Origin of the sequence: Kineococcus esterisolvens (genome assembly GCF_050871405.1) — a bacterium.
Taxonomy (GTDB): Bacteria; Actinomycetota; Actinomycetes; order Actinomycetales; family Kineococcaceae; genus Kineococcus.
The window spans coordinates 1-88,064 of sequence record NZ_JBJLRI010000007.1 but is presented as its reverse complement, the minus strand read 5'-3'; the positions used below and the strand labels follow the sequence as shown (position 1 = coordinate 88,064).

101 protein-coding genes are annotated in these 88,064 nt (G+C 74.7%); 38 read left to right on the top strand and 63 right to left on the bottom strand.

All coding sequences use genetic code 11. The annotated features are described in order from the left end of the window. Positions 1-404: 404 nt before the first annotated feature. Positions 405-1,121 carry a hypothetical protein gene (locus ACRYR8_RS04720; RefSeq protein ID WP_432482923.1) on the top strand — a complete coding sequence of 239 codons (717 nt, stop codon included), beginning with the start codon at positions 405-407 and terminating at the stop codon, positions 1,119-1,121. A 77-nt stretch (positions 1,122-1,198) separates the two neighbouring features. Here the strand turns inward: ACRYR8_RS04720 and ACRYR8_RS04715 are convergent, their stop codons facing one another. Continuing rightward, positions 1,199-1,798, bottom strand: a complete 600-nt coding sequence (locus tag ACRYR8_RS04715) for an RNA polymerase sigma factor (protein ID WP_432482922.1) — start codon at positions 1,796-1,798, stop codon at positions 1,199-1,201. A 56-nt stretch (positions 1,799-1,854) separates the two neighbouring features. After that, a complete protein-coding gene (locus ACRYR8_RS04710; RefSeq protein WP_432482921.1) occupies positions 1,855-2,805 on the bottom strand; it encodes a hypothetical protein in 951 nt (316 codons plus the stop codon). A 171-nt stretch (positions 2,806-2,976) separates the two neighbouring features. On the opposite strand from ACRYR8_RS04710, the gene ACRYR8_RS04705 reads away from it, so the two are divergent. Together ACRYR8_RS04705 and ACRYR8_RS04700 are read left to right on the top strand one after the other, a co-directional pair. Beyond that, a complete protein-coding gene (locus ACRYR8_RS04705) occupies positions 2,977-3,495 on the top strand; it encodes a hypothetical protein (RefSeq protein ID WP_432482920.1) in 519 nt (172 codons plus the stop codon). Positions 3,496-3,762: 267 nt separating this feature from the next. After that, positions 3,763-5,106, top strand: a complete 1,344-nt coding sequence (locus ACRYR8_RS04700) for a hypothetical protein (RefSeq protein ID WP_432482919.1) — start codon at positions 3,763-3,765, stop codon at positions 5,104-5,106. A gap of 292 nt (positions 5,107-5,398) precedes the next feature. Here the strand turns inward: ACRYR8_RS04700 and ACRYR8_RS04695 are convergent, their stop codons facing one another. Further along, positions 5,399-5,806, bottom strand: a complete 408-nt coding sequence (locus ACRYR8_RS04695; RefSeq protein WP_432482918.1) for a hypothetical protein — start codon at positions 5,804-5,806, stop codon at positions 5,399-5,401. Between the two features lie 283 nt (positions 5,807-6,089). Between ACRYR8_RS04695 and ACRYR8_RS04690 the strand changes: the two genes are divergently transcribed. Continuing rightward, positions 6,090-6,479, top strand: coding sequence for a tautomerase family protein (locus ACRYR8_RS04690; protein ID WP_432482917.1), 390 nt, complete (start codon positions 6,090-6,092; stop codon positions 6,477-6,479). A 107-nt stretch (positions 6,480-6,586) separates the two neighbouring features. Continuing rightward, positions 6,587-7,066: a hypothetical protein gene (locus ACRYR8_RS04685; RefSeq protein ID WP_432482916.1), complete on the top strand. Its 480-nt coding sequence runs from the start codon at positions 6,587-6,589 to the stop codon at positions 7,064-7,066. Between the two features lie 35 nt (positions 7,067-7,101). On the opposite strand, the gene ACRYR8_RS04680 is transcribed toward ACRYR8_RS04685, so the two are convergent. The 5 genes from ACRYR8_RS04680 to ACRYR8_RS04660 all read right to left on the bottom strand — a co-directional run bounded on the left by ACRYR8_RS04680 (position 7,102) and on the right by ACRYR8_RS04660 (position 11,081). Further along, the gene (locus ACRYR8_RS04680; RefSeq protein WP_432482915.1) at positions 7,102-7,272 is read right to left on the bottom strand and encodes a hypothetical protein; all 171 of its coding nucleotides are present in this window, start codon (positions 7,270-7,272) and stop codon (positions 7,102-7,104) included. A 115-nt stretch (positions 7,273-7,387) separates the two neighbouring features. Next, positions 7,388-8,656 carry an RNA polymerase sigma factor gene (locus ACRYR8_RS04675; RefSeq protein ID WP_432482914.1) on the bottom strand — a complete coding sequence of 423 codons (1,269 nt, stop codon included), beginning with the start codon at positions 8,654-8,656 and terminating at the stop codon, positions 7,388-7,390. Next, positions 8,656-9,009 carry a YciI family protein gene (locus ACRYR8_RS04670; protein ID WP_432482913.1) on the bottom strand — a complete coding sequence of 118 codons (354 nt, stop codon included), beginning with the start codon at positions 9,007-9,009 and terminating at the stop codon, positions 8,656-8,658. The genes ACRYR8_RS04675 and ACRYR8_RS04670 overlap by 1 nt, the downstream gene beginning before the upstream one ends. 907 nt (positions 9,010-9,916) lie before the next feature. Then, positions 9,917-10,324: a VOC family protein gene (locus ACRYR8_RS04665; RefSeq protein WP_432482912.1), complete on the bottom strand. Its 408-nt coding sequence runs from the start codon at positions 10,322-10,324 to the stop codon at positions 9,917-9,919. Between the two features lie 154 nt (positions 10,325-10,478). Beyond that, entirely contained in the window at positions 10,479-11,081 is a 603-nt protein-coding gene (locus ACRYR8_RS04660) for a class I SAM-dependent DNA methyltransferase (RefSeq protein WP_432482911.1), read from the bottom strand. 70 nt (positions 11,082-11,151) lie between these two features. Between ACRYR8_RS04660 and ACRYR8_RS04655 the strand changes: the two genes are divergently transcribed. Continuing rightward, a complete protein-coding gene (locus ACRYR8_RS04655) occupies positions 11,152-12,393 on the top strand; it encodes an MFS transporter (RefSeq protein ID WP_432482927.1) in 1,242 nt (413 codons plus the stop codon). A gap of 148 nt (positions 12,394-12,541) precedes the next feature. Here ACRYR8_RS04655 and ACRYR8_RS04650 read toward each other — a convergent pair whose 3' ends face one another. Continuing rightward, the gene (locus ACRYR8_RS04650) at positions 12,542-13,141 is read right to left on the bottom strand and encodes a dienelactone hydrolase family protein (RefSeq protein WP_432482910.1); all 600 of its coding nucleotides are present in this window, start codon (positions 13,139-13,141) and stop codon (positions 12,542-12,544) included. 64 nt (positions 13,142-13,205) lie between these two features. Here ACRYR8_RS04650 and ACRYR8_RS04645 point away from each other — a divergent pair, with 64 nt between their 5' ends. Then, entirely contained in the window at positions 13,206-13,901 is a 696-nt protein-coding gene (locus ACRYR8_RS04645) for a helix-turn-helix transcriptional regulator (RefSeq protein WP_432482909.1), read from the top strand. Positions 13,902-14,014: 113 nt separating this feature from the next. Here ACRYR8_RS04645 and ACRYR8_RS04640 read toward each other — a convergent pair whose 3' ends face one another. The 3 genes from ACRYR8_RS04640 to ACRYR8_RS04630 form a co-directional block, all read right to left on the bottom strand. Beyond that, positions 14,015-14,464 carry a hypothetical protein gene (locus ACRYR8_RS04640; protein ID WP_432482908.1) on the bottom strand — a complete coding sequence of 150 codons (450 nt, stop codon included), beginning with the start codon at positions 14,462-14,464 and terminating at the stop codon, positions 14,015-14,017. Positions 14,465-14,694: 230 nt separating this feature from the next. After that, positions 14,695-15,186, bottom strand: a complete 492-nt coding sequence (locus tag ACRYR8_RS04635; RefSeq protein ID WP_432482907.1) for a hypothetical protein — start codon at positions 15,184-15,186, stop codon at positions 14,695-14,697. A gap of 126 nt (positions 15,187-15,312) precedes the next feature. Next, entirely contained in the window at positions 15,313-15,558 is a 246-nt protein-coding gene (locus ACRYR8_RS04630; RefSeq protein WP_432482906.1) for a hypothetical protein, read from the bottom strand. 182 nt (positions 15,559-15,740) lie between these two features. Here ACRYR8_RS04630 and ACRYR8_RS04625 point away from each other — a divergent pair, with 182 nt between their 5' ends. The 4 genes from ACRYR8_RS04625 to ACRYR8_RS04610 all read left to right on the top strand — a co-directional run bounded on the left by ACRYR8_RS04625 (position 15,741) and on the right by ACRYR8_RS04610 (position 18,429). Next, positions 15,741-16,475, top strand: a complete 735-nt coding sequence (locus ACRYR8_RS04625) for an SDR family oxidoreductase (RefSeq protein ID WP_432482905.1) — start codon at positions 15,741-15,743, stop codon at positions 16,473-16,475. A 235-nt stretch (positions 16,476-16,710) separates the two neighbouring features. Beyond that, complete coding sequence (locus ACRYR8_RS04620; protein ID WP_432482926.1) at positions 16,711-17,244, top strand: putative immunity protein; 534 nt, start codon at positions 16,711-16,713, stop codon at positions 17,242-17,244. A 163-nt stretch (positions 17,245-17,407) separates the two neighbouring features. Next, positions 17,408-17,872 (top strand): RidA family protein, encoded by a 465-nt coding sequence (locus tag ACRYR8_RS04615; RefSeq protein ID WP_432482904.1) that lies wholly within the window; start codon positions 17,408-17,410, stop codon positions 17,870-17,872. A 20-nt stretch (positions 17,873-17,892) separates the two neighbouring features. Beyond that, positions 17,893-18,429: a P-loop nucleotide/nucleoside kinase family protein gene (locus ACRYR8_RS04610; protein ID WP_432482925.1), complete on the top strand. Its 537-nt coding sequence runs from the start codon at positions 17,893-17,895 to the stop codon at positions 18,427-18,429. A 113-nt stretch (positions 18,430-18,542) separates the two neighbouring features. Here ACRYR8_RS04610 and ACRYR8_RS04605 read toward each other — a convergent pair whose 3' ends face one another. Next, the gene (locus tag ACRYR8_RS04605; RefSeq protein WP_432482903.1) at positions 18,543-19,079 is read right to left on the bottom strand and encodes a GNAT family N-acetyltransferase; all 537 of its coding nucleotides are present in this window, start codon (positions 19,077-19,079) and stop codon (positions 18,543-18,545) included. A 185-nt stretch (positions 19,080-19,264) separates the two neighbouring features. Here ACRYR8_RS04605 and ACRYR8_RS04600 point away from each other — a divergent pair, with 185 nt between their 5' ends. From ACRYR8_RS04600 to ACRYR8_RS04590, 3 genes are all read left to right on the top strand, one after another. Next, the gene (locus ACRYR8_RS04600) at positions 19,265-19,540 is read left to right on the top strand and encodes a hypothetical protein (RefSeq protein ID WP_432482902.1); all 276 of its coding nucleotides are present in this window, start codon (positions 19,265-19,267) and stop codon (positions 19,538-19,540) included. A gap of 16 nt (positions 19,541-19,556) precedes the next feature. Continuing rightward, on the top strand, positions 19,557-19,781 hold the full coding sequence (locus tag ACRYR8_RS04595) for a hypothetical protein (protein ID WP_432482901.1): 225 nt from the start codon (positions 19,557-19,559) through the stop codon (positions 19,779-19,781). A gap of 285 nt (positions 19,782-20,066) precedes the next feature. After that, complete coding sequence (locus tag ACRYR8_RS04590) at positions 20,067-20,468, top strand: hypothetical protein (RefSeq protein ID WP_432482900.1); 402 nt, start codon at positions 20,067-20,069, stop codon at positions 20,466-20,468. Here the strand turns inward: ACRYR8_RS04590 and ACRYR8_RS04585 are convergent. From ACRYR8_RS04585 to ACRYR8_RS04575, 3 genes are all read right to left on the bottom strand, one after another. Next, on the bottom strand, positions 20,465-20,869 hold the full coding sequence (locus ACRYR8_RS04585; protein ID WP_432482899.1) for a hypothetical protein: 405 nt from the start codon (positions 20,867-20,869) through the stop codon (positions 20,465-20,467). The two genes, ACRYR8_RS04590 and ACRYR8_RS04585, sit on opposite strands and share 4 nt — an antisense overlap. Further along, entirely contained in the window at positions 20,866-21,363 is a 498-nt protein-coding gene (locus tag ACRYR8_RS04580; protein ID WP_432482898.1) for a GNAT family N-acetyltransferase, read from the bottom strand. The genes ACRYR8_RS04585 and ACRYR8_RS04580 overlap by 4 nt, the downstream gene beginning before the upstream one ends. A 99-nt stretch (positions 21,364-21,462) precedes the next feature. After that, positions 21,463-22,041 (bottom strand): hypothetical protein, encoded by a 579-nt coding sequence (locus ACRYR8_RS04575; RefSeq protein ID WP_432482897.1) that lies wholly within the window; start codon positions 22,039-22,041, stop codon positions 21,463-21,465. A 90-nt stretch (positions 22,042-22,131) separates the two neighbouring features. Between ACRYR8_RS04575 and ACRYR8_RS04570 the strand changes: the two genes are divergently transcribed. Then, positions 22,132-22,674, top strand: coding sequence for an SRPBCC family protein (locus ACRYR8_RS04570; protein WP_432482896.1), 543 nt, complete (start codon positions 22,132-22,134; stop codon positions 22,672-22,674). Positions 22,675-22,739: 65 nt separating this feature from the next. Here the strand turns inward: ACRYR8_RS04570 and ACRYR8_RS04565 are convergent, their stop codons facing one another. Then, complete coding sequence (locus ACRYR8_RS04565; protein WP_432482895.1) at positions 22,740-24,434, bottom strand: alpha-keto acid decarboxylase family protein; 1,695 nt, start codon at positions 24,432-24,434, stop codon at positions 22,740-22,742. Positions 24,435-24,537: 103 nt separating this feature from the next. On the opposite strand from ACRYR8_RS04565, the gene ACRYR8_RS04560 reads away from it, so the two are divergent. After that, positions 24,538-24,996 (top strand): Lrp/AsnC family transcriptional regulator, encoded by a 459-nt coding sequence (locus tag ACRYR8_RS04560; protein ID WP_432482894.1) that lies wholly within the window; start codon positions 24,538-24,540, stop codon positions 24,994-24,996. A 136-nt stretch (positions 24,997-25,132) separates the two neighbouring features. Next, entirely contained in the window at positions 25,133-27,175 is a 2,043-nt protein-coding gene (locus ACRYR8_RS04555) for an alkaline phosphatase (protein ID WP_432482893.1), read from the top strand. 67 nt (positions 27,176-27,242) lie between these two features. Here ACRYR8_RS04555 and ACRYR8_RS04550 read toward each other — a convergent pair whose 3' ends face one another. The 9 genes from ACRYR8_RS04550 to ACRYR8_RS04510 form a co-directional block, all read right to left on the bottom strand. Further along, positions 27,243-28,091, bottom strand: a complete 849-nt coding sequence (locus ACRYR8_RS04550) for an aldo/keto reductase (RefSeq protein ID WP_432482892.1) — start codon at positions 28,089-28,091, stop codon at positions 27,243-27,245. A gap of 68 nt (positions 28,092-28,159) precedes the next feature. Then, on the bottom strand, positions 28,160-28,858 hold the full coding sequence (locus tag ACRYR8_RS04545; protein ID WP_432482891.1) for a GGDEF domain-containing protein: 699 nt from the start codon (positions 28,856-28,858) through the stop codon (positions 28,160-28,162). Positions 28,859-28,864: 6 nt separating this feature from the next. After that, positions 28,865-30,160, bottom strand: coding sequence for a GAF domain-containing protein (locus ACRYR8_RS04540; protein WP_432482890.1), 1,296 nt, complete (start codon positions 30,158-30,160; stop codon positions 28,865-28,867). 67 nt (positions 30,161-30,227) lie between these two features. Further along, a complete protein-coding gene (locus tag ACRYR8_RS04535; RefSeq protein WP_432482889.1) occupies positions 30,228-32,843 on the bottom strand; it encodes a DEAD/DEAH box helicase in 2,616 nt (871 codons plus the stop codon). Positions 32,844-32,946: 103 nt separating this feature from the next. Then, the gene (locus tag ACRYR8_RS04530; protein ID WP_432482888.1) at positions 32,947-33,375 is read right to left on the bottom strand and encodes a response regulator transcription factor; all 429 of its coding nucleotides are present in this window, start codon (positions 33,373-33,375) and stop codon (positions 32,947-32,949) included. A gap of 117 nt (positions 33,376-33,492) precedes the next feature. Then, positions 33,493-35,043, bottom strand: a complete 1,551-nt coding sequence (locus ACRYR8_RS04525) for an MptA/MptB family glycosyltransferase (protein ID WP_432482887.1) — start codon at positions 35,041-35,043, stop codon at positions 33,493-33,495. Beyond that, positions 35,036-35,818 (bottom strand): glycosyltransferase, encoded by a 783-nt coding sequence (locus ACRYR8_RS04520; protein WP_432482886.1) that lies wholly within the window; start codon positions 35,816-35,818, stop codon positions 35,036-35,038. Before ACRYR8_RS04520 ends, ACRYR8_RS04525 begins: the two co-directional genes overlap by 8 nt. Positions 35,819-35,828: 10 nt before the next feature. After that, a complete protein-coding gene (locus ACRYR8_RS04515; protein ID WP_432482885.1) occupies positions 35,829-38,060 on the bottom strand; it encodes a SpoIIE family protein phosphatase in 2,232 nt (743 codons plus the stop codon). 148 nt (positions 38,061-38,208) lie between these two features. Continuing rightward, positions 38,209-38,658: an ATP-binding protein gene (locus ACRYR8_RS04510; RefSeq protein WP_432482884.1), complete on the bottom strand. Its 450-nt coding sequence runs from the start codon at positions 38,656-38,658 to the stop codon at positions 38,209-38,211. A 235-nt stretch (positions 38,659-38,893) separates the two neighbouring features. On the opposite strand from ACRYR8_RS04510, the gene ACRYR8_RS04505 reads away from it, so the two are divergent. Beyond that, complete coding sequence (locus tag ACRYR8_RS04505; RefSeq protein ID WP_432482883.1) at positions 38,894-39,841, top strand: glucosyl-3-phosphoglycerate synthase; 948 nt, start codon at positions 38,894-38,896, stop codon at positions 39,839-39,841. Between the two features lie 57 nt (positions 39,842-39,898). Here ACRYR8_RS04505 and ACRYR8_RS04500 read toward each other — a convergent pair whose 3' ends face one another. Further along, the gene (locus tag ACRYR8_RS04500) at positions 39,899-40,222 is read right to left on the bottom strand and encodes a rhodanese-like domain-containing protein (protein WP_432482882.1); all 324 of its coding nucleotides are present in this window, start codon (positions 40,220-40,222) and stop codon (positions 39,899-39,901) included. Between the two features lie 17 nt (positions 40,223-40,239). Further along, entirely contained in the window at positions 40,240-42,330 is a 2,091-nt protein-coding gene (locus ACRYR8_RS04495; protein WP_432482881.1) for a HelD family protein, read from the bottom strand. Between the two features lie 249 nt (positions 42,331-42,579). Between ACRYR8_RS04495 and ACRYR8_RS04490 the strand changes: the two genes are divergently transcribed. After that, entirely contained in the window at positions 42,580-43,122 is a 543-nt protein-coding gene (locus ACRYR8_RS04490) for an SSI family serine proteinase inhibitor (RefSeq protein ID WP_432482880.1), read from the top strand. A gap of 56 nt (positions 43,123-43,178) precedes the next feature. Here ACRYR8_RS04490 and ACRYR8_RS04485 read toward each other — a convergent pair whose 3' ends face one another. The 8 genes from ACRYR8_RS04485 to gndA all read right to left on the bottom strand — a co-directional run bounded on the left by ACRYR8_RS04485 (position 43,179) and on the right by gndA (position 50,907). Then, positions 43,179-44,096, bottom strand: coding sequence for an LGFP repeat-containing protein (locus ACRYR8_RS04485; RefSeq protein WP_432482879.1), 918 nt, complete (start codon positions 44,094-44,096; stop codon positions 43,179-43,181). A 159-nt stretch (positions 44,097-44,255) separates the two neighbouring features. Next, entirely contained in the window at positions 44,256-44,585 is a 330-nt protein-coding gene (locus ACRYR8_RS04480) for a hypothetical protein (protein ID WP_432482878.1), read from the bottom strand. Further along, positions 44,582-45,538, bottom strand: coding sequence for a helix-turn-helix domain-containing protein (locus ACRYR8_RS04475; protein ID WP_432482877.1), 957 nt, complete (start codon positions 45,536-45,538; stop codon positions 44,582-44,584). Before ACRYR8_RS04475 ends, ACRYR8_RS04480 begins: the two co-directional genes overlap by 4 nt. Before the next feature lie 155 nt (positions 45,539-45,693). Continuing rightward, on the bottom strand, positions 45,694-46,260 hold the full coding sequence (locus ACRYR8_RS04470; protein ID WP_432482876.1) for a GNAT family N-acetyltransferase: 567 nt from the start codon (positions 46,258-46,260) through the stop codon (positions 45,694-45,696). A gap of 37 nt (positions 46,261-46,297) precedes the next feature. Continuing rightward, positions 46,298-47,356, bottom strand: a complete 1,059-nt coding sequence (locus tag ACRYR8_RS04465) for an NADP-dependent oxidoreductase (RefSeq protein ID WP_432482875.1) — start codon at positions 47,354-47,356, stop codon at positions 46,298-46,300. Between the two features lie 165 nt (positions 47,357-47,521). Beyond that, positions 47,522-47,782 carry a hypothetical protein gene (locus ACRYR8_RS04460; protein WP_432482874.1) on the bottom strand — a complete coding sequence of 87 codons (261 nt, stop codon included), beginning with the start codon at positions 47,780-47,782 and terminating at the stop codon, positions 47,522-47,524. A 187-nt stretch (positions 47,783-47,969) separates the two neighbouring features. After that, positions 47,970-49,394 carry a glucose-6-phosphate dehydrogenase gene (locus ACRYR8_RS04455; protein ID WP_432482873.1) on the bottom strand — a complete coding sequence of 475 codons (1,425 nt, stop codon included), beginning with the start codon at positions 49,392-49,394 and terminating at the stop codon, positions 47,970-47,972. Between the two features lie 37 nt (positions 49,395-49,431). After that, the gene (gene gndA, locus ACRYR8_RS04450; RefSeq protein ID WP_432482872.1) at positions 49,432-50,907 is read right to left on the bottom strand and encodes an NADP-dependent phosphogluconate dehydrogenase; all 1,476 of its coding nucleotides are present in this window, start codon (positions 50,905-50,907) and stop codon (positions 49,432-49,434) included. Positions 50,908-51,129: 222 nt separating this feature from the next. On the opposite strand from gndA, the gene ACRYR8_RS04445 reads away from it, so the two are divergent. Continuing rightward, positions 51,130-51,783 carry a DUF6198 family protein gene (locus ACRYR8_RS04445; protein WP_432482871.1) on the top strand — a complete coding sequence of 218 codons (654 nt, stop codon included), beginning with the start codon at positions 51,130-51,132 and terminating at the stop codon, positions 51,781-51,783. A 37-nt stretch (positions 51,784-51,820) separates the two neighbouring features. On the opposite strand, the gene ACRYR8_RS04440 is transcribed toward ACRYR8_RS04445, so the two are convergent. From ACRYR8_RS04440 to ACRYR8_RS04430, 3 genes are all read right to left on the bottom strand, one after another. Further along, the gene (locus tag ACRYR8_RS04440; RefSeq protein WP_432482870.1) at positions 51,821-52,018 is read right to left on the bottom strand and encodes a hypothetical protein; all 198 of its coding nucleotides are present in this window, start codon (positions 52,016-52,018) and stop codon (positions 51,821-51,823) included. A 200-nt stretch (positions 52,019-52,218) separates the two neighbouring features. Then, positions 52,219-54,360: a PP2C family protein-serine/threonine phosphatase gene (locus ACRYR8_RS04435; RefSeq protein WP_432482869.1), complete on the bottom strand. Its 2,142-nt coding sequence runs from the start codon at positions 54,358-54,360 to the stop codon at positions 52,219-52,221. 97 nt (positions 54,361-54,457) lie between these two features. Further along, entirely contained in the window at positions 54,458-55,246 is a 789-nt protein-coding gene (locus ACRYR8_RS04430; RefSeq protein WP_432482868.1) for a sulfite exporter TauE/SafE family protein, read from the bottom strand. A 466-nt stretch (positions 55,247-55,712) separates the two neighbouring features. Between ACRYR8_RS04430 and ACRYR8_RS04425 the strand changes: the two genes are divergently transcribed. Together ACRYR8_RS04425 and ACRYR8_RS04420 are read left to right on the top strand one after the other, a co-directional pair. Next, positions 55,713-56,330, top strand: a complete 618-nt coding sequence (locus ACRYR8_RS04425) for a TMEM165/GDT1 family protein (protein ID WP_432482867.1) — start codon at positions 55,713-55,715, stop codon at positions 56,328-56,330. A 155-nt stretch (positions 56,331-56,485) separates the two neighbouring features. Beyond that, the gene (locus ACRYR8_RS04420) at positions 56,486-56,872 is read left to right on the top strand and encodes an ATP-binding protein (RefSeq protein ID WP_432482866.1); all 387 of its coding nucleotides are present in this window, start codon (positions 56,486-56,488) and stop codon (positions 56,870-56,872) included. A 3-nt stretch (positions 56,873-56,875) separates the two neighbouring features. Here ACRYR8_RS04420 and ACRYR8_RS04415 read toward each other — a convergent pair whose 3' ends face one another. Genes ACRYR8_RS04415 through ACRYR8_RS04405 form a run of 3 tightly spaced genes read right to left on the bottom strand, consistent with a single transcriptional unit; the run spans position 56,876 to position 58,853 of the window. Continuing rightward, a complete protein-coding gene (locus ACRYR8_RS04415; protein ID WP_432482865.1) occupies positions 56,876-58,078 on the bottom strand; it encodes an MFS transporter in 1,203 nt (400 codons plus the stop codon). Next, a complete protein-coding gene (locus ACRYR8_RS04410) occupies positions 58,075-58,494 on the bottom strand; it encodes a hypothetical protein (protein ID WP_432482864.1) in 420 nt (139 codons plus the stop codon). The genes ACRYR8_RS04415 and ACRYR8_RS04410 overlap by 4 nt, the downstream gene beginning before the upstream one ends. Then, a complete protein-coding gene (locus ACRYR8_RS04405; RefSeq protein WP_432482863.1) occupies positions 58,491-58,853 on the bottom strand; it encodes a hypothetical protein in 363 nt (120 codons plus the stop codon). The genes ACRYR8_RS04410 and ACRYR8_RS04405 overlap by 4 nt, the downstream gene beginning before the upstream one ends. 161 nt (positions 58,854-59,014) lie before the next feature. Between ACRYR8_RS04405 and ACRYR8_RS04400 the strand changes: the two genes are divergently transcribed. After that, the gene (locus ACRYR8_RS04400; RefSeq protein ID WP_432482862.1) at positions 59,015-60,103 is read left to right on the top strand and encodes an alkene reductase; all 1,089 of its coding nucleotides are present in this window, start codon (positions 59,015-59,017) and stop codon (positions 60,101-60,103) included. Positions 60,104-60,140: 37 nt separating this feature from the next. On the opposite strand, the gene ACRYR8_RS04395 is transcribed toward ACRYR8_RS04400, so the two are convergent. Continuing rightward, positions 60,141-60,887, bottom strand: a complete 747-nt coding sequence (locus ACRYR8_RS04395; protein ID WP_432482861.1) for a sulfite exporter TauE/SafE family protein — start codon at positions 60,885-60,887, stop codon at positions 60,141-60,143. A gap of 85 nt (positions 60,888-60,972) precedes the next feature. Here ACRYR8_RS04395 and ACRYR8_RS04390 point away from each other — a divergent pair, with 85 nt between their 5' ends. From ACRYR8_RS04390 to ACRYR8_RS04380, 3 genes are all read left to right on the top strand, one after another. Then, positions 60,973-61,461 carry a hypothetical protein gene (locus ACRYR8_RS04390; protein WP_432482860.1) on the top strand — a complete coding sequence of 163 codons (489 nt, stop codon included), beginning with the start codon at positions 60,973-60,975 and terminating at the stop codon, positions 61,459-61,461. Further along, on the top strand, positions 61,458-61,994 hold the full coding sequence (locus ACRYR8_RS04385; RefSeq protein ID WP_432482859.1) for an ATP-binding protein: 537 nt from the start codon (positions 61,458-61,460) through the stop codon (positions 61,992-61,994). The genes ACRYR8_RS04390 and ACRYR8_RS04385 overlap by 4 nt, the downstream gene beginning before the upstream one ends. Positions 61,995-62,162: 168 nt before the next feature. Then, positions 62,163-63,095, top strand: a complete 933-nt coding sequence (locus ACRYR8_RS04380; RefSeq protein ID WP_432482858.1) for a SigB/SigF/SigG family RNA polymerase sigma factor — start codon at positions 62,163-62,165, stop codon at positions 63,093-63,095. A gap of 34 nt (positions 63,096-63,129) precedes the next feature. On the opposite strand, the gene ACRYR8_RS04375 is transcribed toward ACRYR8_RS04380, so the two are convergent. The 5 genes from ACRYR8_RS04375 to ACRYR8_RS04355 all read right to left on the bottom strand — a co-directional run bounded on the left by ACRYR8_RS04375 (position 63,130) and on the right by ACRYR8_RS04355 (position 68,102). Next, a complete protein-coding gene (locus tag ACRYR8_RS04375; protein WP_432482857.1) occupies positions 63,130-65,712 on the bottom strand; it encodes a SpoIIE family protein phosphatase in 2,583 nt (860 codons plus the stop codon). 153 nt (positions 65,713-65,865) lie between these two features. Further along, positions 65,866-66,273, bottom strand: coding sequence for an alternative ribosome rescue aminoacyl-tRNA hydrolase ArfB (arfB, locus tag ACRYR8_RS04370; protein WP_432482856.1), 408 nt, complete (start codon positions 66,271-66,273; stop codon positions 65,866-65,868). Between the two features lie 72 nt (positions 66,274-66,345). Then, a complete protein-coding gene (locus ACRYR8_RS04365) occupies positions 66,346-66,888 on the bottom strand; it encodes a dihydrofolate reductase family protein (RefSeq protein ID WP_432482855.1) in 543 nt (180 codons plus the stop codon). Beyond that, on the bottom strand, positions 66,885-67,499 hold the full coding sequence (locus ACRYR8_RS04360) for a TetR family transcriptional regulator (RefSeq protein ID WP_432482854.1): 615 nt from the start codon (positions 67,497-67,499) through the stop codon (positions 66,885-66,887). Before ACRYR8_RS04360 ends, ACRYR8_RS04365 begins: the two co-directional genes overlap by 4 nt. Before the next feature lie 117 nt (positions 67,500-67,616). Further along, entirely contained in the window at positions 67,617-68,102 is a 486-nt protein-coding gene (locus ACRYR8_RS04355; protein ID WP_432482853.1) for a hypothetical protein, read from the bottom strand. 249 nt (positions 68,103-68,351) lie between these two features. Here ACRYR8_RS04355 and ACRYR8_RS04350 point away from each other — a divergent pair, with 249 nt between their 5' ends. Continuing rightward, positions 68,352-69,011 carry a hypothetical protein gene (locus tag ACRYR8_RS04350; RefSeq protein ID WP_432482852.1) on the top strand — a complete coding sequence of 220 codons (660 nt, stop codon included), beginning with the start codon at positions 68,352-68,354 and terminating at the stop codon, positions 69,009-69,011. A 96-nt stretch (positions 69,012-69,107) separates the two neighbouring features. On the opposite strand, the gene ACRYR8_RS04345 is transcribed toward ACRYR8_RS04350, so the two are convergent. Further along, positions 69,108-69,725 carry a TetR/AcrR family transcriptional regulator gene (locus ACRYR8_RS04345; RefSeq protein WP_432482851.1) on the bottom strand — a complete coding sequence of 206 codons (618 nt, stop codon included), beginning with the start codon at positions 69,723-69,725 and terminating at the stop codon, positions 69,108-69,110. 59 nt (positions 69,726-69,784) lie between these two features. Here ACRYR8_RS04345 and ACRYR8_RS04340 point away from each other — a divergent pair, with 59 nt between their 5' ends. Both ACRYR8_RS04340 and ACRYR8_RS04335 read left to right on the top strand, forming a co-directional pair. After that, positions 69,785-70,954 carry an FAD-dependent monooxygenase gene (locus tag ACRYR8_RS04340; protein WP_432482850.1) on the top strand — a complete coding sequence of 390 codons (1,170 nt, stop codon included), beginning with the start codon at positions 69,785-69,787 and terminating at the stop codon, positions 70,952-70,954. Next, entirely contained in the window at positions 70,951-71,430 is a 480-nt protein-coding gene (locus tag ACRYR8_RS04335) for an LIC_13387 family protein (RefSeq protein WP_432482849.1), read from the top strand. Before ACRYR8_RS04340 ends, ACRYR8_RS04335 begins: the two co-directional genes overlap by 4 nt. Positions 71,431-71,722: 292 nt before the next feature. Here the strand turns inward: ACRYR8_RS04335 and ACRYR8_RS04330 are convergent, their stop codons facing one another. Together ACRYR8_RS04330 and ACRYR8_RS04325 are read right to left on the bottom strand one after the other, a co-directional pair. Continuing rightward, entirely contained in the window at positions 71,723-72,556 is an 834-nt protein-coding gene (locus ACRYR8_RS04330) for a putative quinol monooxygenase (RefSeq protein ID WP_432482848.1), read from the bottom strand. A 205-nt stretch (positions 72,557-72,761) separates the two neighbouring features. Then, positions 72,762-73,145: a metallophosphoesterase family protein gene (locus ACRYR8_RS04325; protein WP_432482847.1), complete on the bottom strand. Its 384-nt coding sequence runs from the start codon at positions 73,143-73,145 to the stop codon at positions 72,762-72,764. A gap of 349 nt (positions 73,146-73,494) precedes the next feature. Between ACRYR8_RS04325 and ACRYR8_RS04320 the strand changes: the two genes are divergently transcribed. The 3 genes from ACRYR8_RS04320 (at position 73,495) to ACRYR8_RS04310 (ending at position 76,519) form a co-directional block, all read left to right on the top strand. Then, entirely contained in the window at positions 73,495-73,644 is a 150-nt protein-coding gene (locus tag ACRYR8_RS04320; protein WP_432482846.1) for a hypothetical protein, read from the top strand. A 284-nt stretch (positions 73,645-73,928) separates the two neighbouring features. After that, positions 73,929-75,764: a SpoIIE family protein phosphatase gene (locus ACRYR8_RS04315; RefSeq protein ID WP_432482845.1), complete on the top strand. Its 1,836-nt coding sequence runs from the start codon at positions 73,929-73,931 to the stop codon at positions 75,762-75,764. Between the two features lie 311 nt (positions 75,765-76,075). Beyond that, complete coding sequence (locus tag ACRYR8_RS04310) at positions 76,076-76,519, top strand: TfoX/Sxy family protein (protein WP_432482844.1); 444 nt, start codon at positions 76,076-76,078, stop codon at positions 76,517-76,519. A 346-nt stretch (positions 76,520-76,865) separates the two neighbouring features. Here ACRYR8_RS04310 and ACRYR8_RS04305 read toward each other — a convergent pair whose 3' ends face one another. The 4 genes from ACRYR8_RS04305 to ACRYR8_RS04290 all read right to left on the bottom strand — a co-directional run bounded on the left by ACRYR8_RS04305 (position 76,866) and on the right by ACRYR8_RS04290 (position 78,138). After that, a complete protein-coding gene (locus ACRYR8_RS04305; RefSeq protein WP_432482843.1) occupies positions 76,866-77,018 on the bottom strand; it encodes a hypothetical protein in 153 nt (50 codons plus the stop codon). A 197-nt stretch (positions 77,019-77,215) separates the two neighbouring features. Next, positions 77,216-77,566 carry a type II toxin-antitoxin system PemK/MazF family toxin gene (locus ACRYR8_RS04300; protein WP_432482924.1) on the bottom strand — a complete coding sequence of 117 codons (351 nt, stop codon included), beginning with the start codon at positions 77,564-77,566 and terminating at the stop codon, positions 77,216-77,218. After that, entirely contained in the window at positions 77,563-77,781 is a 219-nt protein-coding gene (locus tag ACRYR8_RS04295; protein WP_432482842.1) for a ribbon-helix-helix domain-containing protein, read from the bottom strand. The genes ACRYR8_RS04300 and ACRYR8_RS04295 overlap by 4 nt, the downstream gene beginning before the upstream one ends. Before the next feature lie 162 nt (positions 77,782-77,943). Then, positions 77,944-78,138 carry a hypothetical protein gene (locus ACRYR8_RS04290; RefSeq protein WP_432482841.1) on the bottom strand — a complete coding sequence of 65 codons (195 nt, stop codon included), beginning with the start codon at positions 78,136-78,138 and terminating at the stop codon, positions 77,944-77,946. 46 nt (positions 78,139-78,184) lie between these two features. On the opposite strand from ACRYR8_RS04290, the gene ACRYR8_RS04285 reads away from it, so the two are divergent. Next, positions 78,185-78,358 (top strand): hypothetical protein, encoded by a 174-nt coding sequence (locus ACRYR8_RS04285; RefSeq protein ID WP_432482840.1) that lies wholly within the window; start codon positions 78,185-78,187, stop codon positions 78,356-78,358. 432 nt (positions 78,359-78,790) lie between these two features. Here ACRYR8_RS04285 and ACRYR8_RS04280 read toward each other — a convergent pair whose 3' ends face one another. From ACRYR8_RS04280 to ACRYR8_RS04270, 3 genes are all read right to left on the bottom strand, one after another. Then, entirely contained in the window at positions 78,791-78,949 is a 159-nt protein-coding gene (locus ACRYR8_RS04280) for a hypothetical protein (RefSeq protein ID WP_432482839.1), read from the bottom strand. A 24-nt stretch (positions 78,950-78,973) separates the two neighbouring features. Next, complete coding sequence (locus ACRYR8_RS04275; RefSeq protein ID WP_432482838.1) at positions 78,974-79,603, bottom strand: maleylpyruvate isomerase family mycothiol-dependent enzyme; 630 nt, start codon at positions 79,601-79,603, stop codon at positions 78,974-78,976. A 160-nt stretch (positions 79,604-79,763) separates the two neighbouring features. Continuing rightward, complete coding sequence (locus tag ACRYR8_RS04270; RefSeq protein WP_432482837.1) at positions 79,764-80,117, bottom strand: hypothetical protein; 354 nt, start codon at positions 80,115-80,117, stop codon at positions 79,764-79,766. 23 nt (positions 80,118-80,140) lie between these two features. Between ACRYR8_RS04270 and ACRYR8_RS04265 the strand changes: the two genes are divergently transcribed. After that, positions 80,141-80,632 (top strand): hypothetical protein, encoded by a 492-nt coding sequence (locus ACRYR8_RS04265; protein ID WP_432482836.1) that lies wholly within the window; start codon positions 80,141-80,143, stop codon positions 80,630-80,632. A 223-nt stretch (positions 80,633-80,855) separates the two neighbouring features. Then, positions 80,856-81,293 (top strand): hypothetical protein, encoded by a 438-nt coding sequence (locus ACRYR8_RS04260; RefSeq protein WP_432482835.1) that lies wholly within the window; start codon positions 80,856-80,858, stop codon positions 81,291-81,293. Between the two features lie 88 nt (positions 81,294-81,381). Here ACRYR8_RS04260 and ACRYR8_RS04255 read toward each other — a convergent pair whose 3' ends face one another. The 3 genes from ACRYR8_RS04255 to ACRYR8_RS04245 all read right to left on the bottom strand — a co-directional run bounded on the left by ACRYR8_RS04255 (position 81,382) and on the right by ACRYR8_RS04245 (position 83,232). Then, complete coding sequence (locus ACRYR8_RS04255; RefSeq protein WP_432482834.1) at positions 81,382-82,122, bottom strand: TSUP family transporter; 741 nt, start codon at positions 82,120-82,122, stop codon at positions 81,382-81,384. A 184-nt stretch (positions 82,123-82,306) separates the two neighbouring features. Continuing rightward, positions 82,307-82,822, bottom strand: a complete 516-nt coding sequence (locus ACRYR8_RS04250; RefSeq protein WP_432482833.1) for a GNAT family N-acetyltransferase — start codon at positions 82,820-82,822, stop codon at positions 82,307-82,309. A gap of 200 nt (positions 82,823-83,022) precedes the next feature. Continuing rightward, a complete protein-coding gene (locus tag ACRYR8_RS04245; RefSeq protein WP_432482832.1) occupies positions 83,023-83,232 on the bottom strand; it encodes a hypothetical protein in 210 nt (69 codons plus the stop codon). Positions 83,233-83,610: 378 nt separating this feature from the next. On the opposite strand from ACRYR8_RS04245, the gene ACRYR8_RS04240 reads away from it, so the two are divergent. Beyond that, positions 83,611-83,790, top strand: a complete 180-nt coding sequence (locus ACRYR8_RS04240; RefSeq protein ID WP_432482831.1) for a hypothetical protein — start codon at positions 83,611-83,613, stop codon at positions 83,788-83,790. Positions 83,791-83,994: 204 nt separating this feature from the next. Here ACRYR8_RS04240 and ACRYR8_RS04235 read toward each other — a convergent pair whose 3' ends face one another. Then, positions 83,995-85,071, bottom strand: a complete 1,077-nt coding sequence (locus ACRYR8_RS04235) for a PDDEXK nuclease domain-containing protein (RefSeq protein ID WP_432482830.1) — start codon at positions 85,069-85,071, stop codon at positions 83,995-83,997. 511 nt (positions 85,072-85,582) lie between these two features. On the opposite strand from ACRYR8_RS04235, the gene ACRYR8_RS04230 reads away from it, so the two are divergent. Further along, positions 85,583-86,317 carry a helix-turn-helix domain-containing protein gene (locus tag ACRYR8_RS04230; protein ID WP_432482829.1) on the top strand — a complete coding sequence of 245 codons (735 nt, stop codon included), beginning with the start codon at positions 85,583-85,585 and terminating at the stop codon, positions 86,315-86,317. 74 nt (positions 86,318-86,391) lie between these two features. Beyond that, positions 86,392-87,585 (top strand): epoxide hydrolase family protein, encoded by a 1,194-nt coding sequence (locus ACRYR8_RS04225; RefSeq protein ID WP_432482828.1) that lies wholly within the window; start codon positions 86,392-86,394, stop codon positions 87,583-87,585. A gap of 198 nt (positions 87,586-87,783) precedes the next feature. On the opposite strand, the gene ACRYR8_RS04220 is transcribed toward ACRYR8_RS04225, so the two are convergent. Beyond that, positions 87,784-88,064, bottom strand: a 281-nt coding sequence (locus ACRYR8_RS04220; protein WP_432482827.1) for an IS30 family transposase, incomplete at its 5' end; no start/stop codon positions are given.

The window sequence follows — 88,064 nt, the reverse complement described above, 5'->3', positions numbered from 1 at the left end:
ACTCCTACGCGGCCAGGACCGGCCGCTTCCTACCCCGCCTCGGACGCCTACCCACCGAGACCATCACCCACAAATAACGCGATCTGAGCGCGATCACGGCGGGTCTACGACTTCACGGTCATCCCGCGTTCCGGGCGCGATCATGACCGGCCGGCGACCTCACAGACTTGTCGAAGTGCGAGTGGTCATCGGGCTCTTCGGATCTGCGGGTGGGAAGGCAGACCTGGCTCGATGGGCTGGGCCGCGGCAGACCACTGGCTACCCCGCGGCCGAGGGTCGCTACCAGCGGTGATAGCGCGCGGATCGCGGGATGACCGTGAAGTGGGTGAGGCCCGGTCGTTGCCCGGAGCGCGGCTCGCCCATGCTGCTGTCTCAAACGCGCAGCTCATCGAGGACGGAGGACGGTGATGGACCAGACCTGGGAACCGGCCGCCTCCACCTTGGGTGTGGTCACGGGCCTTCCGCTGCCCGCCGCCGTGCAGGACCTGCTCGCGAGCCTGCAGCCACCGCAACCGCAGCAGCACCGCCGCTCGCGCCGCGGCAGCACGGGCGCCCGCCCCCTCCTCGAGGAGGACCAACCCTTGCGTCCTGACGAGCTCGAGCGCGCCGTATCGCAGCAGCTCCCTCCGGTGGGTGCTGTGCACCTGCACGGGGCGGACGGGCGAGAGCTGCAGCCGCTGTGGGTCGGTGCCTGCGCCCCGCGAGCAGGCACTACCCCTGCAGATGTGCGGGCCGGGCGCTCACCGCGCCGGGCGGCTGAGCGATCTTCCGTGCTGCGCCTGCTGCTGGTCCCGCACGGTGTCGAGTTGGCCGGGCTCGTCCAGGGGGAGGTCTTGAGCCGGGGGATCACCCAGATCGTGTGGTCGTTCGGGCCAAGCACGGCGACGCCGCCGCCGGAGACGGCACGCCGTCGCCTGAGCGGGGACTGCACGCTGGTCGATGTACGTGGTCATCTGGTCTTGGTGAGCTACGCCAGCCCTGCTGGTACCACGTTGAGCTGGCGGGGTCGGCGTGCGCGGATGGCGTGCTCGGTTTCGGTGCAGACGCCCGTCGAGCCAGTGCTGGCGGTGCAGCGACTCGCTCAGGACGACCTTCTGCTGCCGGCGGCTGCTCACACCTGACCGTGGGCGCGGCACCTGATGGCTGCCCATCTCCACCCCGCAAGCGCGCGATGTCCGCGGGATGACCGTGAGGTCGTTCACCCTTGATCGGTGGCGGGTCGGGGCCACCAAGAGTCGGCCGTGGTGATGGCCTCCTCGCCCAGGAGACGACGGAGCTGCGGGTGGGCAGCGAGACGACGACGGGCCCGGTGCAGACGCACCCGGGCGCCGGTGGCGCTGATGCCCACCACTCGCGCTGCATCTGCGGTGCTCAACTGCTCCCAGGCCGTCAAGGTGATGAGCTCTCGGTCCAGCTCGACCAGACCGGCCAAGGCGTCGCGCACCGCTGCAGCCGTCCGCGACGGGCTGCCGCTGCTGGCCGAGTCGTTGTCGATCTGGTCATCGACCAGCAGCGATCGTCGCTGGGCCGATTCCTCGCTCAGGGGCTGGTGCTGGTGCACCGTCTGCTCGCGGTGGTGCTGAGCCAGCAGCCGTCGGGCGGTGCCAAACAGCCACAACCGTTCACGTCCTGCGGGCAGGTCGGCCCGGCGTCGCCAGGCCACGAGGTAGACCTCGGCGAGCAGGTCGCCGGCCTCACCTGCATCGACTCGTCGGCTCAGGTAGGCCAGGACGTCGGTGCGGGTGGCGCGGAACAACTGCTCGAACCGCTCGGCCTCCGCACCCGCCTGCGTGTCCACTTCGGCAGTGACCGGGTGGGGCGTGGGGTGAGGTGCGGGGAGGTGTCCAGGGTGAGTCATCGAGTCGGTCCCTGGTAGGCCGGGTCGGCGTTGAGTGCCGGGGTCAGCTGCGGGTCGCAGCGTCCGCTGTCGGTGACTGCGTCCAGGACCGCGCGGTGGTCGCCGGTCGCTGCGGCGGCAGCGATGGCGGGTACCCATCCGAAGCGGGTCTCAGCCTGTGCACCCTGATCACCCAGGGCCCCGGTCGGGCTCGGGTGGGGGTCGACGTCGGTGACCGCGGTCCAGGTCAGCGACGCGGTGAGGGTGTCACCGGCCGTCTGGCGGGCGGTGCTGTCGGTGCTGTCGCCGGTGGTGTCGGCGGCGATCCAGGCGTCAGCCCAGGTGCAGATGGCGTTCTGCGCGACCTGGGCGCGCAATGCGCTGGTGCTGATCTGGCCGTCGGCCTGAGGGGCGAGCATCCCGGTGCTGAACTGCGCCTGGCGCTGGGCTTGATGGGTGGGGGCGAAGGGGATGTCGGCGCTGAGCTGGTGGGCCACGTCGAGGTAGTCGCTGCCGTCTTGGCGCAGGAGCTCCCCCGGGCCGGCGGCGGTGGCCTCCCAGCCGGCGCTCTGCTGCCCGGTGCGGGTGGCGAGGTAGGTGGCGGCGGCGGCGGTGCCGGTTCCGGCCAGCGCGACGGCCAGGGTGATGGCGCCAGCCCGGGCAAGACGGCGGTGGCGGCGGGCGTGGACCTGTTGGGCGGTGACGACGTCGAGGCGACGAGCCCGTCGCGCGGCCTGCTCGTGCGCGGTGCCGGCGGGGGCAGCCGTCGAGGTGCTGGGCGCAGTGGCTGCCCGGGTGCTGGCTGGGGTCGCTGGGGTGTTGATCATGGCGGTGGTGACGCTGTCCCAGGCGTGGGTGTATGCCGCCTGCTGCTGCCGGGGGGTTAGTGAGGGTGGTGCTGCGTTGCGCAGCAGGCTGTCGAGGTCGGTCTCGACGTCCTTGAGGTCCTCGGCGTCGTGGTCGCGCATGATCAGTCTCCGGTCCGGGCGGCTCCTGGTGAGCACCCACACCAGTACGTGTCACCACCGTTACAGAGGCGGTCGCTTCGGCTAGCAGCGACTCACCGGCCAGCGTGATGACCGGATGTGCGTGTCGGTGGTCGACCGGAGCATTCGAAGGCGCTGGGGCAGGGTGGACCCGTGCTGAAGCGACTGCACGCTCCTGGCCCACCGCACGTGGAGGTGCCGCGGCTGCGCACCCTGCTGCACGCCCTCGACGACCACGAGCACCTCGAGCATCCGGCCGGCTTCGACGCCGACGCCGTCAGCACCCGCTTCGAGCAGCTGGTGCGGGACCTGGAGGCCGCCTTCGCCCACCGCTGCAGGGTGGACCGCCACTTCCAAGACGCCAGCCACCACGGCGTCATCCGCATCCCAGCCCAGGCCACGGCCACCGGGGAGCAGCTGATGCTGGTGGTCAGCAACTTCGGCGACATGGTCGTGTGCGCGGTGGGCAACACGGGCGCGCGAATCGATGCGCAGACCGACGAGCTCATCGACCCGCAGGACGCCGACCGTGTCCGGAACGTGCTGGCCCGACTGAGGTACCTGCTGGTGCCGGAGGACCCGTTGTGGCAGCCGTACGACGGCAGCGGCCCGTTGAGTGCGCAGCACGGGAGCGGTCGCACCTGGTACGACCGGTACTTCACCCACCTGTGAGGGGCTCGAGGAGTCGCTGACGCTCGTGGCCACCACGGGCAGCGTCGAGACCGCGCAAGCGGTCCGACCCCCTTCTCGAACGCTCGCACTTCGACATGACCGTGAAGTCGAGGAGCGACTCAGTGACGGTCAGGCTCGCCTACCCACCCGCAGATCCGAAGAGCCGGTCATCGGTGAGTCGATCACCGCTTCCGTTCCCCGAACCGGAGGCGGAGAATGGCCCGAACACGGTGGACGCCTCGCAACCACGCCGCGCATGATCGACCCGTGAGGTTCCTGCGCCCGGGGTGGCTGATCGAGCTCGACTCCGGCCTGTGGGCGGTGGACACCTCCCAACCGGTGGCCGCCGTCCTCGACCCCCGCGACGGGCGGGTGCGGCGCGTGGTCTCCTGGCCGGCCGTGCCCCCGCCGGCGGTGCACGCACGCCCGGTGGTGCTCGGCGACGGCACCTCGCTGTGGGTGCAGCAAGAATCCGGCGGACCCGTCGTGCGCATCGGCACCGACGGCATCGCCGCCGCCGGATGGGTCGGTGGACCCACCGACCACGCCGCACGTCAGCGGTTGGCGGCCTGCGGACCGGGCGTCGCCTGGTGCGCGACCCCTGCACCGGAGGCGGAGTACGTGCGCCGCGGCGAGCAGCCGCGCACCTTCCTCGGCTTCGGGCAGTTGCGACGGGTGGACGCCGACGGCCGGGTGCTCACCGTCGCGATGGACCGCGGGGTGCAGGCGCTGCACGCCAGCCCGCAAGGGCTGCTGGTGGCCGCCGTCGGGGACGGCTACGGGCTGCGCCGCTGGGACGAGACGCAGGACCGCGTCAACCGCGACACCCGCTGGTACCTCCTGCCGTGGCAGGAGGAACCACCCCGGTCCCTGACCGACGAGCACGCCCTGCCGCAGGGGTTCGAGCCACCCCCGGCCGACGACCCGTCGTCCCTGTTCTCCCAGGACCTGCGTGGCTACGGGCCGATCGCGCGCGGGGCAACGCTGGAGTGGTTCACGCAGCCCAGCGAACACCCGCCCGCCGCGGGTCGCTCCTGGACGCGCCCGGTCGTGAGCGCACGCGACACCTCGCAGCAGGTGCTGGCCTCGTGGGACCTCGGTGACGGCTGGATCGAGGCCGTCAGCGCCTGCGGCACCCGCCTGGTCGCTGCCGTGGCGCGCCGTCCGCGCACGTGGACACCGCGCACTGCGCAGCACCCCGTGGACGTGATCGCCCTGGACGCCTCCGATCGCTCGCGCACCGACCTGCTGCCCGCGGGATCCCTCGACGTCAGCGAGCACTGCCGGCCGCTGCAGCTGCGCCCGCTGGAGGCGGACTCCTACGCCCAGCAGATGCTGCAGGAGGTGCAGGAGCGTGCCGGCCGGTGGCAGCAGGTGGGAGCCCGGGACGTCGAGCACCGCCTGACCGGGTCCTGGCCCGACACCGTCCTGGAACTGACGTTGACGGTGCCCGAACGCCCCGGAGTGCGGCTGCGACGGCGCGTCCCCCTCTTCGACGAACTGGGTCGCATCCTCGGTCCGCAGTACCCCGACGCCCACCTGGTGGACCAGTACGAAGCGCAGATGCTGCCGCCCGTGGATCAGGCCCGTGACGGCTTCCTCGACGTCTGAGCCACGCCTCCGCCGACGGCACCTCAGTCATCAACGCCCACCGCCGTTCCCGCACTCATGGCGCTGACCTGGCAGGTTCCAGGCCACGCGGTGGCTGCTTCGTCGTCACAACCGTCACCGTCGTCGCCCCCCACCCGCACCGCAGCACCGTCGTCTCCGTCACCCGTGTCGTGCTCCTGCTGTCGACCTCGACCGTCGCTCGTCACCGCGTACCCCCCATCAGCGCACGTGCTGATCTCGCTGCCGGCACCGCGCCGCTCGCTTCGAGCCGTGACCGCGCAGGACCGCTCGGTCACAGCGACGCGGGATCGACGTCGGTGCCCGGGGGCGCCGACCGTGCCGTGGCCGTCCGATCGGGTGCCGGACGCGAGTGAGCGTCGTCGGGGTCCTGACCGTGCAGGCGCAGCAACCCGCACCGCTCACCAGCCGGGGTCCACTCCCGCACCTCGGCGTACACGACGAACACCCGCCCCGCAGCATGCGCCCGCGCCCACGTCAGCACCTCCTCGACGTCGCGGACTTCGTGCAGGCGGTGCTCGTCACTGGCGTACGAGGGGTACTCCATCGCCGGCCCGAGGTCGGCGCCGGATCGTTGCGGGAACGCGTAGCCGGTGCCCGTGCGCTGCCAGAAGTAGACGCGGTAGACCGGCTGCTCGACCTCGAAGCTGACGTCCCTGGGGTCCACACCCTTGCTGCGCACCGTTGCACCATGCCAGGACGACCACCGCCGGGAACGTGCGCTCGTGCCGCGCCACGGCGGTCACCCGGACCGGCCAGGACCGCTCGGTCATCCCGCAGATCGCGTGACGAGCGCTGCCCCGCCCGCTACGGTGACTTTCATGATCGCCGTGACGTGCACACGCCAGCAGTGGTGGACCGGCTCCTAGGCCGGGCACGTCCTCACCGACGCACACCCCGCCCCAGCGGGTGTACGGGCGTTGCTCCCGCCGGCCCGCGAAGGCCGACCCGAGGAGACCCCCGCCGTGGCCCAGTTCAAGATCTACGGCCGAGACGACGTCCTGCGCCCGCTGCGCACCCTCCTGTCCTACGTCGTCCACGCCGCCGCCGTCGACGTCCTCGGCCTGCCCGCCACCAAGCGCTTCCACCGCTTCTTCCCCATGAGCGCCGAGGACTTCCCCACCCCCGAGGGACGCAGCGAGAAGTACACGGTCATCGAAGTGCTCATGTTCACCGGGCGCAGCGTGGCGACGAAGAAGGCGTTCTACCAGCGCCTCTACCGCGACTTCGCCGAACACCTGAGCATCGAGGCGATCGACCTGGAGATCACGATCGTGGAGACACCGCGTCACGACTGGGGCATCCGCGGCCAGGCCGGGGACGAGCTGGCCCTGACCTACCGAGTGGAGCAGTAGCCCCGCAGCATCTACCGGTCATCCCGCCGGCCAGGACGTCGTTGGCCGTCCGGATCTGCCGATCTCAGGGCGTTGCCTCTGGACGTGATCGCATCGAGGGTGGAGCCATGCCGCGACGCTGGGTCCCCGCCATCCCGCCGAGCGACGCCGGCGCGGCGGTGCACGGCCCACTGCTGCTCAGCCAGGCACCCGGCATCCGCGCTGAACTGGATCACGTCCAAGCCCACGCCCAGCCCGCCGGCCTGATGCTGCACCTGCGCGCCGACGGCACCCGCACCCAGAGCACCCCTCGGCACCTGCTCGACGACCCCCGTGCGGATGCAAGCTCGGTCGGCGGTGGTCCTGCGGGCTCCAAGCCGGTGCTGCGCGTGGCGCTCAACGACCTCGCCGACCAGGTCCAGCCCAAGACCTCCTCGATCCGCACGTTCGAAGACACCGCCACTGGCGAGGCCCGCTTCACCATGGAGGCGAGCTACTGGATCGATGAGGTACCTGCTGATGGCCGCGTACACCTGACCATCTCCTGGCCGCGAGCAGGGCTGCCCGAAGCTGCCCACACCCTCGTCCTAGCCCTCCCCAGCCACTGAACCCCTCTCGCGCTCATGGCGCCCTCCGGGCGCGATCACAGGCCGGCCGGCGACTTCACGGACTTGTCGATCTGCACGAGACTCCGACCACGCCCTGCATGACAGGCACGTACTGGAGCAACCGAGATGCCGACCTTGAAGGCGGCAATGATCCACAGCGCGTCCTCTACGACGAGCGGAGGTGGGATCCCCACCATGGAGGCCACCCAGACCACGGTGGGGCCGCGCCAGGGGTGACCCTTGGACGTGGCCTACCACCACGGCGAATCGCGACGACCCACAGGTGCCACGGGCTGCGGATTCCGCGCCCTCCCGACGTGCTCACGGTTGACTGTCGGCCCCTACGTGATCGCACAGGGGCGGGTCGCCGCCGGTGCGGTCTCCCGCGGCTCCCCGGTCGGCGAGCTGGGCCACCTTCCGGGCGAGGGACCGGCGCTCGGCCGGGTTCGGCGCCAGCGCCACGGCCTCGGCCCAGCTCTTCGCGGCCTCGTCCACCCGGCCCAGGCGGGCCAGCACGTCGGCCCGGGCAGCGGGGAGGTAGGGGTACCCGGCCAACCCCGGGGCCACGGCGTCGATCTCGCGCAGGACCGCCGCGAGGTCGGCGTCGGCCGGCCTGCTCCGGGCCACCGCCCGGTTGAGTGCGACGACCGGGGAGGGCCAGACCCGCATGAGCGCATCGTAGGTCGCCACGACCTGCGCCCAGTCCGTCGCCTGCCAGGTGGGCGCTGTGGCGTGCAGCCCGGCTACGCCTGCTTGGAGGGCGAAGCGCCCGTGCGGCCCCCGTTGCAAGGCGGTGGTGGTGAGCGCGAGGCCTTCGCGGACGAGCGCGCGGTCCCAGCGGGACCGGTCCTGATCGGCGAGGAGTACGAGGTCACCCTCGGGGTCGGTCCGGGCGGGCCCTCGGGCCTGGGTGAGCAGGATCAGGCCGAGCAGCGCCCGTGGCTCGGGTTCGCCCGGCAACAGCCGGACCAGCACGCGGGCCAGCGCGGTGGCGCGCGTGGTCAGTTCGGCGGTCCGCGGGTCCTCGGGTGAGCCGCGGTGCCCGGCGGTGTGCACCAGGTGCACCACGGTGAGGACGGCGTCCAGCCGGGCCGGCAACTCGTCGTCGGACGGCACGCGGAACGGGATCCGCGCCGCGGCGATCTTCTGCTTGGCACGGGTGATCCGCCGGGCGGTGCCAGCTTCTCCCGTGAGGAGGACCGCCCCGATCGTGCCGACGTCCACCCCGCACACGAGTCGCAGCGTGAGCGCGACCTGCGACTCGAGGGCCAGCGCGGGATGGCAGCAGGTGAAAACGAGCCGGAGCGGGTCCGTCGGCTCCGGCTCGTCCTCGCCAGGTCGTTCCACCAGCAGCGGGAACTTGCGCCGCAGCGTCGCCTCCCGCCTCAGCCGGTCGAGCGCGATGCGGTGTGCGGTGGTGGTGAGCCAGGCACCCGGGTTGTCCGGCGGGCCTGCCGGCCAGCTGCGCAGCGCGCGTTCGACGGCTTCCTGGGCGCAATCCTCGGCGAGGTCCAGGTCCCGGGTGAGCCGGGCCGTCGATGCGACGACGACCGGCCACGCCGAGCCGAACACCTCGTCCATCGCCGTCATCAGGCGTCAGGCAGGTCCATGACGGGTCGCACCTCGACGGTTCCGGCCGGGCACAGCTGCGCGAGGCGCAGCGCCGCGTCGAGGTCGGGGGCGTCGATGACGTAGAAGCCACCCAGCGCTTCCTTCGTGTCGGCGAACGGGCCGTCGGTCACGAGCGCACCGGCGGTCCCGCGGCGGACCGTGCTGGCCGACGACGAGCGCTCGAGCGCCTCGCCGGCGACGACGCTGGCACCGGCAGCACTGACCGCGGCCATGAAGTCGTCGTGCAGGCGCATCTCGTCGGTGACGCCCTGCTCGTCGACCGTGTCGAACCAGTCCTCGGCGTCGTACATGAGGAACACGTAGCGGGCCATCTCGGCATGCCTCCCGGTCTCGGTGGTGCAGTCGTCATCCTGACGAACGGGACCGGCACGATCGGACACATCGCCGGGATCCGGTCCACTCCTCCTCGCGAGGGCGGCTCGTGGGCCGCTACGCCGGGGATGCTTGGTCCGACCAATGCCTGTCTGCGCAGGAACTGACTGACTGGTGCAGCGGGCCGTCGGTGAGACCACCGGGCCACAGGTCCCCGTACGGGGTCCACGACCTCCACTTCGCCTGGTAGTCGCGGTGCTCGGCGTACCGGGCCGCTACCGCCAGCAGGGCGTAGGCCAGTTGTCGGCCGTCATCTCCCGGCCCTGCTCCCGGGCTTGCTGGAACTGACGGACCAGGCCCATCTCATCCCACCGCCGGTCGATCTCCTCCGGCGACGACCACCTGCCCCGCCGCCCTGACCAGCGGAGCCCACGACCCCAAAATTCTGCGGCCGGCCGGCGCCGGGGTCCCAGGCGCGCTGCTGCACCTGACCGGCGCGCTGGCGGCAGCGCTCGGAGCCCTCGTCACCGCACCCACCGCTGTGATCAGCGCCTACGTCGCCCGCTCAGCCCGGACCCAGTACGCCCGGCTCCGCGCCATGGTGCACCTCCTCATCGCCGCGCTGCTCGCAGCGGCCACGGTGCTGCGGTTCACACCCATTGGGGCCGCCCTGGCAACCAGGATCATGGATTGAGAGCACCAACCAGCACTGACGACAGCGGACACCAGGCCTGTTACCTCTCGTCGCGCGACTTCACGGTCATCCCGCCGTCCGCGCTCGTCCCCAGACGCGAGGTGGCCCCCCGTACCGGCCACCCGTCGGCGTCAGCGCCAGCAGTGCAGCGTGCTGCGCCGTTGCCCGACGTCGCATCCAAGGTCAGCGGGGACCTCCCGCTCGCAGCGCGCTCAAGGCAGCGTGAGCTGCCAGGAGACCCCGAAGCGGTCGTTGATCCAGGCGTACGCCGTCGAGAAGCCGTAGGAGTCCAACGGCATCAGCACCTGCCCGTCCCTGCCCAGCTCACCGACCAGGTGCTCGATCTCCGTGCGGTCCTGGCAGGTCAGCGACAAGGAGATCGAAGGGGTGAAGGTGAACTCGTGGTGCACGGGGCTGTCCATGAGCACGACGGGCCGATCGCCGATCAGGACGACGGCTCGCAGGACCGTCCCCTCGTCACCGGGCCCCTGCGGACCGTAGCGGTGGACACCGGCCACCCTGGCATCAGGCAGGACAGCGGTGTACAGGTCGATCGCCTCCTGCGCCCGACCCTCGAACATCAAGACGGGCACGATCCGGCCCTCAACGACATCGGTCACGGCTTCCCCCTCGCGAAGTGATGGGCACCACCCAAGGTCCCACCGACCTCCGACAGACGCCTGCACACGGCGCTGGCCAGGACGTCGCCGACCGCCCGGATCTGTCGATGGCAGAGTTCATCCCCACCGTGTCAACGACTGATCACCGATGCCGTCAGACCGCCCGGACAGCGAGGACCGCATGGGGGCGTCGCTCGCCCTCTCGAGGCCGTCGCGAGCGTTCGACCTCCACGAACCCCGCCGAGGCCAGGCGGTTCGCCAGCTCGTCCACCGGCCACCGGTACGCCGTGGTGACCCTGTGCTCGAACGGCTCGCACGCCGAGCCCTCGAAGAAGCCCACGACCAGTGACCCACCAGGGGCCAGGAGCCGGCGGACGCTGGCCAGCGCCTCGTCCAGCTGCCCGGGCTCGAGGTGGATGAGGGAGTACCACGCCAGCACCCCGGCGACCGAGGCGTCCGGACGGGCCACGTCGGTCAGAGAGCCCACCTCGAAGGGCACGTCCGGGTGCGCCTGGCGCGCGTGGGCGATGAACTCCGGCACCAGGTCGATGCCCGCCACCTGGCACCCCGCGGCGTGCAGGAAGCCCGTCAGGTGCCCGGGACCGCACCCCAGGTCCAGGACCGGGCCGCTCAGGTGCCCCAGGTGCCGCTCGATCAGCCGCAGGTCGTCAGGGTGCACGGTCTCGACCGATCCCAGCAGGTCGATGTACTGCTGCGCGAGCGAGGAGTAGGCCCGCTGCACGTCGAGCGAGCTCACCGGGCGCACCCTACCCACGACCTCGCCCGAGCGTCGTGAAGCCGAGGTCGGGCGCACCGCGCGGTCATCCCTGTGGGCTCAGGCGGGCGCTGAGCCCGCACACACCACCAGCGCCGCCGGCAACGCCGCCACCGCGATCGCGTTGCCGCTGTTCGTGCTGGAGAGCACCGGCTCCACCGCCCTGACGGGGGTGATCGGCGCCGCGGCGATCGCGCCCGTCGTCATCGGCGGCGTCTTCGATGGCGTGCTGGTCGACCGCTTCGGCTACCGACGCGCCAGCATCGTCTCCGACGCCATCGGCGCCGCCACGATCGCCGCAGTGCCACTGCTGCACCTCACGCTCGGCCTGCCGTTCTGGGCCCTGCTCACCCTCGTCGTGGCCACCGGACTGCTGGACACCCCCGGGCAAGCAGCCCGGCACGCGCTGCTGCCCGAGCTCGCCGACGAGGCCGACCTTCCCCTGGAGCGGGCCACGGGGTGGGTGGACGCCGCCGAACGCGCCGCCCGGCTGATCGGCGCCCCGATCGCCGGCGCACTGGTCTCCCTGCTCGGCGCACCGCTCGTCCTGGTCGTGGACGCGGTGACCTTCGTCGCCGCCGCCGTCTTGATCGCCGCCGCGGTGCCCCGGACCCGGCGGGTCGCCGGGGACGGTGCTGCCGCAGCGCTGGGAGGTGTGCGCGGGTACGTGCGCGAACTGCGGGTCGGGCTGGCCTTCGTCCGCGGTGACCGGCTGCTGCTGGCCGTCATCGCGGTGGTGGCCCTCACCAACGCCTTCGACGCGGCCCACTCCAGCGTCGTGCTGCCCGTCTACGCCACCCAGCGCCTCGGGGGCGGCATCGACCTGGGGCTGCTCGTCGGCGCCTTCGGAGGCGGCGCCGTCGCCGGCGCGTTCGCCTTCGGCGCGGTGGGATCGCGCTGGTCGCGGCGCTGGGTCTTCACGGTGGCGTTCCTGCTCGCCGGTGCCCCGCGCTTCGTGCTGCTGGCCCTGGATCCGGGGTTGGCGGTGCTGCTGGCAGGCGCTGCGCTCAGCGGGCTCGCCGCCGGCGCGATCAACCCGATCCTGGGTGCCGTGCAGCTGGAGCGGGTCCCGGCCGGCACCCGCGCCCGCGTTGCCGGAGTGGTCGGAGCCGGTGCGTGGGCGGGTATGCCCATCGGCATCCTGGGTGCGGGGTTGTGGCTGGAGAACGGATCCCTCACCACGTTGCTCACCGCCCTGGCGATCTCCTACCTGCTCATCACCCTGACCCCCGCGATCCTCCCCATCCGGCAAGAGCTGGACCGGCGCCCACGTACACCCACCGCCCGGCACTGACGGCGATTCCCGCAGTCGTGCTCACCGCACACCCAGGGCTCGGTCATCCCGCCCTCCGGGCGCGATCGTGGTCGGCCGACTTCACGCTCCCGCCCGAAGGCAGAAGATCCCCGGGAGATCCAGCAGGGCCAACCAGCGAACGCCAGGTTCAGGTCCCACGGATGCCGCGGGTGCTGTCGCGGCAGAAGGCTTCGGCGCGTTCCCACAGGCTCGCCGCGGCCAGCGGGTCGTGCTCGCCCGGCAGGCTCGGATCGGTGAACAGGTGTCCGGAGCCGGGGTAGTCGAAGACCTCGACACGGCTTCCGCTGCTGGTGATGTCGATGACGAGGGCGTCGATCCACTGCTGCCGGCGGAAGGGGTCGTCCTGGGCGTAGTGGATCTGGGCGGGCGTGTCAGCGTGCCAGGCCACGCCGCCGAGCACGGCCAGCGGCAGCGCACCGGAGAACAGCAGCACCCCGCCGCAGGTGCGCTGCGTGGCGACGTGCTCGGCCATGCCCGCACCGTTGGAGAAGCCGGCCGCGATGAAGCCGTCCTGCAGCGGCTCCACGGCTTCCACCGCCCTGCCCATCAGCTCGGGGAAGCCGATCTCCTCGACGTGGCGCCCGGCCTGCTCGTAGTCGTCGAACACCCGCCCGTCGTACTGGTCGACGACCAGGACCTCGTGTCCTGCGGTGCGCAGGCGCTGTGCAGCCTCGTGCACCCCGGGGCGGACTCCGAGCACGGAGTGGAACAGTGCGATCTCAGCCATGCCGATCACTGTGGGGGGTGATCGGTGACAGCGGCCTGTCACCGTCTCTGTCACTGTTCTGGACGTGAACCGCACCGACAGGCTGCACGCCCTGAGCGAGGAGCTGCGTCGTGCCGGCCCGCGCGGGCGCACCGCAGCCCACCTGGCCAGCTGGCTGGAGGTGAGCACCCGCACCGTCAAGCGCGACGTCGCGGCGCTGCAGCAGGCCGGGCTACCGGTCTGGGCGCAGAGCGGGCCCGGCGGCGGCTACGTCCTCGACGCCCAGGCCACCCTGGCGCCGGTCAACCTCACGCCCGCTCAAGCGATCGCGGTCGCCACCGCCCTCGCCACCCAGCGCGGCGCCCCGTACGCCGCCGATGGGCGGGTGGCGCTGGAGAAGGTGCTCGACGTCATGCACCCAGCCGACCGCCGGCGGGCCGACGAGCTCGGGGCCCGCGTCTGGATCCGCGGCGAAGACCCGGCACCGGCGGCCACCAGCGTCACCAGCTCCCTCGGCCAGGCGCTAGCCACTCGCCGGGTGCTGGCCCTGGACTACAGCGACGCCTCCGGTCGATCCACGCGGCGCCGGGTGGAGCCCCACCTGCTCGTGCGCACCGACGACCACTGGTACCTGCTCGGCTGGTGCCGTCAGCGCCAGGCCCCGCGCTGGTTCCGCCTCGACCGCATCCGAGCCGCTCACCTCACCGAGGAGCCCGTCCCGAACCGCGACGCGGCGGTCTTCGGGATCCCACCACCCGATGCGCACCCCGTCCGTCGCTGAGGGACCAGCAACCTCAGTGCCCAGCGTCGCCAGGTGGCATGCACCCAGCTCGCACCACCGATCCCACGGTCATCCCGCTGTCGTGAACGTTTTCGACCATCCGGGCTCGGACGTCAGCCCTGACCTGCTGAGGCGATGAGCCACGGGTCCGCGTCGGAGTGACGCACCAGCACGTACCCCCACCCCGGCTCACCGCCCGCTGTTCCCGTGCTGCCGTCGTCGGCGGTGTAGGTGGCCCGCACGTTCACCGCCTGCGCGTACGCCTTGAGGTCCTCCGAGCTCCAGGTGGTGTCGTAGGGCGTGGTGGTGTCGGAGACCTCGACGTCGTCCAGGTCCGGTGCTTCGCCGTCCTGCCAGACGTCGCGCGCGGCGAAGCCCGGGGTGGACAGGACAGCGGCGGTGGCCTGGTCGTCGTCCTGCACCGCGTCGAGGTAGTCGCGCACGACGTCACCGGCCGGCTGGGAGGCGACGTGACGCTCGACCACGTCCGGGTCCGGGGTGGCCGAGGGTGACCCGCACGCCCCCAGGGCTGCGGCGGTCAGCGCAGCGATGGCGACCAGCACGACGCGATGAGGTCTCACCCGTCCTGTGTACCGCCGCGGCCGGGGTCGCGGTGTCGCATCCACCGGTTCTCCATGACCGCCAGGAACAAGTGCACGCGTGCGGTCATACCGCGTCCCAGTGGTGTGGCCACCGGTCAAGCTGACTGCAGGGCCACCGTCACGACGAGCGTGCCGTCAGCGGCCTGCACCTGGTCCGGCTCAGCCCCCACGGGTGCCCGATCAGCTAGACCTCACCACGCCGGGGCCTGGAGGCGGAAGCTGCTCACCGCACCCCGCAGCACCAGGACGTGCCACCCCGGGGACTGCGCGAAGTCGCCCATCATCGCGAAGCCCGGCCGCGGAGCGGGCAGCACCCACCCCGGTGTCGGGTCCCATGCGCTGTCCACCCGGACGTCGAGCCCCGCGTCGTCGACCTGAGCACGCTCGCTCGCCACGCACGTCGACCACACCGTGCGCCGCTTCTCCAGCTTCCTGCGCAGCGAGGGGTGCATGGCAGGGTCCCGAGCAGGCACGATCGGGTCCTCGAACTCCACCGCGATGGCGAAGGCGCGCCCCTCCTGCACTCGAGCAGTCACCGCAGGACCGCCCACCGCCTGGCCCTCGACGCCCAGGTGGATCTTCGGAAGAATCTCCGTTGCCGCCTCTACGCGCGCTCGGGCGGTGGCCACCCACGTGCGCCCCAGCGGGAGGGGCCGGTCCTCGTACACGATCACGTCGCTCACAAGGCCAGCGTGTCAAGGAGACGACTGCGCTGTGCGCGACTTCCTCCTGCGAGCTTCGGCGCCGCCACCCGACGGCGGTGATCGCCCAGTCTGGCGCGATGATGCCGCGTCAGGTGTGAGGAGCGCTCAGTAGGTGCCCTCGGCCTCGGCCTGCATGACCAACTCGTCGTAGAGGTCCCCGCCCTCATCGACCGCCTCTGGCGGCACGACAGCACTGGACCACGGGCTCTCGCAAGGACCGCTGTGCTGTGGCTCGGGGCACAAGGCCCTCGTCAAGCGCTCGTGGGCCTCGAAGGCCTGCTCCCTCGTGGCCCACAGACCGATCCGGATCTCATAGGTGCCCTTGCCGTTGGCCGGGTTGGTGGGAGCCACACCTGGACGGTAGCCAGTCGGCCGCTGGCGGTCTCCCGGCGGGAGCATGCCACTTCGCGGGCATGCCGCTGGCCACGCGCGATCATGGGTGGCCGCGACCACGCGGTCCTGCCGATGGCCGAGCAACAGATGCACGACACGAACCAGGTGTGCCTGACATCGAGGCAGGAGACCGTCTGAGCATGAGCGAATCCCTGCACGAGCGCGTCGTCGTCGTCACCGGAGCCAGCCGGCGCACCGCCATCGGCGCGGCCATCGCACGCCGCGCCGTCGCCGACGGCGCGGCGGTCCTGCCGCACACCCGGGTCCCGCACGACACCGAGCAACCCTGGGGCGCCGATGCCGACGGACCCCACGCCCTGCTGCAGGAACTGCGGCAAGCGGGAGGCCGTGTCGAGCACCTCAGCGCCGACCTGGCCGACCCTGCCGCACCGGCCGCCGTGCTCGCCGCCGCCCGCGACGCCTTCGGCCACGTCGACGCCCTCGTCGCCAACCACGCCCGCAGCAGCGGACAGGACCTCGAGCACCTGACCGCCACCGAGCTCGACCTCAGCTGGGCCGTCAACACCCGCGCCAGCCTGCTGCTCACCCAGGCCTTCGCCGCCCAGCACGACGACACCCGCCCCGGCGGACGGGTACTGCTGTTCACCTCCGGGCAGTACCACAGCGCCATGCCTGCCGAACTGCCCTACATCGCCTCCAAGGCAGCGCTGCACGAACTCACCCGCTCCCTGGCCGTGCACCTCATGCCCCGCGCCATCACGGTCAACTGCATCGACCCCGGCCCCAACGACACCGGCTACGCCGACGAGGAAGGGCGCGCCGCGGTAGCGGCGGCGAACCCCGGGGCCCGTTGGGGCACTCCCACCGATGCTGCCCGCCTCGTCGCCTGGCTGCTCAGCGACGAAGCGGACTGAGTCACCGGGCAGACCATCGCCTCCGACGGCGGCTGATCCTCCCGCTGAACAGAGCCGACGCCAGTCCCTGAGCAAGGCCGCACTGGTGGTGCGATCACCTCACGGTCATGGCGCTGGCCAGGACGTCCGACACCCCGGCATGCCGAGGCGCGTGCGCGAACAAGGGCAACTGGGCTCGTGCAATCTCACCGAAGTCAGGGCGGGCTCCGAGAGGCTCACCGAGAAGATGGTGAACATGACCCCCAAGGCAGACGCCATCGAGCTGAGCGAGGCAGAACTGCGCGACGTCACGAGTTTCGCCGCCGCCTGCGCACGCACCGCACTGGGCTTCTTCGAGGAGGCACACCCCAGCGACCTGCGCCCCCGGGAGGCGATCGAGGCTGCCGAGGCCTTCGCCGGCGGCGGCAGGCGTGGCGCGGCTTTGCGCACCACGGCTTGGGCGGCGCACCGTGCAGCCCGCGAAACCGCCTCACCCGCGGCTCAGGACGCCGCGCGAGCCGCCGCTCACGCAGCGGGCAGCGCCTACCTGCACCCCTTGGCAGACGCGCACCAGGTCAAGCACGTCCTGGGAGCAGCAGCCCACGCCGCCCGTGCGCTCGAGCTGGCCGGCGGCGATGACTGCGCGGTTGGTGAGAGAGAGGTCGAGAGGGCGCGGCGCGATGCCCCACCGGGAGTTCGCACTGCGCTGAGCAAGCTGCCCCCAGCCCCCGCTGGTGGCGGCAGGATGGGCGAGCTGATGCGCCGCCTGGACTTGACGCTGCGCGGGTGACGTTGGGGCCGGCGACCTACCGGTCATAGCCGCGATTCGGGCACGACCATGGGCGGTCGGCGGCCTGCTCCCGTGCCGATGACCGCGAAGTCGGGCAAGCGCGTAGCCGCAAGCAGGCAAACGAGATGCCCGTCGCGGTCTGCATGACCGAGGATGCGTTGACGTGACCAACGAGGCCATCACCTTCATCCGCCCCGCCACGCTGAGCAACCAGGTGCCCTACGCCTACGCCGCCGTCATCGACGCCGCGCGGACCCTCTGGACCGCCGGGGCGTGCCCCCTGGACGCCGAGGGGCGCACCGTCGCGGAGGGCGACGCCGTGCGGCAGGCGGAGCAGGTGATGATCAACCTCGCCGCCACCCTCGCCGAGGTGGGCTCGCAGCTGTCCGACGTCGTCAAGAGCACCGTCTACGTCGCCTCCAGCCGTCGGGAGGACCTCACAGCCGTCTGGGGCGTGGTCCGCTCCGCCTTCGGCGACCACGACGCTCCCAGCACCCTGCTGGGGGTTTCCGCCCTGGGCTGGCCGGGACAGCTGGTGGAGGTGGAAGCCGTCGCAATCCTCCCGCCGGGGCGGGCCGACGTGGATCCTTCCGCACCGCCGACGCCAGGCAAGAGCGCAAGCTCGTGAGCCGGGCGACGGCCTTCCTCATGGTCGGGCTACCCGGTGTCGGCAAGACCACCCGAGCGCGACAGCTCGAACGACAGCGAGGTGCCCTGCGCCTGACACCGGACGAGTGGATGATCCCCCTCTTCGGTGACTCCGATGCCGACGGTAAACGCGACGTGCTGGAGGGCAGACTCCTGTGGACGGCGCTGCGGGCAGCCGAGCGGGGCCTGAACGTCGTCGTCGACTTCGGGCTGTGGGGACGCGATGAACGCTCGGCCCTGCGGTGGCTCTTCGCCGCAGTCGGCAGTGACTGCCGCATCGAGTACCTGAACACTGATCACGACACCCAACTCGCGCGGATCCGGCAGCGTTTGGCCGAGACCCCCGAACAGACCTACGCCATGAGCACTGAGGAAGTGCTGCGCTGGCGCCAGCAGTTTCAAGAGCCGGCTGAGGAGGAGCTGCGCGGCGGCCCACCCCCGCCGGTTCCGGAGGGCTACACCACGTGGTCGCAGTGGGCCGCTGTTCGTTGGCCTTCGCTGCCCGACACCTACGGCGGCTCCAGCACCCGGCCCTGACCGCTGGGGCCTCCTCACCCTGCCGCGGCCGCTGCGCGGTCATCCTGCGCAGCGCGTGCGCCTGGTCATCCCGCGCTGCGGGTGACGTACCCCTTGAACATGCAACCGGTCCGTCAGAGGGAACGTGTGATGAACACCGTGTCGCCGTACACCTCATCGCGCTCGATCTGGTCCGTCTCCATGAACCCGACCGGCGCCAGGACCCGGCGCGAGGCGGTGTTCCACTCCCGCACGGTGGCCCGCACGCGCTGATACCCAGACCTTGTGGCCCACTCCAGGACCGCTGACGCGGCTTCCGTGGCGAAGCTCTGGTGCCACGCGTGGCGCAGCAGCTCGAACGCGACCTCCGGCTCCCCCGCGGGCAGGCGTTCACTGGCGAGCAGCCCGCAGTGCCCGACGACACCACCCTCGAGCTTGCGCTCCACAGCGAGCCACCCCAGCGTCACCGGTCGCTGCGCCTGGACCCACCGCTCGAGGTCCTTGACCGTCGGACGGCCGTCCGCGTCCAGGCGCCGGTGCGGCGGGACCCGTGGGTCGCGCTCCTGCCACGGTTGCCGGATGACCAGGGCCTCGCCCACCCACCAGGTCGGCAGCTGCGGGCGGCTCGTCGTCAGGACCACCTCATCATCACCCACCACTTCGTGCGCCATGGCAGTGACGCTGTCATGCAGGACGGCAGACGAGCGATCACGACTGGCGACTGCGCGGTCATGACGCGCCGAGGGCGCGGTCGGACCGACCAGCGAGCGCCAGGCTCGGCGAACCCGATCCGGGAGGAAACGTGCTGAGCGAGCCTCACGATCCCGACGTGCAGCGCCAACGAGGCCCTGATCCGATGCCCTTCACCAGCGGCAAGCAGTTCGCGCCCTTCCAGCGCGAGCACGACCCGCAGGCAGGACCGCGATGCACCTGGATGATCCTCGCCAGCCCCCTGGGGCCGCTGCTGGTCATCGCCGTCCCGTGGTGGGCGTGGACCCGCTGGCTCGCGCCGGCGGCGCACGCCGGAACAGGTGCGCCCAGCCGCGTCCGCATCGGTGGACCACCGCACGGTGGAGGAGGCCCTCGCCTCGCTGCTGCGCCGCGCACCTGCTTGTGGAAGGACACGACCTGAGCGAACGTGAAGCAGCATGCAGCAGCCGACAGTGCGCGAAGCCGGCAGGGACATGGCCAAGGGGCTGGCTTTCTCCCTCGTCCTGGTGCTGATCGCCGAGGCGGTGCACCGGGTCTTCCACTGGGACCGCTTGTGGGCGCTCATCGCGGTCTTCACTGCCGGCCACCTGCTGCGAGCAGTGATCGGGTACCGACGCGACGAGCCCACGAGGCGCCGTACCGGTGACCCCCGGGCCGAGTAGGCCGGGGCCTCGGGGCGCACGTTCGACCTGCGGCTCCCCGAAGTGGTGTGCACGCCTGGCACCACCGCCGCCCGGCAGCGTCGGCGGGTATCGATGTGCAGCGCCTGCAGGGCACCCTCGAGCAGTCAGGGCGCGCCCCCCCTCGTGTCGACCGGACACACGGGGAGGCGCGTGCGTGGACCGGGACCGGGCGATTGCTGGATCTGCACGCACGTGCCCCGCCATGCTGTGCGCATGACCTCGACGCTGCCGGGCAGCACCGCTCACCCGAGGCAGGTGCCGTGGGTGCCTGCCCCCGCCCTGGCGGCCGCCAGTTCGGTCGTGGGGCTCCTCGTGGTCGCGGCCTACGCGGGGGGTGTCCTGCTCCCCTACGTCATCCACGACCTGCACCACCTCTCCCACGCGGACCTGACCAGCGGAGCCCACGACCCGAAGTGGCTGTGGCCCGCCGGCGACAGCGCTCTCGGCGCGCTGGTGCACCTCGCCGGCGTCTGCGCGGCGGTGCTCGGGTGGCTGGTCACCGCACCTGCGGCGGTGGTCAGCGCCTTCGCCCTGCGCTCGGCCGCGACCCGGCGCTCGACGCGAGGCGTCCTGCTGCACCTCGTGGTCCTCGCGCTGCTGGTGTCCGCGACGGTGCTGAGGTTCACCCCCCTCGGTGTCGCGCTGGTGACCTGGAGCCTGGACTAGGTGCACCGCCCGGGGACGTCACCCGGCAGGCGCAGCGCACCTGACGACCGCACGACGCCGACGCCCCCGGGCGAGGTGCTGCCCTCCCCGGCCCCGCCCGCCGCGGCCGCCAGGTCGTCCGCCACGCCCACCCGCTCCTCACCTGCCGCGGCATCGGCGAGGTCGGAGCCTCCGGGCACGAGCAGTCCCGTGGCCGAGACACCCGGGGCACCGGTGCCGGCCACCACACCCGTCTCGGTGGACACCCCGGCGCCGGCGCAGGACGTCCCGGCGACCTGGGTGCCGGCCAGGAACTGCACCGGGCGGATGTCCTCGCCGTCCAGCCCCACCCGGTACCCGGCCGCCTCCGTGGCGCCCAGGTACCGCGTCGAGCCCGGCTCCACCGCCGGCCTCGGGATCACCGGTGCAGCGGCAGGTGCAGGGCGACTCGCCGCCCGAGCAGGCACAGCCCCGCCTGCTCCTCGGCGCGCAGGTGCTGCGCGAGCCCGGGGCCGGGCCGCTGCACGTCCGTGAACCCGTGCCGGCGGTACCAGGGACCGTTCCACGGCACCGCCTCGAACGTCGTCAACGTCATCGCGGGGAAGCCGGCGGTTCGCGCCCACGCGATCGCCGCGGCCAGCAGCGCCCCGCCCAGCCCCCGGCGGGCGTGGTCGGGGTGCACCGACAGCTGCTCCAGGTGGGCCTGCCCGTCGAGCACCTCGACACGGGCGAAACCCACGGGTGGGCGGCCGGCCACCAGGACGCACGCGGCAGCGCCGAGCTCGGCGACGCTGGACGCCTGTGCCGGCAGGTGGACACCCACCCGCGCGAAGACCCGGTCCGCGGCCAGCTCCACCTCGGGCAGCAGCTGCAGGTCACCGGGTTCGGCCCGCCGGACGTCCACGGTGCTGCTCACGAGGCTGGAGCATGCCGCAGCGCCGCCACGCCGAGCACACCCTCGTCCTGCCGGGAGCGGGGGCCGCTGAGCCCGGTGGAGGTCCGCGCCGGGGCGCCCTCAGGCCCGCGCGGCGGCTTCCTGCTCCAGCGCCGCCAGGTCCACCAGGAGGCTCGCCGCGCCGTGCAGCCGGTCGCTGAGGGCGTCCATCCCCGGCGACAGCACGGTGAGCTCACCGCGCTCGGCGAGGTCGGCGAAGATGCCGTCGTTGCTGACGACGAGGAACTCCGCGGGGTCGGGGACCTCGGCGGCGGCCTCCAGCAGCACGTGGTCCGCCACGTCCGGGCCCGCCGCCACCGGCCGTGCCCGCCGCGCGAACTCCGCCAGCCAGGGCCGGGAGCGGGCCACCGCGCCCGCCTGCCCCGCGAGGGTGACGTGGTCGGCCTGCCGGGCCAGCTCCACCACCACCCCCAGGCGCGCGCGCAGGCGCCCCTTGACGGCCCGCAGGTTGTCCAGGTCCACCAGCAGCACGCGCGCCGAGCCGTCGTTGCCCGACCACACCGGGTAGTCGCGCACGAGGGTGCGCAGCGCGTCGCCGAACGGGTCGGGGCCCGCGTCCACCTCCTCCGGCGAGGACAGGTCGTCGAGGCTGAACCACTCGTAGTCGTCCCGCCAGCTCGGTCCACCGCCCAGTCCCACGCCGTGATCCTCCCAGGTCAGGCACCCGGGAGCGCGCCACCGGGCCGGGGCACGCCCGCCGGTGCCCGCCGGCCGGGGCAGGATGGGGTGGTGAGCGACGACCCGGAACTCCTCGGCGGCGCCGTCCTGCACGGTGGTGAGCGCGCCACGCTGACCCTGCAGCGCGAGTACCCGCACCCGGTGGCGGCGCTGTGGACGGCGCTCACCGTCCCGGAGGTCACCCGCCGCTGGTGGGCGGCGCTGCGGGCGGACCTGCGCCCCGGCGGGGAGTTCTCCCTGATGTGGCTGAACGGCGACCCGGCCGAGCTGGAGTGGTGGCCCGGCCGGGTGACGGAGCTGGACCCGCCGCGGCTGCTGGAGCACACCAGCTCCGAGCACGGCCTGCTGCGCTGGGAACTGGAGCCGCTCGACGCCGGCGCGCTGCGCGCCCGCACCCGGCTGCGGCTGACGAACCGGCTCGAGGGCGAGGACGCCTGGGTGCCGATGTCGCTGGCCGCCTGGCACCTGCACCTGGAGGCGCTGGAGCGCGCGCTGAGCGGTGGAGCGGTCGACTGGCTGGACTGGGGCGTCACCTCCAGCGCCCGCCTCCAGCGGCTGCGCAGCGCCTACGCCGCGCACCTGCCCACCCCCTGACCCGTCCCTCACGGTGATCGGGGACGTCGCGGCGTCCCCGATCACCGCGAGGGGCGGGAGGGGGGTCAGCGGATGCTGCGGGCGAGGCGGACGAGGGACTCGGGGGCGTCGTCACGGGGCAGGACGACCTGCACCAGCGCCGGGCGGCCGGCGTCGGCGCGGACCGCGGCCAGCACCTCCACCAGCTCGGCGGGCGTGCCGGCCCGGTGCGTGGGTGTGGCGGGGGCACCCAGGGCGGCGGGCAGGCGGGTCCAGTCCCAGGCGACGACCTCCTGGTAGTCCGCGTCCGGGCTGCGGATGGCCCGCTCCACGGTGTAGCCGCCGTTGTCCAGCAGCAGGATCGTCGGCGCCAGGCCCTGCTCCAGCAGGCGCCCCAGCTCCTGCACCGTCAGCTGGGCGGAACCGTCACCGATGACCAGGACCGTCTCGCGGCCCGGCGCGGCGAGCATCGCGCCCAGCGTGGCGGGCAGCGTGTAGCCGATGGAGGACCACACCGGCTGCCCCAGCAGGTCGCAGCCGTCCGGCAGGGTCAGCTCCACCGCGCCGTAGAACGACGTGCCCGCTTCGGCGACGAGCAGGGTGCCCGGCTCCAGCCAGTCCTGGAGCAGCGGCCACAGGTCGGCGTGGGTGAGCGGTGCGTCGGGGGCGGCGGGGACGTGGGCGGCGGGGGCCTCGACGTCGCGGCGGGGCAGCGGCTCGGGCCGGGGGGTGCGCGAGCGCAGCACCTCCTCCAGCAGCCGCAGCGACTCGTCGAGGTGCACGCCGTGGAACACGTCGCCGGCGATGCGGGCGTGGTCCAGCTGCAGGTCCACGGCCGCGTCGGGGTCGAAGCCGTGGGTGAAGGAACCGGTGAGGAAGTCCGTCATGACGGCCCCCGCCAGCACCAGCGGCGAGGCGGCGTCGACGCAGCGACGGGTCCGCTCCGAGCGGCTGAACGCCCCCGCGTACACGCCGAGGTTCGCCGGGTGCGACTCGTCCAGCAGCGCCTTGGACGCCGACTGCGTCGCCACCCGCACGCCGTTCTGCGCGGCGATCGCCCGCATCCGCTCCTCCAGGTGCCGGCGGTGCAGGCGCGGTCCGGCCAGGACGGTGACCTCGCCGGCGCCGCCGAGGAAGCCCGTCAGCGCCCGGGCGAACTCCGCGGCCGACTGCGCGTCGCCGCGCAGCAGCCGCAGCGGGCGCGCCAGCGGCGCGGCGGAGACCCGGGCCACGGCCACGTCGGCGGGGACGCCCAGGTAGACCGGCTTGGAGGTGCTCACCGCGGTGAGCAGCGCCTGGTCGATCGCGGCGGCCGCGCCGTGCGGGCGCAGCACGACCGCCGAGGCCGTCACCTCCGCGGCCACGCGCGTGAAGTGCCCGAAGTCGCCGTCGGCGAGGGAGTGGTGCAGCAGGGTGCCGTCGGCCATCGCGCGGGTGGCGGGCATCCCCACGACGTGCACGACGGGCACGTCCTCGGCGAAGCTGCCGGCGAGGGCGTTGACGGCGGACAGCTCCCCCACGCCGAACGTCGTGACGAACGCGGCGGGGCCGCGGCGCAGCCGGGCGTACCCGTCGGCGCAGTACCCGGCGTTCAGCTCGTTCGACGAGCCCACCCAGCGCTGCTCGCCCGCACCGAGGAGCTCGTCCAGCAGGGCGAGGTTGAAGTCGCCGGGCAGGCCGAACAGGTGTCGCACGCCCAGCTGCGCCAGGCGGTGGGCCAGGTAGGCGCCCGCGCTCACCGTCGGGGTGGTCGGCGGGGCGGTGGCGGCATCGGCGGTCATGCCCTCGATGACAGCTCTCGGCGGGCGATGTGCGCAACACCCGAGCGCGGAACTGGTCGATCCGACCAGTGTGAACCCCTGGAGCGGACGTAGGGTGGTCGCTGTGACCACTCTGGACACCACCGACCGGCGGGTGCTGGCGGCCCTGGACGACGACCCGCGCGCGACGGTGGCCCAGCTGGCGATGGACCTCGGCCTGGCGCGCGGCACGGTGCAGGCACGCCTGCACCGGCTGGCGTCCGGCAGCGCTCTGCGCCCGCACTCCACCAGGGTGACGACCGAGGCGCTGGGGCTGCCGATGCGGGCCCTGGTGACCGCGGACGTCGAGCAGGACGAGTTCGACGACCTGGTGGCCGACGTCAGCCGCATCCCCGAGGTCGTCGAGTGCGTGGGGATCTCCGGCGACTCCGACCTGCTCATCCAGATCGCGGCGCGCGACGCAGACCACGTCTACGACATCACCCAGAGGATCACGCGCTGCCGGGGCATCCGGCGGACGTCCACGTCGATCGTGCTGCGTGAACTGCTGGCCTACCGGACGGCGCACCTGTTGCCTCGCTGAACCTCTTCGCGTCGGCGCCCGTTGGCCGGCAGTGCACCCGGAGTTGGACCGGGGTTCCTCGTCCACTGGGAGGTTGTGCCCGCACCCACGGGCCCGTCCGCGGCCGGCGCCACGGACCACGCGAGAGGTCGACCCCTTGTCTGAGAACGTTTCTCACCACGACGGAGAGCAGCACGACGGCCGGCGCGCCGGGTTCTTCACCCGCCGCGGCCTGCTGGGCACGGGCGCCGGCGGCCTGGCCACCGCCATCGTATTCGGCCACGGCCTGCGCAGCGCGGGAACCGCCGCAGCCGCCCCCCTCGACGCGGCCGCCCTGAACCCCAAGGACCCGCACGCCTTCACCGGCGTCGTCCGCCGCGCCGCCCTGCGCACGGCCACCACCACGGGCAGCGCGGTGCGCATCCTCCCCCTCGACCGGGCGAAGTTCCAGGCCGGCGCGACGTTCGACCTGCGCATCGAGGCCACCGGCGTCGACCCCGAGTCCACGCGCATCGTCATCCGGGTCGCCGGCGAGGACGGCCCCACCCCCCTGCTGAGCCCGGCCCCCCTGCGCACCAGCTCCGCCGAGGACTCCGTCGAGGTGACATACGAGGGCCTCAGCTACCCCGAGGCCGGCACCTTCACCATCGCCGCCGAGGTCACCTCGTCGGCCGGCACGACGAGCGCCGAGGTGCGCCACGAGGTCGTGGTGGCGCAGGCCGGCGACCGGAAGGCCAAGAACGTCATCTTCTTCCTCGGCGACGGAATGGGCGCCGCAGCCATCACGGGCGCGCGGATCCTGTCCAAGGGCATCACCGAGGGCAAGTACCACGGCCTGCTGGAGATGGACCGCATGGAGGTGCGCGGGAACGTGACCACCTCCGGGTGCGACTCGATCGCCACCGACTCGGCGAACTCCATGTCCGCCTACATGACCGGCCACAAGTCGGCCGTCAACGCCATGGGCGTCTACCCCGGGAACGACCCCGACCCGGCGCGCAGCCCGAAGGTCGAGACGATGGCCGAGGTGCTCAAGCGCTCCAACGGCATGTCCATCGGCATCGTCACCACCGCCGAGGTCCAGGACGCCACACCCGCGGCGGTCTTCGCCCACACCCGCCGCCGCTCGGAGTACGCGAGCATCATGGACCAGGCGCTGCAGCCCGCGCAGATGCCCGACGTCCTCCTGGGTGGCGGGCGCGCCTCGCTGCTGCCGCAGTCGGTCGAGGGATCGCGGCGCACCGACGACCGCGACCTCGTCGAGGAGTTCAAGGACAAGGGGTTCGCGTACGCGGGGACCCGCGCCGAGCTGCGGGACGTCATGGCGGCCGGGACGCCCGACAAGCTGCTGGGAACCTTCACCCTGGGGAACCTCAACGTCTACATCGACCGCGAGATCAGCCCCGACCCCGAGGTGCTCGGCGAGTTCACCGACCAGCCCGGGCTGGTGGAGATGACCGAGGCCGCGCTGAAGGTTCTCGAGCAGAACGACAACGGCTTCTTCCTCATGGTGGAGGGCGCCTCGATCGACAAGTCAGAGCACCCGCTGGACGGCCCGCGCGCCGTGTACGACACCATCGAGCTGGACCAGGCGGTCGGTGCCGCCAAGAGGTGGGCGGAGGGGCGCGACGACACCCTCATCGTCGTCACCGCCGACCACAACCACGCCATGAGCATCGCCGGCACGCACAGCCTGTCCGAGGACGCCGCCGACGACGGTCCCGCCCGCCAGGCCAACGGCGTGTACGCCGACGCCGGGTTCCCCACCTACGTCGACGCCGACGGCGACGGGTTCCCCGAGAACCCGAACCCGGACGTGCAGCTGTTCTTCGGCTGGTCGAACCACCCCGACCACCCGGACGACTTCGCCCACAACCCCGTCCTGGTCCAGCCGGCGCTGGAGGACCCGGCGACCGAGCTGGCCGTGCCGAACCCGGAGCGCGACCCGGGGTCGGTGGTCCAGGTGGGCAACCTGCCGCTCGACCAGACGAACTGCGTGCACACCGTCGAGGACGTGTACGTCATGGCCTCCGGGCCCGGCGCGGCCCGCTTCGGCGCGGTGCTGGACAACACCGAGGTCTTCCACGCGATCTGCGACGGCCTGGGCCTGCGCATCCCCACCTACCGCCTGCGCAGCTCCGGCGTGGCGCAGATGGACGTCGGGGCCGGGGCGGCCGAGCAGGCCGCCCCGGTCGGCTGACCCACCTCCCCCGGGGCGGCGGACGCGCCGTCCCGGGGGACGGGCCACCGGCCCGTCCCCCGGTCGCTCAGGCGGGGGCGCCCATGTTCATCCGGTCCGGGTGCGCGCCGACCCGGCCGTCGGCGCGGTCCAGGCCGGCGATCTGCGCGACGTCGGCGTCGGAGAGCTCGAAGTCGAAGACGTCGATGTTCTCGCGGATGCGGTGCGGCGTCACCGACTTCGGGATCACGATGTTGCCCAGCTGCACGTGCCAGCGCAGCACCACCTGGGCGGGCGTCTTGCCGCGGGCCTGCGCGATCGCGGCGATGGTCGGGTCGTCGACGACGCCCTTGCCGGAGGACAGCGGGCTGTACGCCTCGGTGACGATCCCGTGCCGCGCGTCGGCGGCCCGCAGCTCGGCCTGCTGGAAGAACGGGTGCAGCTCCACCTGGTTGACGGCCGGGACGACGCTCGTCTCCCCCGTCAGCCGCTCCAGGTGGTGCGGCTCGAAGTTGGACACGCCGATCGCGCGAGCACGTCCGTCGGCGTAGATCTTCTCGAACGCCTTGTAGGTGTCGACGTAGGCGTCGGCCTGCGGCACCGGCCAGTGGATGAGGTACAGGTCGACCGTCTCCAGGCCGAGCCGCTCCAGGCTCGCGTCGAAGGCGCGCAGCGTCGAGTCGTAGCCCTGCTCGGCGTTCCACAGCTTGGTCGTGATGAACAGCTCGTCGCGGGCGATGCCGGAGTTCGCGACGGCGCGACCCACGCCCGTCTCGTTGCCGTAGATCGCGGCGGTGTCGATGTGGCGGTAGCCGGCCTCCAGCGCGGTCTCGACCGCAGGGACGACCTCGTCGTCGCCGACCTGCCACACGCCGAAACCGAGCTGCGGGACGGTCACACCGTTGTTGAGGGTGAGCTGAGGGACGTCAGGTGCCATGACGGCCAGCCTAGGGGGGCGTCCCCGGCTCCGCCCGGCAGCGTCCCGGCCGTCCGGCCGGACGCGGGTCAGGCCGCCACGGTGGCGTCGCGGCCCGCGAGCTTGCCGCGGTACATCGCGGCGTCGGCCGCGGCGAGCACCTGCGCCGGGGACCAGCCGGGCACCCACTGCGCCACCCCCACCGTGCAGCTCTGCCCGTGCGGGACGACGGCGCGGATCCGGTCGGCGACGGCGACCGCGCCGAGAGCGTCGCAGCCGGGCAGGGCCAGCACGAACTCCTCCCCGCCCCAGCGGGCCAGCGTGTCCACCTCCCGCAGCTGCGCCGCGGCCGCGGCCGCGAAGTCGCGCAGCAGCTCGTCGCCGGCCAGGTGGCCGAGGGTGTCGTTGTAGCGCTTGAACAGGTCCAGGTCCAGCAGGGCGAACGTCAGCGGTGCACCGGTCCGGGCGGCGCGCGCCACCTCCGAGGCGGCCACCTCGTCCCAGCGGCGGCGGTTCGGCAGACCCGTCAGCGCGTCGTGCTCGGCGGCGCGCTCCAGCCTCGTCATCAGGTCGGCGCGCTCGACGGCGTGGGCGGCCTCCCCCGCCAGCGTCGCCAGCGTCGCCGCCACGCCCGGGGCGAGCGCGCGCACCGGCCGCCGCCAGACCACCGCGAGCACGCCGACGGGCTCGCAGCCGCGCAGCAGCACCGGCTGCCACACCGCCGAGACCGTCCCGCACGCCTCCACGACGGCGCGGCTGGCGCGCGGGTGCGCCGGCACGTCGGGCACGAACAGCTACTCGCGACCCAGGTGGGCGTCCAGCACCAGGCTGGTGTCGCGGCGCGGGTCCAGGCGCAGCTCCACCCCCTCCATGCCGGTGCTGGCGGTGCTGACCAGCACGCCCACCTCGTCCGGTTGCACGAGGTAGGCGGCGTCGGCGCCGGTCAGCTCGCGCGCGGCCTCGCAGATCGCCAGGCGCGGGTCGTCGGCCGTGGCGACCGCCGTGGAGGCCCGGGCGAGGACCTCCACCCGCTCGGCGTGCACGGCCAGCTGCTCGTGGGCGGCGGCCAGCTCGGCGTGGGCGGCGGTCAGCGCAGCCTCGCGCGCCTGGCGCGAGGTGATGTCGTGCATGGCCACGACCGCGCCCAGCACGGTGCCGTCCTCGCCGCGCATGGTGCGACCGGAGCAGCTGACCGTCACGGGCGGGCGGCCGGGGACGACGATGCTCATGCGGGCTTCCTCGACGCGTCCGTCGCGCAGCGCGCGGCTCAGCGGCAGCTCCTCGGCCCGCAGCGGACGGCTGCCGTCGGCGGTGCGCAGGCCGTAGGCGCCGGCGTGCCCGCCCAGGTCGAGGCGGCCGTCGACGTCGCGGCCGAGCACGGCGCGGGCCGTGTCGTTGAACATGAGCAGGCGCCCGTCGGGCCCGGAGACGACGATGCCGACGTCGGCGGTGGCCAGGACCGCCCGGGTCAGCTCCTCGCGCCGGGCGGCCTCGGCGAGCACCAGCTCGGCGAGGTCGCGCTGCTCCTCGGCCTCGGCGGCGAGGCGGGCGCTGCGGCGGGCCTCGCGGCGGCGCGCGAGCAGCGAGACGGCGACCGCGGCGAGGTCGCGCAGGTGCTGCAGCTGGGCACCGCCGAGCGGGCGGGGGGCCGGGTCGAACACGCACAGGGTGCCGAGGGCGTGCCCGTCGGCGGTGACGAGCGGAGCGGCGGCGTACAGGCGCACCGACGCGAGGCGGCCGTCCACGTGGGGCTTGTCCCGGTAGGCCGGGTGCAGGCGGGCGTCGGGCACGTGCACGGTCTCCCCGGAGCGGAAGGCGACCGCGCACATCGAGTCCTCGCGAGGCACGTCGCGCCGCGTCGCACCGGCGGTGACCAGCTGGTGCTGGCGGTCGGCGTCGACGAGGTTGACGGCGGCCGAGGAGGTCCCGGTGAGGGCGGCGGCGAGGCGCACCACGGCGTCGAGGTCCGCCAGGTCGTCGGGGTCGCCGCCGTCCCCGGCGAGCCCGTCGGCGGGCAGGTGCTCCCGCAGCGCGAGGAGCCGGGCGCGCTCGCCGTCCCCTTCGACGCGCCGCTCGCCGTTCCGCTCCACGTCCCGTGGCATCGGCGCGCGGCGCGCCGGGCTTGAGACCGGTCGGGGCCCGGTGGTGCGCGCCGGCTCACATGCGCAGCAGCCCCGCCACCTCCAGCACCGCAGCGCCCGCCTCGTCCGAGGCGTCCAGGTCCACCTCCGCCACGACCGCCCAGTCGCGGTCGCCGGCGGGGTCCTCCAGCACCTGGCGCACGTACCAGCGCCGCGGCGAGCCCTTCGCCTGCGGGCCGGAGCCGTCGTCGACCTGCAGCAGGTGCGGGCCCCGCGCGTCCGGGCCGGTGCCGATGGAGTCGTGCTCGGCGTAGTAGGCGTCGAGCTGGTCGGCCCAGGTGTCCTCGTCGGGGGAACCGTCGAGCCGCGCCAGCGCCTCGGGGCGGTCCAGCGCCGCCAGCTCCACGAACCGGAACACGGCGTTGCGCACCAGCACCCGGAACGCGCGGGCGTTCGCGGTGACCGGCGGCGCCTCGTCCTCCGCCGGCGCCACGGCGGCCACGACGTCCGCGTCGCCGCCGGCGCGCAGCTTCTCCCACTCGGCCAGCAGGCTGGAGTCGGTCTGGCGCACGACCTCCCCCAGCCACTCCACGACGTCGGTGACCTCCTCGGTGCGGGCGTCCTCCGGCACCGTCTGGCGCAGCGCCTTGTAGGCGTCGCTGAGGTAGCGCAGCACCAGGCCCTCGGAGCGGGCCAGCTGGTAGAACGCGACGAAGTCGCCGAACGTCATGGCCCGCTCGAACATGTCGCGCACCACGGACTTGGGCCGCACCTCGTAGTCGGCCACCCAGGGGTTGCCCGTCCGGTACGTCTCGTACGCCGAGCGCAGCTCCTCCTCCAGCGGCTTGGGCCAGGTGACGTCCTCCAGCTGGGCCATGCGCTCCTCGTACTCCAGCCCGTCGGCCTTCATGCGGGCCACGGCCTCGCCCTTGGCCTTGGACTGCTGCGCCAGCAGGACCTTCATCGGGTCGTCCAGCGTGCACTCGATGGCCGAGACCACGTCCAGGGCGTAGGTGGGCGACTCCCGGTCGAGGAGGTCGTCGATCACGGCGAGCGCGAACGGCGACAGCGGCTGGTTCAGGGCGAAGTCCAGCTGCAGGTCGCCCACCAGCCGGACCTGCCGGCCGTCCGCCAGCGGCTCGGGCAGCGTCTCCACGACGCCGGCGTCCAGCAACGCGCGGAACAGCTCCACCGCGCGGCGCACGTGCTGCAGCTGCCGCTTGCGCGGCTCGTGGTTGTCCAGCAGCAGGTGCCGCATCGCCTCCACCGGGTTCCCGGGGCGCTGCAGGACGTTCAGCAGCATCGAGGTGGTGACGCGGAAGTGGGAGGTCAGCTGCTCCGGCTCCGCCGCGACCAGCTTGTCCATCGTCGCCTGCGACCAGGACACGAAACCCTCGGGCGCCTTGACCCGCTGCACCTTCTTCAGCTTCTTCGGGTCGTCGCCGGCCTTCGCCACGCGGCGGGCGTTCTCCACCTCGTGCTCCGGCGCCTGCACCACGACGGTCCCGGCGGTGTCGAACCCGGCGCGCCCGGCCCGGCCGGCGATCTGGTGGAACTCGCGCGCCCGGTAGTGCCGGGTGCGGCGGCCGTCGAACTTCGTCAGGCCCGCGAACAGGACCGTGCGGATCGGGACGTTGATGCCGACGCCGAGGGTGTCGGTGCCGCAGATGACCTTCAGCAGCCCCGCCTGGGCCAGGGTCTCCACCAGGCGGCGGTACTTCGGCAGCATCCCGGCGTGGTGGACGCCCACGCCCATGCGCAGCAGCCGCGAGAGGACCTTGCCGAAACCGGCCGCGAAGCGGAAGCCGCCGATCGCCTCCGCGATGGCGTCGCGCTGCTCGCGGGTGGCGACCTTCGCGCTGGTGAGGGCCTGCGCCTGCTCCACGGCCGCGGCCTGGGTGGCGTGCACCACGTACACCGGCGCACGGTCGGTGACCAGCAGCTCCTCCACCGTCTCCTGCAGCGGCGTCGTGGCCCACGAGTAGTGCAGCGGCACGGGCCGCTCCACCGACGTGACGACGGCGGTGGGCCGGCCGGTGCGGCGGGTCAGGTCCTCGCGCAGCCAGTCGACGTCGCCGAGGGTGGCGGACATCAGCAGGAACTGCGCCTGCGGGAGCTCGATCAGCGGCACCTGCCACGCCCAGCCGCGGTCCGGCTCGGCGTAGAAGTGGAACTCGTCCATGACGACCTGGCCGACGTCGGCGAACGCGCCCGAGCGCAGCGCCACGTTCGCCAGCACCTCCGCGGTGCAGCACACGATCGGCGCGCCGGGGTTCACGGACGCGTCGCCGGTCATCATGCCGACGTTCTCGGCGCCGAACGTCTCCACCAGCGCGAAGAACTTCTCGCTGACCAGCGCCTTCAGCGGCGCGGTGTAGAAGGAGCGGATCCCGGCGGTCAGGGCGGCGGCGTGCGCACCGGCGGCCACCAGCGACTTGCCCGAGCCGGTGGGGGTGGCCAGCACCACGTTGGAGCCGGAGACCACCTCGATGAGGGCCTCCTGCTGCGCCGGGTACAGCTCGATGCCCCCGGAGGACACCCAGTCGGCGAACGCCTCGTAGACGGCGTCGGGGTCGGCGGCCGCCGTGCTGCCGGGAGCCGGCAGGCGGTCGGTGAGGGAGGAGCGGGCGGAGGTCTCCAGCAGGTCTTCGGACTCGCCGGCGAGCGCGGACGGGGCGGGGGTGGCAGCCATGGCGCTGCCCATGCTCCCACCCGCGCCCGGCACCCGCGCCCCACCGCTGCGCCCGCCCCGCGCCCCCGCCGGTCGCCTCAGCCGATCGCCTCAGCCGATCGCCTCAGCCGATCAGGCCCTGCCGGCGCGCGGCGTCCGCCGCGTCCGCGGACGTCCGCACCCCGTACTTGCGCCGCACCGACGTCAGGTGCTGGGCGACCGTGTTCAGCGCCAGCCCCAGGCGGGCGGCGACCACGGCGCACGGGCTGCCCTCGCCGACCATCTGCAGCACCTCGCGCTCGCGGGCGGTCAGCACCACCGGCGCGCGCTCGGGTGCGCCCCCGCCCGACTCCAGGGCCGCCCACCGGCTCTCGGGGACCAGGACGAACCGCCGGCCGGCGCCGTCCTCGACCACCACGCGCCCCGCCCGTTCCGCCTGGGCGGTCAGCGTCTCGCTCAGGGGGCTGCCGGGGGCCAGCCGCACGGCGCCGTCCGCGCCCAGCGCCCCGCCGCCGCCCCGGTCGTCTCGAGCGGTCGTGCTCTCGTGCTCCACGGAGTCCTCGCTCCTCGGCCGCGCTGCGGTGCGGCCCCGCCTGCTCGAGGTCGCTCCCGGGGTGCGGCCGGTTCCCCTCGCCCGCGGCGCTCGGGACCACCTCGGACGCGGCCCATGCTAGGCGCCGGACCCGGCCACCGGCGCGGCTCCACGCCGCGCACGGACGCCGCGCGCGCCGGCCCCCAGCGCCAGCACGGCCAGCAGCGCCGCCCACGCCACCCACGGCCCCACCCCCCGCCGGTAGCCCAGGGTGAGCGCCTCCACGGCGGGGGACATGCCGTCCACCAGGCCGGGCACGTAGGCCAGCGCCAGCAGCGTCAGCCGCAGCACCAGCACCCGCTCCAGCCACCGGCCCGCCGCCCCCGGCACCGCACCGGCCAGCGCCAGCGGCCCCCACAGCAGCAGGTCGTACCAGGGCAGCTCGTACGGCGCGGCGAGCAGGTACCCCAGGGCCAGCAGGGCCGTCACCGCGGCCGCCCGGCGGCGCAACGGGTCGGGGTCCTGCGGGCCGGTGCCGGCCGCCCGGCGCACCAGCAGCGGCCACCACGCGGCGACCACCAGCGCCATGACCAGCAGCGTGCCCGGCGCCAGGACCGAGCGGCTCAGGCCCGCGTCCACCAGGGGGCGCCACACCGTGGCCAGCGACACGTACCGGCTGGCGCGCCCCGTCTGGTCGTAGGCGTGGGCGCCCGCCCACACGTGCGCCGGCACCAGCACCAGCAGCGCTCCCACCGCCCCGCGCAGCAGCCAGCCCACCCCTGCCGCGCCCGGCCCGCCCGCGCGCCGGGCGGCCCACCACGCCACCAGCAACCCCGCACCCACCGCGCCGTAGGGGAGCTTCGTGCCCACCGCCACCGACAGCACCAGCCCGGCCGCCAGGGGCCGTCGCGGTGCCAGCAGCAGCACGCCCACCGCCGCGGCACCCGCCAGGACGTCGGCGTGCGCACCGCCCAGCCCCACCGTCAGCAGCAGCGGGTTCGCCGTCCACAGCACGTGCGCGCGGGCGCGCAGCGCCTCCTGCCCGCGCAGCGCGGCGTGCAGCCCCGCGGCGGCGGCGGCCCACGCCGCCAGCAGCACCAGCTGCCAGCACCACACCGTCGCGCGCACCGACTCCCCACCGGCCAGGGACGTCAGCGCGTGCAGCGCCGTCGCCACCGGCCCGTACACCGACGTCGTGGAGCGCCACGGGTCCCGCACGGCCGAGGCGACCGGGTCGGCGCCGCCCGCGAACGCGTCCGGCGGCTCGGTGTACGGGTCCGCGCCCAGCGCGGCGATGCGGCCGTAGGCGGCGTAGCTGAGGTGGTCCGCCGAGCCCAGGGGCGGCACCAGCGCCGTCACCAGCGCGCCCGCGGCCGCCAGCAGCAGCAGGCCCCGCGGCCGCCACCCGCGCCCCGCCGCGGCCAGGCCGGTGAGCACCGCGACCCCCGCCGCGAGCACCGACACCGCCAGCAGGGCCGTGACCAGCGCCGAGGAGGGCCGCAGGCCCAGGTCCAGCGGCAGCGCACCCGGCCCCAGGGCGGGCACCGCCGCCGACGGCCCGGCCACCGCGACCGCCAGCCAGCACAGCAGCGCCACGGCGGTGGCGGCGGCCGGGGCCGCGGTCAGCGCGGGCGGCGGGGAGGGCCGCGGGACCGGCGGGGCGCCGGTGCCCCGGCGCGCCTCAGCCACCGGAGCGGCGGGCGGGGACCAGCGCGCCGGCCGCGCCCCGGCGCACCAGCGCCAGCGCCACGTCGCGGTACTGCGCGGCGCGGTGCAGCTGCGCGCGCAGGTCGGTGCCGGTGACGCGGTGGTGCAGCTCGCACGGCACCTCCGCCACCCGGTGACCGGCCCGCAGCAGGTCGATCGTCAGGGCCGTCTCCACGCCCCAGCCGCGCGCCAGCGGCTGCGCCGCCTCGAACGCCGGCCGGGTCAGGCACCGCATGCCCGACAGCGGCTGCTGCGGCGACCAGCCGGCGGCCGCGAGGGTGCCGCGCCGGGCCAGGCCCACGACCAGGCCGCGGCCGCCGCCGGCGGTGGCCTGCTGCGGCAGGACCGCGATCGTCATGTCCGCCTCCCCCGCCAGCACCGGGCCGGTCAGCGGCGCCGTCGCCGCGGCGGTGGCACCCAGGTCGGCGTCGACGAACAGCAGCGGCCGCGGGCCCGTGCCCGGACGGGGGGAGGCGGCCTCGTGGGCGGCGACGGCGCGGGCACCGGTGGCCATCGCCGCCGCCTTGCCGCGGTTGCGCGCGTGCGCGACGACCACCGCCCCGGCGTCGCGGGCCTGCCGGGCGGTGCCGTCGGAGGAGCCGTCGTCCACGACGACGACGAGGTCGGTCACGGGCAGCGAGCGCAGCGCCGCGACCGTGGCGCCGATGCGGTCGGCCTCGTCCTTGGCCGGCACGACCACGGCGACGGTCGCGGACGGCATCGCGGACGGCATCGCGGACGGCTGCGGGGACGGCACGCTCGCGAGGTTAGAGCACGTCCCCGCGGGGGCGGCGGACCGCGAGGACCGTCACGTCGTCGTCCACCGGCTCGCCCCGGGTCAGGGCCTCCACCAGGCCCTCGACGACGGCGTGCACGGGCACGGCGCCCGTGCCCGAGGTGTGCGCCAGCACCGCCGCCATCCCCTCGTCCAGGGGACGGGCGCGGCTCTCCACCAGCCCGTCGGAGAACAGCACGAGGTCCTCGCCGGGCTCCAGCCGCGCCCGCAGCACGTCCTCGCGGTCCCCGGCGCCGGCCAGCAGCGCGCCGACGGGCGGGCCGGCCGGCACCGGGAGGTAGCGGACGCCGGCGTCGGTGCGCAGCAGCGGCGGGGGGTGCCCGGCGGAGGCGGCCAGCGCCTCCCCGTCCCGGGACAGCAGCACGTACGCCAGGGTCACCAGGTCCTCGCCGCCGGAGGCGGACGCGCACGCGTCCAGGCCGCGCAGCACGGCGGAGGGGTGGGGGTCCACCAGGGCCAGCGCGCGCACCTGGGCGCGCACCACGCCCATGACGGTGGCGGCCCGCACCCCGCACCCCATGACGTCGCCGAGGACGACGGCGACGCGCTCGGCGTCGACGACGACGACCTCGGCCCAGTCCCCGCCGACGTCCGCCCCGGCGCTGGTGGCGACCGCCCGGTGCGCCTGCAACCACGGCACCGGGGCCAGCGGGCCCGGCTTCAGGGCGTCCTGCAGGACGCGGGCGGTGCTGCGCTCGCGCTCCAGCAGGTCCACGCGGTCCAGGGCGCCGGCGACCTGGCCGGCGAGGGCGAGCAGGAAGGCGCGCTCCTCCTCGTCGAGCTCCCCCGCGGGGTCGTCCTCGGCGAAGCCGACGACGAGGCCGCCCAGGCGCCGGTGCGGGGTCGCCAGGGGCAGCACCGCCCACGCCGCGTCGCCCTCGGCGAGGGCCTGCAGGTACGTGGGGCGCACCCACGCCGGCAGGTCGGCCGCCCCGGCGGGCCCGGCGACGTACCAGCCCCCGGCGGCGGAGCAGGCGTCGACGTCGCGCAGCAGCTCGGCGGCGCGGCGGTCCCCGCGCACGAGGTGCTCGCGCCGGCCGTCGCGCCGCAGCCGGTGCACGGCCAGCGCCCCGCCCGGGCCGCGCTCCTCGTCGGCCAGGGTGAGGCTGGCGCGGGTGGTGCCCGGCAGGTCCAGGCAGGCGCGCAGCACGGCGTCGACCACCGCGGCGCGCGTGCCGGCGGTGGACAGCGCCACCGTGACCGCTTGCAGGGCGCCGGCGCGCCGGCGGGAGCGGACCCGCTCGTCGACGTCGTCCAGGGCGCCCACCCACTCCAGGACGGGGCTGTCGGGGTCGTCGGGGTCGACGCGCACCGGCTGGGCCGTCGCGGCGAGCCAGCGCCACCCGCCGGGGGTGCGCAGCCGCAGGCGGGCGGTGCCGGCGCGGCCCTCGCGGGCGGCGGCGGCGGCCTCCCCCAGCACGCCCGGCAGGTCGGCGGGGTGCACGTCGGCGGCCCAGGCGGCGCCGCGGACGTCGCCGTCCCGGCCGGTCAGCGCGCGCCAGCCGGGCAGGTCGCCGGTCAGGCCGCGGGCCGGGTCGGCGGTGAACACGTCGAGGCGGCCGGCCTCGGCGAGGGTGCGGTAGCGGTGCTCGGCGCGGCGGGCGTCGCGGGCCGCCTCGCGGGCGGCGTCGAACAGGCGGGCGCGCTCGACGGCGCTGGCGCACTGCCCGGCGAGGACGGCGGCCAGCAGGAGCTGCACCTCGTCGAGCGCGCCCTCGCGGGGCAGGCCGATGCGCAGCACCCCGGTCAGGCCGGTGTCGGTCTGCATGGGCAGCGCCACCCAGGAGCGCTCACCGGCGGCGACGAGGTTCTCGTTGACGGGGTCGGCGAAGCGGGCGGCGAGCTCGCCCGGCGAACGCAGCAGCACCGGCCGGCGGGTGCGGGCGGCCTCGGCGCTGGGCGTGGAGGCGTCCAGCGGCAGGCGGGGGGCGCGACCGGCGGCGGACGAGCGGGCGAGACCGTCACCGGCGGGCACCAGGGCGCCGCCGTCGAAGAGGAAGACGTCGCAGCTGGAGGCGCCCAGGACCTCCTGCACGGTGCCGAGCACGACGGCCACGGCCTCGCGCACGCTCAGGGCGGCGGCGAGGCGGGTGGTGGTCCGCTCGAGCAGGCGCAGGTCCGCCACGTCCAGGGCCGAGCGGAGCGGCCGCCCGGGCAGGTGCGCGGGCGGGTGGGCGGTGGGCACGGCGTGAGTGGAGTCCACGGGCACTCCCCCCGGCTCGGGACGCCGGTGCTCTCCGGCGCCGTCACCCCCAGGCTATCCCGCTGAGCGACCGATCCCCGGCTCCCCGTAGCTGGAACGGGTGCACACCGGCGTCACCCGGCTCGATCGGCGCGGGTCCGGTGCGGGCTCAACGCGGGTGCAGGCGCGTCGGGCCGCCGAAGGACGCCCACACCGTGCGGCTGAGGTCGTCCACGTTCTCGACGACGCCCCACTCGTCGGCCAGACCCGCCACGATGCGCAGGCCCCGCCCCGACGTCGACCCGTCGTCCACCGCGCGCGGGCTCACCACCCGCCCCGGGGCACCGCCGTCGGTCACGGCGATCTCCACGTGCGCGCCGCTCTCGCGGGTCACCAGGCACTGCACGTGGATCTCCCCGCCGCACAGCGGGCGCGCGTGGCGCACCGAGTTCCCCACGATCTCCGACACGACGATCTCGATCTCGGCGGTCGCCTCCGCGTCCAGCCCCGCACCGTCCAGCACGGAGCGCACCGCGCGCCGGGCCCTGGGGACGGACGCGGCGTCGTGCTCGAACGACGACCAGTGCGTCGCCGGCACCGGGCCAACTCCCGTCGGCATCCGCCCTCCCGCCCTGCCGCCCACCTGACGGCACCGTAGGTACCCGAGGCGCGCCCCGGCCAAACCTGCCGGCGCCCGCCTCCCCCTCCAGGGTGCCCCTCACCACCCGTCCGGCCCAGCAGCGACCCGCCACCGGTGCCGTGTGACGCTCACGTGAACTCCTCCCCCGGCTCCTGTCGCAGCGCGCGCACGCGTGCCACCGTGGCCGGGAGGGTCACCGACCAGGAGGTGCTGCGTGAAGCTGCCCGTGCAGACGTGGTTCGACCGGTCGACGTCCCGCGCCCGGGACTGGCCCGTCGCCCGGCTGCGCGCCGACAAGGGGCGCACCCGCGTCAGCGTGGTGCTGCCCGCGCTCGACGAGGAGCCCACCGTCGGCGGCGTGGTGCGGATGGTGCGGCGCCTGGCGGAGGAGACCGGCCTGGTCGACGAGGTCGTCGTCATGGACTCAGGCTCCACCGACGGCACCGCCGAGACCGCGCGCGCCGCCGGCGCGGACGTGCACCACCGCGACGACGTCCTGCCCGAGCTGGGCTCGCGCCCCGGCAAGGGCGAGGTGCTGTGGAAGTCGCTGGCGGTGACCTCCGGCGACGTCGTCGTCTTCGTCGACGCCGACCTGGTGGACCCGCAGCCGCAGCTGGTCACCGGCCTGCTCGGCCCGCTGCTGGCCGACCCCGGTGTGGAACTCGTCAAGGGCTGCTACGACCGCCCCCTGCAGGGGGCGGGCGACGCCTCCGGGGGGCGGGTCACCGAGCTGGTCGCCCGCCCGCTCATCAACCGCTACTTCCCCGAGCTGGCCGGGCTCGTGCAGCCGCTCGCCGGGGAGTACGCCGGGCGCCGCCGGCTGCTGGAGGCCGTCCCGTTCTGCGGCGGCTACGGCGTGGAGATCGCGATGCTCATCGACACCCTGCGCCTGCGCGGGCTGCAGTCCATCGCCCAGGTCGACCTCGGGCGGCGGCGGCACAGCCACCAGGACACCGCCGCGCTGGGCCGGATGGCCGCGCAGATCAGCCACGTCGTGCACGAGCGCGCCCTCGGCCCCACCGGGGAGCGGCCCGCGGTCACCCAGTTCGCGCGCGACGAGTACGGGCGCTACGCCCCCGTCACGCACGTCCTGGACGTCGGCGAACGCCCACCGATGATCACCGTGGACGGGTACGCCGGGCGCATCGCCAGGGTCTCGTGAACCGTCCGCTCCCGGTGACCGAGCCGGTCACCGGGGTGGGCCGGGACCCCGAGGTCCTCAGCGGACGAAGGGCTCCTCGCCCGTCTCGGAGACCATCGGGCGCCCGGCGTCCGCCCACGCCCCCATGCCCCCCTCGACGTTGACGACGTCGTAGCCGTTCTGGCTCAGCCACTGCGCCACGCGCAGCGAGCGCCCGCCGGCGCGGCACACGACGTGCAGCTCGCCCTCGGGCAGCTCGGCGAGGCGCTGCGGCACCTCGCTCATGGGGATGTGCAGGGCGCCGTCGGCGTGCCCGGCCTGCCACTCGTCGTCCTCGCGGACGTCGAGGAGGGTGGCGTCGGCGGGGACGGCGGCGGCGTTGACGGAGGGGACCTCGGACATGCCGGGGAGCCTACGGCTCATCGCAGCCGCTCGGGCAGGGGACGGGCGTGCACGACGGTGAGCGCGGTCACGGCGCGGGTCAGTGCCACGTACAGCCGGCGCAGGCCGGTGCGCTCGTCGGGCTCGCCGGCCACGACGTCGGCGGGCTCGAGCACCACGACCCGGTCGAACTCCAGGCCCTTGACGAGGGTGGCGGGCACGAGGGAGACCCGCTCGGGCAGCTCGCCGTCCTGCTCCCCGGCCGCGTCCCGCACCGCGTCGAGGCGGGTGGTGGGCACGCCGGCAGCGGCGAGGGCGCTCGCGGCCGCGTCCGCGGCGGCGTCGGCGACGACGAGGCCGATCGAGCCCTCCTCGCGCAGCAGGCCGGCGACGACGGCCACCGCCTCGGCCAGCGCGTCGCCGTCGACGGCCAGCACGTCCAGGCGGCCGGGGTCGGGCCGCACCGAGCGCGGCACGGTCAGCTCGGGCGCGATGACGGGCAGCAGCCGGGCGGCGTAGTCGATGACGGCCGAGGGCACGCGGAAACCGCGGTCGAGGACCTCCAGGTGCCCGCCGGGCTTGCCGAGGTGGGCCAGCACCTCGCTCCAGGAGCGCGCCGACCACGGGGTCGTGCCCTGCGCGATGTCGCCCAGGACGGTGGCGGCGCCGGTGGAGCAGCGCCGGCCGACCGCGCGCAGCTGCATCGGGGACAGGTCCTGCGCCTCGTCGAGCACGACGTGGGCGCGCGAGGGGGTGCGGGTGAGCTGGTCGGCGACCTCGTCGAGCACCACGGCGTCGGCGGTGGTCCAGCGGGCGGACCCGGCGCTGCGCGGGGGCCGTTCCCACAGCAGCAGGGCCCGCTCGGCGTCGTCGAGGACGCCGTCGGAGCAGGCGGCCAGGAACTCCCCGTCGGACAGCAGCCGGTGCAGCACCTTCGCGGGGTCCTGGGCGGGCATCAGCCGCTTCACGGCGCGCTTGACGTCGGCGCTGCGGGCCACGGCGTCCTGCACGGCGTCGTCGGGGGAGTCGCCGGCGGCCTCGAACAGCTGCAGGACGGCGTGGGCGAGGCGCTGCGGCAGCAGGGCGCGGGCGGCCTCGTAGCGGATGCCCCGTGAGGCGAGCTCGTCGAGCAGCTCGCGCACCCGGTACCCGGGCACCCGCCAGCGGCGCGAACCGCGCGGCAGCACGAACGCGCCGCCGTCCAGGACCAGCGCCGGGTCGCCCACCGCCGCCCACACGGCGCGGCGCGCGACCTCCGCCAGGCGCGCGTCGCCCTTGAGGGCGGCGACCCCGGTGGGCTCGGCGGCGCGCACCCGCACCTCCCCGCGCCCGCCGCCGGGGCGGGTGACGAGGTCGGTGACGGTGGCCTGCTCCACCCGCACCTCCCCCAGCGCGGGCAGCACGGCGCCGATGTGCTGCAGGAACGCCCGGTTGGGGCCGACGACGAGGACGCCCTGGCGGGTGAGGCGCTCGCGGTGGGCGTACAGCAGCCACGCCGCGCGGTGCAGGCCCACGGCAGTCTTGCCGGTGCCGGGAGCGCCCTGCACGCACACGGTGGTGGACGCGTCGGCGCGCACGAGGGCGTCCTGCTCGGGCTGGATGGTGGCGACGATGTCGCGCATCGGCCCGGACCGGGGCCGCTCGACCTCGCGGGCGAGGATCCGCGAGGCGCGTTCGTCCTCCCCGGGCGCGGGGTCGGTGAGGTGCTCGTCCTCGTGGGCGGTGAGCCGGCCGTGCTCGACGCCGAAGCGGCGGCGCAGGCGCACGTCGCCGCGCTCGGCGCGGCTGGCGCGGTAGAACCCGCGGGAGACGTCGGCGCGCCAGTCCACGACCACGGGGTCGCCGGCGGCGTCGGTGACGTGGCGGCGGCCGATGTGCAGGACCTCGCCGGAGTCGTGGTCGGTGCGGCCGAAGAACAGGGCGGTGGACGGGGCGTCCACGAGGCTCGCGGCGCGCCGGTGCAGGGCGGCGGCGAGGGCGGCGTCGGCGACGGGGTCGCCGCCGTCGGCGGTCAGGGACAGCGCGTGCTCGCGCATGCGGGTCAGCTCGGCGCGGGCGCGGTCGAGGTGGCGCTGCTCGACGGCGAGCACGCCGGTGTCGTCGGGGGTTTCCCGGGCGGGGGCGGGCACGGTTCCTCCTGGGGTCCGGGGAGCCCGGTGATCGTGCCAGAACCGTTGCAGGACAACAACGTTGCGATCACGGAGCCGTCCGCGGGAGGATCTTGCAGGGGCTGGCCGCCGGATCCTGGCACGGCAAAACTGCCAATCGTACGCCCCGCTCCGTCACCGAGCGGCACCGGCCCGGGGAACCACCCGGTGCCCCGCCACGTCCCACCACCGGCGCCCCACCGGGGGCGCGCACGCACCCGGGAGGCGACGATGACCGGCACGAGCACTGCGCGCAGGCACCCGCGGGGCGCGCTCGCCCTGGCGGCGGCCCTGGCGATCACCGGTGCCGCGGCGTGCGGCCAGCAGCAGGCGGGAGGTCCAGCGGTGAGCAGCACGTCCGGCAGCACCCCCGGCGACGGGGTGACGCCCACGCCCGGGACCGGCACGGCGCCGAGCAGCGCCGGCGGGTCCCTCACGGTGACCGTCGACGACGGCTCCGGCGGCACCAGCACCTGGACCCTGACGTGCGCGCCGGACGGCACCGCGGGCGGCGACCACCCCGACGCCGCCGCCGCCTGCGCCGCGCTCACCGCGGTGCAGCAGCCGTTCGCGCCGGTCCCGAAGGACCGCGTGTGCACCCAGGTCTACGGCGGGCCGCAACGGGCCACCGTCACCGGCACCTGGGGCGGCGGGGAGGTCTCGGCCACCTTCGAGCGCACCGACGGCTGCCAGATCGCCCGGTGGGACCGGGTGGCGCCCCTGCTGCAGCCGGGCGCACCTGCGGGCGCGGGGAGCTCGCCGGGACCGACCTGAGCCGTGGCGGCGCACGCCCCGGACCACCGCGTCCGCCCCGCGCGCCGCCGTGGTCGTCAGCCGGTGAACTCCACGTCCTCGACGACGGCGGCCCCGGCGCGCAGGCCGATGCCCAGGTGCACGTCGACCCCGTGCTGCACGGGGGAACCCGGCCGCGCCGGCACGTGGTAGACGCACTCGATCCCGCTGGTGGTGTCCGCGACCGGCTGCTCCGTGCGTGCGCAGCCGTCCGCCGTCGCGGGCGAGTACGGGGTGGCGAGGAGCTCACCGACCACGGCGTTCACGGCGTAGGTCGCCATCACGTCGCCCCGGCGCAGTTCCCACCCGCGCACGAGGCAGCCGGCGGCCTGCTCCGGCGTGGCGCGGTTGTACGGCGCGGGGCAGCCGGTCACCCCGGAGTCCCCCGCCACGGTGACCCCGTCCCGAGGCGTCCACCGCATCGAGCCGCCCTGGAAGTCGCTGCGCCTGCCACCGGGGACGTCGTGCTCGTCGCCGGTGGGGAACCCGAAGGTCCCCGCCTCCCAGCCGTGCTCCGCCCAGGCGTCGCGGATCGCGCCGTGCACCTCGTGCGCGCCGGTCGCCGGGGACCAGTACACCGAGCCGCCCTGGAAGTGGTTGTACGCCCCCGCCCCGTCCGGGGTCCGCGTCTCGTCGGTCACCGGCATGCCCAGGAACCCGGCCTCCCACCCACCGGCCGCCCAGGAGTCGCGGATCGCGCCGTGCACCTCGTGCGCGCCGGTCGCCGGGGACCAGTAGATCGAGCCGTCCCGGAAGTGGACGTATGCGCCGCGACCGTCCGGGGTGCGCAGTTCGCCGGTGACGGGTTCCCCGAGCAACCCCTGCGGTCCGCCGAGCGCCTCGTAGTGCGCCCCGATCTCCCCTCCGACGCGCGGGTCGGCCTGGGCCGGTGCGGCGAGGACGGTGATGGCGAGCGCGGCGGCGACCGCACCGACGGCGCGGGTGGTGTTCTTCACGTGTTCTCCTGACGGGACCGGCGTGCGCCGGGTGGGGACGGGTGGCCGGGCGTGCCGCACCGGCAGCGGGGAACCGCTCACCGCGACCGTGGCGCAGGTCGGCGTCCAGCGGGGAGGCCCGGGCAGTACCCCCCTCCCCCGGCGGGCCGCCGGGGTCGCTCAGGGGCGACGGGGCGGTACCGCGCGACGCACGCTCAGGTGCTCGATGCGGTCCCGCCGCCAGCGGGCCTCCACGACGCGCCGCTGAACCCCTCCCGCCGCGCGCACCTCGACGAGCAACGCACGCCCGGCCGGCGGGGGTTCCACGAGGCGCACCCGCAGGTGCGCACCGATCACCTCCCGGGTGTTCCACTCCGCGACCTGCAGCAACCCCCGGTAGAGGCGGCCGTCGTCGTCGACGACGGCGTCGTCGGTGAAGGCGTCCAGGAACCCCTCGGTGTCCTCGGCGTTCACCGAATCCAGCAGCACCTCCAGACCTGCTCCGCTCACGCGCCCGCCCCGCGGCCGGTGCGCCGGTGCTCGGCGAGCAGACGGTCGAGCACCTCGCGCGATCCCGTGCCGGCCACCGGGGAGAACACGGCGAGGACGAGCTCGTCCCCGGGCGGCTGCAGCGACTCGTAGTCGAAGGCGAACTCCCCCGCCCACGGGTGGCGCATCCGTTCCCGGCCGTGGGCGGTGCCCCGGACCTGCGGGACCGCCCACATGCGGCGGAACTCGTCACTGGCGGGCAGCAGCTCGGCCACCAGTTCCTGCACCCGCTCGTCGCCGGGGTGCAGGGACGACTGCACGTGCAGGCCGGCCACGGTCCGGGCGGCCCCCTCCTCCCAGTCGATGAGGAGTTCGCGCGCGTACGGGTCGAGGAAGTGCCAGCGCACGAGGTTGTCGATGGTCGCCACGGATCGTCCCGGGGGCGTGGCCAGCACCCTCCACGGCAGGTTGGCCGCCACCACGTCCAGGCAGGGGTTCGCCAGGAACGCGGGTGCCGGGTGGTCCTCGACCAGCGCCAGGAGGCCCGCCCGGACGGCTGCGCTCGCGCGTGGTTGCCGCCGCGCTCCCCTCGGGCTCCGCGGCGCGGCGAGCCGGCGCAGGTGCTCGTCCTCCTCGGGCCGCAGGTGCAGGGCGCGCGACAGGGAGTTCAGGACGGCGCCGGAGACCTCGCCCACCCGGCCCTGCTCGATGCGGGTGTAGTAGTCCAGGCTCACGTCGGCCAGGTCGGCGACCTCCTGCCGCCGCAGCCCCGGGACCCGCCGCGCGCTCGCCGGAGCCGGCAACCCCACGTCCTGCGGCCGGCGGTGGTTGCGCACCGCGCGCAGGAAGTCGCCGAGCACCACCGCGCTGCTCGCGTCGGTGGGCGCGGCGGCGGTCTGCTGCTCGACCCGGGGTGCGGGGAAGCGGCCGTCCCCCCGTTCACCAGCGCGCTCCTGCGGTTGCACGGTGCGCACCAGTGCTCCTCCCCCGCCTCGGTGGCGCGCCGGTGGTTCCGGCGCGGGTTCTCGCTCCCCCACCCGGCGCAGCGGCCGCGCGCCCGCGAGGCCCCGCGCAGCCCCCGGCGGGTACCCGATCACGGTACGTGGGAACCGGGTGCTGCGAGGGGTGTTCACGGGGTCCCGGGCAGGGGGCTCGCCGCCTGCCGTCCGGTCCCGGGCGACGTGCGGGGCGGCGAGGTGAACACCAGGTCGGCGTAGTCCTCGGCGTGCCGGCGGATCCACGCGGCGACGAACGGGCACAGCGGCACGACGCGCAGCCCCCGGCGGCGGACGTCGTCCAGCGCGCCGCGCACGAGCGCCGAGCCGACGCCGCGGCCCTCGTGCCCGGGCAGGACCTCGGTGTGCGAGAACACCAGGAACTGCTGCGTGGGCAGGTACTCGGCGATCGCCGCAAGCTCACCGTCCACGTGGGCCTCGTAGCGGTGCTCGGCGGGGTCGTCGCGCACGACGACCGGCCCGGCGGCGGTCCCCTCGGCCGGGACGTGCTCGGCGGCGTGGTCGATCTCGATCTGCAGCTCGTCCGGCCCGCGGTCGGCGCGGGCGACGACGTCGGCCCAGCGCGCCGCGACGAGGGCGCGGCGCCGCTCCCTGGCCCGTTCCACCCGGGACCGCACGACCGCGGTGGCCAGGCGCAGTTCCGCCGCGGCGCGGCGCGATCCCTCCGGTGCCGCGCTCACGCGGGGCCCCCCTCGAACGTGACCGTGCCCATCGTCATCAGTCCTCCCACCGGCGGGTGCGTGCCGGAAGATCGATCCCGGGTTCCGTGAGTTCCGTGAGTTCCGCGCGCCGCACCGCCGGGGCGACGTGCAGGACCCGCTTGCCGCGCACGTGCCGGGCGGCGAGGTCGCGGTAGGCGTCCTGCACCGCCGACAGCGGGTAGGTGGCCGCGATCGGCACGCTCAGCTGGCCCGCGACGACCAGCCGCGCCAGCTCTCCCCACACGGTGCGGGTGTCCGCCTGCTCCTGCGCGTCGTGGCGCACCCCGTACCGCTGCACCGCTGCGCCGTCGGCGGTGGTGTCGATCCGGTGCGCGGGCACCCCGAGCGCGAGGGCGACGTCCACGGTGGGCGGCCCGAAGGTGTCGACGCAGGCGTGCAGGCCCCCGGGTGCCGCGGCCCGCACCCGCTCCAGCAGCCCGGGGCCGTAGCGCACCGGCACCGCACCCAGGGAGGTGAGGAAACCCGCGTTGGCCTCACCCGCGGTCCCGACCACGCGGGCCCCGCGCAGCAGCACGAGCTGCGTCGCGACGACGCCGACCCCTCCGGCGGCCGCGGAGACGAGGACCGTCTCCCCCGCCCGGGGGTCCACCGCCCCCACGGCCGCCCACGCGGTGGCGCCCGCCCCGGCGAGGGTGGCGGCCTCGTCCCAGCCGAGCGCGGCGGGTTTGAGCGCCAGCCGATCGGCGCCGACGACGACGAAGTCCGCCTGCGCCGCCCGCGGGCTGAAACCCAGCACGGCGTCGCCGACGGCGAGCCCGCGCACGCCCTGCCCCACCTCGGCCACGACACCGGAGAAGTCGTTGCCCTGCCCCTCGGGGAAGTCGGCCGGCCACAGGTCGGCGAAGACGCCCTCGCGGATCCCGATCTCCCCGGGGTTCAGCGCGGCGGAGACGACCTCCACCACCACGCCCCCGGGGGGTGCGGACGGGCGCGGCACCTCCACGACCTCCAGCACCTCCGGGCCGCCGTAGCGGCGGAACCGCACGGCCCGGCTCAGCCGCCCCCCGGCCACGACGGAACCGCCCCTGCCCGTCCCCGACACCGCGATGCCCACCACAGTCCTCCTCCGAGCGCGCCGAGCTCGAAGTGTCGGGGGGGCCAGCGACCGCGTGGGAGGCCCGGGCAGTCCTACCCGGGAGGGCACGCCCCGGTGGCCCTCCCGGACGCCACCGCGGGTCGCGCTCGACCGCCGCGCCGCGACCCCCCGGTCCCGGCCCGCTCAGGCGGCGCGGTGGGTGCCCGCCCGGCGGGCGCGGCGCTCGTCCAGGTGGACGACCCGGGCGCGCGAGGCCTGCTCGGCGCGCTCGGCCTCGACGGCGAGGCGGCTCGCCTCGCCGAAGGCGGCGCCGCGCGGGGCGACGAGCAGCCGCCCGTCACGGCGGCCCTCCTCGGCAGCGCACCCGGCCAGCGCGGCGGTCAGCACGAGACCGAACCCCACCAGCGTTCCCACGACCAGCAGCACCCCCGTCAGCACGTCCACGGCGACCCCTCCTCGGCTCACGGGGCGGACCCGCCCGACCCGTACCTCCAGGGTGCGCCGGGAAGGGTGTGCCGCGGATCGGTCCGGGGTGTGAAGTCCCCCGTCATCCCCCGGGTGGACCACGTCCGCCACGCGGCGCGGTCGACCCCCCACCCCCTGCCCCCGGGAGGGCCGGGAGCGGGACCCGTCAGTGCTGGGTGAGCCAGCCGTAGGGGGCGGCGAGCTCGTCGGCGGCCTCCGGGCCCCACGTGCCCGCCTCGTACGGGTGCAGCTCGCCGCGCTGCTGCAGCAGCGGGGTCACCACCCGCCACGCGTCGCGCAGCCCCGCCGACGTGGTGAACAGGGCCCGGTCGCCGATGAGGACGTCGCGCAGCAGCGCCGCGTACGGCGGCAGCGGCTCGGCGTCGGGCAGCTCGGCCAGGTCCAGGTGGAGCCGGCCCGGCACCAGGTCGTCGGAGACGCCCGGGCGGCGGGCCGTGACACCCGCCCACACGGTGCCGTTGCCGCTGAGGGTGAAGGTGATCGTCTCCGGGCGGTCCGGGCGCTGCCCCGGCCCGTGCTGCAGCGCGGTCGGCGGGCGCAGCACCAGGGTGACGTGCTGGTGGCTCTCGGCCAGCTTCTTGCCGGTGCGCAGCACGAACGGCACCCCGCGCCAGCGGTCGTTGTCCACCCACACCCGCGCCGCCACGAACGTGTCCGTGCCGGACTCGTCGTCCACGTGCTCCAGGTGGCGGTAGCCGCTGCTCTGGCCCAGCACCACCTCGGACGGGTCGATCGGCCGGAAGCACGCCAGCACCGCCTCGCGCGCCTCCTGCAGCGCGTCCGGGCCCGGGCCCGCCGGGGGCTCGGCCGCGACCTCCGCCGCGACCTGCAGCAGGTGGGTGACGAGCATGTCCAGGGTGGCGCCGGTGGCGTCGTAGAACTGGGCGCGCTCGTCCACCCCGAGGGTCTCGGGCACGTCGATCTGCACCTGCGCGACGTGCTCGGCGCTCCACACCTGCTCGAACAGCCGGTTGGCGAAGCGCAGCACGTGCAGCTGCTGGGTCGCCTCCTTGCCGAGGAAGTGGTCGATGCGGAAGACCTGCTCCTCGTCGAACACCGACTGCACCAGCTCGTCGAGCTGCTCGAAGGACTCCGGGGAGGTGCCGTAGGGCTTCTCGTAGACCACGCGCGAGCCCTCGGCCAGGCCGTGGGCGGCGATCGCACGGGTGTAGTCGTCGAACGTCGAGGGCGGCAGCGCCAGGTAGTGCACGAGCTGCGCGTCCTCGCCGAGCTCGCCGCGGACCTGCTCCAGCACCTCCAGCAGCTCGCCGGGGTCGGACTCGCTGAACCCGCCGCCGGCGAAGCGCAGCCCGGCCGCGACCTCGTCCAGCACGTCGTCGTCGAGGCCCTTGCCGAACTCGCGCAGCCCCTCGACCACGTGCCGGCGGTACTCCTCGTCGCTCACCGGGCGGCGGCCGCTGCCGACGAGCGTCCAGCGCTCGGGCAGCAGGCCGGCCGCGGCCAGCGCCGCGAAACCCGGCATGACCAGGCGCTTGGCCAGGTCGCCGGTGGCGCCGTACAGCACGAAGACGGTCGGGGTGGACCGGTGCTCACCGGGCGCGTCGCTCATCGTGTCCTCGCTCTCGGGGTGGTGGGGCGGCGGCGTCTCAGGCGGGGTGCTCGGCGCCGTCGCCGGCCCACTCCACGTGGAAGGAACCCTCGCGGTCGGTGCGCTTGTAGGTGTGCGCGCCGAACAGGTCGCGCAGCCCCTGGACCAGCGCCGCCGAGGAGCGCGGGCGGCGCAGGCCGTCGTAGTGCGCCAGCGCCGAGGAGAAGCCGGGCGCGGGGATGCCGTGCGCCACCGAGTGCTGCACGACGCGGCGCCACGCCTCCTGGCCGTTGGCCACGGCCTCGGCGAAGTACGGGTCCAGCAGCAGGGAGGGCAGGTCGGGCCGGTTCGCGTAGGCGTCCTTGATCCGGTCGAGGAACTTCGCGCGGATGATGCAGCCGCCGCGCCAGATCGTCGCCATCGCGCCCGGGTCGATGCCCCAGCCGTACTCCTCGGAACCCGCCCTGATCATGTCGAAGCCCTGCGCGTAGGCGACGACCTTCGACGCGTACAGCGCCGCGCGCACGTCGTCGACGAACGCCTCCGCGTCGCCCTCGGCGACGAACGGGCCGTCCTCCGCAGGCCCCGGCAGCACGCCCTGCGCGGCCTCGCGCTGCTCGGCGTGCCCGGACAGGGCGCGGGCGAAGACGGCCTCGGCGATGCCGGAGACGGGGGTGCCCAGGTCCAGGGCGGTCTGCACCGTCCAGCGGCCGGTGCCCTTCTGCTCGGCCTCGTCGAGGATGACGTCGACCAGCGCGACGCCGTCCTGCGTGGGGTCCTCCTTGGCGAGCACCTGCGCGGTGATCTCGATGAGGAAGGACTCCAGGTCCCCGGAGTTCCAGGAGGTGAACACCTCGGCGAGCTGGGCGGGGGTGCGGCCCAGGCCGTGGCGCAGCAGGTCGTACGCCTCGGCGATGAGCTGCATGTCGGCGTACTCGATGCCGTTGTGGACCATCTTCACGAAGTGGCCGGCGCCGTCGGGGCCGACGTGGGTGGAGCACGGGGTGCCGTCCACCGAGACGGCGATGTCGGCGAGGATCGGGCCGAGCTTGGCGTAGGAGTGCTCGGAGCCGCCCGGCATGATCGACGGGCCCAGCAGCGCGCCCTCCTCACCGCCGGAGACGCCGACGCCGGCGAAGTGGATGCCCTGCTCGCGCAGCGCGGCCTCGCGGCGGCGGGTGTCGGCGAAGTGGGCGTTGCCGGCGTCGACGATGATGTCGCCCTCGCTCAGCAGCGGCGCCAGCTCGTCGATGACGGCGTCGGTGGGGCCGCCGGCCTTCACCATGACGATCACCGTGCGGGGGGACTCCAGGGAGTCGACGAACTCCTGCGCCGAGTACGCCGGGACGAAGGTGCCCTCGTGCCCGAACTCCTCGACCAGGGCCCTGGTGCGCGCGTCGCTGCGGTTGTGCACCGCGGTCACGTACCCGTGCCGGGCGATGTTGCGGGCGAGGTTGCGCCCCATCGTCGCCAGGCCCGTGACACCGATCTGGGCCTTCACCTGGGGAGCCGCCTGCTGCGTGGTCTCGGTCACCCGCGGGAGTCTTCCACGGCCGGCCCGCGCCCCAGCACCCCCCGGCGCCCACCGGCGTGACGGGGGCGAAAACTCTTCCTCACGGCCCGGCGCCGGCGCGGTGAGGACCGCCCGCGGCGCACCCGCCCGCACGGCGCACCCGCCGCGCACCTGCGAAGCTGGCGGGACCCCGGACGTCGAAGCAGCGGCGCACGCCCGCGCACACCCATGACGAGGAACCACGTGAGCGCCCGCACCACTCCCCCCGGTCCCCCCGCACGCCCCGGGCGCCGCCGCCCGCCGCCGCGGCGGGTCGCCCAGTTCCTCGCCGGCCTGGCGATGTGCGCGGCCGGCGTCTGGGGCTCGCTGCAGGTGCACCTCGGCGTGGCGTCCTGGGACGTCCTGCACGCCGGTGTCGCCGACCGCACCGGCCTGTCCTACGGCACCGTCGTGGCCGGGGTGGGGGTGCTGGTGGTCCTGGTGTCCCTGGTGCTGGGCGTGCGCCCGCGGCTGGGCACCCTCGTCAACGTGGTGGCGATCGCAGCCGCGCTGGACGCCCTGCTGGCCTCGTCGTGGCTGGACGGGCTGGGTTCCGCACCCGCGGCGGTGCGCGTGGCGGTGCTGGCTGCCTCGGTGCTCTTCCTGGGGTTCGGCGGCGCCCTCTACATCGGCGCCGGGCTGGGCAGCGGCCCGCGCGACAGCCTCATGGTGGCCTGCCACCTGCGCGGCTGGCCGGTGGGCCGTTCCCGCGCCCTCATCGAGGTGGGGGTCGTGGCGCTGGGGTGGCTGCTCGGCGGGCCCGTCGGGGTGGGCACCGTGGTGATGGCGCTGGCCCTGGGGCCGGTCACCCAGTTCGCGTTCCGGGTGCTGCGGCAGTCGCCGGCCGCGGGCACCTGACCCGTCGCGGGCGCCCGGCCCGTCGCGGTCGCGGCGGTCAAGCCCCGGCCCCGGGCCCCCCGTCCCCGGGGCGCGCGCGGCGGCGGGGCACGACGGTGCCGGTCAGCGGCAGGCGCCGGATCGCGACACCGCGCACCTTGCGGCGGTTGGCCGCGGCGACGCGCTCGCTGAGGAGGATGGCCCGGCGCAGGGCGCGGCCGGGGAGCTCCGGGACGGGCTCCGGTCGTCCTGGCACGGCCCGCCTCCGTTCGTCGCGCGGCGCCGTCCGTGTCGCCGCGTGGTCGTGCGCCCCCGGGGCGCTGGTGGCCCGGGGGAACGTCCTGTGTAGCGGACCGGCTGCGGCCGTGCCACCGAGACGACGCTCCCGGCCCACGTGCTCCACGCAGCGTGCCGAGACCACCACGGGGAGCTGATCCGTCGGCGTGTTCCGCGTCGTCAGTCCCGCGTCAGCGGGGTGGGCGGGTGCGGCGGGACGCGGTGGGGACCGGCCTCGGCGGGGCGCGGCCGGCCCAGCGGGTGCAGGCGCACCCCGACGAGCGCCACGTCGTCGTCGTGGCCGGCGGGCACGAGCCGGGCCAGGATCTCGTCGCACAGCGCCTCCAGCTCCAGGTGCGCCAGCTCCGCGACCACGTCCTGCAGCCGCGCCAGGCCGTCCTCCAGGGACGCGCCCCGGCGCTCCACGAGCCCGTCGGTGTACAGCAGCAGCGTCGAGCCGCGGTCCACGGTGATCGCCGCGTCGGAGCGCCGCGCGGTGGGGTCCACGCCCAGCAGCAGCTGCGGGGGGTGCACCGCCAGCGAGCTGACCGTGCCGTCGGGGGCCAGCAGCACCGGCGGCAGGTGCCCGGCGCTGGACCAGCGCAGCCGGGCCACGTCCCGCTCGCGGTCGTCGACGACCTGCTCCAGGCGGGCCACGAGCGCGGTGGCGGTGGTGTCCACGGCCAGGCCCTGCATCGTGGCGTCCAGGCTGGTCAGGACCGTGGCCGGGCCGGTGCCGCTGGAGTAGGCGATGCCGCGCAGCAGGCTGCGCACCTGGCTCATCGCGGCCGCGGCCTCGATGTCGTGACCCATGACGTCGCCGATGACCAGGACCGTCGCCCCGTCGGGGGTGAGGAACGCGTCGTACCAGTCGCCGCCGATCTGCGCGGCGGCCGCCGCGGGCTGGTAGCGCACGGCGATCTGCACGTGGTCGGGCTCCACGGGAGCCGTCAGCAGGCTGCGCTGCAGGCCCTCCGCCATGCGGTGCTGGTGCGTGTACAGGCGGGCGTTGTCGAGAGCCACCCCGGCCCGGTCGGCGACCTGCAGCGCGGTCAGCAGGTCCTGCGGCGGCATGGGCGCGCGCCCGGGGCCGCGGAACAGGCTGACCAGCCCGACGGTGCGGCCGCGCGCCGGCAGCGGCAGCATCGCGAACGACTCCGGGGCGAGCAGGCGCACGAGGTCGCGCGCCTGCTCCTCGGCCACCACGTCCAGCAGGGCGGCGGTGCCGTCGCGCTCCACGGTGACGGGGCGGCCGGTGCGCAGGGCGCGGTGCAGGAAGGAGCGTTCGTCCAGCGCGGGCAGCCGCGCGTCGCGGTAGGCCGCCACGGCCGGTCGCAGCTCCTCGTCCGAGTGCCAGGAACCGATGTCGCGCAGGGTCCCCTGCTCGTCGACGAGGGTGACGATGCACCAGTCGGCCAGTCCCGGCACGAGGTGCTGGGCCAGGCGGCCGACGGCCTCCTCGGTGTCCAGCGTGGCCGACAGGTCCTCGCCCACCCGCACCAGCAGCCCCAGGCGGTCGGCGGCCTCCTCCGCGCGCCGGCGGGCCTCCTCGGCCTCCTCCTGCGCTCGTCGGCGCACGGTGATGTCGAGGAAGTACACCGACAGCCCGTCGGGGCCGGGCCACGCCCGCACCTCGTACCAACGGTCCAGCGGCGGCGGGTAGTACGCCTCGAAGGCCACCGGCTCGCCCGACTCGGCGGCGCGGCGGTACTCGACCCCGAAGACGCTGCCGCGGGCGTCGGGGAACAGCTCCCACACGTCGCCGCCGAGCAGCTCAGCGCGGGAGCGGCCCAGCAGCCGCTCGGCCTCGGCGTTGACGTAGCTGAAGCGCCAGTCGCGGTCGAGGGAGCAGAAGGCCGACGGCATCGTCTCCAGCACGCGGGAGGTCCGGGCGTCGGCGTCGCGGGTGTCGGTGGTGTCGTAGGCGGCGCCGAGGACGCGCACCGCGCGGCCCGCTCCGTCGGGCAGGGCCCGCCCGCGGGCGCGCACCCAGCGCGTGACGCCGCCGGGCAGCACGACGCGGTACTCGGCGTCGAACTCCCCGCACGTCTCGGCGCACCGGGCGAGGGCCCGGGTCACGCGCGGCAGGTCGTCGGGGTGCACGCGCTCGTTGAACGCCTCGATGCTCTCGCGGAAGGTGGAGCGGTCGTGGCCGAACAGTTCGAGCAGGCGGTCGTCCCAGGTGAGGTGCCCGGTGACCAGGTCCCAGTCGAAGCCGCCGACGCCGCCGGCGGAGATCGCCAGCTGCCAGCGCAGGCGCTCCACCTCCTGCTCGACGGTCAGGTGCGTCGCGTCGCCACCCCGAGGCGTCACACCGCTCACCGCGCCACCTCCGCTCGTGCTCGGGCGGGGCCGTCCCAGCCGCTGTCCAGCGTAGGCGAGCGGGGCGGACCACCCGGCCCGTGGTGATCGGGCCGGCTCAGCCGCCGAGGACCTGCCGGCCGAGGCGGACCACGAGCACCGCCACCACGGCGAGGAACACGCCCCGCACGAACCGGCTGCCGGCGGAGACGGCGGTGCGCGCGCCCAGGTAGCCGCCGAGGAGGTTCGCGACGCCCATGAGCAGCCCGAGCCGCCACAGCACCGCGCCGTGGGCGGCGAAGACGACGAGCGCCCCCACGTTGGTGGCCAGGTTGACGATCTTCGCGGTGGCGCTGGCCTGCAGGAACGCGTAGCCGAGCAGGCCGACGAGGGCGAAGACGAGGAAGGCGCCGGTGCCGGGGCCGGCGATGCCGTCGTAGAAGCCGATGACGGCTCCGGTGAGCGCGGCGACGACGGTGTGCCGGTGCCCGCTGAAACGCAGCGCGGTGACGTCACCCAGGTCCGGCTTGAGCAGCGTGTACGCCGCCACGAGGACGAGGGCGACGAGGATGACGGGGGTGAGGACCCCGTCGGGCACGGCCGCCGCGCACAGCGCCCCGCCGGCGGCGCCGAGCGCTGCGACCACGGCGGTGGGCACGGCCGTGCGCAGCGGCGGGTGCACGCGGCGGTAGTAGGTCGCGGCGCTGGTGCCGGTGCCCATCGCCCCGGCCAGCTTGTTGGTGGCCAGGGCCTGCACGGGGTCCATGCCGGGCACGAGCAGCAGCGCGGGCAGCTGCACCAGGCCACCGCCGCCGACGACGGCGTCGATCCAGCCGGCACCGAAGGCCGCGAGGACGAGCAGGGCGAGGGTGGCCGGCCCGAGGGCGGCGAGGGTCTCGGCGCTCACGGGCGGCCGACCGCGCGCGGGGCGGGGGGTCGCAGCACCCGCACAGCCTGGCAGGGGCGGCGGGCGCGGAGGTTTCGCCGCGCCGAACCCGCGACCCTGGCGGCCGGGGGTCCCGCCGACCGGTGGGCCGCGGGCCGGACGGGCAGCGCCCCGAAGAAACCGATCCTCCCGAACCCTTGCGGTGCAACGCTTCTCGTCGGCACGGCGGGGGCCGGAGCGGTCGCCGGTGGAGGATTTCCCCCGGCCGCGGCGGGTGTGCTGGAATGGCCGCGACGAGGGGGAGTAGCCCGCACGTCACCGGTCGACACGCTGGCCCCCGGGCCCGGCCGGTGGGCCCGCAGCGCGGGTGGGCGAGACCTTCGGCACCGTTCACGCCCACGCACCGCCGGCGCACGCCGGGGTGCCCGTGGCGCGTGCGTGCCGGGCTCCCGCCGCGGCGCGCGGCGCCGGAGAGGAACCGCCCACCGTGGATGCCGCCGTCGTCCTGGCCAGCTTCCTGCCCGTGCTCCTGCTGGAGCTGCCGGACAAGACCTTCGTGGCGACCCTCGTCCTGGCCACCCGCTTCCGCCCGCTGACCGCGTGGGCGGGTGTCGCCCTGGCGTTCGCGGTGCAGACGGGCATCGCCGTGGTCGCGGGCCGGTTGCTGGCGCAGCTGCCGGACCGCCCGGTGGCGGCCGTGGCGGCGCTGCTGTTCGCCGTGGGCGCGGTGACCCTGTTCCGCGGCGCGGCGAAGGCGCGCGCCGCCGAGGAGGAGGCGCTGCACGAGTACGAGCGCAAGGTGCGCGGCGGGGCGCGCGGCGTGCGGGCGGTGCTGACGTGCTTCGGGGTGGTGTTCCTGGCCGAGTGGGGGGACCTGTCCCAGCTGTTCACCGCGGGTCTGGCGGCCCGCTACGAGGACCCGGTCTCGGTCTTCGCGGGGGCGTGGGCGGCGCTGCTGGTGGTGTCGGGGCTGGCGGCCGCGGCGGGCGCGACCCTGATGCGGCGGCTGAGCGTGGCGACGGTCAGCCGCGTGGGCGGCGTGGTGTGCAGCGTGCTGGCCGTGCTGACGGTCCTGGAGGTCGCGGGTGTGGACCTGCCGGTGTGAGGCGCCGGACCGGCAGGGCGCGGGGACAACCGGCCGATCGGGTGATTGACTGTCAGTCACGCGCTGATGACTGTGCTCACACGGTCCTCGGCGTGACGGACGATCGCGTCGCGGGCCCGCCGCGGCGCCCGAGGGCAGCGGGGGGTCGAGGGCCGGTGTTCCACGTGGTCCTCCCGCCCTCACCGCGCTCCGTCGGCGTCGCCCGCTGGCTCGTCACGGAGTGGTGCGCGCCCTGGGTGAAGGCCTCGCAGGTCTCCGAGGACACCGTCGACGCGCTGCTGCTGCTGGCCAGCGAGGTCGTCACCAACGCCGTCGTGCACGGCTCCGGGATGGTCCGGGTGGCGCTGGCCCGCCGGGGGTCCTCGCTGCGGCTGGAGGTCTCCGACGAGGGCGGCGGCATGCCGCTCATCGGCGCGCAGCGCGCGGACGCCGAGAGCGGGCGCGGCATGGCGATGGTGGAGCTGCTGTCCAGCCGCTGGGGCACCGAGCTGGACGAGGGCCCGCTGGGCAAGAAGGTGTGGTTCGAGCTCGCCACCACGTGAGGTTCAGCCCGCGGCGCGGACCACCTCGTCGGCACCGGCCCGCCGCGCCGCCACCGCCTGCGCGGCCGCGGCCGCCGCCACGAGCACCAGCGGCACCGCCCACGACCCGGTCGCCGCGTGCAGGGCGCCCACCAGCACCGGGCCCGCCGCCGCCAGCAGGTACCCGGCGGACTGCGCCATGCCGGACAGCGCCACCGCCCCCGCGGCGTCCGCGGCGCGCGAGGCGGTGGCCGCCAGGGCGAGCACCAGGGCCGCTCCCCCGCCCAGGCCGACGAGGCCGACGCCCAGCGGGACCAGCGCACGGGCCGCCCCGCCGGTGGCGGCCAGCAGCAGGGCGAGGCCGGCGAGCTCCACCAGCGCGGCGCCCACCATCGTGCGCCTCGTGCCCACCGGACCGCGGGTCAGGGCGGGCACGAGGAACCCCGCGGTGACGCCGGCCCCCTGCAGCAGGGTGAGCTGCCAGCCCGCGCTCACCGCGTCCAGCCCGGAACGCTCCTGCAGCAGCGTGGGCAGCCACGTCAGCAGGCAGTAGAAGACGAACGACTGGGCGCCCATGTGGGCGGTCACCGCCCACGCCAGCGGCGAGCGCCACGGCACCGGTGCCCGCCGCGCACCCGCCGGCGCGCCGGCCCGGCCGCGCAGCAGCGGCGCCCACAGCACCGCGGCGAGCAGCGCCGGCAGCGCCCACACGGCCAGGGCGGTGCGCCACCCGCCGGGCAGGTGCGCGCTCAGCGGCACGGCCGTGCCGGAGGCCGCGCCGCCGGCGAGCTGCATGGCGACGAGGTAGCCGCTGGTGACCAGGGCGAGGCGGGTGGGGAAGCCGGTGCGCACCACCCCCGGCAGCAGGACGTTGGCGACGGCGATGGCGACGCCGATCAGGGCCGTGCCGGCGAACAGCGGAGCTGCGCCGGGCACCCAGCGCAGCGCCGCCCCGGCCACGAGCACCACCAGGGCGGCCACGACGGTGGGCTGCACGCCGAGGCGGCCCGCCACGCGCGGCACGACCCCGGAGGCCAGGGCGAACGCGATCAGCGGCAGGGACGTCAGCAGGCCCGCGGCGGTGGCGCCCAGGCCGGTGTCGGTGGACACCTGCGCCAGCACGGGGCCCACCCCGGTCAGCGGCGAGCGCATGGAGCACGCCGTCAGCAGCACGGCGAGCAGGAGCAGCCCGCCGGCGCGCCGGGAGGGGGCGGCGGCCGCGCTCACGGCCGTGCGGGGTGACGGGACTCGGACCGCAGGTAGACCAGGCCCAGCACGGGCAGGACGAGGGGGATGAACAGGTAGCCGCGCCCGTAGCCGGACCAGACGGTGGAGTCGGGGAACGCCGCGGCGTCGACGAGGCTGAGGGTGCCGACGGCGAGCACGCCGAGCAGCTCGACGGTGCAGGCGGCCCACGCGGCGCGCCGCCACCCGGCGCCGGTGCGGGCCAGGCCGAGGGTGGCCAGGACGTACACGGCGCCGGCGAACGCCGAGAGCGAGTACGCCAGCGGTGCCTCGGCGAAGCGGGTGGCGATCTGCACGCTCGCGCGGGAGACGGCGGCCACGGCGAAGACGGCGTACAGGGCGACGAGGACGCGCCCCAGGCCGGTGACGCGCCGCGGCGGGGCGGCGGGGGCGCTCACCGCGTCACCTGGAACAGCAGGAACGCGCGGTAGGCGATGACGACGACGGCCAGGCAGGCGACCAGCAGCACGAGGACGCTGGCGCGGGAGCGGTCGGCGAGGGCCCAGAACGCGCCGGCGGGCAGCGCGAACGGCGCCACGACGAGGTAGGCGATCGACGTGGCGAGCTCGACGGGCCGCGGGCCGCTCACCAGCGTCGCGACGCCGTCGACGACGAGGACCAGCACCGCCAGCTCGACGACGGCCAGCCCGGCGAGGAGGGGCCGCCCGACGCGGCGGTCGCGGGCGGCGGTGAGGGCCGCCCATCCGCCCACGACCACGGCGAGGCCGCAGACGACGGCGACGAGGGTTCCGGACACGGTCGAGGACTCTACGAGGCCGCCGGCGGGGCCCGGTCGTCAGGACGAGCGCGCCGGCGCCCGTCCGGGGGACGCGGGGAAGGATGCTCGCGGCAACGGGGTTGCTCCGCAGGTACGACCGGCGGGGACCCCGCCGGCCCCGACGGAAGGACACCGACCCCGTGGACCTGTTCTCGCCCGTGACCCTCGGCGACCTGCAGCTGCCGAACCGGGTCGTCATGGCCCCGCTGACGCGGATGCGCGCGGAGGCCGACGGCACGCCGAACGAGCTGATCGCCGAGCACTACGCGCAGCGCGCGAGCACCGGCCTGATCGTGACCGAGGGCACGTTCCCGAGCGCCGAGTCGCGCGCGTACGCGGGCCAGCCGGGCATCGTCACGCCCGCGCACGTCGAGGGGTGGCGCCGCGTGGCGGACGCGGTGCACGCCCGCGGCGGGCGCCTGTTCATGCAGGTCATGCACGGCGGGCGCGTCTCGCACACCGCCATCACCGGGACCGACCGGATCGTGGCGCCCAGCGCGATCGCGATCCAGGGCGAGGCGCACCTGCCCGACGGCACCAAGGCGCCGTACCCGGTGCCGCACGCGCTGACCACCGCGGAGATCCGCTCCGTGGTCGAGGACGTGGTCTCGGCGTCGCGGCGCGCGGTGGAGGCCGGCCTGGACGGCGTGGAGGTCCACAGCGCCAACGGCTACCTGCTGCACGAGTTCCTGGCCCCGGGCTCGAACCGGCGCGACGACGAGTACGGCGGCTCGCCGGAGAACCGCGCCCGCCTGAGCATCGAGGTCGCCGCCGCGGTCGCCGAGGCCGTCGGCGCCGGCCGGGTGGGCATCCGCATCTCCCCCGCCCACAACATCCAGGACGCGTGGGAGCAGGACCCCGCGGACGTGGAGGCGACGTACCAGGCGCTCGTGGAGGGCCTGCGCCCGCTCGGCCTGGCGTACCTCAGCGTCCTGCACCCCGACCCCGCCGGGGACCTGGTGCAGGGCCTGCGCAAGCGGTTCGAGGGCCACCTGATGGCGAACAGCGGTTTCGGCGTGGTGACCACCCGCCAGGACGCCGTGGACCTGATCGCCGACGGCGTCGCCGACTCGGTCGCGGTGGGGCGCATGGTCATCGCGAACCCGGACCTGGTGGAGCGCTGGGCCGGCGGGCACCCGGAGAACGAGCCGAACCCGGCGACGTTCTACGCCCCCGGCGCCACGGGGTACACCGACTACCCGTTCCTGGACGGGCGCACCACCGCCTGACGCGCACGGCCCGGCCGGGGACGCGTCCCCGGCCGGGTCAGGCGCCGGACCACAACCGCACGGCGAGCGCGAAACCCGCCACGGCGATGGCGACGCGCAGCACGCGCGGGTCCAGGTGCCGCACCACGACGGGACCGATCCGGCCGCCCAGCAGGCAGCCGGTCCCCAGGGCCAGCGCCGCCGCCCACGCCACGTCGGCGAACAGCGCGAAGCCCACCGCGGCGACCACGTTCGCGCCGCCCACCAGCACGTTCTTCAGGGCGTTGTTGCGCGCCAGGGTCTGCGCGTACAGCACCTCCACGAGCGCCAGCAGCACCACCCCGGCCGCCGCGCCGAAGTAGCCGCCGTAGACGCCGACGGCGAAGAGCGCCAGCAGCGCGAGCGGGTTGCGCGCCGAGAGCCGCCCGGGCCGCAACCGCTGCACGCGCGGCTGCAGCAGCAGCAGGGTGGATGCGAGCGCCACGAGGAACGGCACGACCTGCTCGAAGGAGCCCTCCGGCAGCCCCAGCAGCAGCAGGCACCCGGTGGCGCCTCCGGCGGCGGCCACCGGCAGGAGCCGGGCGATCCGCCGCCCCTGCCCGCGCAGCTCCGGACGGGCCCCGACGGTGGCCCCCACGGTGGTGCCGAACAGCGCCACCGTGTTGGTGACGTTCGCGGTGAGCGGCGGCATCCCCGTCAGCAGCAGCGCCGGGTAGGACACCAGCGACGCCAGGCCCGCGGTGGAACCCACCAGACCCGCCCCCACCCCGGCGGCGAGCAGCAGCAGGACCTCCGCGGGTGGCACCGCGCGATCCAAGCAGAGGGCGTGCGGCCCCCGCCCCCGCCCCCTGCACCGGGCGGGCGGGGCCTCGCCGTGCCAAGCTCGAGGGGTGGGCGGAGACGCGGGAGTGGTGGCGGTGCACCTGCTCGGTGTGCCCCTGCGGCTGCGGGAGGCGTTCAACGACCACACCCAGGAGCTGCTGCGGGAGCTGGCGCTGGTGCAGATCGGCGCCGACCACGAGCACGTCGGGGCCCTGCCGCAGCGGCTGCTGCGGCTGGCCGAGGACGTGGAGAGCACGTACGCCTCCTTCCAGGAGCGGCCGGTGGCCGCCCTGGAGGCCGCCTCGGCGGCTGGGCGGGAGTTCGCGGACGTCACCTACGAGGTGCCCGCGCGGGCCGGCGCCTTCACCCGGCACCTGCTGGACGTGCTGGAGCAGGCCGACGACTTCTGCCGGGAGCAGCAGCTGCTGACCCTGCCGGCCCCGCCGGCGCTGGTGGCCTACCGCCGGTGGCTCCTCGGGGAGTTCACCCGCCAGCTGGCAGGGGCGGAGCCCCGGCCGTGGGCGGGCACCGGGGCGACGGGGGTGGCTGCACCGTGACGCGGGACGTGACGCCGGGGGGCGAGCAGGCCGGGGAGGACCGCGAGACCCGGCGGGCGCGCGAGCGCGCGCCGGGGGTGACCAGGTCGGTGGAGCCGCTGCTGCTGGACCCGCTGGCCAGCACCGTGGCCGCGGCGCGCCGCCACGTGCGCCTCGCCCTGCAGGAGCTGGACGCCGACGAGCTGGAGGAGTCCGCCGAGCTGGGCGTCTCGGAGCTGGTGACCAACGCCCTGCTGCACGCGCGCACCCCCTTCAGCGTCGGCGTGTGCGTGATGCCCTCCGGCAGGGTGCGCATCGGCGTCACGGACACCTCCGGGAGGGCGTTGCGGCTGCGGCGCCCGGGCACGGCGGCCACCACCGGGCGCGGCCTGCGCCTGCTGGAGTCGGTGTCGACGGCGTGGGGCGTGGAAGCGCTGCCCGAGGAGCGCGGCGGCGGCAAGACGGTGTGGTTCGAGCCGGCGGAGTCGATGACCGACGCCGGTTTCGCCGCCGACAGCTGGAGCGCCGAGGTGGAGGGCCTGCTCGAGGCGTGAGGCGCGCCGCCGGGCCGCTGCGGGGGCGTCCGGTTGCCGACCCCGCCGGAGCCTGCTGCCATTCACGGGGGCCCGGTCCCGGGCCCGGTGACGTGGAAGGCGGTGAGGACAGCGGAGACCGTGACGGACCGGTCGCCGGTCGGCCCCCGGGAGGCGACGCTCCCCGCCGTGAGGGTCGTGCCGCAGGTCGACCCCCCGGCCGTGGAGGCCCGCGGCGACGCGCCCACCCGGGGCACCCGGACCACCCGGGCCACCCCGCCCGCCCCGACCACCCGGCCCGCCCGGTCGGCGGTCCCGGCGGGTCCCCCCGAGCGCGCCGAGCTCGCCGAGGTGTCCGGCCACGCGGCGGTGCAGGCCGAGACCGCCGAGCTGTTCAGCGCCCTGGCCGCCGAGGAGGACCCCGCCGAGCGCGCCCGGCTGCAGCAGCGGATCACCACCCTCAACCTGCCCGTGGCGGCGAGCATCGCCCGCCGCTACCGCGGTCGCGGGGAGGACCCCGAGGACCTGCACCAGGTGGCCGCCCTGGGCCTGCTGAAGGCCGTCGAGGCCTACGACCCCGCGCTGGGCCGTGAGTTCATCGTGTTCGCGGTGCCCACCATCTCCGGGGAGGTCAAGCGCCACTTCCGCGACAAGGGCTGGAGCATCCGCCCGCCGCGGCGGCTGCAGGAGCTGCGGCCCCGCCTGGGCGCCGCCCGCTCCGAGCTGGAGCAGGACCTGGGCCGCTCGCCCACCGTCTCGGAGGTCGCCGCCCACCTGGGCGTGGACGTCGACGAGGTGAGCGAGTGCCTGGCGGCCACCGACCAGTACCGCCTGCACTCCCTGGACCAGCACGTCGACGACAGCCAGGGCTCGGGCACGAGCGTCCTGGACACCCTGGGCGACCTGGACGCCGCGCTGGAGTCGACCGTGGACCACCTGACGCTGGCGCCCCTGCTGGCCCGCCTGCCCGAGCGCGACCGGCGGATGCTGACGCTGCGCTTCGAGCACGGCTGGACCCAGGCCCGCATCGCCGAGGACATCGGCGTGAGCCAGATGCAGGTCTCGCGGCTCCTGCAGGACGTGCTGCGGCGCCTGCGCGCCGCCATGGACCCCGCCGCCTGACGGGGCCGCCACCCGGACGGGGGCCGGGCCGGTGTCAGGGTGCCGGCGGCTCGCCGGGCACGTGCGGGGGGACCCGCCGCGGGCCGGCCTCGGCGGGGCGCGGGCGGTCCTGGGGGTGCAGGCGGACGGCGACCACGGCGACGTCGTCCTCCGGCCGCGGCGGCAGCATCCGCTGCAGCAGCCCGTCGACGAGGGCGTCCAGCCCGGTGTCCTCGGCGGCCAGCTCCGTCAGCGTCGCGCGCAGGCGCGCCAGGCCCTCCTGCAGGGGCTGGTCGCGGCGCTCGACCAGGCCGTCGGTGTACAGCACCACGGTGGAGCCGCGCTCCAGGACGGTCTCGGACTCGCTGCGCTCGATCTCCGGGAGCACGCCCAGCATGAGGTCGGCGTCGCGACCCTCCAGCGCGACCACCTCCCCCCGGGGGGTGATCACCATGGCGGGCGGGTGCCCGGCGTTGGACCAGCGCAGCCGGGTCGTGCCGCGGGCGATCTCCTCGGGCGTCTGCTCCAGGCGGGCGACGATCGCGGTGGCGGTGGTGGAGATCTGCAGGTTGGCCACCGCCCGGTCGGCCTTGGCGAGCACCTGGACCGGGGAGTCGTCGCCCAGCCCGCCGATCGTGCGCACCATCGTGCGGACCTGGCTCATGGCGGCCGCGGCCTGGGTGTCGTGGCCGATGACGTCGCCGATGACGAGCACCGTGGCCCCGGACGGCTGCATGAACGCGTCGTACCAGTCCCCGCCCACCTGCGCGGCCTCGGCGGCCGGGGAGTAGCGCACCACGACCTGCCCGTGGTCGGGTTCGGGCGGCTCGCTCAGCAGGGACCGCTGCAGCGCCTCGGCCAGGTCGCGCTGCTGGCGGTACAGGCGCGAGGAGTCCAGCGCCAGGCCGGCGCGGGCGGCGACCTCGGTGGCGGTGGCCAGCTCCTCGGTGGTCAGGGGGGGCCGGTCGGGTCCGGTGAAGACGGTCATGAGGCCGACGGTGCGCCCCCGCCCCCGCAGCGGGAGGACCGCGCCGGCGGTGGGCGCGAGCTGCGCCAGGACGCCGCGCACGCGCCCGCCGGGGTCCAGCACGCCGGTGACGGCGCGGGTGGCGTCGTTGACGACGACCGGGTGGGTGCGGCGCAGGGCCTGCCACAGGAACGCGGTGTCGGTGAGCTCGTCGAGGCGGTGCTCGGCGTACTCGCGCACCAGCGGGCGGGCCGCCTCGTCGCGGTGCCACCAGCCCGCGTCGCGCAGGCCGCGCCGCAGCTCGGCCGGGGCGGGGGCGGCGGGGCCGGCCCCGGCCGCCCTGCCGGCCGGGGCGTCGTCGTCGACGAGGGTGATGACGCACCAGTCCCCCAGCGCGGGCACCACCAGCTGCGCCAGGCGGTCCACGGCCCGCTCGGCCTCCAGGGAGCGGGTCAGCTCCTCGGTGACCGCGGCGAGCAGCTGCGCGCGGGCCGCGGCCCGCTCGGCGGCGTGCTGGGCCCGCTTGCGGGCGCTGATGTCCATGAAGTAGAGCGCCAGCCCGTCCTCGTCCGGGACGGCGCGCACCTCGAACCACACGTCCAGCGGCTCGGGGTAGTGGGCGTCGAAGACCTCCGGCTGCCCGCTGGCCACGGCGCGGCGGTAGTGCTGCTCGAAGGCGGTGCCGACGGTGCCGGGGAACGCCTCCCACAGCGTGCGCCCCAGCAACCGCTCGCGCGGGGTGCCGACGATCCGCTCCGCCTCGGCGTTGGCGTAGACCAGCCGCCACCGGGTGTCGAGGACCGCGTAGCCCACCGCCATGGACTCCAGCGCCGCGGCGACGCGCTCGGTGACCTGCCGCTGGGCGGTGACGTCGTGCACCGCCCCCACCAGCCACGGGGACGCGCCGGCCGCACCGGGCAGGGTGCGCCCGCGCCCCTCCAGCCAGCGGGTGGCGCCGCCGGGCAGCAGCACCCGGAACGCGGAGGTGAACACGCCCGTCTCCACGGCCGCCGCCACGTCGGCGCGCACCCGCGCCTGGTCCTCGGGGTGGATGCGGGTCATCGCCGCGTCGACGTCCTCGCCGAAGTCCTCGCGCCGCACCCCGAACAGGGCGTGCATCTGCTCGTCCCACACCAGGTGCCCGCTGTCGACGTCCAGGTCGAAGGTGCCGATGCCCGCGGCCTGCACGGAGACCTCCAGCAGCGCCTTGCTGGTCCGGTAGTCGCTGCTGAGCGCGGCCAGCTGCAGCTCGGCCGCCGCGGCGGCCGCCACCTGCCGCAGCACCGCCACGTCGTCCTCGTCCCAGGGACGCGGCTGGGCGCCCAGCACGCACACGGCCCCCACCGCTCGCCCGTCCTCGAGGGTGAGCGGGGCGGCCGCGCAGGAGCCCACGGCCCCCGAGGCCACCGGCGGCAGGTCCCGCAGCCGTTCGTCGGCGCGGGCGTCGGCGACGGCCATCGGCGCGCCCGAGGCGGCGGTGCGGGCGCACAGCCACTGCACCAGCGCTTCCTCGGCGTCGGGAGCGGGCGGGGTCGGGGCGGCGCCGGGCGCGTCGTCCAGCAGGCGGACCCGCCCGGAGGTGGCGCCCAGCAGCCGGGCGGCCAGCTCCGCCAGCCGCTCCAGCCCCTCACCCGCGGCGAGCGGGCCGGGTCGCGTCGGGTCCTCGCGCACGCACGTCCTCCTGACGCCAGACGATCCCCTGGCGCCACGCCAGCTGCACCGGTACGCCCCCCATCCTGACCGATGGCCGCGCCGCACCGCCGCGGCGGTCCCCCGGTCGCGTCGGTGCGGTCCGGCCGGCGCCGGGGCGGTGGGCCGGGGCGGTCAGTCGTCGGTGCTGCGCCGCAGCCGCTTGACGTCGCCGCGACGGCGCTTGCCGTCCAGGCGGCGGCGCTGGGAGCCGCGGGTGGGCCGGGTGGCCCGCCGCGACGGCGGCGCCGGGGCGATCGCGTCGCGCAGCAGGTCGCGCAGACGCTCCAGCGCCGCCTCCCGGTTGCGCAGCTGGGAACGGTGCTCGCTGGCCACGACGGTCAGCACGCCGCCGGCGAGGCGTGAGGACAACCGGCTCAGGGCGCGCTCGCGCAGGTGGGCGGGGAGGGCGGCCGAGCGGGCCAGGTCGAAGGACAGCTCCACCCGCGAGTCGGTGGTGTTCACGCCCTGCCCGCCGGGTCCGCCGGCGCGGGAGAACCGCTCGGTCAGCTCGGCCGCCGGCACGGTCACCGCTGGGCTCACCCGGACGTCCTGCACGAGCCCCTCAACGACGGCGCGGCCCGCCGGCTTCCCGCGCGCCGCGGCCCGGCCACCTCACCCGACCACCGCGTACGTGGACTGGACGAAACCCGCACCGAGCACCGTGGTGGTGCGGTGCTCCAGGGCGACGTCGCGCGGCAGGTGGCCGAACAGGGGCAGCCCCTCGCCCAGCAGGACGGGAGCGGTGGTGATCGTGAGCTCGTGGACGAGCCCGGCGGCCAGCATCGAGGTGACCGTGCGGCCGCCGTCGACGTACACCCGGCGGGCACCGGAAGCGGCGAGGGCGGCCACGAGGGCGTCGAGGTCCGGCACGACCCGCACGCGCGGGTCCGCCTCGGCCTCCAGCCGGCTGCTGAGGACGAGGACCTGCCTGCCCCCGTAGGGCCACTCGTCGAAGCTGAGGGTCTTCTCGTAGGTGCCGCGGCCCACGACCAGGTGGTCGACGCCGGCGATGAACTCGTCGTAGCCGGTCTCGCCGATGTCCTCACCGCGCTCGGTGAGCCAGCGCAGGTCGCCGTCGGGGCGGGCGATGAACCCGTCCAGGCTGGTGGCGATGAACACGGCGCCGGTGAAGGGCGCGGGGGTCGGGGGGTTCACGGTGGTCCTCCTGGTGCTCGGCGGGTCCGGGGGCGGTGGGGGTCGAGGGCGGCGTCGACGGCGGCGCGCAGCTCCTCGCGCAGCGGGGCGGTGCCGGCCAGCGCCCACAGGACGAGCGCGCCGTGGGAGGCGACGTGGACGGTGCGGGCCAGGGCGTCCGTGGGGGTGGACGCGCGCAGCTCACGGGCCCGCACGGCCTCGGCGAGGAGCCGGGCGATCCCCTCCCTGGTGCGGTGGGCGTGGGTGGCGGCGTGGGCGCGGAACTCCTCGTCGGTGAGGTCGAGCTGGAGGAAGCCGAGGTCGTGGGCGACCTCGTCGCGGTCCTCGGCGTCGGCGACCTCCGCCGCCAGCGCGGCGTGCAGGGCCGCCAGCGGTGACGCGGTGCTGGCGCGCGCGGCGGCGAACCCGTCCGCGACGCCGGCGGCGGCACGGGCCGCGAACGCGAGCAGGAGACCGCGCTTGGAGCCGAACCGGTGCACGAGCGCGGGGGCGGACACGCCGGCCTCGCGGGCGACGGCGGCCAGGGTGGTGCCCGCCGGGCCGTGGCGGCGGAGGACCCCGGCGGTGGCGGCCAGGACCTCCTCGTCGCTGACGGTGCGCGGGCGGACCACGGCCCCTCCCCGGAGGTTAGTTAACGGCTGTGCAGTAACGTAGCGCAGGACCGGGCGCCGCGGCAGGTCCCCGGGTGGCGGCGACCCGAACCCGGGCAGAGCACCGTCGAGGCGCGGTCAGCAGCCGGGTCGGGACGCGGTGACGGCGTGGACCACGGCGGTCTCGGGGTGGGTGTCAGCGCTGTCGCGCGGGCCGATCTCGAACAGGCCCACCATCAGCTGCAGCGGGTAGTCCAGGACCTGCGCGGACGTGAAGACGACCACCTCGCAGCAGGCGATGACCACGCCGCCGCCGTCCCAGCGCGCGGACCAGGTGTGCGCTCGCCCGGCACCCACCGGGACGACGACCTCGGTCATCTCGGTGCTCAGACGGGGGTCGTGGTGGGCCTTGATCCCCACCCGGGCCGTGGTGGTGATCGCGCTCACGGCTTCGGCGTCGATCTCGAACAGGCACACCTCGCCGCTGTCGAGCTCGTCGGCGTGCTCCGTCCCGGCCAGCCGCACCGCGAGCATGCAGCCACGATCGCGGCCGGCGGTGACGGTGACGTCGACCTGCCCCGCCCTGGGCGCCCACAGCAGCCGCTGCGGGACCGCGGTGCGCACCGGTCGCCGTCGATGCGCAACCGCGCACCGCTTCGTGGACCACCGGTTTCGACGGCTTCGGTGCGGCGCGGGGCGTCACGGACCTCGCGGGTGAGAGCCGTGGCGGTGCCGGCGGGGGTGCCTCAGCGGTCGAGCTGCTGCACGACTCCACCGCTGCGGACGGGGCGGACCTCCACGCCACCGCCCTCGACGAGCACGTCCGTGAAGTCGGCGCTCCGGCTGCGCGTGCTCGGTGGGTAGCCTCTCGACGTGGGCCGAGCGGTGGATCTGCTGTCGTCTCGATGGGGCCGCGTCGTCGGCCCGGGTGCTGGTGCGGTGGAGAACCTCGGCAGCGTCGGGCTGGGCTTGGCCGGTGCGGTCCTGGCGCCGCGGTCGGTGAGGTCCCCCGTCAGGCGCTCCGCGGCCGTGGACACCGTCGTGCGGGTGCTGGCGGCAGACCTGTGGGGCGGGGCGTGGTGCAACAACACCCCCGCCGCGGTGCGCTGGTACCACCGGCCGGAACACGGGGCGCGACAGCGCCTCGCCTTCTGCGCCGCCCACCTGCACCCCTTCGTCCTCGCTCTGCTCGACGGCTCGCACGGGGGTCGCTCGACGCACTGGCGACGTGCCGGCGCGGAGTACGCCTACCTGGTGCTGGCCGCTGTCGCGGTCGAGGGGACCCCGGCCGCCGTGCGCCCGGTGGTGGGCGTCGTGGCCACGGCGGGCGGGGTGGTGCTCGACCGGGCGCTGGGTGCGTCCCCGAGCGCACCGTGGTTCGCGCCCGCGTACTTCACCAAGCTGATCGCCGGTCACGCCGCGGGTGGGGCATGGCCCGTGACCGCGGACCGGAACGGGCGGGTCCGGGCGGTCCGGCGACTCGACCGCACCCGCTCGGTGCGGCGCGCCGGCCGACGGCCTCCAGGCGCGTAGGCAGCCCGGGGATCGACACGACCGCGCGGTGTTCGCACCGGCCGTGCAACCCGGTCCGGTGGCGGGACGGCCTCGCGGGGGACACCACCACGGGTGTCACGGAGCGTTCAGCGGGCCCCCGCCGGGAGCGGGATCCCACGCGGGTTCGAGCACCAGGGCCGTGAGGCGGCGCGTCGCGGCGGCGATCTCCTCCCGATCGACAGCGGCACCCGCGTTGGCCCCCACGAGGCGGTCGAACAGGATCCCGTCGAGGCAGGCCACCAGCCACTGCGCCTGCCCCGACGGGTCGCTCGCGCCCAGGCCGGCCAGCACGTCCGCCACCCGGCCCCTGATGGCGGTCCCGCTGCGGTGCAGGGCCTCAGCCAGCTCGGGCCGGCGCAGCGTCTCCAGCGACAGCTCGTACCGCGCGATGTGGCGCTCGCGGTCGGTGCTGAGCCAGCGGAGCAGGACGTCTGCGAGCACCTTCCCGAGGGTTTCCGCGTCCGCGGCGGCCAGCAGCGGCGCCACGAGGTCCAGTTGCGCGTGGTCCTGCGCTGCGAGGTCGTCGACGCAGGCGCGCAGCAGCGCGGTGCGGCTGCGGAAGTAGTAGGAGGTGGAACCGGCGGGCAGCGCTGCCCTGGTGTCGACCGCCCGGTGGGTCAGGGCGCGCGCCCCTCCGCTCGCCAGGACCTGCAGTGCCGTGCGAGCGATGAGCTCCCTGCGGTCCTGCTTCACGGGGGAACTGTACAAGCGCAGTGCTTGTCGCCCTCCCTCTACACCTGTAGAGTCGAGTCGTGGGGAAGACACCCGAGCGGTCCGCGGTCGTGGTCGGAGGCGGGATCGGTGGCCTGGCGACGGGGCTGGCGCTGCGACGCGCCGGCTGGAACGTGCACGTCCGGGAGAGGACTGCGGACGGCGCCGCCACCGCGGGCGCCGGCCTGGTGCTGTGGCCCAACGCCGTCCACTGCCTGCAGGTGCTGGGTGTCGCCGAGGCGGTCCGCGAGCGCGCGAGCGTCCTGCACCACTCGGCCCTGCGGCGGCCGACGGGACGGTCGCTCTCTCGCGTCGACGCGCACGAACTGGCGCGTCGCTGCGGGCAACCGCTGCTCGGCATCGCCCGGGCGGACCTCGGCGAGGTGCTGACCAGCGCGCTCGGCCGCGACGCGCTCCACCTCGGGCACGAGGTCACGAACCCGGCGAGCGTGGAGGCGGACCTGGTGGTCGGTGCCGACGGGATCGCCTCCCTCGTGCGCCGCTCGCTGTGGCCCGACGGGGCGCGTCCGGTCCACCGCGGGTACACCGCCTGGCGCGCGCTCGTCCCGGGCGCCGACCGGCTCCGGGGGACCGGCGCGGCGGACGGTGCCAGCGAGACCTGGGGCAGGGGCGAACGGTTCGGCATCGTCCCCGTCGGCGGAGCGGGCACCTACGTCTACGCGACCGCGAACGCGCCGCGGGGTGCTCGAGCCGGTGATGAACTGGCGGAACTGCGACGGCGCTTCGGCCGCTGGCACGAACCCGTCCCGGCGCTGCTGGCAGCGATCGAGCCGGGAACCGTCCTGCGCCACGACGTGCACGACCTGCCCCCCGGGGCAACGGCTCTGCACCGCGGCCGCACCGCGCTCGTCGGTGACGCGGGCCACGCCATGGAGCCCAACCTGGGCCAGGGCGCCTGCCTGGCGCTGGAGGACGCCGTGGTCCTCGCCCACGCCCTCGAGACCGAGGGCTCCGTGCCGTCCGCCCTCTCCCGCTACGACCGCGAGCGCGCCCGGCGGGTCGCCGCTCTGGCTCGCCGCTCCCGCCACCTCGGGCACCTCGCGCGAGGTGCCCACCCGGCGCTCACCTCCGCCCGCGACGCAGCGGTGCTGGTGACACCGGCTCGCCTGGCCCTGCGCGCTGCCGGCCGGGTCGCCGACTGGCGCCCTCCCACCTCCCCGCCCGCCCACGTCCGTCAGGAGTCCCGGTGACAGGTCCTCGCCCCCGTGTCGAACCCTCGCGGTCGACCGCCACCACCGTCGCGGGGTGGTCGCTCGTCCTCACGGGGTCGGTGCACGCGATCTCGTTCGTCGTCGGCGCGGTGGTGGAGCCGCCGCCGGGTGAGCACCTGGTGCGCGCGTCGATGCGGGGGACGACGGTGAGCCCGGCCGGCCTCGACCGCAGCTTCTGGCAGCTCTTCAACGGTTTCAGCCTGGCGATGGCGCTCCTGCTGATCGGTTTCGGCGCCGTGAACCTGCTCGTCGTGCGTCGGGCCCCGGAACTGCTGCACCGGACGCGCGCCCTGCTCTGGCTCGACGCCTCCGTCGTACTGCCCCTGCTGGTGATCTCACTGCTGCTGTTCCCCCCGCCCCCCGTCCTGCTGCTGAGCCTGACGGCAGCGGCCATCGGCACGGCGCTGCGCCGACCGAACAGCCAGCGGGCGGCGGCGTCACCGACCGCGGCGTGAGGCGCAGACCGCACTGGCCGGACCGGTCGCGGTCGAGCCCGGGGCGCGTCGGGAGCGGTCGCGTGATGCGATCACCTCGGTCACCGTGCGGTTCGCGGGGGCCGCTGCGCACCGGGCCGCAGCTGTTCCCGGATCGTGCAGCAGACCCCCCGCCCGTCAGCCGCCCGACCGGGCGGTACGGCTACCCGGGCGCCCCGTCGCGCTCCGCCCCGGCGAGCTGCTGCCGCTGCCGCTCGTACACGCCGGGCAGCCAGTCCACGGCTGATCACCGCGGTGCTCAGCACGGTGCTGCTCAGTGCGTGCTCCCCGGCCCCCAGCGACGCACCGGAGCGGTTCCCGCCGCCCGAAGGCGTCGCGCGCAGACGTCCTCAGCTACGAGGGCCTCCGCACCGGTCAGGTCGTCGGCCGCGTGCCGCGAGGCCGCCTCGCGCTCAGCCGGATCAACGCGGTCGTCCTGGCCGAGCAGCAGCAGGCGACGCCCCGCACGCTCGTGGAGGAGCTCCGGCAGTTCCCCCGCCCGACCGGGTCGACGGCGAGTCGCACAGGCGGAGCGTGCGTGGTCGGCACCCCGATCCACCGACGAAGACGTCCGGCGCCCGCTGCAGCGACCCCGCGCGATCGCAACCGACGTCGACTGGGCGCACGGGCGGGGCCCGGAGGCGAGAGGGCTCGGCGAAGCTGTCCTCCTGGCGATCGCAGGACGGCCGGACGCCGCGCACGAACTCCCGGGCGAGGGATCCGAGCTGTTGCAACGGCGCCTCGGCTGACGACGGCTCCGCCCGAGCACCACCGGTGCACCCGGGGTGCGAGCGCAGGGACGGCGAGGCGTCGGCGCACGCCACCACGTCAAGGAGCGTGCACCGGACACGTCGTACTCGACCACCGACGCCGATCGGATCGCGCCGCTCCGCTCGTCGTTCGGACCGCTACCGCGGAAGGCCTCCACGGCTGCTCGCGACGTCCAGCGCTCGAAGACGTTGGTCCGGCCGGCGTCCAGGAGGTCCGCCGCGATGCTGAAGTCCAAGCAGCCGGCGGCGCACCGAGCCCGGTGCACCACGTCGGAGCAACCAGCCAGGTACGCCTCGCGCACCCCGGGGTCGACGACGTGCCCGGCGACGATGACCATGTCGAACTCCTCGGGGGTGCTGGGTGCGGCGTCGACGGGGGGACTGCACGAGTCGCCGACACTCACCGGTCCCCGCCTCCAGCGCGCGGAGGCGGTACGGCCGCGCCCCTCGCCGGCATCCGCTCACGGCGTTGGCCGGGACGTCGCCGACCGCCCGGATCCGTCGAGTCGAGGATGTCGCGCGGAGGGCGACGTGACCCCGACCTCAGGTGCGACCGCACAGCAGCAGCCGCCGTTCGGCGTGCGGTCCCAGCCGGTCCAGGACCTCCTGCACCGTTGCGGGGCGTGCGCCGCCCGGCTCGACGGTCTCCACCAGGTGGGTGAGGTCGTCGGTCGGTGACCCGTGGAAGGCCAGCACGTCACCGTCCACCTCGAGCGTCGAGGGCAGCGCCTCCAGCCACGCCCGGTGCTCCGGCGACATCGCCTCGTGCGCCAGCCGGTCAGATCGGCTCGTGCGGTCCACCGGGGTGCGCAGGAGCTGCCGCTCGTGATCGCCGCACACGGTGGGCAGGTCGAGCTCCACCAGCAGATCGGCCGTCTCCCGCGGGCGAGGACCACCGGAGATCAGGTCACCGAGGTCGACCGTCACATCGACGGCCTGCGCCGCGATGTCGGCCAGCTCGGCCTCCGAGCGAGCAGGTTGCCGTGCACGTCGGAGATCACTGCAAGACGCATCCGGCGAACCCACCCACCTGCACGGCCTGGCCCGCAGGCCTTCGGAACGGGCGCGGGCCGCTTCGACCGCAGGCACGTGCACAGCGCTCCGGCGCAGCAACGCCCCCACCGGCTCCCGCAGCGTCTCGTCCAGCACCTGCTCGAGCAGGTCCCGGTGCGGCGCGGTGTTCCTCGGGGCCTCGGGACCCGGGCCGACGTGGGGCCGGGTGGTCTCCAGCACGACACCCGGTCCCGTTGAAGTTCCCCGCAGGCACCGGGTACCCGTGAGGCACCAGCCGACGAGCGAGCCGCTCGGCTGCTCGTCCAGCTCGCCCCGCGCCGCCCCCCCTCGATCCAGGGATCAGTCCGTGACCGTGCGCTCGTTCAGCCCCGACGTGCTCGTGGAGGTCGAGGCCACCGCCGTCCTGGGCTGAACGACCCCGGCAGGACCTTCGCGGCCGGCGCCGGCCACGCACCTCGAAACCGTTCGGCGGGGAGCCGCCGGCGCGGGCCGCAGTTCACGCGCACGGCGCTGGCCGCACGCGGCCACGGGCGGGCGGCGACGCCCCGACTCGCCGAACCGAGGACGGCCGCCCGGGACGACCGCCTCAGGCGGCACCGGTGGATGGGACAGGAGCCGCGCGTTCGGAGCCCCGTTCTGTCAGAGTGCACTCTGTGTGACAGACCGAGCCGCGACGGTGACGGGCAGGAGCAGCGCGTGAGAGCCCAGCTGGATGACCTGCGTCTCTTCGCCGCTCTGCCCACCGCGCACCTGGTGCTCGATGCGGACCTGGTGATCCGGCAGGTCAACCCGGCCTACCTGCGCCTGGTGGGCCTGCGTGCCGTCGATCTGATCGGCCGGCGGGCCTTCGACGCCCTCCCCCCGGGCCAGCAGGCCCTGGACGAGGACGGCGTCCCGCACCTGCTGCGCTCCTTCGAGCAGGTCCTCGCCACGCGGGAGCCCCACACCCTGCCCGCGCAGCGCTACCGCGTCCTCGACCTGCACACCGGTCGGACGGTCGAACGGTGGTGCTCTACGACCACCGTGCCCGTCCTCGACGACGCCGGCGAGGTCGAGCTGCTCCTGCAGCAGGTGGAGGAGGTCACCGACTGCGCCCACGACCGTCAGGCCCGTCCGCCCCACCACCGGAGCGAGCAGCAGTGGCAGGCTCGGGCGCTGTCCGCTGAGACGGAGCTGTCCACCCGCGCCCACGAGGCCCGGGCCGCCCGGGAGAGCGAACGCACCCGGGCTCGTGAGCTGGCAGCGCTGGCCACGGCCACCGTGCGCGTCGCCTCCGCCGAGGACGTCACCGAGCTGGTCGAGGTGCTCCTCGAGCACGGCCTGGCGGCCCTGGGTGCGCACGGTGGAGCCGTTGCCGTGCGTGAGGCGGACGTGGTGCGCCTGGCCATCAGCGCCTCCCTGGGGCAGCAGGCCCGAGTGCGGTGGGATCAGCTGCCCCCGGACAGCCGCGTGCCGGCCGTGGTCAGCGCGATCAGCGGCCGGCGCATCCTGCTGCCGAACCCGGCAGCGAGCCTGGCCTACGACCACGAGCACGGCCCAGCCCCCAGCATGGCCGAGGTGATGTCCACCACCGGCTGCCCGGCCTGGGCCGTGCTGCCCCTGGCTCGCGGGGGCGCGACGCTGGGCTCGCTCGTGGTGGCCTGGAGCCAGGCGCAGACCTTCACCCCGGCCGCGCTGGAGGTCCTGGACGCCTTCGCCGCGCAGTGCGCGCAGGCCCTGGCCCGCATCCAGGTCCGTCAGGAGCAGCAGGACGAAGCGGCGGAGACGTCGAAGCTGGCGGAGACGCTGCAACGCAGCCTGCTCAGCGAGCCGGCCCGCCCCGGCGGCCTGCAGATCGTCACCCGGTACCGCCCCGCGGCGCGGCGCGCCCAGGTGGGAGGCGACTGGTACGACAGCTTCGTCACCTCCACCGGGACCACCACCCTGGTCGTCGGCGACGTGGTCGGTCACGACCGCGAAGCGGCCGCGGCCATGGGACAGGTGCGCAACCTGCTGCGCGGGGTGGCCTACACCCTGCCCGCCCCGCCCGCGCAGGTGCTGACCCTGCTGGACCGCGCGCTGCGCGGCCTGGACGTGGGAGCCCTGGCCACCGCCGTCCTGGTCACCATCGAACGAGTCAGCACCGAGCAGGTCAGTGCCCAGCGGTTCAGTGTCGAGCAGCACCGCGCCCAGCAGGCGGCCGGAACGCACCTGCTGCGCTGGTCCAACGCCGGGCACCCACCGCCGTTGCTGATCCACCCCGAGGGGGTCACCGAGGTGCTGAGCACCGAAGCCGAGCTGCTGCTCGGCTTCGAGCCGGACGCCCACCGCCGGGACCACGAGGTCCTCGTACGACCCGGATCGACGCTGCTGCTGTACACCGACGGCCTGATCGAACGACGCCACGCCAGCATCGACGACGGGCTGGGCTGGCTGGTACGCACCGCAGCCACCCTCGCCGCCGCCACCCCTGCGGATCTCTGCGACGAACTGCTGGACCTCGTCGTCGACGACGCTGAAGACGACATCGTCCTGCTCGCGCTGCGCACCTGAACCCCTGAGGGCGGAGGATCGACGCGGTGCGGGCCCGCGGTGCGAACGCTGCTCCTCCGCGCGCCGACCCAGGCGGATCCGGACGTGATCGCCGCTCGGCTGAACGGTCGGCCTGGACAGGCGCCGGCCTTCGGGACACCATCGGAGGCGCCGGCCGAGGTGTCGCACCGACCGCCTGAGCCGGCGGCGCTGACCAGGACGTCGTGACGCCCGAGGACGTCGATGGCCGAGCGGACGACGCGCCCTCCGAGCACCCGCACGACGCCGGGGACCGGGCAGCCACCGGGTCGTCATCGAGAGGAGCGCTCGTCGTGCCCCACAACACGGAAGTGGCGGACCGCGTCCGCGCCGCGCTGACCGGTCGCGAGGTCCGCGAGGTCAAGATGTTCGGCGGACTGGCCTTCATGGTGGACGAGCGGATGCTCGTCTGCGTCTCAGCCGGTGGATCCGACCTGCTCGTCCGGGTCGCACCCGACAGCGACGCCCAGCACCTGCAGGAACCCGGCGCCCGGCGAGCCGAGATGGGCGAGGGCCGCTCGATGGGCGCGGGGTGGATCACGGTCGACGAGGAGGTCCTGGCCGCGCAAGAGGACTTCGCGCGCTGGATGCAGGCAGCCTTGGACTTCCACGCGCAAGGCTCGGGCACGAAGCAGCGGTCGAAGGTCCAGACGACGCAGGACCAGGACGACGTGGGTCCGTCCCCGCGCTCCGGGCGCCCGACCAGCCATCCCTTGGTTCCAGGTACGGGCGGGTGATCACCTCAACCAGGTGACCGGCGGGGCCCTTGGAGCACACCCTCCATCAAACCCGGACCTTGACAGTCTTTCCATCTGGCGCCTGCACGTACCGAGAGCGCGTCACACGGAGGACCTGCTGGGTACCGTTCTCCGCTGTCATGTCTGAAGCGTCCTCACGGGTGGGCGACTCCGGCAAGTGGATGTGCGTTGCATCGAAACACCAGTAGCAGCCTGTCCTGAGCCACCTGCAGCCCGCCCACGGGCCCGCAGAGTCTGATCAAGCACGGCGCGCGGTCATACCGCGGAGCGGGACGCTCGGTCGTGCCCGGAGGTGTCCGGCGGGTCAGGCTGCCAGCAGGCCGTCCTAGACCAGTTGCGGGACCAGGACATCGTGCAAGGCGGGGGCCAAGACGTCAGGGGCCCGCAGGTCCGCTCCGGTGACCCGGCGTGAGTCGGCCAGCTCAGCGGCCAGCCGAGGCGGCGCGGCGAGCCCGCAGCGGTAGACCGTCAACTGCATGGGCACTCCCTCCAGCGCGGCAGGCGCCTGCACCGTCAGGTACGGCTGGACATCCAGAGGAGTCGTCGACAGCTCGCGGATGAGGGTCTGCTCCGGCAGCTCCCCGGCGTCAGGCTTGCCGCCGGGCAGGGTAGAGGTCGCGGACTGGTGGCCGACATCACGTCATCCCGCGGTGAGGGTCGCTCTCGTCACCGGCCTCACAGGGCCAGGTGCAGCCGCAAAGCGTCGTCGAGGGCATCCAACGCCTCGAACGGCAACCGGCCCAACGCCGGCCCCAGACGGTCTACTGACACAGCACGGACCTGTTCAGCCTGGGCCTTGGAGTCGACGTGCAGTCCGGTGTCCCGGGCATCGAGCAGGACCTGGAAGGGAAACACCCTGGCCGTGTTGCTGGTCACCGGGACCACGGTGACCACGCCCCGGCCCAGGCGTTCGGCGACCGCGTTGGCCCGGTCGTTGCTGACCACGACCGCGGGCCGGCGCTTGTTCGCCTCACTGCCCCGGACGGGGTCGAAGTCGACGAGGCGGACTTCCCCACGTCGCATCAGCGCAATCCGTCAGCCGTGGCGCCTTCCCACACCTCACGCTCCCCGGAATCGTCCCAGTCCTTCCAGGCGGCCGCGTAGTCCTGCTCCAGTTGCTGATGGGTCAACGCCCGGATGGCCCGCTGGACCGCCGCGGACCGAGACGGCAGCCCAGCCTCGCGGACATGTTCGTCGAGGGCGGCGACGTCGGCTTCGGAGAGACTGATGCTGAGCTTCACACACTGATGCTACCCGGGTAGCACCGAAGGTGCCACCGTCCGGTCATGCCGCCGTCCGGGTGCTCGACGACTTCGCGGTCTTGTCGAATTGCGGGTGTCCGCATCGGGCTCGGCAGGTCAAGCCCATCGCCTCCTGAACCTGCTTCAGGTCAATGAGCAGGGTCAGGAGGTCGGCGGCGTCGTGGTCGGGCACCCGCTCCCGTAGGCGTGCAGCGGATCCTCGGCGGCAGGACCAGCCATCCACGGCATGCCGTCGACCAGGACCTCAGCGTCACCCGAGGGCAACGGGATCACCAGCTGCATGGGAACCGTGATCCAGGTCGTCTCGGCAACGGCCCCTGCGTCCTGCACGTCCACGCGCACCCTGGACCCGGCGGGGTGCTCCGGGGACTCACCGACGCACATGACCATCTGCGCAGTGCTTTCGGGCGAAGAGCTGACCGTCGACGACGTCGGGACCGACGGGGTGGTGACTGCGGCGTCCGGCGCCGGTGGGGAGCTGGAGCAGGCACCCAGCACGAGCAAGCAACCCAGCAGAGCGGATCGGTACCTGAGCCGCGTGATGATCACCGATTGAGTCAAGCAGGTGAAAGCGGCGCTGTCCGTCCTTCCCGCCGAGAAGCAGCACAGCCGCGCGACGTCACGGTCATCCCGCGATCCGCGCGCGATCACCGCTGGTCGTGACCCTCGGCCGCGGGGTAGCCAGTGGTCTGCCGCGGCCCAGCCCATCGGGCCAGGTCTGCTTTCCCACCCGCAGATCCGAAGAGCCCGAAAAGCGCTACTGAGAATGGCTTAGTGCGCGAGCGCCGGGAGGCCCGCGCGCCGAACCGGGATGCCTTCTCCGCACCCACCGCGCGATCAGCCTGCCCCCGGGTGGCCCGTCACGCAGCCTGACCGGGCATGCGGTCCACTGCCGGATCGGTGACTCAGGCGCGAACCCGGCCTCGATCCGGTTCAGCCAGGGGCCGCAGGTCGGCAGGAGAACCAGCTCGACGTCGTTGCCGGCCGCTCAGGCACGGACCTCGGCGTGCTTGTGCGGGGAGGAGTCGTCCAGCACCACGTGCAGCTTCTGCCCGGGCCAGTGGGCGCGCAGGACCTCGAGCAGGGCGAGGAACTCCCGCCCTGGGCGGGCACCAGCACCACGACCGCCCGCCGGCACGTCGATCACCCGGTCAACTCGTGGGACGAGCCACTAGCCCGGCGCGATCCGGCGGCGCAAGGTGGGGGCTCCTTCGCCGGTGAGGGAGTCCAGCACCGCCCCTCGACCGGTACTGGCCAGCAGCAGCACCTGGGCGGTTCCGCTCACCACCGGCCCGCTGCCGTGGGCGAAGTCGATGTCGTCGGCTTCGAAGCGCAGTCCGGTCAGCGCTCCCTCGGGAACCAGGCCTGCCGGAGCGGTCATGAGGAACGTCAGCGCCTTCCGCAGCCGCGGTTCGGGGACGGCTCGGTGCAGGCCCAGCGGCCAGCGGATGTCCAGGCCGTGAACCAGCACGTCGACCAGAGGCGCCTCCGGGCCCGCTCCGGGCGGGGTGAACCGGGAGCCGGCCTTGCGGGCCAGCACCTGCACGAGCTCGGCGAAGGGGCGCTGCGCCAGCCGCTGCGTCACCCGCTCGTTGGCCCGGTCGAACTTGCCGCCTGCGGCGAGCACGGCGAGCACGAGCCGGGGGGTGCTCACCTCCAGGGGCATGACCAGGTGCGCGAGGACGTCGTGGACGCTCCAGGCCCGGCACAGGCTCCTGGTCGACTGCTGTTGCGGGCTCAGGTGCGAGGCTTGCTCGGCCAGAGCCCGCCGTTCATCGGCGATCTCCTCGAAGACGTCCACCGGACGATCCTGGCAGGAGACGCCCCACCGCGGGCACGTTCACCGCACGGCCCCCCACGCCACCTCGACCAGCCCCCGGGCGCAATCGGGCTGAACGGTGAGCGGTGCACCTGCTCCGCGGACCGGTGTTCTCGCCCGCCCCTGTCGTCCGCCCCTGTCGTCACTGACGAGGAAGCGCGCTCCGGCCACCGGCCCTGCGGTTGTGCACCCCGAGCACGGTGAACGACGGCAGCAGCACGGCACCGACAGCGGCGAGGCTGAGCACCCACCCGCTGACAGCCCCTTCGGGCACCACGAACCCCGCCACCACCACGCACACCAGCGCAGCCACCCACACGACAGCTGCCCGCCCGCGCGGCCACCCGCGCCCCACCCACAGCGACGCCCGGCGATCACCGGCCCGGCGCACCTCGCCACCCGTCGCCAGCGCAGACAGGACCGCGGCAGCAGCCAGCCAGATCATCCACACCACACCGGTCATCCTGCCGGAGCGCACCAGCACCCCCGAGAGCACGGAGCGAGAACACGGAGGCCGTCGTGCACCCGACCGCGACCCCGCCCACCCGCCACACGGGCCCGCACCCGGTCCCCACGCTGCTCGCCGTCACCGCCGCGCTGCCCGCCACGGCCGTGGCGACCTGGTGGGCCGTCGGGAACCTGTCCCACCCCCAGGGGTGGATCGACCCGGCCGCCGCCGGCCCGCAGCTCTCCGCCGCGACCGAGAGGACGGCCGGCCTGCTCTCGCTGCTGGTGCTGCTGCTCATCGGCGTCGTCATCAACCGCCCCGGCTCGCTGCTGCGCCGCGACCGGCGCTGGTGGGCGGTGCTCCTGCCCGTGACCGCTGCTGGTGCCCTGCTGGCGGTGGCCCAGCGCGTGGCCACCGCCGCCACCGTGGGCGCCAACCTCGGCATCGCCTTCATCGCCCTGCCGTGCGTCCTGCTCGCCGCTGCTGCACTGGTGTGGTCGCTGCTGCGGGCTCGCCGACTGCTGAAGGAACACCGGCGGCGCGCACGGCCCCGGGAGCGCTGACGCCCACAGGATTCTGCCGGGTCAGGAACACTCCCCGATCGACAGCGGTGGAGCGCACCGCACGATCTACCGCTCATCCCGCGACCAGGACGTCGTTGACCGCACGGATCTGTCGAATTGCGGACGTTCGTCAACGGACTGGATCGGCGTACGAGGAGCCGTCCTCCCCCCACGCGCGTCACACCGGAAGGACCCCCAGTGACGACACAGGAGGTGGCCGAGGGTGCGGACGTCGAAGGTGGCACTGCCGTGCCTGCTCCTGCCTGCTGCACTGGCCGTTGCGCTGGGCGCGTGCGACGGGCCTGGCGAGCCTGGCGGGCTCAGCGAGGAGCTGAAGGCCAGCCCGCTCAGCCTGACCGCGCCCAGCGATGCCGACATGGAGGCCCTCATGACCGGAGTCCTGACGCAGCGGGACGGCTGCATCGGAGCGCAGGCCGGCAGTGCCTTCCACGAACTGGTGTGGCACAGCGACGACGTCGAGTGGCGGCCGGACTCCCAGCAGGTCGTCTTCCAGGGGCAGGCTCTGACGCTGGGCGGCACCGCCTGGTTCGGCGGTGGCACCACTGGTCGAGGGATGGACTACCTGACTCGACCAGAGGGCTGTGAAGACGCTGACGGGAGCTGGCTAGTGGGCTCCGTCGAAGTCCCTCCACAGCAGTGAGCCGGTAGCAAGATCGCGCAGCGAGCATCCCGCCGGCCGGGCGCGATCATGGTCGGTCGACTTCCCTCATCTGCCGAAGAGCGGGCGGTCAGACGAGGTCCCTGGCTGCCTTGATGAAGAGCATGAGAGCGCCAAGGGCCGCCAGGACCAGGACGAGGCGGCGCACTCCAGAGACGCTGATGCGGTTGACGAAGGGCCAGGCGGCCCCGGCGCCGACGAGCAGCCCCAGACCCGCCCAAAGCAGCCGTGAGGGCTGAGCGACCGGCAACCCGAGGGTGACCAGGGTCACGACGTTCACGGGCAGGGCGTAGGCCTGCAGCGTCGCGGTGCTCACCCGCGGTGCCCAACCCCGGTGGGCGACGAAGAGCGCCACGGGCGGTCCGCTCACCCCACCCAGCACGTTGAGCACTCCACTACTGGTGCCGGCAGCCACCGCGCCTGCAGGCCCGTCCACCCAGCGGGCCCGTCGCCCCGAGGCGATGAGGCCCACACCGACCAGGACTGCTGCGCCGACGGCGATGGAGACCCAGGCAGTGCTCAGGTCCGAGGTCACCCAGGCGGTCGGCCACACCAGCAGTGCGGCCGGTATGAAGAGGATCAGCGCATCACCCCAGCGCACCAGGCGGTGAGTGCGGGCCAGCAGCACCACGTTGAGCACCAGGGACATCGCCACGCTCATCCGCACCCCCTCGGAGGGGCCGAGAGCGAAGGCCAGCAGTGGACCGGCGATGAGAGCGAAGCCCATGCCGCTAAGGACCTGCGCCGCTGCTGCCACCGCCACCAGCGCGACGAGGACAGCGGGAAGCCACGACACATCGCCAGGGAGCACTGCGGGATCCTCCCAGCAGCCCAGCCCAGCCCAGCCCTGCCCAGCGCGGCGCTCGACGAGCACCCGCACTCCCCGGCACCTCGGACGGACAGAAACATCCGCTCATCCCTGTGGGCTCAGGCCATGAGCTGGGAGCCTCGACTGAGGCTCCTGAGTGGCCCTCACGGCGATGCGCCAGGTGCGGCTACGCGGAGGCGGGGCCGGTGGGCACCCAGTAGCGCAGCTTCGGCCCCCGCTGGTCCTGGAACAGGCCCCCGTTGGCTTCGATCGTCTTGCGCGAGGCGGTGTTGTCCACGTCGCAGGTCACCAGCGCGCACTCGATGCCCAGGGCCGCCGCCACCGGCAGCGCAGCGGCGAGGATGGCGGTGGCGTGCCCCTGCCGGCGCACCCGAGGGACGACGTAGTAGCCGATGTGCCCACCGAACTCACGGAGGAACGGGGTCAGGTGGTGGCGGATCTGCACCCGGCCCAGGTACTGCTCGCCCTCGACCCACCACAGGTTGGTGGAGGCGACGAAGCCGTCCGGGCGGGGTGAGCCGTCGCGGGCGTCGTCGATGAGTTCATCCACCCAGGCGGCGAAGGCTGCGTCGTCGCGGTCGGCGGCGCCGGCGTAGACGGAGTGCTCCTCCCAGCCCGGCTCTGCGGCTGCTGCTCGCAGGGAGGCCGCGACACTGGCTCGGGGGTTGATCAGGTGCGCCACGCCGCGACCCTACGGATCACTCTCCACGGTCGCCGGGGCACCCCGTGATGCGCGCGATCAGATCGCGGGCGGGTGCCCGCAGCGAGCTGTCGACCTCACGGTCATCCCGCGCTCAAGGCGCGGTCGACGACTGTCGGCGACCGTGTTCACTCCTCAGCACCGGAAGGCGGAGCCAGACCCAGTAGGGCAGTGCGCAGTGCCTACCCCTGCTGTCCAGCCAGAGCAGACTCCTCAGCTTCCAGCCACGCCAGGCCTTCCCGGGCGGCGTCTGCGGTCAGCGCCTCTCCCTGCTCGGCATAGTGCTGACGACCTGAGTCGACGAGCTGGCTGGCCGTCTCCCCATCCGGCGCCTGCACGTACCAAGAGCGCGTCACCCGGAAGATCTGCTGCGTGCTGTTCTCTGCTGTCATGCCTGCAGCGTTTCGGTGCATCGACGACTCCGGCAAGTGGATATGTGTCGCATCGGGACCGGCAGCATCGGGACCGTGAGCTACCGGTGGTCCCCAGCGGGTCGGTAGAGCTGATCACGTACGACGCGCGGTCATCCCGCGGTGCGCGGGCGCACGGTCATCCCGCGGCCCCGGCGCCATCACGAGCGGCCGGCGACTTCACCGTCGTGCCGCGCGGGGTACGCGGGTGCCGCGCACCGGCTCGCACCTACGTACACCGAGCACCACCCTGGTCCCATGGCGCGTGACCAGCTCTCACCAGCCACCCCGGCTGAACGGCATCACCAGCGGCCACGCCCAGCGCCCCGACACGGGGCCTGGGTCCTCGCCGACTGCCTCATGGCCCTGGTGTGGCTGCCGGTGCTGCTGCTCCTCTACTTCAGCCAGATGCCGGCCTGGCTCGTGATCCTCTTCGCCATCGTGGCTCTCTGGAGCGTGGTGCGCGCCTACCGACAGGTCTGGCTGTGGTCCCAGGACCAGCGCCACCAGGACGAGCACCAACACCACGTCCGCGCCTGAGCTCGCTCAAGCCCCGGAAGAGAGCGCACCCCCTCAGCTACGCGTCCACGCGAGGCGCTCCGCGTGACCGGGCGACCACGCGGTCATCCCGCGTTGTGCGCGGTTGTCAGCAGCCGGCAACGTCGCGGTCTTGTCGAGATGCGGACGAACCTGCTTGCCGCCGACTTCACCAGGCCCCGACGGAGTGCCTTACCCACTGACGGGTTACGACTCTGTTTGGGGGGATGCTGCCTGCTGCGTGCTCAGCGCGTCCTGGAGCACAGCGTTGAGCTGGGCCGGATCAGGCAGGCCGGCGCGCTGCTCAGCGGTGAGAGTCTCGTAGCTGGCCACCGCCATCGGGGAGGTGGAACTGCCCAGGGCGTAGCGGACCAGGTGATCATCCCCGCCGGTGCACAGCAAGATTCCCACCGTGGGGGCGTGCTTGGCTGCATCGCGCATCTGGTCGTCGACCACCGCCACGTAGGTGCCCAACTGCCCCAGGTAGGCGGGATTGAAGCGGCCCATCTTCAACTCCACCACCACGAACCGCAGCTGGGTGTAGGAGAACAGCAGCAGGTCCACGATGAGGGTCTCCTCCCCCACCTCCAGCCGGTGCTGACGACCGACGAAGGCCATCCCGTGCCCGAACGCGGTCAGCGTCTGCTGCAGGCGGTCCATCAGGGCCTGCTCCAGCTCCCGCTCCCCGACCCGGCCGGTGAGGGTGAGGTGGTCGAAGACGTAAGGGTCGCGGGTCAGCTGCTGCGCCAGCTCCGACTCCGGGGCGGCCAGGTGGGTGGCGAAGTTGGACGGCGCAGCCCCGGCCCGAGCGTGCAGGCCGGTCATGATCTGGTGCTCCAGGACGTTGCGGGACCAGCCGTACTCCACCGCCGCGGCGGCGTACCAGGCCCGCAGCTGCGGGGTGTCGAGGCGGTCCAGCAGGACGGTGATGTGGCGCCAGGGCAGTTGTGCACCAGCCTGGTGCACAAAGTCGCGCTGGAAGGCCGGCTCGGGCCAGGCGGCGGCGAAGGCGCGCATGTACTGCAGGTTGCGGCGGGAGAAGCCGCGCTGGTCGGGGAAGGCCTCGCGCAGGTCCGCGGCCAGGCGGTCGACGACCTTGGCGCCCCACCCGTCCTGCTGCTGGCGGGTCAGGATGTCCCGCCCGATGGACCAGTACAGGCTCAGCAGCTCGGTGTTGGCCGCGCGCACCGCCTTGACCTGGGAGGCCTGCACCCGGGCCTTGAGGTCAGCCAGCAGCGCCGCGTAGCCGCTCGGCTCCAGCTCCCCTGCGTCCTGTGTGCTCACGGGAGCCCATCCTGTCGGCCTGCTCGGACTATCGCGGCGGCCGGGTCCGTGGACGGCCGGGCACGGCGGTACACCCAGTGTGATCAACGAGACGGCGCCGCGGTGCGGAGGGCAGTTCGACCGTTGATGGACCACTCGACGACGTCACGGTCTTGTCGATGTTCGGGCGCAAGCTGAGCACACTGATCATCTGCACGACCTCGAGAAGCGGGCTTCCATCCAGCCCTGGTCCGCGTCACCGCCTCCTTGCTCGTCGAGTGGACCGGCACACCATGCACCCACCCGCGACGGCGAGTTCCGCGATGATGCCGCGAGCCAGCCAAGAAGCAGACGAGCCAGTTGGGGTCAGTGACGACGAGCGTGCCGTCGGCGGCCCGACATCACGCTAGACGGCCGGGTAGCGGACCAGCCGGGCAGAGGGCATCTCAGTTGCGCGGTAGTGAAGATGGGTCTGCTGCACTGATCGGTGCGCCCTCGACATCTCGGAAGCGGTGGTCTTCCATGTGTGTCCGTGGCCGCTGATGACTCGCTGCGTCCCCCGAGCGGTGGCACCCCCGGCTACCGGGAGTGGCCCTCCGACGTGCCGGATCTGGTGCGCACCTGCTGGGAGGCGGCGATCGGCGCCGATGGCGCGTGGACGGTGGGCGGGGCCGAGTACTGGGGCCTGGCCTTCACCAGGGGACCGGACGGCCGGCACACGGCGCAGGTGGTCGGACCGGCCGTCGCGCCGCGACGGATGACTCTGCGAGCCGGTGAGCGCTCGTGGGGAGTCGACCTGCAGCCGCACGTCTTCTGGCGAGGGCTCGCCAAGACGGACGTCCTCGACGAGCTGCGCGACCTGGCGACCGAGGAGGTGGGCCGCTGCTGGTGGTTCGAGCTCGCCGGGGCACGGCTGGCGGTGCCGTCGCCGGGCGAGCTCGACGCGACGGTGCGCCACCTGCGCACCCTCGGGTTGCTCGTCGACGAGCCGGTCGTCGCCGCGGCCCTGGCAGGGGAGGACGTCGCCGTGCCCGGCCGGAGCCTGCGGCGGCGCGTTCTCGCCGTGACGGGCTTGCGCCGGGGCCAGGTCGAGCAGGTCCGGCGTGCTCGGCGCGCGTACGCGCTGCTGCAGCAGGGCGCCACCCTGGCGGATGCGGCCGCCGAGGCTGGGTACGCCGACCAGTCGCACATGACGCGCGAGCTGCGGCGGCTGGCGGGCCTGACGCCACGGCAGGTGCTGAACGCCGAGAACACGTCCATGAGCTGAACGCACTCCTGCGCCGGCACCAGGTGGCCGTCCGGTTCAAGACCGGTCCCGTGCCGGGCGGGCACCGTCGGGGCATGGACACCACCATGAACCCCGCTGTCACCCGCCACCACGTCGCCGTCCCGCAGGCCGACCTGGACGACCTCACCGCCCGCCTCGCTGCGGCCCGGCTGCCCGGCGTGCTCGGCGACGGCAGCGACGAGACCGGCTTCACCACGGCCTCCGCCCGCGAACTGCTCGAGCACTGGCGCACCCGCTTCGACTGGCGCGCCGCCGAGGCGGACCTCGACGCTCTCGAGCACCTGCTCGTCGACGTCGGCGACGGGCGGCGGGCCCACGTCGTGCGTGCCCTCGCCGCGCCGGCTGGCCGACCGGTCGGCGTTCCCCTCGTGTTGCTGCACGGCTGGCCGGATTCCTTCCTGCGGTACCGGCACCTGCTGGGTCCGCTCACGGCCGCCGGCCACGACGTCTACCTGCCGAGCCTGCCCGGGGCCGCCTGGTCCGACCAGGCGACCGGGCCCGCGACGGTCGAGGACGCCGCGACCGTGATCGCCGCCGCCCTCACTGCACTGGGCGTCGGGCGCTTCCTGGTCCACGGGGGCGACTGGGGCAGTGCCGTCGCCGAGCAACTCGCCCTCGACCTGCCGGAGGCCGTCGTCGCGCTCCACCTCACCGACGTGCCGTGGCAGCACTTCTTCACCGTCGAGCGCGCAGACGCCACCGACGCCGAGCAGGAGTTCTTCGCCCGCGGCGACGACTGGGCCTTCCAGGCCGCTTACGTCTCCGTCCAGGCGACGCAGACGACCACCCTCGCCCTCGCCCTGGCCGACTCCCCTCTGGGTCTCGCAGCCTGGTGGGCCGAGAAGTATGCCGCTTGGACCGACCGGCCGATCGACCTCGACGAGGTGCTCACCCAGGTCTGCCTCACGTGGTTCACCCGCACCGAGCACGCGGGCATGCGGTACTACGCCGCCACGGGTGGGTCCTGGGACGCCGACGACGGCCCCGGCACCAGCCCCGGCACCGGCGGTGAGGGCGCGTGGGGCGAGGAGGCGGCCGACAGCAGAGGTTGGGGCGCGACCGTCACCCAGCCGGTCGCGCTGGCTGTCTTCCCCGCCGACATCCACGTGCCACCGAGGGAGTACGCCGCCCGCGCCTTCGGCGACCTGCGCCGCTTCACCCTCATGCCCCGCGGCGGGCACTTCGGCGCTCTCGAGGAGCCCGACCTGCTGGCTGCAGACCTGCTCGCCTTCACCCGCGACCTCTGAGATGAGGGCCGACCGCCTGCCCTCGCCATCGGCGTCACGAGAGCAACATTGCCGCTACCGGCAACGGCACCCAGTGGCGTCCCAGCCGACGATCGTCTATCGGTGCGGGTGTCAGTGCGCTGTGCTTCCGGTCAATGACGCGATCCGGCGGCCGCTGGTGGGCAACGACGTCGCGGTCATGTCTGCGGGCTCAGGCGGTCAACGCAACACCTCCGCCAGCACCTGCGAGGGTGACCGAAAGCCAAGGGTCTGTCGAGGCCGCTCGTTGAGTTCTCGAGCGATGGCGTCGAAGTCCGCCTGCGTCAGGGTCCGAAAGTCCAGCGATCGAGGCAGGTACTGGCGCAGCAGGCCGTTGGTGTTCTCGTTGGAGCCGCGCTGCCACGGGCTCTTGGGGTCGCAGAAGTAGACCTGCACTCCTGTCTGAGCGCTGAAGCGGGCGTGCTGGGCCATCTCATGGCCCAGGTCCCAGGTCAGCGACC

Coding starts and splice junctions, on each gene's coding strand:
- ACRYR8_RS04710 (WP_432482921.1), bottom strand. CDS start 2,805: ATGCGCGACCACGACGCCGAGGACCTCAAGGACGTCGAGACCGACCTC.
- ACRYR8_RS04685 (WP_432482916.1), top strand. CDS start 6,587: ATGCCGCGACGCTGGGTCCCCGCCATCCCGCCGAGCGACGCCGGCGCG.
- ACRYR8_RS04675 (WP_432482914.1), bottom strand. CDS start 8,656: ATGACGGCGATGGACGAGGTGTTCGGCTCGGCGTGGCCGGTCGTCGTC.
- ACRYR8_RS04670 (WP_432482913.1), bottom strand. CDS start 9,009: ATGGCCCGCTACGTGTTCCTCATGTACGACGCCGAGGACTGGTTCGAC.
- ACRYR8_RS04650 (WP_432482910.1), bottom strand. CDS start 13,141: ATGGCTGAGATCGCACTGTTCCACTCCGTGCTCGGAGTCCGCCCCGGG.
- ACRYR8_RS04625 (WP_432482905.1), top strand. CDS start 15,741: ATGAGCGAATCCCTGCACGAGCGCGTCGTCGTCGTCACCGGAGCCAGC.
- ACRYR8_RS04620 (WP_432482926.1), top strand. CDS start 16,711: ATGACCCCCAAGGCAGACGCCATCGAGCTGAGCGAGGCAGAACTGCGC.
- ACRYR8_RS04610 (WP_432482925.1), top strand. CDS start 17,893: ATGGTCGGGCTACCCGGTGTCGGCAAGACCACCCGAGCGCGACAGCTC.
- ACRYR8_RS04605 (WP_432482903.1), bottom strand. CDS start 19,079: ATGGCGCACGAAGTGGTGGGTGATGATGAGGTGGTCCTGACGACGAGC.
- ACRYR8_RS04600 (WP_432482902.1), top strand. CDS start 19,265: ATGCCCTTCACCAGCGGCAAGCAGTTCGCGCCCTTCCAGCGCGAGCAC.
- ACRYR8_RS04595 (WP_432482901.1), top strand. CDS start 19,557: ATGCAGCAGCCGACAGTGCGCGAAGCCGGCAGGGACATGGCCAAGGGG.
- ACRYR8_RS04565 (WP_432482895.1), bottom strand. CDS start 24,434: ATGACCGCCGATGCCGCCACCGCCCCGCCGACCACCCCGACGGTGAGC.
- ACRYR8_RS04550 (WP_432482892.1), bottom strand. CDS start 28,091: ATGGCACCTGACGTCCCTCAGCTCACCCTCAACAACGGTGTGACCGTC.
- ACRYR8_RS04535 (WP_432482889.1), bottom strand. CDS start 32,843: ATGGCTGCCACCCCCGCCCCGTCCGCGCTCGCCGGCGAGTCCGAAGAC.
- ACRYR8_RS04510 (WP_432482884.1), bottom strand. CDS start 38,658: ATGCCGACGGGAGTTGGCCCGGTGCCGGCGACGCACTGGTCGTCGTTC.
- ACRYR8_RS04500 (WP_432482882.1), bottom strand. CDS start 40,222: ATGTCCGAGGTCCCCTCCGTCAACGCCGCCGCCGTCCCCGCCGACGCC.
- ACRYR8_RS04490 (WP_432482880.1), top strand. CDS start 42,580: ATGACCGGCACGAGCACTGCGCGCAGGCACCCGCGGGGCGCGCTCGCC.
- ACRYR8_RS04455 (WP_432482873.1), bottom strand. CDS start 49,394: ATGAGCGACGCGCCCGGTGAGCACCGGTCCACCCCGACCGTCTTCGTG.
- ACRYR8_RS04330 (WP_432482848.1), bottom strand. CDS start 72,556: ATGGTCATCGTCGCCGGGCACGTCGTCGACCCCGGGGTGCGCGAGGCG.
- ACRYR8_RS04305 (WP_432482843.1), bottom strand. CDS start 77,018: ATGCAGTTGACGGTCTACCGCTGCGGGCTCGCCGCGCCGCCTCGGCTG.
- ACRYR8_RS04285 (WP_432482840.1), top strand. CDS start 78,185: ATGACCATCTGCGCAGTGCTTTCGGGCGAAGAGCTGACCGTCGACGAC.
- ACRYR8_RS04245 (WP_432482832.1), bottom strand. CDS start 83,232: ATGACAGCAGAGAACAGCACGCAGCAGATCTTCCGGGTGACGCGCTCT.
- ACRYR8_RS04240 (WP_432482831.1), top strand. CDS start 83,611: ATGGCCCTGGTGTGGCTGCCGGTGCTGCTGCTCCTCTACTTCAGCCAG.
- ACRYR8_RS04225 (WP_432482828.1), top strand. CDS start 86,392: ATGGACACCACCATGAACCCCGCTGTCACCCGCCACCACGTCGCCGTC.